Origin of the sequence: Gilliamella intestini (genome assembly GCF_900094935.1) — a bacterium.
Lineage (GTDB): Bacteria > Pseudomonadota > Gammaproteobacteria > Enterobacterales > Orbaceae > Gilliamella > Gilliamella intestini.
Genome location: NZ_FMBA01000005.1, coordinates 1 through 95,794 on the forward strand (window position 1 = coordinate 1; position 95,794 = coordinate 95,794).

At 35.0% G+C, this 95,794-nt stretch carries 79 protein-coding genes, 2 tRNA genes, 1 rRNA gene and 2 pseudogenes; 37 read left to right on the forward strand and 47 right to left on the reverse strand.

Features of this window, described 5'->3' with window-relative positions:
- The 13 genes from GA0061080_RS02030 to tyrA all read right to left on the reverse strand — a co-directional run.
- Positions 1-479, reverse strand: a 479-nt coding sequence (locus tag GA0061080_RS02030) for an IS5 family transposase (RefSeq protein WP_167349163.1), incomplete at its 3' end; no start/stop codon positions are given.
- A gap of 112 nt (positions 480-591) precedes the next feature.
- Positions 592-1,371, reverse strand: a complete 780-nt coding sequence (locus GA0061080_RS02035; protein WP_091120221.1) for a TatD family hydrolase — start codon at positions 1,369-1,371, stop codon at positions 592-594.
- Positions 1,372-1,379: 8 nt separating this feature from the next.
- On the reverse strand, positions 1,380-4,601 hold the full coding sequence (gene recC / locus GA0061080_RS02040; protein ID WP_091120225.1) for an exodeoxyribonuclease V subunit gamma: 3,222 nt from the start codon (positions 4,599-4,601) through the stop codon (positions 1,380-1,382).
- A gap of 244 nt (positions 4,602-4,845) precedes the next feature.
- Positions 4,846-5,271, reverse strand: a complete 426-nt coding sequence (locus GA0061080_RS02045; RefSeq protein WP_091120468.1) for a F0F1 ATP synthase subunit epsilon — start codon at positions 5,269-5,271, stop codon at positions 4,846-4,848.
- Between the two features lie 41 nt (positions 5,272-5,312).
- Positions 5,313-6,695, reverse strand: coding sequence for a F0F1 ATP synthase subunit beta (atpD, locus tag GA0061080_RS02050; RefSeq protein ID WP_091120227.1), 1,383 nt, complete (start codon positions 6,693-6,695; stop codon positions 5,313-5,315).
- A gap of 47 nt (positions 6,696-6,742) precedes the next feature.
- On the reverse strand, positions 6,743-7,612 hold the full coding sequence (gene atpG, locus GA0061080_RS02055; protein ID WP_065606087.1) for a F0F1 ATP synthase subunit gamma: 870 nt from the start codon (positions 7,610-7,612) through the stop codon (positions 6,743-6,745).
- Between the two features lie 14 nt (positions 7,613-7,626).
- On the reverse strand, positions 7,627-9,168 hold the full coding sequence (gene atpA / locus GA0061080_RS02060; RefSeq protein ID WP_091120232.1) for a F0F1 ATP synthase subunit alpha: 1,542 nt from the start codon (positions 9,166-9,168) through the stop codon (positions 7,627-7,629).
- 11 nt (positions 9,169-9,179) lie between these two features.
- Entirely contained in the window at positions 9,180-9,713 is a 534-nt protein-coding gene (atpH, locus tag GA0061080_RS02065) for a F0F1 ATP synthase subunit delta (protein ID WP_091120236.1), read from the reverse strand.
- Between the two features lie 13 nt (positions 9,714-9,726).
- On the reverse strand, positions 9,727-10,197 hold the full coding sequence (gene atpF / locus GA0061080_RS02070) for a F0F1 ATP synthase subunit B (RefSeq protein WP_034911222.1): 471 nt from the start codon (positions 10,195-10,197) through the stop codon (positions 9,727-9,729).
- A gap of 24 nt (positions 10,198-10,221) precedes the next feature.
- A complete protein-coding gene (gene atpE / locus GA0061080_RS02075) occupies positions 10,222-10,449 on the reverse strand; it encodes a F0F1 ATP synthase subunit C (RefSeq protein WP_411588181.1) in 228 nt (75 codons plus the stop codon).
- Positions 10,450-10,485: 36 nt separating this feature from the next.
- Positions 10,486-11,268, reverse strand: coding sequence for a F0F1 ATP synthase subunit A (gene atpB, locus GA0061080_RS02080; protein WP_091120241.1), 783 nt, complete (start codon positions 11,266-11,268; stop codon positions 10,486-10,488).
- 252 nt (positions 11,269-11,520) lie between these two features.
- Positions 11,521-12,852 carry a phosphoglucosamine mutase gene (glmM, locus tag GA0061080_RS02085; protein WP_091120243.1) on the reverse strand — a complete coding sequence of 444 codons (1,332 nt, stop codon included), beginning with the start codon at positions 12,850-12,852 and terminating at the stop codon, positions 11,521-11,523.
- Between the two features lie 149 nt (positions 12,853-13,001).
- Positions 13,002-14,123, reverse strand: a complete 1,122-nt coding sequence (gene tyrA, locus GA0061080_RS02090; RefSeq protein ID WP_091120246.1) for a bifunctional chorismate mutase/prephenate dehydrogenase — start codon at positions 14,121-14,123, stop codon at positions 13,002-13,004.
- A gap of 115 nt (positions 14,124-14,238) precedes the next feature.
- Here tyrA and xthA point away from each other — a divergent pair, with 115 nt between their 5' ends.
- The 3 genes from xthA (at position 14,239) to GA0061080_RS02105 (ending at position 18,207) form a co-directional block, all read left to right on the forward strand.
- Positions 14,239-15,045 (forward strand): exodeoxyribonuclease III, encoded by an 807-nt coding sequence (gene xthA / locus GA0061080_RS02095; protein WP_091120250.1) that lies wholly within the window; start codon positions 14,239-14,241, stop codon positions 15,043-15,045.
- A 30-nt stretch (positions 15,046-15,075) separates the two neighbouring features.
- Positions 15,076-16,410, forward strand: a complete 1,335-nt coding sequence (xseA, locus tag GA0061080_RS02100; protein WP_091120254.1) for an exodeoxyribonuclease VII large subunit — start codon at positions 15,076-15,078, stop codon at positions 16,408-16,410.
- A 108-nt stretch (positions 16,411-16,518) separates the two neighbouring features.
- Positions 16,519-18,207, forward strand: coding sequence for an Hsp70 family protein (locus GA0061080_RS02105; protein ID WP_091120257.1), 1,689 nt, complete (start codon positions 16,519-16,521; stop codon positions 18,205-18,207).
- A gap of 71 nt (positions 18,208-18,278) precedes the next feature.
- On the opposite strand, the gene GA0061080_RS02110 is transcribed toward GA0061080_RS02105, so the two are convergent.
- Together GA0061080_RS02110 and GA0061080_RS02115 are read right to left on the reverse strand one after the other, a co-directional pair.
- A complete protein-coding gene (locus GA0061080_RS02110) occupies positions 18,279-20,978 on the reverse strand; it encodes a J domain-containing protein (protein WP_091120262.1) in 2,700 nt (899 codons plus the stop codon).
- On the reverse strand, positions 20,975-21,673 hold the full coding sequence (locus GA0061080_RS02115) for a DUF1266 domain-containing protein (protein WP_091120266.1): 699 nt from the start codon (positions 21,671-21,673) through the stop codon (positions 20,975-20,977). Before GA0061080_RS02115 ends, GA0061080_RS02110 begins: the two co-directional genes overlap by 4 nt.
- Before the next feature lie 240 nt (positions 21,674-21,913).
- Here GA0061080_RS02115 and dolP point away from each other — a divergent pair, with 240 nt between their 5' ends.
- A complete protein-coding gene (dolP, locus tag GA0061080_RS02120) occupies positions 21,914-22,492 on the forward strand; it encodes a division/outer membrane stress-associated lipid-binding lipoprotein (protein ID WP_091120270.1) in 579 nt (192 codons plus the stop codon).
- Positions 22,493-22,541: 49 nt separating this feature from the next.
- On the opposite strand, the gene csdE is transcribed toward dolP, so the two are convergent.
- The 4 genes from csdE to ubiU form a co-directional block, all read right to left on the reverse strand.
- Positions 22,542-22,937: a cysteine desulfurase sulfur acceptor subunit CsdE gene (csdE, locus tag GA0061080_RS02125; protein WP_091120273.1), complete on the reverse strand. Its 396-nt coding sequence runs from the start codon at positions 22,935-22,937 to the stop codon at positions 22,542-22,544.
- Positions 22,938-23,006: 69 nt separating this feature from the next.
- Complete coding sequence (gene csdA / locus GA0061080_RS02130; protein WP_091120277.1) at positions 23,007-24,218, reverse strand: cysteine desulfurase CsdA; 1,212 nt, start codon at positions 24,216-24,218, stop codon at positions 23,007-23,009.
- The gene (locus GA0061080_RS02135) at positions 24,187-25,065 is read right to left on the reverse strand and encodes a U32 family peptidase (protein ID WP_034911249.1); all 879 of its coding nucleotides are present in this window, start codon (positions 25,063-25,065) and stop codon (positions 24,187-24,189) included. Before GA0061080_RS02135 ends, csdA begins: the two co-directional genes overlap by 32 nt.
- A gap of 83 nt (positions 25,066-25,148) precedes the next feature.
- A complete protein-coding gene (gene ubiU, locus GA0061080_RS02140) occupies positions 25,149-26,144 on the reverse strand; it encodes a ubiquinone anaerobic biosynthesis protein UbiU (protein ID WP_091120282.1) in 996 nt (331 codons plus the stop codon).
- A gap of 582 nt (positions 26,145-26,726) precedes the next feature.
- Between ubiU and rpsB the strand changes: the two genes are divergently transcribed.
- The 4 genes from rpsB (at position 26,727) to frr (ending at position 29,846) form a co-directional block, all read left to right on the forward strand.
- Complete coding sequence (gene rpsB / locus GA0061080_RS02145; RefSeq protein ID WP_091120286.1) at positions 26,727-27,467, forward strand: 30S ribosomal protein S2; 741 nt, start codon at positions 26,727-26,729, stop codon at positions 27,465-27,467.
- Positions 27,468-27,551: 84 nt separating this feature from the next.
- Complete coding sequence (tsf, locus tag GA0061080_RS02150; protein ID WP_091120291.1) at positions 27,552-28,409, forward strand: translation elongation factor Ts; 858 nt, start codon at positions 27,552-27,554, stop codon at positions 28,407-28,409.
- Between the two features lie 115 nt (positions 28,410-28,524).
- Positions 28,525-29,259: a UMP kinase gene (gene pyrH / locus GA0061080_RS02155; RefSeq protein ID WP_091120295.1), complete on the forward strand. Its 735-nt coding sequence runs from the start codon at positions 28,525-28,527 to the stop codon at positions 29,257-29,259.
- A 29-nt stretch (positions 29,260-29,288) separates the two neighbouring features.
- On the forward strand, positions 29,289-29,846 hold the full coding sequence (frr, locus tag GA0061080_RS02160; RefSeq protein WP_091120299.1) for a ribosome recycling factor: 558 nt from the start codon (positions 29,289-29,291) through the stop codon (positions 29,844-29,846).
- A 100-nt stretch (positions 29,847-29,946) separates the two neighbouring features.
- Here frr and GA0061080_RS02165 read toward each other — a convergent pair whose 3' ends face one another.
- The 4 genes and pseudogenes from GA0061080_RS02165 to rtcR form a co-directional block, all read right to left on the reverse strand.
- A complete protein-coding gene (locus GA0061080_RS02165; protein ID WP_091120303.1) occupies positions 29,947-30,900 on the reverse strand; it encodes a hypothetical protein in 954 nt (317 codons plus the stop codon).
- Positions 30,901-30,959: 59 nt separating this feature from the next.
- Positions 30,960-32,030: a hypothetical protein gene (locus GA0061080_RS02170; RefSeq protein ID WP_091120306.1), complete on the reverse strand. Its 1,071-nt coding sequence runs from the start codon at positions 32,028-32,030 to the stop codon at positions 30,960-30,962.
- 74 nt (positions 32,031-32,104) lie between these two features.
- Positions 32,105-32,715, reverse strand: a pseudogene (locus GA0061080_RS02175) (helix-turn-helix domain-containing protein).
- A gap of 58 nt (positions 32,716-32,773) precedes the next feature.
- Entirely contained in the window at positions 32,774-34,387 is a 1,614-nt protein-coding gene (gene rtcR / locus GA0061080_RS02180; RefSeq protein ID WP_091120310.1) for an RNA repair transcriptional activator RtcR, read from the reverse strand.
- 314 nt (positions 34,388-34,701) lie between these two features.
- On the opposite strand from rtcR, the gene GA0061080_RS02185 reads away from it, so the two are divergent.
- From GA0061080_RS02185 to GA0061080_RS02195, 3 genes are all read left to right on the forward strand, one after another.
- Positions 34,702-34,777 (forward strand) — tRNA-Pro (locus GA0061080_RS02185).
- 701 nt (positions 34,778-35,478) lie between these two features.
- Positions 35,479-36,630: a slipin family protein gene (locus GA0061080_RS13075; RefSeq protein WP_439330213.1), complete on the forward strand. Its 1,152-nt coding sequence runs from the start codon at positions 35,479-35,481 to the stop codon at positions 36,628-36,630.
- Positions 36,631-36,685: 55 nt separating this feature from the next.
- The gene (locus GA0061080_RS02195) at positions 36,686-37,906 is read left to right on the forward strand and encodes an RtcB family protein (RefSeq protein WP_091120313.1); all 1,221 of its coding nucleotides are present in this window, start codon (positions 36,686-36,688) and stop codon (positions 37,904-37,906) included.
- Positions 37,907-38,138: 232 nt separating this feature from the next.
- On the opposite strand, the gene GA0061080_RS02200 is transcribed toward GA0061080_RS02195, so the two are convergent.
- From GA0061080_RS02200 to GA0061080_RS02215, 4 genes are all read right to left on the reverse strand, one after another.
- Entirely contained in the window at positions 38,139-39,920 is a 1,782-nt protein-coding gene (locus tag GA0061080_RS02200) for a DUF2326 domain-containing protein (RefSeq protein ID WP_091120316.1), read from the reverse strand.
- A complete protein-coding gene (locus GA0061080_RS02205) occupies positions 39,907-40,155 on the reverse strand; it encodes an ABC-three component system middle component 8 (protein ID WP_091120320.1) in 249 nt (82 codons plus the stop codon). Before GA0061080_RS02205 ends, GA0061080_RS02200 begins: the two co-directional genes overlap by 14 nt.
- Positions 40,139-41,113 (reverse strand): ABC-three component system protein, encoded by a 975-nt coding sequence (locus GA0061080_RS02210; protein WP_091120323.1) that lies wholly within the window; start codon positions 41,111-41,113, stop codon positions 40,139-40,141. The genes GA0061080_RS02205 and GA0061080_RS02210 overlap by 17 nt, the downstream gene beginning before the upstream one ends.
- A gap of 110 nt (positions 41,114-41,223) precedes the next feature.
- A complete protein-coding gene (locus tag GA0061080_RS02215) occupies positions 41,224-41,937 on the reverse strand; it encodes a JAB domain-containing protein (RefSeq protein WP_091120327.1) in 714 nt (237 codons plus the stop codon).
- 154 nt (positions 41,938-42,091) lie between these two features.
- Here GA0061080_RS02215 and GA0061080_RS02220 point away from each other — a divergent pair, with 154 nt between their 5' ends.
- Entirely contained in the window at positions 42,092-42,838 is a 747-nt protein-coding gene (locus GA0061080_RS02220; protein ID WP_091120330.1) for a hypothetical protein, read from the forward strand.
- Between the two features lie 268 nt (positions 42,839-43,106).
- On the opposite strand, the gene GA0061080_RS02225 is transcribed toward GA0061080_RS02220, so the two are convergent.
- On the reverse strand, positions 43,107-43,544 hold the full coding sequence (locus GA0061080_RS02225; RefSeq protein WP_091120332.1) for a hypothetical protein: 438 nt from the start codon (positions 43,542-43,544) through the stop codon (positions 43,107-43,109).
- A gap of 346 nt (positions 43,545-43,890) precedes the next feature.
- Here GA0061080_RS02225 and GA0061080_RS12980 point away from each other — a divergent pair, with 346 nt between their 5' ends.
- From GA0061080_RS12980 to GA0061080_RS02235, 3 genes are all read left to right on the forward strand, one after another.
- A complete protein-coding gene (locus GA0061080_RS12980; protein ID WP_280642340.1) occupies positions 43,891-44,013 on the forward strand; it encodes a hypothetical protein in 123 nt (40 codons plus the stop codon).
- 159 nt (positions 44,014-44,172) lie between these two features.
- Positions 44,173-44,928 (forward strand): nucleotidyltransferase domain-containing protein, encoded by a 756-nt coding sequence (locus GA0061080_RS02230; protein ID WP_091120335.1) that lies wholly within the window; start codon positions 44,173-44,175, stop codon positions 44,926-44,928.
- 15 nt (positions 44,929-44,943) lie between these two features.
- A complete protein-coding gene (locus GA0061080_RS02235) occupies positions 44,944-46,005 on the forward strand; it encodes a nucleotidyltransferase domain-containing protein (RefSeq protein ID WP_091120338.1) in 1,062 nt (353 codons plus the stop codon).
- 124 nt (positions 46,006-46,129) lie between these two features.
- Here GA0061080_RS02235 and GA0061080_RS02240 read toward each other — a convergent pair whose 3' ends face one another.
- The 4 genes from GA0061080_RS02240 to treR all read right to left on the reverse strand — a co-directional run bounded on the left by GA0061080_RS02240 (position 46,130) and on the right by treR (position 51,168).
- A complete protein-coding gene (locus tag GA0061080_RS02240) occupies positions 46,130-46,678 on the reverse strand; it encodes a hypothetical protein (protein WP_085165868.1) in 549 nt (182 codons plus the stop codon).
- A gap of 173 nt (positions 46,679-46,851) precedes the next feature.
- Positions 46,852-48,525, reverse strand: coding sequence for an alpha,alpha-phosphotrehalase (treC, locus tag GA0061080_RS02245; protein WP_091120341.1), 1,674 nt, complete (start codon positions 48,523-48,525; stop codon positions 46,852-46,854).
- A 76-nt stretch (positions 48,526-48,601) separates the two neighbouring features.
- Positions 48,602-50,029, reverse strand: coding sequence for a PTS trehalose transporter subunit IIBC (gene treB / locus GA0061080_RS02250; RefSeq protein WP_091120345.1), 1,428 nt, complete (start codon positions 50,027-50,029; stop codon positions 48,602-48,604).
- Between the two features lie 176 nt (positions 50,030-50,205).
- Complete coding sequence (gene treR, locus GA0061080_RS02255; protein ID WP_091120348.1) at positions 50,206-51,168, reverse strand: trehalose operon repressor TreR; 963 nt, start codon at positions 51,166-51,168, stop codon at positions 50,206-50,208.
- Positions 51,169-51,424: 256 nt separating this feature from the next.
- Here treR and GA0061080_RS02260 point away from each other — a divergent pair, with 256 nt between their 5' ends.
- Entirely contained in the window at positions 51,425-52,060 is a 636-nt protein-coding gene (locus GA0061080_RS02260) for an NAD(P)-dependent oxidoreductase (RefSeq protein WP_091120352.1), read from the forward strand.
- Positions 52,061-52,362: 302 nt separating this feature from the next.
- Here the strand turns inward: GA0061080_RS02260 and ybiA are convergent, their stop codons facing one another.
- Entirely contained in the window at positions 52,363-52,851 is a 489-nt protein-coding gene (gene ybiA / locus GA0061080_RS02265; protein WP_209435703.1) for a riboflavin biosynthesis intermediates N-glycosidase, read from the reverse strand.
- Positions 52,852-53,169: 318 nt separating this feature from the next.
- Here ybiA and GA0061080_RS02270 point away from each other — a divergent pair, with 318 nt between their 5' ends.
- From GA0061080_RS02270 to GA0061080_RS02300, 7 genes are all read left to right on the forward strand, one after another.
- Entirely contained in the window at positions 53,170-55,749 is a 2,580-nt protein-coding gene (locus tag GA0061080_RS02270) for a type I restriction-modification system subunit M (RefSeq protein WP_091120360.1), read from the forward strand.
- The gene (locus tag GA0061080_RS02275; protein ID WP_091120364.1) at positions 55,746-56,954 is read left to right on the forward strand and encodes a restriction endonuclease subunit S; all 1,209 of its coding nucleotides are present in this window, start codon (positions 55,746-55,748) and stop codon (positions 56,952-56,954) included. The genes GA0061080_RS02270 and GA0061080_RS02275 overlap by 4 nt, the downstream gene beginning before the upstream one ends.
- A gap of 14 nt (positions 56,955-56,968) precedes the next feature.
- On the forward strand, positions 56,969-60,049 hold the full coding sequence (locus GA0061080_RS02280) for a type I restriction endonuclease subunit R, EcoR124 family (protein WP_091120367.1): 3,081 nt from the start codon (positions 56,969-56,971) through the stop codon (positions 60,047-60,049).
- A gap of 739 nt (positions 60,050-60,788) precedes the next feature.
- The gene (locus GA0061080_RS02285; protein ID WP_091120371.1) at positions 60,789-62,036 is read left to right on the forward strand and encodes an oligosaccharide MFS transporter; all 1,248 of its coding nucleotides are present in this window, start codon (positions 60,789-60,791) and stop codon (positions 62,034-62,036) included.
- 59 nt (positions 62,037-62,095) lie between these two features.
- Positions 62,096-63,214 (forward strand): glycoside hydrolase family 172 protein, encoded by a 1,119-nt coding sequence (locus GA0061080_RS02290; protein WP_091120375.1) that lies wholly within the window; start codon positions 62,096-62,098, stop codon positions 63,212-63,214.
- Between the two features lie 14 nt (positions 63,215-63,228).
- Positions 63,229-64,227, forward strand: a complete 999-nt coding sequence (locus tag GA0061080_RS02295) for a LacI family DNA-binding transcriptional regulator (RefSeq protein ID WP_091120379.1) — start codon at positions 63,229-63,231, stop codon at positions 64,225-64,227.
- A gap of 292 nt (positions 64,228-64,519) precedes the next feature.
- Positions 64,520-64,596: transfer RNA gene (locus tag GA0061080_RS02300), tRNA-Met, on the forward strand.
- A gap of 40 nt (positions 64,597-64,636) precedes the next feature.
- Here the strand turns inward: GA0061080_RS02300 and metF are convergent.
- The 9 genes from metF to miaB all read right to left on the reverse strand — a co-directional run bounded on the left by metF (position 64,637) and on the right by miaB (position 76,350).
- Positions 64,637-65,512 (reverse strand): methylenetetrahydrofolate reductase [NAD(P)H], encoded by an 876-nt coding sequence (gene metF / locus GA0061080_RS02305; RefSeq protein WP_091120479.1) that lies wholly within the window; start codon positions 65,510-65,512, stop codon positions 64,637-64,639.
- 135 nt (positions 65,513-65,647) lie between these two features.
- The gene (gene metE, locus GA0061080_RS02310) at positions 65,648-67,921 is read right to left on the reverse strand and encodes a 5-methyltetrahydropteroyltriglutamate--homocysteine S-methyltransferase (protein WP_091120382.1); all 2,274 of its coding nucleotides are present in this window, start codon (positions 67,919-67,921) and stop codon (positions 65,648-65,650) included.
- Between the two features lie 175 nt (positions 67,922-68,096).
- Positions 68,097-68,651 (reverse strand): YagU family protein, encoded by a 555-nt coding sequence (locus GA0061080_RS02315; RefSeq protein ID WP_091120386.1) that lies wholly within the window; start codon positions 68,649-68,651, stop codon positions 68,097-68,099.
- A gap of 405 nt (positions 68,652-69,056) precedes the next feature.
- Positions 69,057-70,238 (reverse strand): serine hydrolase, encoded by a 1,182-nt coding sequence (locus GA0061080_RS02320; RefSeq protein WP_091120389.1) that lies wholly within the window; start codon positions 70,236-70,238, stop codon positions 69,057-69,059.
- A gap of 14 nt (positions 70,239-70,252) precedes the next feature.
- On the reverse strand, positions 70,253-71,359 hold the full coding sequence (mrdB, locus tag GA0061080_RS02325) for a peptidoglycan glycosyltransferase MrdB (RefSeq protein ID WP_091120394.1): 1,107 nt from the start codon (positions 71,357-71,359) through the stop codon (positions 70,253-70,255).
- Positions 71,352-73,310 (reverse strand): penicillin-binding protein 2, encoded by a 1,959-nt coding sequence (mrdA, locus tag GA0061080_RS02330; protein ID WP_091120397.1) that lies wholly within the window; start codon positions 73,308-73,310, stop codon positions 71,352-71,354. Before mrdA ends, mrdB begins: the two co-directional genes overlap by 8 nt.
- A gap of 6 nt (positions 73,311-73,316) precedes the next feature.
- Positions 73,317-74,339, reverse strand: a complete 1,023-nt coding sequence (locus GA0061080_RS02335) for a PhoH family protein (RefSeq protein WP_091120401.1) — start codon at positions 74,337-74,339, stop codon at positions 73,317-73,319.
- A 24-nt stretch (positions 74,340-74,363) separates the two neighbouring features.
- Positions 74,364-74,843: a zinc-ribbon domain-containing protein gene (locus tag GA0061080_RS02340; protein WP_091120404.1), complete on the reverse strand. Its 480-nt coding sequence runs from the start codon at positions 74,841-74,843 to the stop codon at positions 74,364-74,366.
- Between the two features lie 79 nt (positions 74,844-74,922).
- A complete protein-coding gene (miaB, locus tag GA0061080_RS02345) occupies positions 74,923-76,350 on the reverse strand; it encodes a tRNA (N6-isopentenyl adenosine(37)-C2)-methylthiotransferase MiaB (RefSeq protein WP_091120407.1) in 1,428 nt (475 codons plus the stop codon).
- A gap of 299 nt (positions 76,351-76,649) precedes the next feature.
- Here miaB and GA0061080_RS02350 point away from each other — a divergent pair, with 299 nt between their 5' ends.
- Positions 76,650-77,885 carry an N-acetylmuramoyl-L-alanine amidase gene (locus GA0061080_RS02350; RefSeq protein WP_091120410.1) on the forward strand — a complete coding sequence of 412 codons (1,236 nt, stop codon included), beginning with the start codon at positions 76,650-76,652 and terminating at the stop codon, positions 77,883-77,885.
- A 43-nt stretch (positions 77,886-77,928) separates the two neighbouring features.
- Here GA0061080_RS02350 and rsmG read toward each other — a convergent pair whose 3' ends face one another.
- Both rsmG and mnmG read right to left on the reverse strand, forming a co-directional pair.
- On the reverse strand, positions 77,929-78,528 hold the full coding sequence (gene rsmG, locus GA0061080_RS02355; RefSeq protein ID WP_091120414.1) for a 16S rRNA (guanine(527)-N(7))-methyltransferase RsmG: 600 nt from the start codon (positions 78,526-78,528) through the stop codon (positions 77,929-77,931).
- Positions 78,506-80,398 carry a tRNA uridine-5-carboxymethylaminomethyl(34) synthesis enzyme MnmG gene (mnmG, locus tag GA0061080_RS02360; RefSeq protein ID WP_091120416.1) on the reverse strand — a complete coding sequence of 631 codons (1,893 nt, stop codon included), beginning with the start codon at positions 80,396-80,398 and terminating at the stop codon, positions 78,506-78,508. Before mnmG ends, rsmG begins: the two co-directional genes overlap by 23 nt.
- A 573-nt stretch (positions 80,399-80,971) precedes the next feature.
- Here mnmG and hda point away from each other — a divergent pair.
- Both hda and GA0061080_RS02370 read left to right on the forward strand, forming a co-directional pair.
- Positions 80,972-81,655 carry a DnaA inactivator Hda gene (gene hda / locus GA0061080_RS02365; protein ID WP_091120421.1) on the forward strand — a complete coding sequence of 228 codons (684 nt, stop codon included), beginning with the start codon at positions 80,972-80,974 and terminating at the stop codon, positions 81,653-81,655.
- Position 81,656: 1 nt separating this feature from the next.
- Positions 81,657-82,436 (forward strand): Cof-type HAD-IIB family hydrolase, encoded by a 780-nt coding sequence (locus tag GA0061080_RS02370; RefSeq protein WP_091120425.1) that lies wholly within the window; start codon positions 81,657-81,659, stop codon positions 82,434-82,436.
- 23 nt (positions 82,437-82,459) lie between these two features.
- On the opposite strand, the gene GA0061080_RS02375 is transcribed toward GA0061080_RS02370, so the two are convergent.
- The 3 genes from GA0061080_RS02375 to tusB all read right to left on the reverse strand — a co-directional run bounded on the left by GA0061080_RS02375 (position 82,460) and on the right by tusB (position 84,529).
- Positions 82,460-83,566, reverse strand: coding sequence for an anhydro-N-acetylmuramic acid kinase (locus GA0061080_RS02375; RefSeq protein WP_091120429.1), 1,107 nt, complete (start codon positions 83,564-83,566; stop codon positions 82,460-82,462).
- 4 nt (positions 83,567-83,570) lie between these two features.
- On the reverse strand, positions 83,571-84,134 hold the full coding sequence (gene tsaC, locus GA0061080_RS02380; protein ID WP_091120482.1) for an L-threonylcarbamoyladenylate synthase type 1 TsaC: 564 nt from the start codon (positions 84,132-84,134) through the stop codon (positions 83,571-83,573).
- A 113-nt stretch (positions 84,135-84,247) separates the two neighbouring features.
- Entirely contained in the window at positions 84,248-84,529 is a 282-nt protein-coding gene (gene tusB, locus GA0061080_RS02385; protein ID WP_091120432.1) for a sulfurtransferase complex subunit TusB, read from the reverse strand.
- Positions 84,530-84,657: 128 nt separating this feature from the next.
- On the opposite strand from tusB, the gene tsaE reads away from it, so the two are divergent.
- The 11 genes and pseudogenes from tsaE to GA0061080_RS02445 all read left to right on the forward strand — a co-directional run.
- On the forward strand, positions 84,658-85,131 hold the full coding sequence (gene tsaE / locus GA0061080_RS02390) for a tRNA (adenosine(37)-N6)-threonylcarbamoyltransferase complex ATPase subunit type 1 TsaE (protein ID WP_091120486.1): 474 nt from the start codon (positions 84,658-84,660) through the stop codon (positions 85,129-85,131).
- A gap of 65 nt (positions 85,132-85,196) precedes the next feature.
- Positions 85,197-85,901, forward strand: a pseudogene (locus tag GA0061080_RS02395) (N-acetylmuramoyl-L-alanine amidase); the annotation flags it as partial.
- A gap of 20 nt (positions 85,902-85,921) precedes the next feature.
- On the forward strand, positions 85,922-87,775 hold the full coding sequence (mutL, locus tag GA0061080_RS02400; RefSeq protein WP_091120438.1) for a DNA mismatch repair endonuclease MutL: 1,854 nt from the start codon (positions 85,922-85,924) through the stop codon (positions 87,773-87,775).
- Positions 87,772-88,686 carry a tRNA (adenosine(37)-N6)-dimethylallyltransferase MiaA gene (miaA, locus tag GA0061080_RS02405; RefSeq protein WP_091120441.1) on the forward strand — a complete coding sequence of 305 codons (915 nt, stop codon included), beginning with the start codon at positions 87,772-87,774 and terminating at the stop codon, positions 88,684-88,686. The genes mutL and miaA overlap by 4 nt, the downstream gene beginning before the upstream one ends.
- Positions 88,687-88,974: 288 nt before the next feature.
- The gene (hfq, locus tag GA0061080_RS02415) at positions 88,975-89,220 is read left to right on the forward strand and encodes an RNA chaperone Hfq (protein WP_091120447.1); all 246 of its coding nucleotides are present in this window, start codon (positions 88,975-88,977) and stop codon (positions 89,218-89,220) included.
- Positions 89,221-89,240: 20 nt separating this feature from the next.
- Positions 89,241-90,536: a ribosome rescue GTPase HflX gene (gene hflX, locus GA0061080_RS02420; RefSeq protein ID WP_091120450.1), complete on the forward strand. Its 1,296-nt coding sequence runs from the start codon at positions 89,241-89,243 to the stop codon at positions 90,534-90,536.
- Between the two features lie 23 nt (positions 90,537-90,559).
- On the forward strand, positions 90,560-91,789 hold the full coding sequence (hflK, locus tag GA0061080_RS02425) for an FtsH protease activity modulator HflK (protein ID WP_091120454.1): 1,230 nt from the start codon (positions 90,560-90,562) through the stop codon (positions 91,787-91,789).
- A gap of 10 nt (positions 91,790-91,799) precedes the next feature.
- Complete coding sequence (gene hflC, locus GA0061080_RS02430; protein ID WP_091120458.1) at positions 91,800-92,759, forward strand: protease modulator HflC; 960 nt, start codon at positions 91,800-91,802, stop codon at positions 92,757-92,759.
- 19 nt (positions 92,760-92,778) lie between these two features.
- Positions 92,779-94,077: an adenylosuccinate synthase gene (locus GA0061080_RS02435; protein WP_091120462.1), complete on the forward strand. Its 1,299-nt coding sequence runs from the start codon at positions 92,779-92,781 to the stop codon at positions 94,075-94,077.
- A gap of 78 nt (positions 94,078-94,155) precedes the next feature.
- On the forward strand, positions 94,156-95,337 hold the full coding sequence (purT, locus tag GA0061080_RS02440; protein WP_091120465.1) for a formate-dependent phosphoribosylglycinamide formyltransferase: 1,182 nt from the start codon (positions 94,156-94,158) through the stop codon (positions 95,335-95,337).
- A 300-nt stretch (positions 95,338-95,637) separates the two neighbouring features.
- Positions 95,638-95,794 (forward strand): 16S ribosomal RNA (locus GA0061080_RS02445); the annotation flags it as partial.

Genomic DNA, 95,794 nt, shown 5'->3' on the forward strand with positions numbered 1-95,794 from the left:
ACTTCATCGAGCTTTTCAACTAGGTTTTCTGCATAAGTGATATCATGTCGTTGTCCTTCAGAAAGCTCAAAACAAATAGGCAAACCACCACTATCAACCGCAAGATGAATTTTAGTTGAATGACCACCACAGCTCTGACCTATTTGCTCACAATGCTCCGTTGCAGCGCCTGTACTATGTTGATGAGCCCTGATAATCGAGCCATCTAGGAACACCCATTCAAAATCCGCTAGTTGTGATAAATGTTTGAAAATATCAACTAATATTCCTTTTTTAGACCACAAATTAAATCGTCTATAGACAGTGCTCCATTCACCAAACTCTTCTGGCAAATCTCGCCAAGCAATACCGGTTCTCATTCGGAAAAGGATCCCTTCAAACGTCATCCGATGCTCGGATTTATTATAAACTCGGCCGGTATTTTTCATTATTTGTAGTAGCTTTTCCCACCGTTTATCTGTTAGCATTGTTCTTGGCATGATGAATCGAGTTAGGGTTGTTTTTGGCAGAATGATTATAACTCACATCATGCCGTATAAAAAATAATCACGAAAGATCAACACGCCCTAGTAAATTTATTTTAGTCGCTTGTTAAATTTTAATTCTATTGATTCGACTAAATAGAGTCAAGGTGTTTGTTAAAATTGTGTTAAGTATGTGATCTGGTGATTCAGTTCGTAATTGTGTCAAGATTTTAAAAACCTCAGTGATATATTCAGGGCGATTTACTTGACCTTGACGCCCACTTAATGGCATGTCGGGCGCATCTGTTTCAAGCACTAGGCTGTCAAGCGGTAATTGAGCAATTGTATTGCGAGTTTTATTCGCACGTTCATAACTAATTACGCCACCTACACCAATATAATAACCCAGCTTAACAAATTGTATGGCTTGTTGATAACTACCTGAAAAACCATGTATTACGCCGCAACAAGGTAAGTTGGCCTTGTGTAATTCACGGTACATAATATCGTGCGCTTTGCGTGAATGTATTAAAACGGGTAAATCAAACTGTTTGGCAATTGTTAATTGCGACCTAAAAAATAATAATTGTTGTTGCCAATCGATACTTAAATCGTAGCAATCGAGCCCTATTTCACCAATGGCAACTAATTTTTTAGGTTTTGTTTTAACAATATTGGTTAATAGTTCTAAATCAGCCATAGTATGTTGATAAATAGGATGTAATCCCAAAGCGGCATAAATTTCATGGTGATTATTTGTAAGTTGTAAAACAGTCTCAAAATAGTTAGCACTAACTGCGGGTATAATTAACCCAACAATATTCGCTTGGCGAATCTTATTTATTGAATCAGCAAGAAAATCAGTAAAAGGTGGAAAATCAAAATGACAATGTGTATCAATAAACATAATGCCTCTTATTCTACTGTTGTTTGATGTAATAAAATTGGCAATAAAAATCGCTCAGCAGTAAATATAATTTGTTCAATCAGTGTATCGGTTAACTCAGGATAAAGACGAGTATAATAGCTGTCACACTCGGCGCGTTGATTAAATCCTCCTTGCCATGAATTTAAAAGCTGATTGATAGCTCTATCGCTAGCGATAATTTTACCTGTTTTTTTATCATAAGCTGTAATTAACCAACTCCACGAACTTTTTAATGGCATTAATAATGGTTCATTGATACCCTGCAAATAGCCTTCAACTAAATTAGTTAATATAGTTAAAGCCAAATCTGCATTTAAATGTGAAAATCGCCATTCATTATCGTCCCGACCATACATACGACTTTGATTGTCAATTTTATCAGGATTTAAAATGCAATAAACCAAATGATCAATCCACAACGAAATACCATCGCGAATCGAAAGCTTTGATGGTCGCCATGTCAATATACCATCATCTTGAATGTGAGTTAACCAACCTTGTAATTGGTAATGTTGATCATTAGATGAAATGGTTAAATTAACTTCTTGCGTTGTCATGATTAAACGTTCTTGGTCAACTTTATTGGCCAAAGGTTGCAGTGATTCAAGTTGATTATCATAAATAATTTCACCAAACGCACCATCTGGTAAGTCACCTGTTAACGCTAATCGTTGATAGAAATCATCTGATTGTTGCGATCTATTGGCAATTAATTCATTTAAAATCTGTAAATTTAATTGATAGCGCTTTAAGCTATCAAGATTAAAGTTTTCGGCATCTGGTAAGGTATCATCCAGATAATTTATATAAAAATTAAACCGTTTCTGTAAAAATAGCCTAATAGAGTGCTGGTAAAATCGTTTTAATTCATCAAGATTAATATTATCTACACTAATAATTGGTATTTTACTAATAAATAACTGACTTTCACCTTGTTGCAATGCTGCAGGTAACCACTCATCAGCATAGCTTTTTGGTTGTTGTAAAAAATTTTGGGGGTTAAACGGTGTGCGTGTATGGTTTACACGTAAAAAATCTAAGCTATTTATAGTGCTATTCGTAGTGCCATCTGTATTATTTTCAACCTTGCTATAATATTGGCCAATATATTCCCAAAACTCATCAACAAGTATAGAAGGATAACGTTCACTATTATCTTTCATATCGCGACCAATATAACTGATATACAACTGTTTTTGCGCCGATAAAATGGCTTCTAAAAAAAGGTAACGATCATCTGTGCGACGGCTACGATCCCCTCGTCTTGGATGTTGTGCGATTAAATCAAAATCAAGTGGAAGAGACGTTCTTGGATAATCGCCGTCATTCATACCAAGTAAACAAACAACTTTAAATGGAATAGAACGCATTGGCATCATGGTACAAAAATTTATCTTACCAACTAAAAAACGATGCGCTAAATGATTTTGCTCTAAACGTGATTGCATAGCATCATGTAGAATAGTGATAGAAATATTATCTGTATAACTAGCCGATAATCCACTATTAATCAGCTCTTGCCATTCTTCTTCTATCATCAATAAAATGGATTCACGTTGAACATTACTTACAAAAAAGTCATTGATTAATTCAAGGCAACAAGGTTGCCAATTAATTAGCGGTTTTTCTTCATTTAAGATAGCAAACCACTTACTTACAACTTTAATAAATTCGGCTAATTGACCTATTAATTCGGCATCTAAACCTGTTGCACCATCATAAGGTAATATTTGTTGCCAACCGCCTTGTTCACTGTTCATCGTGTAACCGAGTAATAACCGCTCAAGTCCAAATAACCAACTATGTGCACTATCAAGTCCAAAACGAATGCCTGACTCAACAATCCAAGTTCGCAACAAGGTTAACTGAGATTCGTTAATAGCAAATTTTTCGGCAATAGCAGGGATCTCAAGTAAATTAAATAGTTCTTCTGCTGTAAATCGACTATTTGGAAAATTTAAAATGGTAAAAAAGCCTTGAACGATAGGATCGATATTTCGTGCTTTTTGATCTGAAATAGTAAAAGGTAAATAGCGATTTTCAACAGCATTACCAAAGACGGATCGAATATAAGGAACATACTTATCAATATCTGATACCATAACTATGCAATCGCGCAGCTCCAGCGTAGGATCTGCATCAAAAACCGATAGCAGGTAGTCATACAATACCTCAACTTCACGTTGTTCACTATGGCAGGCATGAAACGAAATTGACTTATCTGTTACGGCAAAAGTTTTATTATCAAAATCGGTTTGATACAGTTCTAAAATATCTTGCTGAATAGCATGTAATAGACAAGAACGATACTGATCGGCAAACGCTTCAATATCTTGCTTATTATTAAATTCTTGTAACAAAAATAGATTATCACGCCCAAGTTTTCCCCATGAGGTTAACAGAGGATTAGGTATTTTATCAGGTGTATTTAATATATCTGACAACTGTTTTTCAGCAATATCGCCCCAATACCATTTACACGGATTGTTAAACATCAAATGGACATCAATATGTTGCCCAAGTGCTGACAGTAACGAAAGATAAATAGGGGGAAGAGAAGTAATACCAAAAATAAAAATACGATTAGGTAACGAATCTAAACGTGAACGATCAAAGTGATTATCTAACAAAATTTCAAGCATTTGTTGATAAATATTAGCGCGATGATAAGGTTGACTGATGGATATTAGCTTTCGCCACAGCTCTGCTTGCCATCTTTCATCAGAATGATGATTTAATTCGCTAACAGTATGATTGGCTTCCCATTTTGCAAGCCAATCAGGGCGATAAACTAAATATTGGTCAAATAATCGCGCAATACGCGTTGCAAGCTGATATCGTTTTTTATCTTGCTTATCAGTATCGAGATAATGTTTAAGCGCACTAAACTCAGGTTGTTTAATAACTTGAGGCAACAAATAATACAAACGCCAACTCATTGATTCAATACTATAACTATTTTCAATGGGGGCATCGGGCAATAATTTTTGATAAAGTTGCCAAATAAATTGAGTTGGAAAAAGAAAATCAACATTAGCCACAATACCCAAATCATCTGCCAAAGCAATTTGTAGCCATTGTGCCATACCTTGACTTTGCACCATAACAACATCAGGTGTAAATACATCCTCTAATGGCTGCCTACGCATTAGCTCGCTCACGAGTGACTTAAGTAGATCGACTTGATTTGAATGGTAAATGGTAAACATAATTGCATTAATGTTGATAAGATTTATTCAGATTATCGCTGATAGCAACCAATAAATCCAGTTAGTGTTACGTTTTAGCCATTTAATAACAATAGTGAAAAAGAAAACTTTATTTTGATATTTTGCTTGTTTTTGTCAAAAAGTTTCAGGAAAACTATACGTTTAAGTATAATTTTATTATAAATCAAAAGGTTACTTAGGGGTGTAAGTAACCTTTTTATATATGGTTAAGCACAAACGCAAACTATTGCCCCATACGGCGAGTTAACTCGATAACACGAATTTTTGCCAAAGCTTTTGACAGTTCGGCTGATGCTTGTGCAAATGACATATCATCGCTTGGATGACTAATATGTTCTTGTGCTTGTCTTACTGCTTCTTGTGCTCTTGCTTCATCTAAATCTTCACCACGAATCGCAGTATCTGCCAAGATAGTTACGATGTTAGGTTGTACTTCTAAGATGCCACCAGATAGATAAATAAACTCTTCTTCACCATCCGCTTTCACAATGCCGACCATACCTGGTTTTATGGTTGTGAGTAAAGGGGTATGGCCAGGATAAATCCCTAGTTCACCTTCTTTACCTGTGACTCTGATTCGCTGAACATCACCCGAAAACAGGTGAGATTCAGCACTAACAACTTCTAATTGATAGGAAGTTAGTGCCATAATACGATCTCCATTAATACGATCTTTGTTCAATGAATCTCTTAGAGAGATTTTGCTTTCTCAATCGCTTCATCAATTGAACCAACCATATAGAATGCTTGTTCAGGAATATGGTCATAATCACCATTCATGATTCCTTTAAATGCACTGATCGTATCTTTTAAAGGTACATATTTTCCTGGTGAACCGGTAAATACTTCTGCAACAAAGAATGGTTGAGATAAGAAGCGCTGAATTTTACGTGCACGAGCAACGATCAATTTATCATCTTCAGATAACTCATCCATACCAAGAATAGCGATAATATCTTTTAATTCTTGATAACGTTGTAGAATTGACTGAACACCACGGGCACAATCATAGTGCTCTTGACCAACAACTAAAGGATCTAATTGACGACTAGTTGAATCTAATGGATCCACTGCCGGATAGATACCTAAAGAAGCAATTTGTCGACTTAATACGATTGTCGCATCTAAGTGAGCAAAGGTTGTTGCTGGTGATGGGTCAGTCAAGTCATCTGCAGGTACATACACCGCTTGGATTGAAGTAATCGAACCGGTCTTAGTTGAAGTAATACGTTCTTGTAGTAACCCCATTTCTTCAGCTAATGTTGGTTGATAACCTACTGCCGATGGCATACGACCTAATAACGCAGATACTTCAGTACCGGCTAATGTATAGCGATAAATATTATCGATGAATAATAAAACATCTTTACCTTCGTCGCGGAATTTTTCAGCCATAGTTAAACCCGTTAACGCAACACGTAAACGGTTTCCTGGTGGCTCATTCATTTGGCCGTAAACTAATGATACTTTATCAAGTACGTTTGATTCTTTCATTTCGTGGTAAAAGTCATTACCTTCACGAGTACGTTCGCCCACACCAGTAAACACTGAGTAACCTGAGTGTTCAATAGCGATATTACGGATCAACTCCATCATATTAACGGTTTTACCTACACCAGCACCACCAAACAGACCAACTTTACCACCTTTAGCAAATGGACAAATTAAGTCGATAACTTTAATACCTGTTTCAAGTAATTCAGTTGAGCTTGCAAGTTCTTCATAGGTTGGGGCAGCACGGTGAATCGCCCAACGTTCTTCTTCACCAATAGGACCTGCTTTATCAACAGGATCACCAAGTACGTTCATAATACGACCTAGTGTTTTAGTCCCCACTGGTACTTCAATGCCGTGACCAGTGTTTACAACTTTAAGTCCACGTCTTAAACCATCAGATGAACCCATTGCGATACAACAAACAACGCCACCACCTAATTGTTGCTGAACTTCCAGAACTAATTTTTCAGTGCCTGTTTCCACTTCTAATGCATCATATACCTTTGGTACTGCATCTTCTGGGAATTCGACATCAACCACCGCACCGATGATCTGGACAATCTTTCCAGTAGCCATTTTTAATCCTCTACGTCTTTTTCTTAACTATAAGCCAATATTTAGCACTAACCTGAAACAGCGGCTGCACCGGATACAATATCAATTAATTCATTAGTGATAGCACCTTGACGGGCCTTGTTATACACAATTTGTAATTCATTAATTAGGTTTGCACCGTTATCCGTTGCCGCTTTCATGGCCACCATTCTTGCTGCTTGTTCACTCGCTAAATTATCAACCACTGCTTGATAGACTTGTGATTCAATATAGCGACGTAAAATCACGTCTAATAGTGATTTAGCATCAGGCTCATAAATATAATCCCATGATGAAGCTTTGAGTTTTTTATCTTCTGATGGTGGTAAAGGTAATAATTGCTGAATTGTCGGCTTTTGCGACATCGTATTAATAAATTTGTTTGTAACAATATATAATCTATCAATTTTACCGTTGTCATATGCCTCAAGCATTGTTTTTACCGGCCCAATTAAATCGGATAAATTTGGTTCATCACCCAAATTAGTGACTTGGGTTAAAATGTTCGCTTTCACTGACGAAAAAAACGAAACACCACGCGAACCAATTAAAGCAACATCAGCTTCAACACCCTTTTCCTGCCATGCTGACATGTCAGCAATGACAGTTTTAAAAAGATTGATATTTAAACCACCACATAAACCACGATCGGTTGAAATGATAAGATAGCCAACTCGCTTTACATCTCTTTCTTCTAAATAAGGATGTTTGGCGCCTATCTGAGCTAACGCTAAATGTCCAATTACTTCACGAATCATTTCGGCATATGGTCGACTAGCAGCCATTCTATCTTGCGTTTTACGCATTTTAGAATTGGCAACCATTTCCATCGCTTTAGTGATTTTTTGCGTACTTTGGATACTGGCAATTTTTGTTCTAATCTCTTTTGCATTAGCCATTTTTTACCTCACCCTTACCATGTTTGAGTTGATTTAAAGCTTTCAAGTAATTCTTTTAGCTTAGTTTCAATCTCATCATTGTAATTACCTGTTTCATCAATTGATTTAACAAAATCGGCATATTGACTATGGGCATAAGCAAGTAGTGCTGTTTCAAATGGTAATACTTTAGCTAATTCTACATCTTCAAGATAACCACGTTCAGCGGCGTAAAGTACTATTGATTGTTCAGCAACAGTCATTGGCGAGTATTGCTTTTGTTTTAACAATTCTGTTACTTTTTCACCGTGACTTAATTGGTTTCTTGTTGCTTCATCTAAGTCTGATGCAAATTGAGAGAACGCAGCTAATTCACGATACTGTGCAAGCGCAGTACGAATACCACCTGATAATTTTTTCATTATCTTAGTTTGTGCAGCACCACCCACACGTGAAACCGAAATACCAGGGTTAACCGCAGGGCGGATACCTGAGTTAAATAGGCTAGTTTCAAGGAAAATCTGACCATCAGTAATCGAAATTACGTTAGTTGGTACGAATGCTGAAACGTCACCAGCCTGAGTTTCAATAATTGGTAATGCTGTTAATGAGCCTGTTTTTCCTTTAACTTCGCCTTTAGTGTACTCTTCAACATAGGCTTCGTTGACTCGCGCTGCGCGTTCAAGTAAACGAGAATGAAGATAAAATACATCACCAGGATAAGCTTCACGTCCAGGAGGACGACGAAGTAATAACGAAATTTGACGGTAAGCAACAGCTTGTTTAGATAAATCATCATAAACAATTAATGCATCTTGACCACGATCGCGGAAGTATTCACCCATTGCACAACCAGCATATGGCGCTAAGTATTGTAACGCAGCTGATTCAGACGCTGATGCCACAACCACAATTGTGTTTTTAAGTGCATTATGCTCTTCAAGTTTACGTACAACATTGGCAATAGTTGATTGTTTTTGACCAATGGCAACATAAATACATTTTACACCTGAGCTGCGTTGGTTGATGATTGCATCGACAGCAAGTGCTGTTTTACCTGTTTGACGGTCACCAATGATAAGCTCACGCTGACCTCGTCCAATTGGAATCATTGAGTCAACGGCTTTATAACCAGTTTGTAATGCTTGGTCAACAGATTTACGATCGATAACACCGGGTGCAACTACTTCTACTGGTGAAAAACCGTCATGTTGAAGAGAGCCTTTACCATCAATTGGTTCACCTAGTGTGTTAATAACGCGACCTAATAAACCTTCACCAACTGGTACTTGTAAAATACGGCCAGTACATTGTACTTTCATACCTTCAGACAAGTCTTCGTATGGTCCCATGACCACCGCACCGACTGAATCTCTTTCAAGATTTAATGCCATTGCATATTGACTTCCAGGTAATGCTATCATTTCGCCTTGCATTACATCAGTCAATCCGTGGATTCGAAGGATTCCATCACTTACAGATATGATAGTTCCTTCATTGTGAGCATCACTCACAATATTGAACTGAGCTATTCGCTCTTTAATTAGTTCACTTATTTCAGTTGAATTTAGCTGCATTATCAGTCCCCTTAAGACTGTAGAGCGTTATTTAAATGATTTAAACGCCCTCTGATACTACTATCAATAACCATATCGCCCGTACGAATAATAAAACCAGAAATGAGTGATTTATCTATATGACATTTTAGTTTTACTTTTCGTGATAAACGTTTTTCGACAGCGACAGAAATTTTATTAAGTTGCTCATCAGTTAGTTCACTGGCAGAAATTACATCAACATCTGCTTGTGATTCTCTATCTAAACAATATTGTTCAAACAAGGTTAACACTTCAGGAAGAAGTGATAATCGTTTGTTTTCAGCCATAATCTTAATAAAATTAGTACTAAACTCATCTAACACATCTTTACAGATGTTGATGAGTAAATTAGCCACCGAATCAGTTTTCATATCAGATGTTAAGACACTTCTTATTTGAGTATCTTTACTCACTTCAGATGTTAGCACTAACATTTTATGCCATGATTCGATGCTGTTATTTTCTACCGCAAATTCGAAAGCGGCTTTAGCATAAGGGCGAGCAATCGTAATTAAGTCAGCCATTGCTCTATTCTCCTTATAGTTCAGCTACGAGTTTATCAATGATGTCGCTATTTGCGGCTTCATTAACAGAACGTTCAATAATTTTTTCTGCACCAGCAATAGCGAGTGTAGCGACTTGCTGTTTAAGCTCTTCTCTTGCTCGTTTGCGTTCAGCTTCTACTTCGGCAAGCCCTTGAGCAACAATTCGTTCTTTTTCGCGAGAAGCTTCTTGCTTTGCTTCTTCAAGAATGATTGCTTTGCGTTTATTCGCTTGCTCAATAATTGCATTAGCCTCAACCTTAGCCTGTTGCATTATGTCAGATGTATTTGCTTTGGCTAATTCCAAATCTTTTTTTGCTGTTTCTGCTGAAGCAAGTCCTTCGGCTATCTCTTTTTGGCGTTTTTCAATCGCGCCAATAACAGGAGGCCAAACAAACTTCATACAGAACCAAACAAACAATACAAATGTAATTGCTTGGCCGAGGAGCGTTGCGTTCATATTCATGACACGATTCCTCTTAAATTTTTATTAACCTGCAACAGCAAAGATAACGTAAAGCGCAATACCAACACAGATCATTGGGATTGCATCAACTAGACCCATAACGATAAAGAATTGAGTACGCAACATAGGCATTAATTCTGGTTGACGCGCAGCACCTTCTAAAAACTTGCCACCTAATAAGCCAATACCAACTGCACCACCAATTGCAGCTAATCCCATCATAATGCCTGCGGCTACAAATAACATTTCCATTATATACTCCAGTTTATTAACAAAAAAATAGTAAAATTAATGATCTTCCGTTGCCGACGCCATAGCTAAATAGACGATCGTCAACACCATAAAAATAAAAGCTTGTAACGTAATAATTAAAATATGAAAAATGGCCCATGGCAATGATAATGCCCATTGTGACCACCAAGGTAATAATGCAGCAATAAGGATGAAGATAAGTTCACCTGCATACATATTACCGAAAAGTCGAAGTCCTAAAGAAACTGGTTTAGCTAAAAGACTAACCAGTTCAAGCACTAAATTGATTGGTGCAAATGCCCAGTGATTAAAAGGATGTAAAGTATATTCTTTAATAAACCCTGAAATCCCTTTGTATTTAATTGAATAAATTATAATGAGTGCAAATACCCCTAAAGACATTGACATAGTAATGCTAACATCTGCCGTTGGTACTACTCTTAAGTGTGATAAGCCTAAATATTGGCCTGCATAAGGTAGAAAATCAACAGGGATAAGATCCATTAAATTCATCAAGAAAACCCAAATAAATACCGTTAATGCTAACGGCGCAATGAGCTTATTTTGACCAGTAAACATATCTTTGACTGTATTATTGACAAATTCAAAGATCATCTCGACTGCACATTGTAATTTACTTGGTACTCCACTGGTTGCTTTTTGGGCAACACGATAAAATACCCATAGAAAGATAACACCAAGCAGAATCGAAAAGAACAACGAGTCAAGATTTAAGGTCCAAAAACCAGAACCTACTTGCAAGTTCTCAAGATGGTGCTTGATATAAGCTTGTGGTGAAGCTGGAGAGGAAACAGACATATAACCCTCTTAACCTATTCCTAAAAATAAAACATTGCTTATAGCCCGTTTAAAAAGGTATAAGCAATCGCTGCAATAAGAAGTTACTATTTTAAACCTAATTGCCTATAACAAGTCAACCTTTGATTAACTAAATTAAGAATTTAGACACTTTTTACTAAATTTATGTAAATATTTACAACTTCTATTATCATTTTACCCCTAATATTGCATAGTTAATAGTTTAATTAATGGGTATAAATGACGCTATTTTTAGGGTTTAACGGCTATAGCAATAGCCTCAGCCAAATTTTGCACTTCTGTTTCGTTATTTCCTTCCACCATTACGCGAATAAGCGGTTCTGTTCCTGATTTACGGATCAGTACTCGCCCATTGCTACCAAGTTGTTTTTCTGCTTGCGCTATTGCTGATTTTACTTGAGCGCTATTTAATGGATCATATTCAGCTGAAAACCGAACATTAATTAATACTTGTGGCAGCATTGTCATACCACTGCATAAATCAGCTAACGACATATCATTACGAACCATTGCGGCTAATACCTGTAAGCCAGCTATGATGCCATCACCAGTTGTGGTTTTATCTAATAATAAAACATGCCCCGAATTTTCAGCTCCTAGGAGCCAGTTCTTCTCAACTAACTTTTCAAGCACATAACGGTCGCCAACTTTAGCTCGAACAAAAGGAATACCCAGATTTTTAAGCGCTATCTCAAGCCCCATATTGCTCATTAATGTACCAACAACACCGCCTTTTAATTGACCTTGCCTTAATGCTTCACGGGCAATGATATAAATAATTAAATCGCCATCAATTTTTTGACCGTTATGATCAACCATAATAATACGATCGCCATCGCCATCTAAGGCAAAACCTAAATTGGCTTTTTCATCAATAACACGTTTAGCAAGTGCTTTAACATCTGTTGCGCCACAGTTTTCGTTGATGTTAACACCATCGGGCTCACAGCCAATTTTAATTACTTGTGCGCCAAGTTCTCGTAATACTTTTGGCGCTATGTGATAGGTGGCGCCATTAGCGCAATCAACAACAATTTTAAGTCCTGCTAAACTTAAATTATGATCAAATGTGCTTTTACAAAATTCGATATAACGCCCAGCGGCATCGGTAATACGGCTAGCTCGTCCAAGTTGTTTGGATTCAACGCAATCGATCTCTTTTTCAAGTTCTGCTTCAATTTCTAATTCAATTGTATCATCAAGCTTTTTCCCTTCGGTTGAAAAAAACTTAATACCATTATCATAAAAAGGATTATGTGAAGCAGAAATAACAACGCCAGCATCAGCACGAAAAGTGCGGGTTAAATAAGCAATAGCAGGGGTTGGCATTGGTCCAGTAAAGGCAGCAGCAACACCTGCCGAGGCAAACCCTGCTTCTAAGGCTGATTCAAGCATATAACCTGAAATACGAGTATCTTTACCGATTAATACTTTTTTAACGCCATCTTTGGCTAGTACACGACCTGCTGCCCAACCTAATTTAAGTGCAAAATCTGGTGTGATAGGATACTGTCCAACTTTCCCTCTAATCCCATCTGTACCAAAATATTTTCGATTAGACATTCTATTTCCTCATACTAACATTTGTTATTTTTAACCACTTTGTTAAACAGTAATGCTTTGTTCTAAAACTATATAACACTGTTTTTTGATAAAAAGTATATTTTTAACTTGTAAAAAACTTTCAGGAAAATATACCGTTTAATATAAAGTTACGCTCGATTATCATTAGCAAATTTTAATAACCCTTGGCTCTCTTTGATAAAGCGCTCGGCATAACTGCCAAACCACTGGGTAACTTCATTAAAGTTTTTTATAAACTTAGTTTTGTCTCGTTGTTCAATTAAATTTACCATTTCCCCAAAACATTTATAATAACGCTTGATTAATTCAATATTATCATCAGATGCCATGATAATATCAGCATAAAGTTCGGGATCTTGCGCAAACAGGCGTCCAACCATCATCAGTTCAAGCCGATAGATAGGTGATGATAATGCAATGAGTTGTTCCAAATCCGCTTGTTCACGTTGTAAATTAACACCATATGAAAAAGAGGTAAAATGGCGTAATGCTTGAATGAATGACATACATTTATCATGCTCTTTGGCATCAATCGCACATAAATTGGCGCCCCATATCCGCATTTGCTCAATTAACCATTGATATTTCGCTTGCTCACGTCCATCACAATAAACAATAACTTGTTTAGCCAAATTTGGCACATCAGGACCAAACATTGGGTGCAAACCAACAACAGGTCCTTGATGCTTATCAAGCATTGCTTGGATAGGCTTGGCTTTTATGGATGTAAAATCCGTTAAAATACAATCTTTGGGTAATGATGGTAATTGTTTAATGATGTCACAAGTTTTATTGATCGGCACGGTTACAATAACTGCAATTGCATCGGCAACCACTTCGGCTGCTTGATGCATCGTTTTTGAACCCAATGTTTTAACCTGATAGCCCGATAGCGTAAATAACCGAGCAAATAACCGACCCATTTGTCCATTACCGCCAACAATCACGACGGAACCTTGGCCCGTATAGACTTTTTTAAAGCCCTTGTCGTTTTCGCTAATATAAGATTCACGCATTAAACGGCGTAAAATATCTTCAATTAAAGCAGGAGAAACACCTTGCTCTTCAGCCTCTTGCCGTCTTTTAGCTAGCATAGCGGCTTCACGTTTAGGATCATAAATTGGAATGCCATGTTTGCTTTTTACTTCGCCAACTTCGGCAACTAACGCTAATCGCTTTGTAATTAAAGATAAAATAGATTGATCAACTTCATCGATTTTATCGCGTAAGGCAAGTAGTTCCGTAGACATATTGGGTAGTTCCTTATTATCACAAAGAGTTGCTTTTTCTGTAATAGCTTAACAGTATAACGTATTTTTGGTACGATGCGTATTTAGAACATCAAATACAAGACAATAAATCAACATGAATGTTATCTCATTTAATATTAACAGCCTTCGAGCTCGAATTCACCAATTAGCAGCTATTATTGATAAATATCAGCCAGATGTAATTGGTTTACAAGAAACGAAAGTTCATAATGATCAGTTTCCTATTGCTGAGCTAGAACCATTTGGTTATTACCTAAACTATCACGGGCAAAAAGGACATTACGGAGTTGCTTTACTAACAAAGCAAAAACCGCTGTCGGTGCAATGTGGTTTTCCAACTGATGGGGATGAAGCACAATGCCGTTTAATTATGGCTCAATTACCTACTAATAAAGGCAATTTAACCATAATTAATGGCTATTTTCCGCAAGGTGAAAGTTTACATCATGAAACTAAATACCCTGCTAAACGTAAGTTTTATCAAGATTTGATTTATCATTTACAAAAGCATCAATTAAATAATCAATTAACTTTAATTATGGGTGATATGAACATCAGCCCGACTGATTTAGATATTGGTATTTCAGAAGAAAGCCGTAAACGTTGGCTTCGTACGGGTAAATGTTCATTTTTACCGCAAGAGCGTGAATGGATGAACAATTTAATGTCACTTGGCTTTATAGATACTTATCGTAACGAACATCCAACAAAGCAAGAGTATTCATGGTTTGATTACCGCTCAAAAGGGTTTGAAACAGACACAGGACTTAGGATTGATCTAATTTTAGCTAGCCAAAAATTGCTAGCACATTGTCAACAAACAGGGATTGATTATGCTATTCGGGCAATGGACAAACCCTCAGACCATGCGCCAATTTGGGCTAAATTTGATTTAATATAAATTTGTATCATCGTAATAAAGGATCATCACATGCAAAACAGCTCGGTTTTATCGGTCAAAGATCTTAATCAAATTGTTAAAGATTTACTGTCTGATGCAATTGGGCAGGTCTGGTTAGTGGGCGAAGTTTCTAATTTTTCGCGTCCCTCATCGGGTCATTGGTATTTTTCGTTAAAAGACGATAGCGCACAAGTTCGTTGCGCGATGTTTCGCAACAGTAATTTTCGGGCAGGTTTCACGCCACAAAATGGGCAACAGGTTTTAGTTAGAGCAACAGTAACCTTGTACGAAGCTCGTGGTGAATATCAACTGGTTATTGATAAAATTCAGCCTGCAGGTGCAGGGCTATTACAACAAAAATTTGAACAGTTAAAGAAACAGCTTTCAGATGAAGGAATATTTGATGCCATTTATAAAAAGCCACTTCCTGAAAATATCCGCACCGTGGGGATTATTACATCGTCGACAGGCGCAGCGTTGCATGATATTTGCCAGATATTAAAACGTCGTGATCCAAGTTTGCATGTGGTTATCTACCCAACGCAAGTACAAGGTATTGAAGCGGCCGAACAAATTGCCAAAATGATTCAAATCGCCAACATTCGTAAAGAGTGTGATGTCTTAATTGTTGGACGGGGTGGCGGATCGATTGAAGATTTATGGTCATTTAACGAAGAAATCGTTGCAAGGGCTATATTTGCAAGTCAATTACCGATTGTCAGTGCCGTTGGGCATGAAATTGATTTTACCATTGCTGATTTTGTTGCTGATGTTAGAGCTGCAACACCATCGGCTGCTGCCGAACTAGTTAGCCAAGATAGCCTAGCGCAAGTTAAGCGCTTGCAAGTTCAACAGCAGCATTTATCCATGGCAATGGATTATTATTTAATACAGTGCCGAGAAAAACTCAATAAATGGCGACATCAATTACAAACTCAACATCCACAAACAAAGCTAGAAAAACAATTAAATCAACTTTTAGCTTATCGCCATTCATTATCTGAAAATATTCAGCAATATTTACTCAGACTATCAAATCGCTATAATTCACTCGATAAACGACTATTACGAGTATCTCCACAAAATAATATTACCTATTTAGGGCAACTTACTTGGCAAAAAAAACAGCAATTAATTAATTTAATTAAACAAAAGTTAACAAAATCACAACATCAATTTGTTTTACAAACCTCTCAACTTAACAACGTTAGTCCGTTAGCCACTCTTGAACGAGGTTATTCAGTTACCACCGACCAAGGCAACACAGTAGTTCGTCGTTCTGAACAAGTCACGGTAGGTGATATTATCGTAACAAGGCTGAAAAAAGGTAAACTTGTTAGCCAAATTATAAAAATTAACAAATAAATTAATTATCTTTAAAGATCATTGATAAACTGTTTTTATTATAGTTTTAACTTCATTTTTGCAATTCCAGTGATCATTAGTATATAATCTAAACAATGTGAAATTATTATGTTATTCAGTGAGTTTATGCATTATCCAATCGGTATTGATTTAGGCACGACAAACAGCTTAATTTGTGTTTGGCAAGATGGTAAGCCTGTCCTCATTCCTAATTCAATTGGTGAAATTGTTACACCATCTGCAGTAAGTGTTGATGAAGATGATTCTATTTTAGTTGGACATGCGGCATTGTCTCGTTTAACCACTCATCCAAATCGCAGTGCAGCAGCATTTAAACGCTTTTTAGGTTCAAATAAAGTTTTCGAATTAGGTGACAAAAAATTTACACCAACTGAACTTTCAGCCATGGTTTTAAAATCACTTAAAGCTGATGCCGAAGCGTTTTTAAAACAAGAAATTCGTGATGTGGTTATTTCGGTTCCTGCTTATTTTAATGATGAACAGCGCAAGCAAACTCGGTTCGCAGCTGAGTTAGCAGGATTAAATGCAGTGCGTTTAATTAATGAACCAACCGCCGCTGCCATGGCATATGGATTACACGAAGAACAATCGGGCAATACATTAGTATTTGATTTAGGTGGTGGCACATTTGATGTAACAGTGCTTGAATATTCAATGCCGATTATTGAAGTGCATGCTTCTGCTGGTGATAACTATTTAGGTGGTGAAGATTTTACCCAAGAGCTTGTTAAAGCTTGCTTAAGTGAATGGAACCTTAAAAAGCAAGATATTCCGACCGATGATTATGCTCGCCTGTTAGATTTAGCCGAACAACTAAAATGTCAATTAAATGGTGAACAATCACACACTTTAACTTGGTTTTGGCAAGATAAGCAGTGGCAATTTTCCTTGAACGAAAGCCGAGCTAAAACGTTATGGTTACCACTACTTAATCGACTACGAGCACCAATTGAACAGGCATTAAGTGATGCACGCTTAAAACCTAATCAGCTTGAACATATCGTATTAGTCGGTGGGTCATCGCAATTAGGTATTGTACGTGAGCTAGTGACTAAATTATTTGGTAAATTACCGTATCGCCATATCAATCCGACTACTATCGTGGCTCAAGGCGCCGCAGTTCAAGCAGCTTGTCGATTGCGAAATGCTGATGTTGAGGAAGTCATTCTTACTGATGTGTGCCCTTATACGCTAGGGATTGAAAGTTGTTCAAATAATGTCAGTGGGTTATTTTCCCCCATTATTGAACGTAATACCATTGTGCCAACTTCGAAAGTAAAAACATTTTACACAACGCACCCTCAGCAAAAAGTGATATGTATTTCGGTTTATCAAGGTGAAAATCCACGTGTTGAAAACAACGTTTTAATTGATGAGTTTGAAGTGCCTGTAACGCCAATGGAAAGAATACAAGGAATTGATGTCCGCTTTAGTTATGATCTAAATGGCTTATTAGAAGTAGACGTTGTTTTGCTTGAAACAGGTAAACAACATGGCAAAGTTATTGATCATAGTCCAATTGGATTAACAGATAAACAAAAACAAGAAAGTCATGATCGCTTGAAAGCACTTAAAATTCACCCTCGCGACGAAATGCCGAATCGTACTTTATTAGCAAGGCTAGAACGTGCATGGGCACAATCATTGGGTGATGAGAGGCTATTAATTGGATCATATATCGAAGTTTTTATGGAAGCATTAAATAGACAAAATCCTGAAGAAATTAACGAAATTCGTTGTGAAATTGAATCTAATCTACAAGATCTGAATCGATAACCAATAAAATTTAAAAAATATAAAAAGCCCTCTTTTTAGAGATAAAAAAGAGGGCTTTATTTTGTTTACTTTTACTTTTCCTTTTCTTTGGTTGTTTCTTCTACCGGTGGTCCAAAACGGTTAGTGTATTTGACACCAGAAACCCAAAATGGCGCAAAAAAGAAGATAGAAGCCAATATTTCGGCCACCAAACCGATGATCGGTTCTCCTATATCGATATCATTAAAACGTCGTTTTAAAGCAAAAACCATATTGGTTGCAGCAATAGAATAACAAATCATAGAAAAAGTAGGACTATTCAATTCAAAATTGTTGTTAAGTGCGATCATCAATCCTAACACTATGAAGCTACAATATAATTGTATAATAAAACCTTTTATATTAGTTCGTCCTTTCCAACGCCAAAACTGCCACCATTTATTTTTAGGTAATGGCTGTGATTCCAGTATTTGTCGATTTTCACGATGTTTTGCTATAAGCAATGCCGCACAAAGCCGTAAGGCTAAATCATTATCACTGCTGTTTTTAAACTTGTCTAACATTTCAAGTTCATCGTTATCACATATACCGTAATAGTTAGACAAACGTTCAGCAAGCATTATTATTTTATCAATTTGTTTGATATAATTGTATTTTTTTTGGCTATTAGAAGATGGTATAATCCAACTATCTTGCAGATCTTTGGCTATTTCTATTAACTCTTTATTATCACCAGTAATATCTTGTAACATTGTATCTAATTTATTTTTTTGCTCAGGTTTATTTAATACAATTATGTATAACAGCATTAAATAAATTGGATTTCTATTCGCCAGTTTTTGTGTCCATGTGTGCTCCATTTTTTGCGCAATATCGTCAAAATCAATAAGGTGAGGTGCATCAATAAACCATTCAATCGAATTTGGATAATTATTTAAAACATTATTAATTAGCCCACTATCATTATTAATTAGGTTATATAGCTCGGTTTCATTTTGCCAGTTACCATGCTTAAATATCTCTATTAATGGTTTAAATGGGTTATTTTCATCAATAATAAAAGTATTATTTTCTTGTCGAAGAAATTTTGCTGTTTCTACTGGTTTACAAGTAATTGCAATTACTAATAAATAACAACGATACCATTGCCAATAAGCTTCTTTATTATTAGCAATAACCGAAGGATCTGGAGATTTTGGTAGTTGATAATAATCATTAAATTTTAAAAACGTAATCCAGTCAAACATTTCCATATTTGAATAATGAAAGCTTTGATATAAATGTGATTTAGCAATATCAGGAATATCCCTGAATCTATCTAGCCATAAACGGGCATATAAAGCTAGCTTGCCATTTTCGTCGGGATCGAATTGAGGTGGAAGTTGCGCATTTTCATTATTATCAAATAACCATGCTTTAAACTCTTGCACGGGTGAAAGTTCTGCAAGCCATGCAAGATGTTGTCGTGCTTGGCGCTGCAAATGTTGCAAAATAAATTGTTCAAATGGATCATCACTTTGATCGTCTAAAATTTCTTGTAATAATATTTCATTACCATGGCGCAACATAATGGCATGTCGGTATAAACGATATAATCGATTATTGCCGTCATCGAGTAACAATATTGATAAGACTTGTTTATAACTCCAGCTTATATTTAAACCCCAATTAACAAAGTCGACAATTTCTTTTGGATACTCATCGATATTCTCTAATGCGGCTAATCGTGCTGTTGTGGTTGCTGTGATTTGCGGAATAGTATGCAAATAATTTTCTGTTTTATCGGTAGCGACACAATAACTATTATTTAGCGCCATAACTAATAATGGAAAGTAATTTTTTTCAAAATAAGTACACCACCCCGCTATCCAGCTTTCTGCTTTTTGTTGATAATGGCCTGAATAATACAACTCTAACCAAGCTTGTAAGGCATTTTGTTTGTCTTCGAGCAAAGTATATTGGATAGCGGCAATATATTTCCACTCGATAATAATATTTTCGTCTTCATCGCCTTCGGCAATACATTTTAAAGCATAATCTAAAATAGATTGATTCTTTAAGCTCGCAGTACTATGCCAATGAGCAAATTCGAGCATAAATTTCTTATCATCAGGAAGATAAATAACGGTATCTTGAGCTAAAAATGCATAAACATTTTCCGCTCTACGTTCCCCAAATAACCATTTGGCATTATATATATAATCGATAGTTGCATTTTGTAGTGTTTTATTGGTTGTTGGCAAGCATGTGTAATCAAATAAATCACCGCGATCAATGTGATTTAAATAATTATCATATATTTCATATTCATCAGTAAATTGTGTCATAAGTTGCTGACGCCAGCGTAAATTATCAGCTAAAATTTTGACACATGACTCAGATATATCTGTTGTTTTGTAACTTAATTCTAATAGTCGCCATTTTACCGAATCGATAACTGTCATGGGATAATCATAGAATGAACCGATAAATTTTTGCCATTCATCAATGTTATAGCAACGCATTGGATCGGTTAACAGGGCTTGATAAGCCTCGCAAATTTCATTTGCTTTGATTTGTTCTTCTGTTAGTTGTGGCGCTGCTTGTTTTGAATTCTCTGTCATTTCATCAACAGCTGTTTCGGGCGATTTAGCATAATTTATTGCCGATTCATAGGCTTCACGCAGTGCTTTAAACCCATCAGGATCGGTTTCAGGATGATATAACGGTAACTTTACACGATATGCTTGACGAATAACTGTGGTGTCAGTTGTTTTTTCGATGCCTAATAATTGCCAAAAATTTGTACTCATGACCAATCATACTCCGCTAATGATTCTGGTTTTTCTAGTTCGTCGATATCAATATACCAAGCCAATCGATTACAAGGCGAATCCTCGTCGTTAATTAATATTTTCATGGTATGTGTTTGTGATGCTCGGGTTAATTCACAGCGTAATGCTTCAAGATCTTCTTTATTGTTGAGTGTTTCCCAATATTGAAACCCGATCGACCAACCAGCAAAGTAGTGGTGCCAAGAGCTATAAAAATATTGGGAACGCTCGGCAATTCTTGAAAAAATCCATAGTGCTTCTTCTTCGCTAATATATTTATTAGTCGTGCCATTGCGTAGCAAATATCCCATACGGGCATAATCCCAACTACGAATGCCACCATAGCCGCATACACAAAAAGTTTGTTCAACAAACGTCAGTAATACTTTTTGGTAATCATCTTGTGCTTGGCAATAATCACGCCATTGTGATTCAGAAAATCGAGAGTACATTGCATAATATCGAGATAACATCGGTGCATGTCCATCATCAACCATATCAAACACACAGTTTAATAGTTTTTCTCGAGAATCTATTCCCCAATCATCTGCCATATCAACAAATGTTCTGTCAGGGAAAAAAGATGGCGAAGTATAACTTGCACCATATTTCTTATTTAAAGCAACCATTGGTGCAGATAAACCATATAGCCAATCGACACAATCTTGATTCATATTTGTATTCCAATCATCTAATTTATTTTATTTATTATCAAAAGATATCAGATTTTACACTAAAATAACAATTGAAATTCAAACAGAAATCTATGGTATGGTTAAGTTTAATAAAATATAAATACTGCTATAAGCTAGCATAAATCATAAAATTATTTGCAAATCAATATCTACAAGGCATAATACAAACAATTTATTGGAATTTGATTATTACAGAGTAATAAATCATAAGGAGTTATAATGAAAAAAGTTAGCTTAATAGTAATGTTAATTTCTTGCGCATTAACATTACAAGGCTGCGTTGCTGCCTTTATAGGAATTGGTGCAGGGGCTACGGCAAAAGTTGCAACTGATCCTCGTACTGCCGGTACTCAAGTTGATGATACAACACTTAGTTCACGCATGAGTATGAAAATTAAAAACAATGGGCCGTTCTTTATTGGATCGCGCATTATTATAAGTACTTATAATGGCAATATTCTTTTAACAGGGCAAGCAAATAATGAGCAAGCTGAAAAAGCTCAAAGCCTTGCTTATCAAGTTGGAGGAGTGAAAAAAGTCTATAACCAAATTCGTATTGGTGAACCGGTTGGAGCAGGAACCATTACCAATGATTCATGGATAACAACTCAAGTTAAATCTAAACTAATTTTAGATCCGCAAACAAAAGCTCGCAAAATTAAAGTTGTTACTGAAAATAGCGAAGTATTTTTAATTGGTATTGTTACATCACAAGAAGGTAAAACAGCAGCAGAGCTGGCAAGTAAAGTTCAAGGTGTGAAGAAAGTTGTTACCCTATTTACTGATATTAACAATTAACCAATCACAAAAAAGAGACTAAAAATAGGGGGCTAATTAGCCTCCTTTTTTATATGACCGACTCAATACGCTCAATCAATTTTGCTAGTCCTTGCAAACGAGATTGGCTCAGCTCGTCAGTAATTTTTAATTCATGCAAAACCGATTGAAAATCAATAGCAGCTATTTGCTGTGCAGTTTTGTGATTAGCAATACTGATTAACACAGCCAATAACCCTTTCACTATTCGCCCCTCACTATCGCCACTAAAAACATAGGTATTATCAGCCTGTTTTTGATAAATCAGCCACACGCGATTTTCACAGCCATTAACTTGGTTTTCTGTTGTTTTTTTGGATTCAGGAAAGTCAGGCAATTGCTTTGCTAACATCACAAGCTGTCGGTAACGCTCTTGCCAAGAATGTTGCTGCGAAAATAATTCGATTAAAGCTTGCTGTGATAGCATAATATTGCCTCATTTATGGTTGGTCATTTTGTAAAAAATATTCAGGATTCTATACCGTTTAAAATAGAATTACACCAATATTTCAATTGCACTTTTCAACTCTAAAATAAATTTATCCATATCTTGCTGATTATTATATGGCATCAATGAAACACGAACCGCACCATGGCAACCTAATTTATTCATCAAAGGTTGGGCACAAAGCTCGCCAGTACGGATGGCAATATTTTGTTCACTTAACAAAATAGCAATATCATTATGATGAATATTATTGATATTAAAAGTGATTATCGGGCTATCATCCACACTATAAAATTGAATATCGGCAAATTGGTTTAGTTGTGATTTTGCGTAACAAGCTAGCTGTTTTGTGTAGTTTTCAGCTTGCTTATTATCCCAACTTTTTAACCACTCAAGTACGGCATTAAAACCAACAATACCGGCAATATTAGGCGTACCAGCTTCAAATTTATAAGGAAGATCTTCTTGAATAAAATCATCAAACGAAGCGCTTTTTAGCATTTTACCGCCACCATGCCAAACCGACATTTGCTCAAGTAATGCCTTTTTACCATATAAAACGCCAAGCCCTGTTGGACCATACAATTTATGGGTAGAAAAGGCATAAAAATCGATATCTAACAGGTTAACATTAATTGCATGATGAACAACACCTTGCGCACCATCCACCACTAAAACCGCATCATATTGATGAACAATGTTGCTTATTGTCGCTAAATCAGGACAAAATCCAGTTACGTTTGACATTTGGGTGATTGCAACAATTTTAGTCTTCGCTGACATTAACGACGATAACTCATTAACATCCGACGACCACTTAACGACTTTAGCCCCCGTTTGCTTAGCCACAATCAACCAAGGTAACAAATTACTATGATGCTCTAATTCACTCACAATAATTTCATCGTTGGGTTGTAACAACAAGCGAGCATAGCTTTGCGTAATTAAGTTAATTGACTCGGTTGCACCCCGTGTCCAGATAATTTCAGCACTACTATTAGCGCCAATCAAATCGGCAACATTTTGTCTTGCCTTATCAATTGTTGCTGTTACTTGCAAAGCATCTTGGTATAAACTACGTTTTGTAGTAGCAGTATTCTGGGCATAATACGCAAGTGTCGCATCAATCATTGCTTGCGGTTTAAGTGCTGTTGCTGCTGAATCAAGATATACGCTTTCATGATTGAGCGCAGGATAATTTTCCCGAAACAGTTCAGGCAGAAAATGCTTATTGGGTAAGTTCAAGTCCGGCAATCCCATTCCAGTAACCATTACAATCTCGGTTATGTTCAATTTGCAGTGGATTTAATCCATCTTCGTTAGCTTTAAACTGCTTAATAATATCAAGTGTTTCAATACCAAGTGGTGAAATTCTAACGATATCAACCAATCCTTTCATCTCTTTTAGATTATTTCCCAAATTGTAACAATAACCGCTTTGAGTCTGAATGCCATTTAACACAAATACTTTCTGTTGTTCTTGTGAAAACACCTCACGTCCAACAGGATACTTAATACAACAAGTTTCGCATTTATCTTTAGGCTTATCTTCCGATCTTGCGGTAAAACAGCGAGCTGAATAAGCTAAAGGTAAATAACCATAACTAAACACTTCAACTTCAAAATTTCGTGCGATATTTAAACTCTCAAACTGTTTAAGCACATTACTCAACCAATCACGAGAAAGCTCAACCGGCATACACCAGCGAACCATACCTTGTTTTTGTAATAATTTTAAAGTTAAAGCGTTATAACAGTTAATAGCCGGACCTGCAACAAAGGGTAATTTATGCTCATGCGCAACATTAATGGCAGCTAAATCGTTTGCTTCGACTAAAAACTCCCCATTATTAACCAATTGCCGTAAGTCATTTAATTCTGATGGTGCTTCAAGTAAAGCTAATGTAGAAAGCACTACCTGTTTACCGGATTTAGCAATCTCTTTTGCTAATTCAATCCAGTTTGGTACTTTCATTTCACGGCGCTTGGTACAAACCGTTTCGCCCATATAAATAATATCCGCTTGACTCTCTTTGGCGGCATAATAAAAAGCTTCTGTTTCAGTTTTAGGCCAATAATAAAGCACTGGTCCTAATGCGTATTTCATGGTTTTGCTCACTATATTTATATTAGATCTTTTTCAATGATTTACGTTGATACTGTTAGCACATTACCTATTGCTAACTCACCTTATTGCCATTTACGGTGATAAGCACCTAAAGTTGTTTGTGTGCCTTCTGACACCGAACCAAGCGTATCGATCCAGCGTTGTTCGGCTTGGAACGATTGCGGATTGGCTTTATAGCGATCGATGGCTTGTCTCCATACTTTAGTGACTTGCTCGACATAAGCTGGGCTACGCTGACGGCCTTCTATTTTGACTGATGCGATATTTGCGGCAAACAGTTCAGGCAATAGCTCAATGGTATTTAAACTTGTTGGCTCCTCGATCGGATGATAAAGTTCATCCCCAACAAAATAACGACCTTTACATAATGTTGGGTAGCCTGCATTTTCGCCTTTTTTATGGCAATCAATTAACACATTATTCAGTCTTGACTCCAGTCCTTTTTCAGTCTCTTCCCAACGAACAAATTTGGCAGGCGAACAAGCGCCAACGGTATTAGGGGATTCGCCAGTCAAATAAGATGACAAATAACATCGACCTTCGGCCATAATACACAAACTACCAAAAGCAAACACTTCAAGTGGAACGGGTGACACTTGTGATAACTGTTTAACTTGATGCATCGAAAGTACACGGGGCAAAACAATACGATGTACCTGAAAATTATTATAGTAAAACTTAATCGACTCCTCATTGGTTGACGACGCTTGCACAGAAACATGACGCTCAAGATTAGGGTATTTTTCAGCCGCATAATCAAGCATAGCAAGATCGGCAATAATTAACGCATCAGCACCAATATTAGCCGCAGTATCAACTGCATATTGCCAACGTTGAAAATTTTCTGGATGGGCAAAAGTATTAATAGCAATATGCAATTTTTTGCCGTGTTTGTGTACATAATCTGAAGCTTCAATCAATCGCTTTTCATTAAAATTCAAACCAGCAAAATGACGGGCATTGGTATCGTCTTTTAAACCAATATAAACAGCATCAGCACCATTATCAATGGCGACTTTTAGTGATGGTAAAGATCCCGCTGGACAAAGAAGTTCCATAATTATTCCTAACTTAAGTTTGGCCTTTTATACGCTGCGTATTATGCAATAATTCTGAGTTTAATGCGAATGGAAAGCGGTAATTGTGCTTAAAAAGGTAGAGTAGAGCAGAGCATTGCCATCATCACTAAAAATAGGAATAAGCAATTTTTGTCATGTAAATAACAATCAAAAATAAGGTTAAAGTATATAAAACAAACAATTAAAGACGATTGCAATTAGCAAAATTGTAGAAATTTCTCTTGTTGTTTACAGTAATTTGAGAAAATACTGTAATTCCTATACCGCGCTCATTGCCGATTGTAACCTAAGCACGAACTGATAAAAACAAACCGCACAAAACCACCAACAGCAAAGATAAAAAACTAGCAATCTTATACAATTTATGGTATAAAACGCACGCTACATTTCGCATTATTTTTTTACAAAAATAATCGGAAATAACAGTATTACTTTTAATGATTAATTAACGTTATAACACACACATATCATTACACTTTTCCGGGGTGCCTTTTGCTTTATGTATAGGTCGGTAAAAGCGGATATGTGGAGGCATAACCCCAACGTCAAAATGAGGAAATCATGACTACTACAGTATCAATGCGCGATATGTTACAAGCGGGTGTACACTTTGGACACCAAACTCGTTATTGGAACCCAAAAATGAAACCATTTATTTTTGGTGCTCGTAACAAAGTTCATATTATCAATCTTGAAAAAACAGTACCACTGTTCAACGAAGCATTAGCTGAATTAAACAAGGTTGCCGCTCGTAAAGGTAAAATTTTATTTGTTGGTACAAAGCGTGCAGCTGGTGAAGCAATCAAACAAGCAGCTGAAAGCTGTGGGCAATACTACGTTAATCACCGTTGGTTAGGTGGTATGTTGACTAACTGGAAAACAGTACGTCAATCAATCAAACGTCTAAAAGATTTAGAAACACAAGCTAGTGATGGGACTTTCGACAAATTAACCAAAAAAGAAGCACTAATGCGTGCTCGTGAAATGGCTAAATTAGAAAATAGCTTGGGTGGAATTAAAAATATGGGTGGCTTACCGGATATGATTTTTGTTATTGGTGCAGACCATGAACATATCGCTATAAAAGAAGCTAACAATTTAGGTATTCCAGTCGTTGCTGTTGTTGATACTAACTCAGATCCAGATGGTATTGATTACATCGTTCCTGGTAATGATGACGCAATCCGTGCAATTCAATTATATGCAAATGCGGTTGCTCAAGCCGTTCGTGCGGGTCGTGAGCAAAATCAATCTCCAGTATCTGAAGAAAGCTTTGTTGAAGAAGCTCCAGCAGCAGAGTAATAAACTCAAATATTTTCAGGGTCGATAATAATATCGACCCATTCTAATGAAAATCATCACAATGGTTAAATAGAGGATTAAAAAATGGCTGAAGTTACCGCTTCTATGGTAAAAGAACTGCGCGAAAGAACTGGCGCAGGTATGATGGAATGTAAAAAGGCATTAGTTGAAGCTAATGGCGACATTGAACTTGCAATTGACAACATGCGTAAATCAGGTCAAGCAAAAGCAGCTAAAAAAGCAGGCCGAGTTGCTGCTGAAGGTGTGATTATTTCTAAAATCTCTGCTGATAAAAAATTTGGTGTTATTTTAGAAGTTAACTGTGAAACAGACTTCGTTGCAAAAGATGCTGGTTTCTTAGCATTTAGTGACAAAGTTGCAGAGGCAGCATTAGCAGATCGTATTACTGATGTTGCAGTACTACAAGCAAAATTTGAAGAAGAACGCACAGCATTAGTTGCTAAAATTGGTGAAAACATCGGTATTCGTCGTGTTGCTGAAATTGCTGGTGACGTAGTAGGTAGTTATCAACACGGTGCTCGTATCGGTGTATTAGTTGCTGCAAACGGTGCTGACGATGAATTAGTTAAACACATCGCAATGCACATTGCTGCAAGCAAACCAGAATATGTTGATCCAAGTGATGTTCCTGCTGATGTGGTTGAACACGAGCGTAACATCCAAATCGATATTGCAATGCAATCTGGTAAACCACGCGAAATCGCTGAAAAAATGGTTGCAGGTCGCATGCGTAAATTCACTGGCGAAGTTTCTTTAACTGGTCAACCATTTGTAATGGAACCATCAAAAACAGTAGGTGACTTATTAAAAGAAAAGAGCGCCGCAGTTGCTTCATTCATCCGTTTTGAAGTGGGTGAAGGTATTGAAAAAGTTGAAGTTGACTTTGCAGCAGAAGTTGCAGCGATATCAAAACAATCTTAATTGTTTAAAAAAACCGCCGTTAAGGCGGTTTTGTTTATCCACAAAATATTTTAAAATAATTATGTGCTAGTTTTTATTAGCTAAATAATCAAGTAATGAAATAGCGAGATTTTATATGGCAACCCCTTTTTATAAACGTATTCTTCTAAAACTCAGTGGTGAAGCACTACAAGGTGACGAAGGCTTTGGTATTGATGCAACGGTTCTTGACCGCATGGCGCAAGAAATCAAAGAATTAATTGAAATGAACGTTCAAGTTGCAGTTGTGATTGGGGGGGGTAATCTGTTTCGCGGTGCAGGTCTTGCTAAAGCAGGAATGAATCGTGTTGTTGGTGATCACATGGGCATGCTTGCAACCGTCATGAATGGTCTTGCGATGCGAGATGCATTGCATCGAATTGAAGTAAACGCTCGCCTAATGTCAGCCATTCCATTAAATGGCGTGTGCGATGATTATCGTTGGACCGAAGCAATTAGCTTACTTCGCCATGGTAGAGTGGTTATCCTTTCTGCAGGTACAGGTAACCCATTTTTTACAACCGATTCGGCAGCGTGTTTGCGTGGCATTGAAATTGAAGCAGATGTTGTTTTAAAGGCTACCAAAGTTGATGGCGTCTATTCTGCTGATCCTGTAAAGGATCCTAATGCAACACTTTATAAAACACTTAATTATGACAAAGTACTAGACGACGAATTAAAAGTTATGGACTTAGCCGCCTTTACGCTAGCACGCGACCATAATTTACCTATCTGTGTTTTCAATATGAATAAACCTGGCGCATTGCGTCGTGTCATTTTAGGTGAACAAGAAGGGACATTAATTAATAACAAAGCAACAGTAACCTGCTAATTATCTTTATTTTAAATAAGGCTTTTATTATGTTAAACGAGATTCAAAAAGAAGCGCAAACGCGCATGGAAAAAAGTATTGATGCGTTTCAAAATCATATTTCAAAAGTAAGAACTGGTCGCGCATCACCAAGCTTATTAGATGGCATTATGGTTGAATATTACGGCAGCCCAACGCCATTACGCCAACTAGCTAATATCGTTGCTGAAGATGCAAGAACGCTAGCGATTACCGTATTTGACAAATCACTTACACCACTTATTGAAAAAGCAATCTTAACATCAGATTTAGGACTTAACCCAGCGTCAGCAGGTACCGTTATTCGCGTACCACTTCCACCATTAACCGAAGAACGCCGCCGCGATTTAACCAGAATTGTCCGTAACGAAGCAGAACAAGGCCGAGTATCAATCCGTAATATTCGCCGTGATGCCAACGACCAAATCAAAGGGTTACTAAAAGATAAAGAAATCTCTGAAGATGAAGAGCGTAAAGCACAAGATTTAATCCAAAAAGCGACAGACGCCGCAATTAAAAAATTAGATGCAGTGCTTGCCGATAAAGAAAAGGAACTAATGGAGTTCTAATTCCTAACTGTTTTCTTTCTAACAAAACAAACGCTCTGCTTAGTAAAACAGAGCGTTTTATTTATTGACAGTAAATATATTGACTATTTTACAGCCATAATTACAACTCAAGCTCGTCCTTATCAAGTTCACTTTCGTTATTGCAATAATTTTCTTCTTTTTGCGTACATTGACGAGAAAACTCATCATTTGCTTGATCACTAAATTTTTTATACTGACATAGCGAATTAATTAAAGTGAAGTGATTTTTGTTGACATCATATTGGTGTGTTTCTGTCACAATAACAGCACCATTATCTTTGATAGAACAAATTTTTCGCCTAATAGCTTGTTTTTTATTTTCATCAAAGGTTATATAACGACCTTCTAAATTTAGATAAATAAACTTCCCTTTTTTCTTATTGAAAGCGTAATAACGATCAATAATTGGGATGTCCACGACATCATCGGTTGTTTGTGAGATATAAAATTCATTATTATCACCATCAAAGTTATAATCATCGGTATTAATGCTTTGATCATCTTCTTTAGATCCAAAAAAATAATCATTATATAGATGATAACCTTGTTTTATTGTATCGATTGACATAAATTCATAACCATCAAAATCATCAATTGTTTGCAGTAAACTACCATCTCTTTTTCGGTAAACATTAATACCAACCATTTTAGTTGCACTGCCTTTTATGGATAAAAGGACTTTAAAAAAATAGTCTTTAGTGGTTCTGTGTTGTAAAAACTCTACATTTTTAGACTTCTTTTCAGACTTATCAGGAATACATCTAAATTCAAATTCACTTTCTAACTTTGTTTTATCTAATGGAATCTTATTTGATTCAACATTATTTTCATCTTTATCTTCGTCTTCAAAAGACGTTGTACCTAATAATTTAGGAATATTAGTTATATTATTTATATATACAACTCTATTAGTACCATAATCATAATGATATTCTTCTTTATATTTTCCATTAGTTTTAATTTGAATACCGTAAGAACAGTCGGCAACTACAAAATTTGGTAAAAAGAATATTAAAATTAAAAAATATTTCATTGTTTTGTACATCCTTACTAATCATTTTAGCCATTTTTTAGTGATAATTTTTATTATTTTTACCAGTCTCTAAACGAATTCCATGGTATCCAGTTGATTATTTCACCATTCTTTTTACTATGATAGCTGACTTTAAACCACAAAAGTTCCTTATTTTTATCTTCAATTTCTCCTATTTTATTTTCGTCCCTCTCTATATCAAGAATTTTGACAAAATTATTTCTTTTTAAATAGTTATCAGTTGGGTACTGAAAATCAGGTTGTTCATAAAGTTGGACTTTTGCTAGTTGAATATAAGAATGAATATCTCGTTTTTTTGTTGATTTATCCAACAGTGCTGAAAGTTTTTTCATATCATAAAAGGTGAAATGACCACTAGAATCAAGAATATCTAAACCAATCATATATGGGAACTCAAGACTATTTGAGCTCACCATTCTTTGAAACACTTCAACATTGTTGAAATGATATTGCTTATCTTTATTGGCCATTATTACCGTATATTTATCTAAATCATAATCTTCGATAGATTGGTAACGTTGATAAAAATTAATATCCCCCACTTTGGCGACAAGCACATCAAAATCTCTATACGCTAGACTTTCATCAGTATGGGGAAAATAAGCATAAGAATTTATTGATTCAGGCGAAAAATAGATAAAAAATTTATATAAATCATCAGCTCTATTTAATGTTTGTCTATTTATACAATATGAATATTGTGTCTTCATCAAGTTTATTAACCGTCTTCTGACATATACACAATCAGCAGTTAAATGACTATCTCGGATAGTTATTGGAATATAAGCTTCAGTATTATGAGTCCTTGTACCAGAGTAAAAAAAAGTGGGTTTATTCATCCAATTGACAAATTTAATATCAAGTTCCCCAAACAATCCAATTAAATTTTTAAATTGGTAATCCATATCATCCGCTTTAACTTCTAATATAGTGGGTTTTAAAAATTCACCATTCTCATCATCACAGCGATAAGTAGTAAAATGATAAGGTTTAGAGTGGATATTAAAAGAATAATTTTTAATCTCTGTCTTATTTAAGCAAGGTAGCTCCGCATAGCAGATATTACAAATTGTTATGCATATTATTAATATAATGCTTTTTTTAAACATTCTTTTTACCAAACAGTGTTTTTATTTTATTTTATTTAAGTATATTAGCTTAAACTTAAGCTGACATACACATGTTACTCATCGGCTTTCATTTTAACAAAATGCGTGTCCGATAAGCAAAATAAATTCTCCAATTGATATTCCTTAACCAACCCCTTTGCATCATTCCAAGTTTGCCATGGTGTCTTTCCATAACAATATTTTCCAGAGTGTGCTCTTTCTCGATTGTAAAACTCAAGCCATTGTTCAATATCGTTTTGTATTTCACTCAATTGCGTGTAAATCTTACGTCGAAATAAAATATCATAACATTCTGTTTTCATCGTCTTATGGAATCGCTCACAAATACCGTTAGTTTGTGGGCTGTAGGCTTTGGTCTTGGTGTGTTCAATATCTTCTAGATTAAGATAAAGTTCATAAGCATGACTCTCCTTATGGCCATTATATTCCGTACCTCGGTCGGTAAGAATGCGTAAAAGTGGCACTTGTTCATTGTCAAAGATAGGCTTTTTACGACTGATTTCTTGAAGCGCAAGCTCCCCCCTTGCTCATACAATTGTTTAAAGCGATAATAGCTATCTCGACTGTATCCCATGACTTTGCAAGCTTATTGAACGTTACCGAGTTGCTTAGCTAATTCTAAAAGTCCTAATTTAGGTTTAATGATTTTGGCGGTTTGATTCATTTCTGACTCTCCTTTTTGTGTTATAAAATAACTCAAGCGTCAGATTAAGTAAAGACTATTACAATTGATGAATTAACTGCCAACTCAAGCCAAACTTTGCCAAATATTTTTTTAAACGATCAGCATCATTGCTACGTTGTTTTTTGGTGCGAGACACAGCAAACAATCGTCTGCCAGCTTCAGATAAACAGCTACTTTTTTGGCATATTTCGATCACCTTTTCCAGTTGGAAGCGATCAAATTCATCTATTTCTAATGGAATTAAAGAGTCATCTGATTTGTGTTTCCCCCAGTTTTGTTTTAAGCGCAGAATCTCTTTTTCTACCTGTTCCAACGTAATATTGGCTTGTGGTGCTAACGTTGCCATTCGAATAATCGAGCTATTTAATTCACGAAAGTTGCCTTGCCATAAAGCGTCTTGTGAGGTAGCAAAGGCTAAATAAGCGCGCCTTGATTGTTGATTAAAGCGTGGCATAATGCCGTATTGTTTAGCATAACGCGCTAACTCATAATCAATATTTGGTTCGATATCTTCTTTTCGTTCGGCTAAACTCGGCAGTTGATAACTCCACAAATTAATTCTGGCAAACAGATCTTCACGAAATTCGCCATTGGCAATTGCCAATTTAAGATCTTTATTAGTTCCAGCAATTAATTGAAAATCACTCTGAATCGGTTTATCACTACCAAATGGATAAAATTGTTTCTCTTCAATCGCTTTTAATAACATGGCTTGTTCATCAAGCCCAAGTTCACCAATTTCATCTAAAAATAATAATCCCCCATCGGCATTTTTAAGTAATCCAGTGCGAGCAAGATTCGCACCTGTAAATGCTCCTTTAACATGACCGAATAAGGTTGACATTGCACTATCGCCTCGTAAGGTGGCGCAGTTAATTTCGACAAATTGACCGTTAATTTGATGATTAGTGTGTTTTAGCAAATAAATTTGTTTAGCTAAAAATGATTTGCCTGCGCCAGTTGGCCCACACAATAAAATAGGGGCATGCGATCGGCTAGCAACCTGTTCTATTTCAGCAATTAATTGATTAAATTGTGGGTTACGAGTAGCGATACCTGACTTTAACAGATCGGTTGCTTGAATGGCATATTGTTGAAAACGAGTTAAGATTTTATCATAACGATGCAAATTCAAATCGATGATATTCATTTTACCGTAAGGTACTTGCGCAATAAGATCTGCTTCCTCTAAGTTATAATTTTTTTCCATTATCTCCTTTTTGGATGGTGGAGACATTTGTAATAATTTAGCCGGGTAATAGCGCGATTCTGCTAGTAAAAACCAACAAATCTGTGCGACATGCGTACCAGTTGTAATATGCAAATAATACTCTTCTTGTTCTGGATTAAATGAGTAGTTTTTCGAAATATCAAAAAGGCAGGTATAAACTTGTTCAAAATCCCATGGATCATCTATATTTACAACAATTGGCCTTACTTCGGTTTGTGGCGATAAAATTTTAATATCTTTAATAACTTCACAAAGCAGATGATAATCGTTTTGATAGTAGAGTAATTCAAATCGAGTTAATGGTAGATCAGATTGATGACATAAATCAATCGTTGGGCGCCACTGTCGCCAACGCCGTTTACCTTTACTACGTTGATCCAGTACATTTCCTAAAAAACCAAACACTACGTTCTTTTTCATTTTTATAAAAAATTATAAATAACTAGATAAAATTATAAAAAATAAATCTATTACAATCTACTTATATTTTATCAAAAAATATTTCAACCTTATTATTCATATATAAATCAAATGATTATAAATAATTTTTTATTTTTTGAAAATTTTGGCACACTTTTAGCATTATTGAATGTACCTAAGTAAACATATGCTGTTTTTTTATAGCAGCAAGGTACATAGCGAATACTTTACGTATTTATCCATGGGATAAAGGAGCCAAAGATTATCAACATGTATTTCTAATTATGTGATTAGGTTGCTGTATCAAAGCAAATTTTTGAATAGTTCATCAGGTAGAACAATCGACAAGGGATCGATATGTGGTAGGTTCGAGTCCTACTTCAAAAACCAAAAATGAAAGTAATAATAAACACAATCAGTGATCGTGTTGAATAAGAAAGAGGTAAAGCTGTATTACCACTTTCTTATTCACCAGTTTAAACCGGTTAACTTAGTGATCAATAAAAATGGCTAAGATAAAAAAACTGGATAATAGGCAGAAAGTTAAACACCAATAAGAAGGATTATTTTCTTATTCACTTTAATGCTCCCCCTATTATTTCGTTACTTAACCCGTGCAAATTGGCACAAACACGATGGCTGATTGTCGTAAAAGGAATAATACAATGATAAAAACCATTAAAGTAAAAAAATATGAAATTGCAGTATTATATAAACATGGCGAGATTACTCAGATCTTAACAGCAGGTGTTTACCATAAAGCCGATCCATTCAATACGCTTAGTTATAAAATAATTGATTTAGCTGTATCCAAAGTAGCCGAAGAAATTGCTGAACAACTACTTAACTTTTATCCAACCATTGTTAAACAGCACTGTTATTTGGTCGATGTAGCTACTAATGAAATCGCATTACGTTATGAACAGCAAAAACTAGTTGAAGTGATTTTACCTGCAACCAAAACATTATATTGGAACAGCTATAAATCTCACTCAATAAAAAAAGTGTTATTACAACAAGATTATGCATTACCGACTGAAATTACTAATGAATTACTGCAAGCAAAAAACACTAATGAACCAATTAATAATATCGATAAATTAGTTCTACATCATTTTATTCATGAACAAATCGGTACTTTATTTGTTGATAACCAATTAATAAAAATTATTGCGCCAGAAACGGTAGTCGGTTACTGTCCATTTAAACACACTATTGTACTTGGTAAATTTAATTTACGTGAAAACCGTATTGATGATTGTATCGCTAATGCCATCGAACAGCGTACACCACAGCAACTATTACAATTTTGTATAGCAATGGACGTTGGCGCTAACGAAGTAGGGTTGCGTTATGAAAATGATTTGCTAGTTGAAATTCTACCGCCAGGAACAAAACGACTTTACTGGAAAAATAGTGATAAACAACATATAGTTAAGGTTGAGTTAAATAAGGGGTATACCTTAAATAATGAAATGATTGAACAATTATTACAACCAAAACTACGGCAAAAAGGCATCATAGGGGATAATGGCGTATTAATCGCCCAAGTGCCGGCTTATCATGTAGGAGTATTAAAAGTTAATGGTAGAATTGAGCAGCTATTAACAGCTGGTATCACAGCTTATTGGCGTTTTAACCGTGAAATATCGGTTGATATCGTTGATACTCGTTTGCAAGTATTAGAAGTTGCAGGTCAAGAAATTTTAACTAAAGATAAAGTGAATTTACGTATCAATTTGGTTGCAAACTGGCGTTATACAGATGTTTTAATGGCATTTGAAAAAACAGCAAGTCCTGCTGAATTACTTTATCGAGAACTCCAGTTTGGTTTACGTGAAGCAATTGGCACTCGCACATTAGATGAATTGCTTGAAAATAAAAACATCATCGATGAAGTGGTAAGTAAGCATGTACAAATGCGTTTAGAAGGTTTTGGCATTGCAACTATCTCGTTAGGAGTAAAAGATATTATTTTACCCGGCGATATGAAAGCAATTTTATCGCAAGTGGTTGAAGCTGAAAAATCAGCACAAGCCAATGTGATACGTCGCCGCGAAGAAACCTCGGCCACTCGTTCATTATTAAACACAGCGAAAGTGATGGAAAACAACCCAGTGGCTTTACGCTTAAAAGAGATGGAAACCCTAGAACGTATTGCTGAACGCATCGATAAGATCTCGGTAGTGGGGGGACTAGATCAAGTATTACATGGTTTGATTAATATCCAACCTAAAGGTTAGAAATAAAAATGTAACATCATGCAATTAACTGTTGCATGATAAAAAGGAATAAAGCATGACACAATATAACTTATTACAAACAGATAATGCCAAACCAATAAAAATGTGGACAAAAGGCGTGCCTGTTGAAGAAGAAGCCAAAACCCAATTAACCAAAACGGCACAATTACCGTTTATTTTTAAACATATCGCCGTCATGCCTGATGTGCATGTCGGTAAAGGATCAACTATCGGTAGTGTGATCCCAACCATAGGCGCAATTATACCGGCAACTGTAGGAGTGGATATTGGCTGTGGCATGATTGCTGTGCAAACGTCTTTAATAGCGAGTGATTTACCTGACAATCTATTACCGTTACGAAATGAAATTGAAAAAGCAGTACCGCATGGCCGATCGCCTCATAATCGTCGACAAGATATTGGTAGCTGGCAAAATCCACCATTAATCATTGACCAGTATTGGCAACAGCTATTACCCGGTTTTGAAAAGTTAACAGAAAAATATCCAAATTTTTTAAAAACCAATAATTACCGACATTTAGGCACACTCGGCACCGGCAACCATTTTATCGAAATTTGTTTGGATGAAGCCGATCGAGTTTGGATTATGTTGCATAGTGGATCACGAGGTATAGGTAATGCTATTGGTAACTTTTTTATAGAAATGGCACGAAAAGATATGGAAGTCCATAACAAAAATCTACCTGATAAAGACTTAGCATATTTGGAAGAAGGAACCGAACATTTTCATGATTATGTTGATGCTGTGCATTGGGCGCAAGAATTTGCAAGACTCAACCGTGAAGCCATGATGAATAATGTTATCTTAGCAATGCGTAAAGTCATTACTAAACCATTTACCACGCACATGTCGGCGGTAAATTGTCACCATAACTATGTGCAAAAAGAGCAACATTTTGGTGAAGACATTTTCATTACACGTAAAGGTGCAGTGTCTGCTCGAAAAGGTGAACTAGGGATTATTCCGGGATCAATGGGCGCTAAAAGCTATATTGTGCGAGGACTTGGTAATGAAGAAAGTTTCTGTTCATGCTCGCACGGTGCAGGGCGAGTTATGAGCCGAACAGAAGCTAAAAAGAAATTTACCATTGAAGACCAAATTAAAGCAACAGCACACGTTGAATGCCGAAAAGATGCCAACGTGATTGATGAAATCCCAATGGCATACAAAGATATTGATGCGGTAATGACAGCCCAAAATGAATTGGTCGAAATTGTCCATCAATTACGGCAAGTTGTGTGTGTGAAAGGGTAAAAAATATCGACACAGTTATGACCGCCCCAAATGGGGGCGGAATTGTATATTAATGGCGGTTGGTGGTATATGATGGGGTAATACTCGCCCTTTTATTTTTTGCGAAATGCTTGCGATATCACTACACTTTAAAACTCAAATTTCTTCTTCATTGACAGAATTCATTTAATGTATTCAGACTTAATCAATGATAAGATTTTCATTTACTCAACTTTGTTTTCGATTTATTTAATTACCAAGATGGTAATTTAAATAATCGTCCTTGTATTCCTTCATCATGTAATACCAATGCAATTTCATTTTTATTAAAGAAAATATTGTTATCAAGTGGAATATCTGAATCAATTACAGTAATAATTTGTTGAATATCTAAAATAGAATATTGCCTTATCACATTCAGAAGATTGATCTTTGTTCTGTCATCTAAAGATTCAAATATCCCATCATGATAAACAAAACGAGGAAAATTATCTTTAAGATGAGCGCGTAATATAGCTAAATCAAAAGCCACACATAATAATTTTTTATAAGTATGTCCATCATCAGCACTTGTTGAACAACCAGCTTCATCTAAAATATCAGCACTAAAGTCAAGATGACCTTCTCGATTAATTTTGACATTAAGTAATGCTTTTCGAGAAATAACATCTTCAATAATGCGACTGAAATACAACCTAATTTCTGAAAATAAACTTGTTTCCTGTTTATTTTGCATCTCTAAATCTTTTTCCATATCAATTTGAATTTTTTGATATTTTTTATTTAACTGCCTAATTTCAGTCCTAAGCTCTTGCAATTTATGAATAAACTCTTTTTGCCTTTCTAAAAAAGCAATATCAGCTTTTAAGGTAATTAAATCATTAGATATTTGTTTATATTTATCAAAAATATCTGTTTCACCTAAAAATGATAAAGTTTGTGTTCTTTCTTCACCTAATTGCAATAAGGTTTGATTAATATCTATTAACTCTTTTTTTATTGATGATAGTTCTTCTTTTAAATATTTATGTCGTTCTTCCGTAATCGCGCGGTTAAACTTAATGAGTTGATTAAAATCCTTTTTTAATTGCTTAGGGAAAAGAATCCCGACTTCTTTGTATAAGCTTTCGGCCTTATCAGGATCAAATAATATTTGTTGTTTTTGTAAAGATAATTCTATCTTTTTTCGATTAAACTCTAATGAATAACGTCTTTTATTTAATGTGGCTATTTTCAAATCTAATTCATCAATGAGTTTTTTTGTTTTTACTTGATCTACTGAATGAAAATCAAACTGATCCAATAGCCGTTGTCGCTCATTAACATCTTGTTGTTTTAATAATAAGAGCCCATCAATTCGACTAATATCTTCAATTGAACCGCCCAACTCTTTTTGTACTATATCTTCTCTATTTCTCGCATCCTTAAGTTGAGATTCAAGTTCATAGTGTTTTGTAATTAAATCAGAATTAAAACCAAGAATATGAGCAAGAAAGGGTTTCCAGTCTTTATGTTTAGATGCAAATTTTCTTAATTGAAAAACATTACGATAATCATCTTGAGAACGTAATAAATAACCTAATATTTTGCGATAAGGCCATGGTTTGAGACAGTAAAAATTCAATATACTGTCTAAAATTTCTTTCGCTTTATCAAATGGCACATTTTCATGATCCCAATTCGTTAATTGAGTAAAATCTTGGTGTGAATCGTTATGTTTCTTTATACTGATACGAGCTGCATTAGTGACACCTCGACGAATAGTGAGGTAAGAACCATCTTCTAATTCTAACTCTAAAAAAAATACAAATTGGTTAAACAACTGCTCATGCTTAAATAAAAAGAATTCTGATTTTTTTTGAGATAAAAAACAAAAATCAAGTAATTTGCCTAACGTCGATTTACCTAAATTATGGGTATCTTTTTTCTTATTTTCAGGCAAACGGATTTCAGCTTGAATTACGTTCAAACCTGATGAAAAAATAATAGTTTCAAATAAATCTGGTTTATTTGAATATAATTTAGATAGTTTCATTTATCCCCACATATTCGATTGAATCAGTTTTTGCGTGATACTCAATTAACCCTAATAAAAAAAGAAGATTAAGCGCAGGTAGAAATAAAAAATGTCCACCTTCAACGGATTTTTTAGCATATTCTAATAAACTATCATACTTTTTTAGTCTCTTTTTCTTAATATAAGTAAGCAATAAAAAAGACATGTTAATAATAGTCTTATCCGGATGAGTATGTTTATTGGGTCTTAGCATCTTCATTCTTACCTATATCACAACTCCAATACATAAAAAACAACATGACATTCACTAATCGTTTATGTTTAACTTGTCTTAAAATTGGGTCTCTATCAACTAATAACTTTGATAAGTAATTCATTATGTCATCAAAAGTCTGATAATCTTTTCTTTTTGCAATAATATTTAAACAAAACTCATTTGCAGCAAGATCATAACGTTCACGTAATTCACTATTTTCAGCTAAAGATAGAAAAGATTCAATTTCATTAACGTCTTTTAAGTAACGCCGCTTAAGCTCATTAGCATAAGCCTCAGTCATATTATTTAGCTGATTTTTTCTAGCATAAGTGGTTCGCTCAATATTGATATCGGTTAAACTTCTTTCAAGTGTTCGCGCTTGATTTGCAAATGCCTGGATAACTTCTGCTAAATCGTCAGGACTAACAATTAACGGACTATCGATAGGATCTAGTTCAGCGATTCTCATTATTTCAGGATATCGTTTAAGATAAAGTTCTATCTGATTAATATCTATGATCTTTACTGATGCTATATCGACTTCAATATAGTCTGAAATCGTTTTACATATTTCACTCTCTGCATTACCAGTTAAACGACGATTAGTAAACAAGACATAATTATCCAGCTCACCTTGATCTTTTAACTTTTTGATACGAATCAGTTCACCACCAATCACGGTATTTGGGTTAGTTTTCTTTTCTTTATTATAAAAATCAGATTCAGAGCAATTACGATTATAGCCATTAGTATGTTTGGCTTGAATAATTGTTGTTCCAACCCAAGGTGAACTTCTACTGGGAAATAATTCGGCAGTACCAATAAATTTAGCGTCTCGCCCACCATCAGGCCCCTTAGCAAATCCTTGTGTAGAAATACCCATTATATGTTGGCAGATAACAACAACTAATTTTTCAAATTGCTCATCACTCATATCTTCATAAGCATATTTCATAAAATGTGTATTCCTTGCTACTAAAAATTTCAAATATTATAACTGTGTTTATATACATGACAATAATAAGCTTATTATTTTACGAGACAGTTCACATTTTTTGAAACTCATTACTCTTTCATCGTTTTCTTTTTCAGAATTTTTTGTACTTCTTTAGCATCAATTTCCATAATTGTAGCTATTTGTTCAATGGAACTATCTTTTTGAGATAGTGCATGTACTAACCTTTCTTTTTGCTCTCGTTCATGCTTTGCGACCAGTTTTGCAGTTCTAGCTTTTTCCTCAGCAGTTTTTACTTTATCATGTGCTACCGCCAACTTCTCTTTCGCAATTTGTTTTTCTTGTTTACGAATGCGTTCAACCACTTGGTAAGTCGGAACATATTTCAGGCTTTGTTCGAGTTCTTCCATAAGTTTGATGCTGCGAAAGCTGATATAGGTTTTTGGGGTGATAATTAAGTGGTCGGTAAGTTCGATATTTAAAATATGGGCAACTTGAATTAAGCGATCGGTGATGTCTTTATCGGCCGCTGAGGGGATCAGCGATCCGGACGGGTGGTTATGCACCAAAATCACGCGAGAGGCGTTTTTCATCACCGCAACACGAAATACGTTCATTGGCTCAATGTTGACCGATTTATACGATCCAAGCGCAATTAGTTCAATATACAGGATATAACCGGCTTGATTCATACCAATAATCCAAAGATGTTCCTTTTCTTGGTCGATCTTGTTTTCACGCAATAACACACGCTGCATAATACTGTACACGTCGTCCGTGCTTTCAATATAGCGTTTGTCATGTTTGGTTAGTTTAATATCCATCTTATCGCCTTGTAAAATCACACAAAAAATAATATAGCATATTCTGTTTATGCAGGGCAGTGGTTAATCAAATAATTCCACCTGTTCACTTTTTAGGTTATATTATTTGTAAAAAATATTCAGGAGTCTATACCGTTTCAAAGGGGGGTTAACAATGTATCACTCTATTTTACCCAACGAGCAGCATTCTGCTGCTGAGCGATTTTTGCAACGAGTGCCAAAGTTAATCGCAACAAGTCCATTATGTCGACGCCTTAAGCCTGTCGCATTACTGATTGATATTGCGCCCATGACATTAATTGCTCTGCCACATAGCTTGATTGCCAATAAATTTAACCTTTCACCGCGAGCTGCTCAAAGGCGAGATAACGTTATTCGTCATTGGTTAGCGCAGTATGAGCCTGATCTTTATCAAGCGGTACTTAACCTTACACAATCGATGCCGGCAGAAGTGTCTCGACAAGCTCAGGCATTTAAGTCATGGCTAGCCGAGCTACTTGATACGTCAGATATGCCTTGCGATTATTGTGGATCGCTAAGCACAGTTCGCATTGGGCACCGTCTTAATTTTCGTTGCCGAACTTGTCGCCGAACGTTTAATCCACTCAAAAAGTATTATCTTGATAAGTTATCTCATTGTGAACGGTGGTTGCCTTTTATTGATTTATTGCTACAAGGTGAAACATTGAAAACCATTAACCAGCAATTGGGAATCAATACCGATACCGCCGCTAAGTGGCAACGTTATTTTTTAGGAATAATGGAATTACAAGGATTTTTAGTATTGGCTAATTATTGCCAAGTAAAGCGACGCCAACGTTGCCGTCAAATATGGTTAGACATTCACACAGGTGACACGTTTTTACCAACTGGTAAGTCGCATTTTAGATCTAAGTCATAGTAATAATTAATAAGGTTGTAAAAAATATTCAGGAGTCTATACCGTTTCAATCATAACTCATTATGTTCAATCATTTTTTAATGGTAATAGGCAAAGGGCTTTAAAAACCTTAAAAGCGTTAAAAAATTCCGATATTAAAGCAGTAAAGGACAACATACAAACATTAATGAGCTTAAAATAAGACAAGAAATACAGGATGACAATCCAATCAGATGAGTTCCACAGTATAAAATAGTTGGGCGATTTTCTGGCTGATTTCGGCAATTAATTATTGCTTCAAAGTAAGCTTACTTGATATTTTTTGTATCCCACCAATAGAATAATGGCAGCATAATAAAATTGCCGGATATATTATAAAATTAAGGGTTATCATTGATGTGACACCTAACATCTCCGTAATAAAATTTAGATTAAAAATCAATTTATTAGTATCTTCCATAACTAACATGAATACAATAGGTGACATTAAGGTAATGATAAAACCAATTGGCACTGCGCAAATCACTAAAACTATCGGTTGTTTTATTTTATTTAAAAGAAAGATTGAAATCAGAATAAAACAGAAATAACACAAACCATAACATATCAAATAATATAATTCTGGTGTGCGATGTTTTGCGATAATCATTCGATAACACCATTGGTAACTTAGATAGGCACCTATAAAGTTAAACAATACGATAATTAATAAATTAATTATTTTCATTAGGTTGTCCTTTTTTATCTTCAATCTCTTTTAACGCTTTTTCCAAAGAGCTAGGTAACCGATAAAGTTCTTGTAGACCATATTCATGCAAAATGTGTACCTAGTTGTGTGAAATTGTCCATCCTTGTAGTAAATAAATTAGCTTCGACATCTTGCTGACTATTTTTTCTACTTTATTGGTTAAATTGTTATATATGTCATTTTTACACCAACAAAAATGGGACTTTTGGTTGCCACTTACGCATAATGATGTCTCTGTTTCTTATTTAAACATGTGCTTGATTATATTGCATTAATTAACAAATAGCAACTCTATTTTATTGATCTGATGGAGGATAAAAGATATGTGACATTGGCTAACTATTGTCAAATAAAGCGACGCCAACGTTACCGTCAAACATGGTTAGACGTTCAAGCAGGTACCACATTTTTACCGACTGGTAAGTCGCATTTTAGATCTAAGTCATAGTAATAATTAATAAGGTTGTAAAAAATATTCAGGAGTCTATACCGTTTCAATCATAACTTATTATGTTAAATCATTTTTTAATGGTAATAGGCAAAAGACTTTAAATGCGTTAAAAATTCAGATATAAAGTAAAATAAATAACCTAAAGGAATAGTTGCAATGCAAAACCGCATAAAACAAAAGTTAGCAGAATTAGCACAACAACATAATATCCATATACTTTACGCTTGCGAATCAGGCAGTCGGGCGTGGGGGTTTCCATCGCAGAATAGTGATTATGATGTGCGTTTTATTTATGTGCATCGTTTTGAGAAATACTTAGCCATTGATAACCCTGCTTCACATTTAACTTTTCCTATTGATGATGAGCTGGATTTGCATGGTTGGGATTTAAAAAAAACTTTACAATTGATCCGCAAATCAAATACTACCCCGTTTGAATGGTTGCAATTACCCATTATTTATCAACAAAATGCGCCAATTGCTAATCAATTATGGCAACTTTGTTCCAATTTCTTTAATGCTAGGGGTAATATTTATCACTATTTAGGTATTGCCAAAAGCGCCTTACAAAGCAGTGAAGGGCAGCAGATCGGTATCAAAAAACTGTTTTATGTATTAAGACCATTATTATGTGCTAAATGGTGTTTAGAAAAACAGCAAATCGCCCCCATGGCCATTACGCCATTATTGACACTATTACCTGATGATTTAAGCCAACAAATCAATGATATTATTGCCTTAAAAGCAACCATGACTGAATCAACACCTATCACTATCGATCCAAAAATCTTATTGTTTATTGAACAATCCATGATTGAGATTAAAGAAAGTTTACAGGCTATAGACGAACAACATTTTAAGGCAGATAAATTAGATCGCTTTTTTATACAAACGTTAATGAGCTTAAAATAAGGAAAGGAATACGACATGACAATCGACGATTTAAAAGCACAAAACTTAATCTTATTTGAAGTGATCAGCGGTAGCCGTGCATTTGGTTTGGCTACTGAAACATCAGATACCGATATTAAAGGGGTGTTTTATTTACCTAAAGATAAATTTTATGGACTCGAGTATATTCCGCAAATTAGTAATGAAACTAATGATATCGTCTATTATGAATTAGGTCGCTTTGTTGAGTTATTGCTAAAAAGTAATCCGAATATTTTAGAAGTATTGGCTTCTGCACCCGACTGTATTTTATATCAGCATCCAATCATGCAGCAGTTAACCCTTGATCTATTTTTATCCCAACAAACTAAACAAACCTTTGCTCACTATGCTATGTCACAAATTAAAAAAGCTAAAGGATTGAATAAAAAAATCAATAATCCCATTGAGGTGAAACGTAAAACGGTCCTTGATTTTTGTTATATTATTCAAGGGCAGCATGCTTATCCCCTCACTAATTGGTTAAGTGAAAAGCGTTTTGAGCAACATTTATGTGGTTTGGTGAATATTCCACATAGTCGAGATTTATATGCACTTTTTTATGATGCCTCGGGGGATTGTGGCTATCATGGCATTATTCAAAATGATGATTCGACCGAACTTTGCTTGTCGTCGGTGAAAGTAGGCACCACAGTAAATGCTTACTTAAGTTTTAATCGTGATAGTTTTTCATCGCATTGTCGTGATTATAAGGCTTACTGGCAATGGGTTGAAAAGCGAAATGAACAGCGTTATCAAAGTAATATTAAAAGTGGTAATGATTTTGATGCTAAAAATATGATGCATACTATTCGTTTATTGCAAGTGGCGCATGAAATAATGACTAAAGGCACCATTACCAATAAATGCGCTAATCGTGATGAACTGCTCGCCATTAAAAATGGTCAATTAAGCTATGATGAGATTATGCATATCTCAGAAACATTGTTAAGCAAAATTGAAATCGCATCAATCACTTCAATGTTGCCAGAAACACCTAATTTTACTAAAGCGATTGCACAGTTAGTAAAAATGCGTGAATTATTATATAACCACTAATGATATCGCAAAACAATAACAGTTCATGATTGAATTATAAAAATAATTCAATGAGTTATTTACAATACATGTCATTATGTTAATTTATTTCACTTCCTTGTGATACTCTAATTTAAGTATGAAATTATTTTAATTTAGATTTTTTGGTTTCTTTTCTTTCTTTTAGCTCTTTTAATTCAAATTCCCAAACCTGCCAAAAATCCATATTTGTTGGTTCCAAAACATTCATTTCGTGATTAAATTTTACAATATCACTAAATTCATTAACACAATACATATCAGCATCATTAATAATTTTCAAGATTGGGATTGCTTTAAGCCCTGTTTCCTGCATAAATTGATGGCCAATAAAATCAAGCCTCATCCAATCAGCACTTAATTTAGAGGCTGTATAAGTATGAAAACCATATAAAAATGTCCAAAAAGGTCCCACTGCCATTGCTTGAGGACGACGCCAAATCTCCTCTTTTACTTCAATATAAATACCTCTATGGGGAATAGCATCACAATCTTCACCAAGTAAATGAGCAACATATTCATCAGGAAATTTAATTGCCAAACTATTTTCAATATTGCGAATATCTTGCAATACTATTTTATCTTCAGCCATTGGAAAAACACTATAATCTCTATCTAAATACTGATTCATTAATAAAATCGTTTTGTCTTCCATCCTCATTCCTCTTTAATTTTTTATTTACCCATTTTTTAAGCAAAATATTATAACTTTTAGGCTATTTTTTAAAAGATATTTTAATTAAATCGATCAACTGGTTGGCTTTAAAATAGGACAATTATCGTACATAAAAACAGACAATCTTTTTATAGATTGCCCATATCGCTTGCTTAATCCGCCTGTTGCAACCAATATATGGCTTCATAAGGTTTTAATCTTATTTCAGAGACTAGCCGATGGTTATCTTGATAATTGCTAAATAATCGTTTCCAATTCAAGAGTTGTAACGAATTAGGTAATGACCATGTCAGTGTTTTATCGGTCAGATTTGCTATCACCAGTAATTTTTGATTATGCCACCGCCTGATGTAGCACCAATAATCAGCAATATCTGGCGTTAGATCTTGATAATCACCAAAAATAAAAATCGGGTACGTTTTGCGTAATTTAATTAAGGTTTGATAGCAATAAAATACCGAATCAGGATCTTCAAGTGCCGCTTTGACATTAATTTGTGGATAATTGCTAGCAACCTCAATCCAAGGCTTACCTTGGGTAAAGCCAGCATTGGCAGAACTATCCCATTGCATTGGTGTTCGGCTGTTGTCTCTGGATTTACTGGCTAAAATAGCTAAGATATCTTGTTTTGCCATGCCTTGCGCAAGTTTTTCGTGATAGATATTAAGGCTTTCAACATCTTTATATTGTGAAATATCAGTAAAATGAGGATTGGTCATACCGATTTCTTCACCTTGATAAAGATAAGGTGTGCCTTGTAAACCATACAGTAGCATGGCTAACATTTTGGCAGATTGTTTGTGATATTGGTTTTCATTACCAAGGCGTGAGACGATACGAGGTTGATCATGATTACACCAAAAAATTGCATTCCAAGCCTTATCTTGCATGCCTGTTTGCCAATAGCCAAGGATTTTTTTAAGTTCAAGTAAATCAGGTTTAGCCAGCGTCCATTTATTACCGTTTGGATAATCGATTTTTAGATGATGAAAGTTAAACGTCATGGTCAATTCTTTATCATCTAAGCTAGCATATTTTTGGCAGTTTTCTAATGTGGTGGATGACATTTCGCCAACCGTTTTAAGTTGGTTGGGTTGAAACACATCACGACTGATCTCTTGTAAAAATTCATGAATTTTTGGACCATCGGTATAAAACCGCCTACCATCACCATTTTCATCATCCAGAAAATCTTGCTGTTTTGAAACTAAATTAATCACATCAAGCCTTAATGCATCAACGCCTTTATCAGCCCAAAATTGACATACTTTTTTGATTTCTTGACGAACAGTTGGGTTTTCCCAATTAAGATCGGCTTGCTGTTTAGCAAATAAGTGCAAATAGTACTGTTTTGATTGTTCATGCCATTGCCATGCTTTACCGCCAAATTTTGACCGCCAATTGTTAGGCTCTGAGCCATCGGCTTTAGCGTCTTTCCAAATATAAAATGAGCGATAAGGACTTGACTTATCTAAGGCTGATTTAAACCATGGGTGCTGTGTTGAAGTATGATTAAACACCATATCCATCATAATGCGAATACCACGCTCGTGCGCTTGTTTAACCAGTAGTTCGAAATCAGCCATTGAGCCATAGCTCGGATCTATATCATAATAATCCGACACATCATAACCGTTATCAATTTGTGGGGATGGATAAATCGGCGTTAACCAAATAGCACTAACCCCTAAATTTTCAAGATAATCTAATCGGCTAATAATACCTAATAAATCACCCGTTGAACCGGCGCCACTAGCTTGGAAACTTTTTGGATAGATCTGGTAAATAGTACCATTTTGCCACCAAGGGATATCGATTTTATTCATTGCTTGCTCTTTATTATTTATTTTTCATAAATTAACCGCTCAATAACAAGAACGGTTAATGGTTATTAGCTCGTGTTTAACGAATATCTAACGTACCTTTTTTAAGTTTAATTTTATAAACGATCGAAGTTAAAACAATCGGAACCACAATTGCCACAATCATCGCCAAAGCATAAATCGACCAATATATCGGTTTTATCGATAAAATACCCGGCAAACCGCCAACCCCAATACCATTTGATAACACACCAAACAAACCACAAATTAATCCCGCTAATGCTGCGCCGATCATGGCGCACAGCATCGGGAATTTATAGCGCAAATTAATACCATACATGGCCGGTTCGGTGACGCCTAAATAAGCCGATATGGCAGCAGGAACCGACACTTCACGCTCATTATGTTTTTTACTAACTAAAATAATACCCACAACAGCCGAAGCTTGCGCAATATTAGATAAAGCAATAATTGGCCAAATCGGCGTGCCGCCCATGCTTTCGGTCATTTGTAAGTCAATCGCAAGGGTTGTATGGTGAATGCCGGTAATAACCAATGGTGAATAAAAGAAACCAAAAATAGCAGCGCCAATAAAGGCATAATCACCAGTCATTAAATATTTAACAATAAAAGCAATACCATTACCTAACATTCTTCCAATTGGACCTAAAAGGAAATGTGCTAAAAACACAGAAACAAGAAGCGCAACAATTGGCACAATCACTAGATTTAAGTAATCAGGAACAATTTTGCGTAATCGTGTTTCGATCCAACCCAAAGCTAAACCTGCAAAAATTGATGGAATAACTTGGGCTTGATAGCCAACTTTTTCGATACTAAACCAACCAAAATCCCAAACATCAGGTATTTTACTGCCAAGATCATACGCATTCATTAACTGAGGGGAAACTAACGTAATACCAAGGACTATACCAAGTACTGGTGAACCACCCATTTTTTTCACGGTAGACCAACAAATGGCAACCGGTAAAAAGTGGAAAATCGCCTCGCAAGGTAACCAAAGAATATTATAAATAGGCACTAACCAATGATAGGCTTGCATAAGCGGTTTATCATCAATCGTTGGCATTTCGCCAATAATATTACGCACACCTAATAATAAACCACCCGCAATTAAAGCTGGTAACAATGGCACAAAAATTTCAGCTAAATTCGAAATCAGTCTTTCAAAAAAAGACATATTTTGTTTTGCTGCTACTTTAGTTTGCTCTTTGCTTGCCTCGTTAAAATTTAATTGCTGGATAAGTGATTGATAATATATATCAACATCGGTACCAATAATTACCTGAAATTGGCCTGCATTATTAAAACAACCTTTTACAAAAGGGAGCGCTTCTATGGTTTGAACATCAGCTATCTTAGGATCAACTAAGGCAAACCTTAATCTTGTTAAACAGTGGGTGACACTGGCAATATTTTTACTGCCACCAACCAACTCGATCAATTGTATTATCGATGGGATAGTTAATTGGGAGTTTTTAGTCATAAAAGGTCTCCTTTAAATTAGAATTAGCCTTTTTATTTCACTAATAATCCGACTATTTTGAATATAGATTAAGCATAGATTGAATTGATAAATTAACAAATGGGAACGTTCCCTTTTTGTGATTAATATCACAAATTAGAGCAAAATAAGCACAAATTAAATAAAATAACTACTGGTTAGCTTATTAAATGGCAAGGAATGGTGATATTTTTCAGCTCAAACTGATTTTGTAACATACTAAGTAACTCTTGAGCCGCATAATTACCGGCTTGATCAAAACCGAGTTCAACTGCACAAGTTTTAGGAAAAAGAAAATTCAGTATCTCACTATTGCCAATACTGGCTACGGTAATATGTTCGAGCTGTTTTTCGTTTAAATATTTATTTAGTCCCAATGCAATGCTATCGGTTGCACAAACAATAGCCGATGGATTTTTAGCTAACACAAACTGGGCAAGCTCATAACCTGAACGATAACTTAATTGGCCTAAAGCCGCATTTGGGATAAGTTGATATTGCTGACAAAAATCCAAATAAGCTTGATAACGTAATGCGCCAGTAGTTTGGTCTTGTTGCTCAATACCGATATAACCAATATTTTGATGTTGTTGCGATTGATATAAATGAGCAAGCAATAATCTAACTGCACCAATATCATCATAACAAATACAAGTATGATCTTGGAATTTTCTTGCGATCACTACACTATTATTTTGCCAGGTAGATAATAATGACTGCTCTAGTCCAGTAAATGCAAAGATAACTACGCCATCAGCTTGTTTACTTTTAAGCATAGATAAATATTCTTTTACTTTGATAGCACTAAATTGGCTTTCCATAATGATAGGATCATAACCATGCCGATAAAAAATAGGCAACATACTTTGAACAGCTTGATTTTCAGAAAGAGAATCAAGGCGAGTTACAATAATCCCAATCACTTTATTCCCATAACCACGCATGGCTCTAGCGGATTTCGACGGTGTAAATTGATACTGTTCAATGATTGCAATAACTTTATTACGCGTAGCTTCTTTAACCATAGGATCATGATTAATCACCCGTGATACCGTCGATTTACTTACCCCACAAAGTTTTGCAATATCTTTAATGGTTAAGTTGTTTGAAGATATACTCATAATAATTTAGCCAACAAAAATCAATAAAATCATACTAATCTATTTTATAAAAAATAGCGATTTGAGATTGTTTATATTAGTTTGGTAAATAAGCATTGTTAACTAATAATTAAAACCAAAATAAGATGTAATATAGAATATCAAAAAAAACACTATAGCCTTATATTTAGTACCTACTTTACAGTATAAATGTTAAAGACTAATCTAAAACTATTCTTATGTCAGTTAATTTTTAGACGCTTAAAAGGAGCAAAATATGAAAATTGCAGTTATTGGTGCAAGTGGTAAAACAGGGCAACTTTTAGTAAAAGAGGCAATTTCACGAGGTCATGACGTTACTGCAATTGTGCGTAAGCCAAATCAACAGCTTGATCCAAAAGCAGCAGTGCTAATTAAAGATCTGTTTGAATTAACCTATACTGATTTAAAAGCCTATGATGTGATTATTGATGCATTTGGCACATGGGCACTTGAATCACTACCATTGCATCAAACCAGTTTAAAACATTTAACCGATATCTTGAGTGGTAAAGCTAATCGCCTATTAGTGGTTGGCGGTGCTGGCAGTTTATACGTTAATCCACAACATTCAATTCGTTTGGTTGATACACCGGATTTTCCTGATGAATTTAAACCATTAGCAACCAATATGGCAAAAGCACTTGATCAGCTTAGAAAATGTGAAGATGTGCAATGGACTTACTTAAGCCCAGCAATTGAGTTTAACGCTAATGGCGAAAGGACAGGGCATTATATTATGGGGGGCGAAGAAGTGTTATTTAACAACAAAGGGAAAAGCCAAATTAGTTATGCCGATTATGCCATTGCTATGATTGACGAAGCAGAAACAGCTAAACATATTAAACAACGCTTTACTGTGGCTAGTGAGTGATATTTTTAAAATTCAGTTGCTAAGATTTCAAGGCAGAAATAAGTGTTTGTTTTTATAACAATTGACAGAATATCCCAACAAAAATATTCAACGCTTATTATTTTAGTGGTTGGATTTGGCTTGGGATATTTTTTGGATTTTTAGTGAAAAGCTAATTTAACGTTAACGTTCTAATCAAAAAAGTTGATAAAAAGATTTATGATCTTGTAAAAAACTTTCAGGTAACTATGTGTTTCAGTATAAAATAGATATTTTAATAAAAAATATATCTATATTAATCATATTGTTAAAATTATTTAGGATTACTCTTTTAGAGCCTCTCTCACTTGCATCAAAACTTCACCAAGTAGATTTTTGCCGCACCATTTAGTCATATTAAATCTCATTTCGTCATCAATGCTTAAACCAATTCCCCAGATCTTGTCATAAGGACTAGCTTCGGCTAACACTTTATCTTTGGTAGATAATAGATATTGTTTAAGCTCATCATTTTGCGAAAACTTGGCATAATTACCCGCAAAAACAATCTCTTTTTTATGCTGATTCCAGATATTTTCATCAAAATGACGTACTGCTTGCCCCAACTTTTTTTGCATTTTAGATGACGGGATTGATAAAATGGCGTTGGCACTATCGATATCTTTAAATAACAACGCTTTAGAATACATCATCCACTGTTCTGCACTAGTAAATTTAATATTATCAATAACAAAATGGCAAGGATACCACTGAGACAAATAATGATCAGGGCTAAAAAAGAAAATCATTTTCTTCTTTCCGACGTGTTTCATCGATTGAAATCGCTCCTTTTACAAAAAAATAAACTTATTAATAAAACCTAACTATTGATCAAAGTGACAAAGATTGTATTAGTTTGATCGCATAATTGCTAATTTAAATACATGATATTAAACAATAGGCATGGTCATCTTGACCATAATATCTGTTTCTGTTCTATTTTATAGCAATATCAACACCTATTTATTTAGCTAGGATTTGAAACTAATTACCGCTAAAATACGACGCAATTGTGTTGGCTATGGGATAAATCAAAAATAAACCTATGATACTTTCATGCCAAGGTAAATGAGTTAACGAGGTTATACGTTGTGATTACATCTGAAGAGATTAAAAGTCGGTTATGGGATGGCGCCAATGAGCTGCGTGGTTCGATGGATGCCAGTCGTTATAAAGATTATATGTTAGGTTTAATGTTTTATAAATTTTTAAGTGATAAAACATTATCTGCATTTAAAACGATGACAACCCGAGATGAGATCACGCAGTCCGAACTTATCGCCAACTATTATAATGGCATGGCTGAACGTGGTCCTCAATTAGAAAGCATGCTGCAAAGAACACTGGGTTATTATGTTTTACCCGAGCACCTTTATCAAACTTGGATCGCAGATATTAATAAAGGTAATTTTGAAGTACAAAAAGTAATCGACAGCTTAAATCACTTTGAACGGTCAATTGCCAATAGCAAAGATGCCGATGACTTTAAGAATCTGTTTTCTAATTCAACCTTAGATTTAACCGATACTGCACTTGGTAGTAATTTACATGAGCGCAGTAAAAATATTAAAGCCTTAATCTTATTATTTGCCGATCTTGATATGGTCGCTTTACAAAAAGGCGATGTATTAGGCGATGCTTATGAATATCTAATTGGTAAATTTGCTATGGAAGCCGGTAAAAAAGCCGGGGAATTCTATACACCACGCCAAGTAAGTGAAGTGATGGCGCAAATTGCCGCCAAAACACCAAATATTCGTTCAATTTATGACCCAACAGTTGGATCCGGCTCATTACTGCTAACAGTTAAAAAACATCTAACCAAACAAGCGCAACAAAGCTTGACCTATTACGGTCAAGAAAAAAATACCGCTACTTATAATTTGGTGCGGATGAATTTATTACTGCATGAAGTCAAACCCAATAAAATGACCATTAGAAATGGCGATACTTTAGCTCATGATTGGCCTGAAGATCCTGAGCGTCCTAGCGAAGGCGTCCAATTTGATGCGGTAGTCATGAATCCACCTTATTCAGTCAAAAACTGGAATCGTGCAGGATTAAAAGTGAGCGATCCCCGTTTTGAAATAGCAGGCGTATTGCCGCCCGATTCAAAAGGTGACTTTGCCTTTTTATTACATGGACTATTCCATTTAGGGCAAAGTGGCACTATGGCAATCGTGTTACCGCATGGAATCTTATTCCGTGGTGCAGCTGAAGGTGAAATCCGCAAACGATTATTAGAAAAGAATTACATTGATACCGTCATCGGCTTACCAAGCAACCTGTTTACCAATACTGGCATCCCCGTTGTGGTTTTAGTGTTGAAGAAGAATCGACAGCTCAGCGATCCTGTATTAATTATTGATGCATCAAATACCTTTATAAAAGTCGGTAAGCAAAATGTCTTGCAAGAAAAAGACATCGCCAAAATTGTTGATACTTATGTATCACGTCAAGAGCAAACTGGCTATAGCCATTTAGCCACTCGTCAAGAGATTATCGCCAATGAATACAACCTCAATATCCCCCGTTATATTGATGCCATTGATGATGATATTGCTCACGACGTCGAAGGTCATTTATTAGGTGGCATACCACAGCACAATATTGAGCAACTTGCTGTTATCCGTGCCACCACGCCCGACTTATTGCAGTCGGCATTAGTGCCTGTGCGTCCGCACTATTTCACCTTAAAAGAAGAGATTAGCGAATTAAGCACTAAAATCTTAAATGATGAACGGATACGACAGCAATCGGCGCAATTAGCGCAGCAAACGCAAGCTTATATTGACAGCTATTGGTCACAAATCATTGCAATTAATGATCCTGAGCAGATTCACCCGCTAATGGAAGCGATGTTAAACGACATAAAAAGCCTACTAGCCAGCTTTAATCATCTTGATATCTATGACGGCTATCAGATTATTGCCGAAATTTGGCAAAATGCATTACTCCATGACGCTGAAATTATTGCCGCCACTGATTTTTATACCGCAGGGCGCAACCGAGTGCCGAATATGGTCAACAAAGGTAGCGGTGCTAAAAAACGGTCTGAGCAAGACGGCTTTATTAGCAGTCTGATTCCAAGCGAATTAATTGCCAGTGAATTATATGCCGATGAGCTAACCAATATCGACAACAATAAACAGCGAATCCAAACGCTAGAAAGCGAACTTGCGGATCTGGTCGAAGCGGCCAAAGTGGAAGACAGCCCGGAGTACGATGCGCTGTATGAATCATTGAAAAAGAATGATGATGACGAACCGCTTGATACATTTGATAATAAAAAACTCAAAGATGAGTTAAAAAATACCGCAAAAGAGGCGGAAACTTATCCATTATTGAAAAAAGTCGATAAATTAATCAGCCAAAAATCGACATTAAGCAAACAAGTTAAAGCGGACGAACGAGCATTAAAAGAAGCGGTACAAGAACGGATTTTAAGCTTAACGGATCAAGAAATTGACACACTAATGTACAAAAAATGGTTTGGTAATACCATTGCGTTACTGAGCGAATTAATCGAAAAACCGATTAAAGCCGAATTAAAAACCCTACAAATGTTAAACGAACGTTATCAAGATACCTTAACTTCGATTGATAAAGAGATCGAACAACTTGAAGCCGAGTTACAAGCGATGATGCAAGAGCTGGTGGTAACGCAATGAGTGAAAGTAAAAAATTAATTCCTAGGCGGCGGTTTAAGGAATTTGAAAAATCTAAGGAATTTTGTCAAATTGAGTGGCAAAAATTAGTAGAACGCTTGACAGTTATGAGTAGTGCTCATTGTTTACCAAGAGTTGAATTTGAAGATATTATTTCAGGACAAGGTGAACTTAATAAAGATGTATTTAAAAAAATTAATGATAAAAAGGGAATTGAATTTAAAAAAGGGGATATTCTTTTTGGAAAACTTCGTCCTTATCTAAAAAACTGGTTATATGCAGGTTTTGATGGTATTGCTGTCGGTGACTTTTGGGTCTTTCGCCCAACTTTTTCTAATGGTGAATTTATATATGCATTGATTCAAACAAATCAATACCAAATAGTCGCAAATCAATCTACTGGCACAAAAATGCCTAGATCTGATTGGAATATTGTTTCTAATACTAAATTTATAGTAACAACAAACAAAATTGAACAAACCAAAATAGGCGAATTCTTTAAAAAACTTGATAACCTTATTAATACTCAACAAAAAAAATTAGAAAAAGCCAAAACCCTAAAATCAGCTTATCTAAGAGAAATATTCCCGAGTGAAGATGAACCTAAGAGAAGATTTATAGGTTCAGTTGGTCTTTGGAAACAAAAAGAAATTATAGAAATAGGTAAAATATTTATTGGATTGGTTACAACAATGACCGAAAATTATACAAATGTAGGTACGTTATTAATAAGAAATTCAGATATCAAAGATAATAAGTTTGAATTTTCAGATAATCCAATATATTTAAAAGAAACCTTTGCACAAATAAATGCTTCGCGTCGTTTACATATTGGTGATGTAGTTACTGTTCATACGGGGGATGTAGGAACCTCAGCTGTAATTACAAAGAAAGAAGAAAATGCGATAGGTTTTGCAACAATTAATACTAGACCCAACCAAAATATTATAACGCCAGAATTTTTATCAGTCTTTTTGAATTCACGTAAACATAAAGTATATGCCAAAAAAATGTCTACTGGAGATGGCAGAAGTAACTATAATTTAAAAGATTTTAATCAATTAATCGTTGATCTACCTCATATCGCAGAACAAACCAAAATCGGTAATTTCTTTAAATTACTCGATGATAAAATCGCCCTAGAACAAAAAAAGCTAGCTAAATTAAAAAACATCAAACAAGCTTATTTAAACGAAATGTTTGTATAAAAAGGAGTTAAGGAATGAGTCGGGTAGCGAAAGATGCCGCAGAAAAAACCTTTCAAGAAAACTTTGTTAAAGAATTAAAAAAACAACAATGGCAGGCGCCTGACTTTTTAGATGGCAATCGACGTAAAGTAACGGTTAATGACTTAGTCACCCACTGGCGGAGTGAACTTAATCGGCTTAATGCCGATCAACTTGAAGGTGTTGAGTTAACCGATAACGAATTTAGCCAAGTAATGGCAAAAGTTAACCAACTACAAAACAGCTACCAAGCGGCAAAACTGCTCGCTATGGAAGAGTCAAAAGGCAAAATCGATGGCATTTATCGCGATGATAACCCGCTTGTGACACGCAAGCAAATCACCTTAACTATCTTTAAAAAGGCCGAAGTGCGTGGCGGTGATTCCAGTTATCGCATTGCCCGCGAAGTGCAAACACCTAACAATAATCGTTTTGATTTGGTGCTATTAATTAATGGTTTACCGTTAATTAATATCGAACAAAAACGTACCGATAAAAACCTTGACGAAGCATTTGAACAGTTTAAGCGTTACTATCGAGATGGCGAATATAGCAACAATTTTATGGCTTTTTCGCAAATGATGGTAATAAGTAGCGAAATCGAAACCCGTTACTTTGCCACGCCCAAAACAATTAATGACTTTAATCCTAGCTTTGTGTTTCATTGGGCGAGTAAATCAAATCAACCGATCAATCATTGGCAGCAAGTAATAGAACAATTTTTAATGATCCCAATGGCACATCAAATGGTGGGCGACTACCTAGTCATTGATGAAGCCAAAGAAGAAGAAAACCGCCGACATATGCTAATGCGCCCTTATCAGGTCTTTGCTTTACAAGCGGTAGAAGGGGCGGCATTTGGTTGGGATAATCCCGATAAAAAACCACATGGCGGCTTTGTTTGGCATACGACGGGTTCAGGTAAAACTATCACTAGCTTTAAAACAGCCCTATTTTTATCGACGCGCGCCGGTTTTGATAAAGTGGTCTTTTTGGTCGATCGGCGTGAACTTGATAGTCGTACCAGTGATAACTTTAAAGCTTATGCTGCTTTTGAACCTGTCACCGTTGATGATACACACAGCACCGCACAGCTTAGAAAACACCTTAGCTCGCCACACAATGGCATTGTGGTAACCACTATCTTTAAACTGCATAATTTGGTTAAAGCCCTTGAAGAGGGCAAAGATAGTTGTTTAGCTGATAAAAAAATCGTCTTTATTGTTGACGAAGCGCACCGTTCCACTATGAAAAATATGATGGGCGAAATAAAAAGCCATTTTAGAAAAAATGGGCTATTTTTTGGATTTACAGGTACGCCGCTTTTTGACGAAAACAAAATTAAAGGCAAAATAAACGAAAACAGCGAAGTGATTAACACTACCGAAAAGCTATTTGGTCCTAAATTACATCAATATACCATTGATGAAGCCATTGCTGATGGTAACGTGCTTGGATTTCATGTTGATTACATCAATACTGGCGAATTTAGCAGTTATGACGATTTACGCGATAAGCTTATTGAGCGTATAAAAATCGAAAAGCCAGAACAATCCGATCGCGAAATCGCCCGATTAGTACATAGTTGGAGCGAAAGCGAAGTTGAAAAGCAAGCCATTGATAAATCGCTATTAGTTTATCATGATCAAACTCATATACCACAAGTGGTTACAGAGATTTTAAGCAACTGGCAAGCGCAATCGCAACAGCAACAATTTAATGCTATTTTAACCGTCGCTTATAAGGAACGGGTGATTGCCTATTATCAGGAATTTAAAAAACAACTTGCAAGCCAACAGCAAAAAATCAATATCGCCATGACCTTTAGCTTTGGTAACGAAAATGATCCGGATAATGTCGATCCCGAAATTATCAGCGCCATGTTTAATGATTACGCTGAATTTACTGGCATTAAGTTTATAGCAGGTGATAAAAAACATGGTGAACAAGCCTATTTTGAGGATGTGGTCGAGCGTGCTACCCGTGGCGGTAGTGGTCGTAATAGCAAGAATATCGATTTAGTGATTGTTGCTGATCAGCTATTAACAGGCTATGATTCTAAACGGCTCAATACTCTTTATGTTGACCGCACCTTAAAGCTACAAAATTTAATTCAGGCTTATTCACGCACCAATCGCGTGTTTGGTGCTAGCAAAGAATTTGGTACCATTGTTAATTTCCAAACCCCTCGCCTGACCGAACAGATGGTTAACCAAGCCCTTGAGCTATATGGTAGTGGTGGTAGCAGTAGCAAAGCAATTGTTGAAACCTATGCCACTGCCGTGCGAATTTTAGCCAATGATTTGGAGCAATTAGTTTTAACCTTAGCCGATCCAACCCAATGGCAATTAATTCAACATGATGATAAAAAACTAACTGAATTTAGCAAAGCATTTAAAATAGCGGCTGATCAGCTTAATATTGTCCAACAATATTACGAATATCAATGGGATAATGCCACTTTTGGTATGACCGAGCACCGTTGGTTGCAATATGTCGGTGCATTTAAAAACTTAACCGCTAAAGAAACTACCACTAAAACGCCAACCATTGTGCCCACTTTAATTGGTAAAACCAAATTAGCAGGCACACAGGTGATTGATGCTGCGCATATCCTTAGCTTAATTGGATCTAAAGTGTCGCATGTTGATGGTGTACAAACCATTAACGACGAAACTAGGCGCATTATCTACGAACAAATTCAAGAATTAAGCCAAATGGGCGAAGATCAGCAAGCAAAAATATTGAAAGAATTTGTCGATACCGAATTATTAACCGGTCGCCTATCTAGCCAAGTCCATTTTGATGAAGCTTTTACCAATTGGAAAAACGATAAAATCAAACATGCCGCAAACGAATTTGCTAACCAATGGGGTATTGATAGTAAGCTATTATTGCAAGCAATAACAGAGTTTGAACTATCAAAATCGGACATTGTGCCTTATTTTGCTGAAATTATTCAAACAATTGACTTAAGCAAAGCGAATAAAGATATTGATAACTTATTTATGCTAAATTTAGCCTTACATGATGAACTTCCACGTTGGATGACCGAGATTAAACAACAATTTAGCTGATTACGTTAAAATAAAATCAAATAATTAAAAGTAAAGTTAAAGCTAGTGATATTTTTAGGCGTTTTTCCTTAAATCGCTTAAGCTTTTGTTTTCTCTCTTTTGCACCACTAAATATTTGTTGATTATGCATATCTCAATTCAACGTTCGTATCACGCTTTCGGCTTTTCCATTAGTTTATAGGCTAGTGATTTTTGTCAAAAAGTTTCAGGAGTGTACTGCGTTTATGTAAAAATATTAAAAAAATCAAATAAATAATAAAAGACAAATATTCTCTAGTTTGCGGTTTTGTTTACCGTCTAAATTTATTTTTAATAGATTTTTTATTTTAAACAAACATTTAAACCCCTAACTCATGGTTTTATAACGTTCATTTTTACTACTTAAAGGGACAAAAATTTCAGCCGGCTTTCTTTAACACGTTATAAATGGTCTAACAACCATTATGCGCTTAGCTAAATTAGTGACAGTTATTTTTCTTTATGATATCAGTGCCCTATTGCTTGTTTGTGATAGAGCGTTAATTTTATTTTTATGGTATTTATAACAGGAATTTTTCAAATTACTGTAAATAACCTCATAACTTCCTACATTTAAAATAATAAAAACGCAGATATTTCACTATTACATTGAACAAAATAAATTTGATGCTGATCACATTTATCCAATAAACCTTTTAAAGCTAAATTTTTAGCTCTGCATACTCAATTGTGTAGTGGTTCACTCTTTCAAGGATAAATTATGACAAATGCATTTTATAATAAACCAACTTATTGGTTTGCTTCATGTTATAGCTTTATATATTACGCAGCTGGTAGCTTTGTGTTTTCTTTTTATGCCATTTGGCTTAGTAAAGAAATTGGATTAACAGCAAAGCAGACTGGCATCATTTATTCATTTAACTATTTTATTTCATTAATCATTATGATTATTTACGGAATTTATCAAGATAAGTTAGTACTAAAAAAACATCTTATCTGGTTTCAAAGTATCATAATTACCTGTGCTGCACCTGCATTAATTTATGTTTATGAGCCATTATTACGACATAGTTTTTATATTGGTGTAATTTTTGGTAGCTTCTTTTTAGGTTTTGGATGGGTTGCGGGTATGGGGTTAATTGATTCATATTGTGAAAAAATTAGCCGAGCATTTGGATTTGAATTTGGTCAGTGTCGAACTTGGGGGTGTATTGCTTATGCGGTGAGTACTTTTATAGCTGGTATTTTAATTAGTATCAATCCTCATCTTAATTTTTGGGCTGCTTCGATAGTTGGTGTCTGTTTTATGATTCTAAATCTGAATTTTAAACCAGATCTCAGTAAAACATCTGATGTGATATTTCAAAAGAAAGATAAATTAACCTTTAATGAAATTATTTCAGTCTTTACCTTAAAAAAATTCTGGATATTTGTAATTTATGTATTAGGCACTTACAGCCTTTATAATATTTATGATCAGCAATTATTTCCTGTATATTTTACCCAACAATTTAATGATGTGAATGATGGTTATCGTTTGTATGGATTATTAAACTCTTTTCAAGTTTTTTTAGAGGCGGCCGTCATGTTTTGTGTGCCGTTTGTGGTCAATCGTGTTGGTGCTAAAAATGCATTAATTTTTGCAGCATTTATTTCAGCTTCCCGTATTTTCTTAACTGGTCATGTCAATAGTATTGTAATAATTTCTATTATCAAACTCATGCATTGTCTTGAAATTTCAACAATTTTGGTATCAGTGTTTAAATATATTGATAACAATTTCAATGCTCGTCTTTCTGCAACAGTGTTTTTAATTGGTTATCAAGTTGCTGGATCTGTTGGTGTGATTTTGTTCTCAACTTATGTGGGTAATACTTACGATACATCTGGTGCAGCAACAACATTCAATAATCTTGGCTTGGTAGTTTTAGGATTTATGATTTTTGCCATTATCTTTTTAAACCGTGATAGAAAATTGGTTAATCAAAACATAAGCAATATTAAATAAAACAAATCACTTTTAGACATGAATAAATAGAATTTAATAACACTTACTAAGGATTTAAAATGAACATATTTAATTCAGTAACACAATTTAATTTTGAGCAAACTAGAACAATTTCGCCAGAAAATCTGACTGGTGATAAAGGTAAATCATGTATGAAAGCTAGTGTTTTAGGTCCAAGTCGAAAAGGGCAAGGGTATATTTCAATTCCTGCAGGTAAAACTGTAACTATTGCTGAAATAACTGGGCCTGGTGAAATCCGTCATATGTGGTTTACCTTAACAGATAGGACTCATCATGGTAGTTTTGTGCTACGTGATGTTGTAATTCGGATTTATTGGGATGATGAAAAAATACCTTCGGTCGAAAGCCCAATAGGAGATTTTTTTTGTAATGGTTTTGGGGCAAGATGTGATATTAATTCACTACCAATAGTGGTTAATCCAACCGGTGGTTTTAATAGCTATTTTAAAATGCCATTTAATAAAAAAGCAAGAATCGAAATCCAAAATGAGCATGAAGGTGATTTGCAACATTTCTTTTTTACAATTAATTATGCTGTGATGCCTAAACCGTTTGAACAACCTCTATATTTCCATGCTCAGTGGCGACGACAACGCATGACAAATTATGCGCAAGATTATGTCATACTTAATAATGTTCAAGGGTATGGTTACTATGTTGGAACTTACCTTGCTTTGACTGCATTAGAGCGTTATTGGTGGGGAGAAGGTGAATTTAAATTCTATCTTGATGATGATAGTGATTATCCAACTCAACATTCCACTGGTTCTGAAGACTATTTTGGTGGTGCTTGGGCATTTCATAATCGTGATAGTCAAGGTAAACCAAAAGCAAAATGTTTTCAAACATTATTTATGGGCTACCCTTACCAAACTAATCGAGACGCAACACGTGACTTTTTCCAAACGGGTGATTCAAATCCTGTGCATGGTTTTGGAGATGATGGTTTACCTTCACATGGTTTATATCGCTGGCATTTACCTGATCCTATTGCTTTCCACAAAAATATCAAGCTAGCCTTTCAACAAATTGGGAATGATGATATAAGATTATATGAACGTAGTGATGATATTGCGAGTGTTGCATATTGGTATCAAAATCCGTCAGTTAATCACAATCCAATATTTCCAAACAAGCAACAGCGTACTCCACGGTAATTTTAAGGTGATGTATGGCGAGTAATAAATTAAAAATCAATGATATTGCTCGTTTGGCTGGCGTGTCGGCAACAACCGTCAGCCATATCTTTAATAAACGGGATAAAAAATATCGTATTTCACCACTAACAAGGCAACGAGTTTTATCTATTGCTCAGCAATATAGTTATCAATCTCATATTCGCCGATATTTAATTAAAGCCAATAGTACCAATACTGTTGGCGTAATTGTTCCAGATATGTCAAATTCGTTTTTCTCGATGTTTTTGTACCATCTAGAATCATCCTTTCGTCATAAAAATATCCAATTATTAATTACTTGTAGCCATTATAATAGAGAAGTTGAAGTCAAAGTAGCACAAAATTTAGTTGAACGTAAAGTTGATGCAATGATTGTGGTGACTTCATTAGATAGTGATAAATTTTATGCCGATATTAACCAAAATACACCCGTTCTATTTTTTGATCGCTATTTGAAAAACACAAAATTACCTTTTATAACAAGTGAAGCTTCACAATCGGTTGCTAAATTAATTGAACCATATGCAAAACAGTTTGATGAATTTTATTTTATTGGTTGTGATATTGGGCTAACCTCTATTCAGGCACGATTAGAAGGTTTTAAGCAGGGACTTGAAAACGCAGGTTTAGTGGTTAATCCTGATTGGTTGGTGAGTGATGTTTATTGTCCTGATAAAGGATATGATTTACTCAAAAATGTGCATAAGAAATTAGGTCGATTACCTAAAGCTATTTTTACTCCGTCATGTAATTTATTACAAGAAGTACTTAACTATCTGGTTGCTGTTAATGCTGATCCCAAACAGGTTTGTTTATGCTCTTACGATTATAATATTTATTTTGATTACTCGTACTATCCAATAGATGCAATAGCTCAAGATTTTGAAAATATGGCCAATGCTTGTGTTAATATGATTTATAATTTATTGAATTTTGAAGAATTAAAATGTTCTGCACTATTTATTGAGCCTAAGATAAAACGCCATAGATGAGTCATAAAGAAAAATAACCGTTACTGATTTAGCTAAATGCTTTATGGTTACTACAAGCCATTTATAACTCGCTAAAAAACCAGATTAAAGCTTTTTTCTTTTAACCTACTGAATATTTGAGCTATCTTTGGCGTTAGTGAAAGGCTAAAGTTATTGTTAAAAAATCTTATTTAATTTTGTATTTATGTAAGAAAATAATCTATATTTACTCAAGAATGTTTAAAAATTTGGCGTTTAAGCTAAATAGGTATTGCTTTATTATTTTATTGCTATAATATAGACACTTCTTTGACGCGGGGTGGAGCAGCTTGGTAGCTCGTCGGGCTCATAACCCGAAGGTCGTTGGTTCAAATCCAGCCCCCGCAACCAATTCTAAATCATTGTTTATACTTTCCTGTTTTTATATTCACTATTCCGATTTTGGCACCGCTAGCAATGTAGATACCGCTTCGCTAATGCGTCTTGCTATATAGCTATTGTTCATGGTGTATAAGTGAATGCCATCGACATCTTGCGAAACCAAATCAACAATCTGATCGATTGCATAAGCAATACCAGCATCACGAAATGCTTCTGGATGGTGTTCGTATTTTTCTATCATTTGTTTGAATTTTTTAGGTAAATTCACCCCACACATCGATACCATACGCTCAATTTGGTTTTTATTGGTCACTGGCATAATGCCTGCTTCTATTGGAACATTAATGCCAATATCGCGAGCTTTATCTAAAAATGTATAAAAATAGTCATTATCAAAAAATAGCTGTGAAATAAGTTGATCGGTACCTGCATTGACCTTTTCTTTTAGGTGGATCAGATCTTGTTTTAGTGTTGCTGCTTCAAGGTGTCCTTCGGGATAGCATGCACCAATCACGTTAAAATCACCGCTTTCTTTAATGAATGACACCAGTTCGCTGGCATATCGAAAATCATCTTTAGGTTGCACATTTGGGCTGATGTCACCACGCAAAGCGAGCACATTATCAATTCCTGCACATTTAAGATCGTGTAGGATTTTTTGCATTTCAGCTTTATCAAAATTGATCCCTGGCAAGTGAGCGACGCTTTCAATGCCATAAGTGTGTTTGACTGAGTGGGCAATATCAATGGTGGTTTGGCCATTTAAGCTACCACCTGCACCATAAGTGACACTAATAAAATCAGGTTTAAAATAACCAAGTTCACGCAATGTACTATAAATTGTTTCTAAAGGTGAGGTTTTTTTAGGGGGAAAAACCTCAAAGGAGAATACGGTTTTTTTATTAAATAGTAGATTTGTTTTCATTTGTTTCATCCATTGGTTATGTCACTCATTTCCTTTATTGACACTTCCGCCACCCAAATAGGCGGCGGAAACGTAAGGCTATAAACAAAGCCTGATTTGTTAATAAAAAACTCAACGACTTTGTAAAAATAGTACTTAGTTCAGTGTTTTTCTTACTTCTAAAGTGGCTTGTACTAAATGTTGTAAGCTTTCAACCACTTCTTTTTCACCACGCGTTTTTAAGCCACAGTCTGGATTGATCCATAATTTTTGGTTATCAATCTTCGCTAGTAACTTTTCAATCGTTGCTTTGATTTCGGCTACTGGTGGTACACGTGGTGAATGGATGTCGTAAACCCCAGGCCCCACTTCGGTTTTAAAGTTGTTTGCATTTAGTACGTCAATCAACTGTAAATTAGAGCGAGAAGCCTCGAACGAAATAACATCGGCGTCCATTGCATCAATATCTTTAATAATATCAGCAAATTCGCTATAACACATATGGGTGTGAATTTGCGTATCAACTTGCACTTTGCTATGTACTAATCTAAATGCAGGGATCGCCCAATCAAGGTATTCGCTGTTCCAGTCGGCTTTACGCAGTGGTAGTTTTTCTTTTAATGCGGCTTCGTCAATTTGAATGATCTTAATACCCGCTGCTTCAAGATCTAATACTTCATCACCAATCGCTAATGCTATTTGGAATACCGATTCTTTTTGAGAAATATCTTCTCGTGGGAATGACCAATTTAGAATAGTCACTGGTCCTGTTAACATACCTTTAACTGGTTTGTCTGTCAGGCTTTGTGCATATTTTGAGTATGCAACAGTAATCGGTTTTGAACGTGAAATATCACCCCAAACAATTGGTGGCTTAACGCAACGAGTACCATAAGATTGTACCCATGCTTTTTCAGTAAATACAAAGCCATTTAAGCTTTCACCAAAATATTCCACCATATCGTTACGTTCAAATTCACCATGTACTAACACATCAATGCCAATTTCTTCTTGTAATTTAATACATTTGGCAATTTTTTGTTGATTAAACTCAGTGTATTCGTTCAGGCAAATTTCACCTTTTTTGAATTTAGCACGATTTAAACGTACATCAGATGTTTGTGGGAATGATCCAATAGTGGTAGTTGGTAATAGTGGCAAATTAAAGGCCTTTTTCTGCGCCGCTTCACGCACTGAAAATTCAGGTAAACGAGTAAAGTCCGAATCTTTTAATGCGGCCACTTTTTGGCGTACCGCTTGGTTTGCACCCTCACGCTCACGAGTAAATAATGTTTGGTTAGCTTTATAAGCGGCATTATTTTCAGGATTTGCATCATTAAATAATTGACCAAGTTCAGCAAGTTCTTGTAGCTTTTCTTGTGCAAAAGCAAAATAAGCACGTTGTTGAATAGTTAATTTGGTCTCATTTTGCAATGTATAAGGAACATGCAGTAATGAACAAGAAGTATTGATTACAATATTTGTGGCTTTTTGTTTAATTTTACCAAGTAATGCTAAAGTTTTTTGGTAATTGTTTTTCCAGATATTTTTTCCATTTACCACACCAGCAAATAAGACTTTATCGGCAGGGAAACCATTATTTTCAAGTAAAGCTAACGATTGTTTACCTTCAACAAAATCAAGTCCAATACCATCAAAAGGTAAAGCGACAAGTTCTTTATAACAATCACGTACATCACCAAAATAAGTTTGTAAAACAATCTTAGTTTGTCCTTTTACCGATAAAATAGCTTGATAAAGTTCGGTAAATAAAGCGATATCTTCTTTATTTAGATCAGTGACTAAAATGGGTTCATCAATTTGGATCCACTCAGCACCAAGCGTTGTGAATTTTTGGATGATGTCTTGATAAGCTTTAATAATATCGGCTTTAAAATCACCAAGCTGTTTTTTACCTAAATACTGCGCTAATTTAAAAAAGGTTAATGGCCCAACCACAACTGTTTTGGTTTGAATGCCTAGTGCTTTGGCTTCTTGATATTCGTCAAATGGTTTACAGCCGGCTAATTTTATTTGTACTGAATCTTCAATTTCAGGTACTAAATAGTGGTAATTGGTGTTAAACCATTTTTTCATTGCAAGCGCACGAACATCGCCTTTTTCGCCTTGATAACCACGCGCCATGGCAAAATAGCGGTCAAGTTCAGGCAAACCAAGATCTTGGTAACGTTGTGGAATAACATTAAGTAAACATGCTGTATCTAATACCGCGTCATAAAATGAAAAATCATTAGATGAAATAAAAGCAATTTTTTGATCAGCTTGTTGCTTTAAATGTTCAGCTCTTAGCGCTTTAGCTTCGTTTAATAGCTCAGCTTGTGTTTTATTCCCTTTAAAATAGGCTTCTGTTGCAAATTTAAGTTCACGAAGCTTACCAACTCGAGGGTAACCAATAACAGCAGTATTCATTTTTTGTTTTCCTTTTTATCCATTTTCTTTAGAGATAAAAAAGATAACAAAAAAAATTGATATTGAATAATTCTTGTTTTTTATTGTTTGCTATAGTTTTTTTTTATATCAAATAAAATAAAAAATCCCACTATTACTAGATAGTAGGATTGATTATTAAGTCTATAACTTTAAATCATTTTTGACGCCATTCACCATGAATAGGTCTTGAAAAGTGAGCAAGTACCGCAATCATACAAATTTCAATTGAAACGCCCCAATAAATATGACCCAAAATTTCGCTCCAAAGCTCATAGCCATTTAGATTCCATAACCAACCAACAGTACCTTCGGCATCATAAGCAGGATGACGAAAGCCAAGTAATGGAATTAAAAAACCATGCATAGAGATAGTAATAATCGTGCCATAAACTGCGCCATACCATAGTCGGATTTTGTTGCAATAATATGCACCAGCCACATAAACAAAGGCGAAAGCAAAACTGAATAACCAGTGATAAAGCGTTACCGCACCAGAAACAGTTGCTGTTTGATAAATATAATCAAGTGAATGAGAATTAATCCCTAACCACCCAAGCCATGCATCAATATGTGCCGCTGGAGGCGAAATTTCACCTGGGACACGAGGAGGCATATTAACCTCTGATCCCCACTTAACTAAAGCACTAATAAAACCACCAATGATTGTTGTCCAAATAATGACTTGACGATTTGTTTTATTTCCAAACATACTGGGTTTCCATTGTTATAATAAATATATATCCAAATTATACTCCTGTGTAATTTTGGATAAAAGAAGAATAAATGAGATTAAAGGGGGTAAAATTTATTGTAATAATTGGTGGAATTATTTATAAAAATGCTTCGGGATAGAAATTTAGATGAAAAATTGCCAAAGAAGATGCTAGTCGGCGAAAGCATTTCACCAATAAAAAAATGTTATGATTTTTTAGAAAATTATTTTAATCATCAAGTGTAAACAACTCGGTGTTTTCCTACTACTTAAACGTTATACGTTCCTGAAACTTTTTGACAGACTTGGTCTATTTTTTTGTTCTGTTGATCTGATAATATTATTTTGATAAGGATAAGGTTGTTCTGTAAGCTTATTTTTACAGAACAACGATAATGAAAACTAGTTAAATAACTTATGGAACTGCAAACCTATCCAATCCCATATTCCACCAAAGAATCCTGTTTCTTCAATATCCTGTAAAGCAACAAGTGGTTGTTCGTTAATAACTTTGCCGTCTAATAAAAATTGCATTTTGCCCACTGTAGTTCCTTTAGTGATTGGAGCATAAATATAATCATCAATTTTATATTCAACTTGTACATCGGCAGCACGACCTTTTGGTACGGTAATAAATGCCCCATTAACGGCACCTAATTGAATTTTATTTTGATCGCCATACCAGATGGTTTCAGTCGCAACTGGATTACTCGCTTTTACTGGATTTGCAGTTTCAAAAAATCGGAATCCCCATACTAAGAGTTTTTTACTTTCTGCTTCACGACCTTTAAATGTACGCCCACCTAGTACCGCTGAAATTAAACGAGTATTGCCATCAACTGCTGAAGCAACTAAGTTATAACCAGCAGCATTGGTATGCCCTGTTTTAATTCCATCAACGTTTAATGTGGTGTCCCAAAGTAATCCGTTTCGGTTTAATTGTGGTTTGGACAGTGTGTAGGTAAATTCTTTTTGTTTATAAATAGAATATTCTTCAGGTAAGTCACGAATTAGTGCTTGTCCTAAATATGCCATATCTTTGGCTGTGGTGTATTGTCCTGGTGCATCAAGCCCATGTACAGTTTCAAAATGGGTATGGTTTAGTCCAATTTTTTTTGCATAATCATTCATTAGGTTAACAAATGCACCTTGACTACCTGCTACATGTTCAGCCATGGCAATACAAGCATCATTACCTGATTGAATAATTATGCCTTTGTTAAGATCAGAAACAGAAACCGTTTTACCCACTTCTAAAAACATCAATGATGACCCTTTTAATACTGGGTTACCCGTTGCCCAAGCATCTTTACTAACAACAACCATATCATCATTTTTTATGCGTCCTGATCGTAACGCTTGACCAACCACATAGCTGGTCATCATTTTAGTTAAACTTGCCGGATCGCGCTGTTGCTCAGCATTATATTGTGCTAAAATTTCGCCTGATTTTGCATCAATTAAAATATAAGCTTCTGCGTCTAATTGTGGAATAGCAGGAATAGGGAAAGCGATTTCAGCTGATACTGATGAACAAATTGTAAGCGCTAATAAAGCAAAAGATAATTTAAATTTCTTTTTCATTTATTTAAATTCCGTTAAATATTTTTAGATAACATGTATCGATGAGTATGAATAGACATAATAATGCCAAAACCGGCCATTAATACCACTAAAGAAGAGCCACCATAACTTATTAGCGGTAATGGTACACCAACTACTGGCAAGATTCCACTGACCATACCAATATTAATGAACACATAAATAAAAAATACTAAAATAAGCCCGCCAGAAAGAATTCGACCAAAGGTAGTTTGCGCCCGTGCAGCAATAAACAGCCCGCGCACAATTAAGCATAAAAACAGAATTAGTAAAATGATGGAGCCAATAAAACCAAACTCTTCAGCAATAACTGAAAAGATAAAATCAGTATGACGTTCAGGTAAAAATTCAAGTTGTGATTGCGTACCTTCAAGCCATCCTTTACCCCATATTCCACCCGAACCAATTGCTATTTTAGATTGAATAATATGATAGCCAGCTCCGTTTGGATCGAGTTCAGGATAGATGAATATAAGTACGCGTTTTTGCTGGTAATCGTGCATTAAACAAAACCACATGATCGGTAAAAAAATAGCAATTAAAACGAGCGCAATAAGAATATAGCGCCAGTTCATACCTGCTAAAAAAATAATAAAAACGCCTGACATGGTAATCAAAATAGATGTTCCTAAATCAGGTTGCATAGCAACCAGTAATGTCGGTACGCCAATAATAGCAAGTGTTTGTAGTGTGGTTTTTAATGGCGGTGGGCATCCATCTCGGTGAATGAATTTAGCAACCATTAATGGTACGGCAATTTTGGCTATTTCAGAGGGTTGAAATCGCAATACGCCTAAATCTAACCAACGCTGGGCACCTTTGCTGGTATATCCAAAAATGTCCACCAGTAATAAGATTAAAATACAAAAAATATACAAATAAGGCGCCCATTTTTCATAAGTTCTGGGCGAAAACTGTGCCAATATAATCATGACAGCAAAACCAAGTAATATTTGTATTGATCGCTTTTGTATCATGTCGATACTTTGTCCTGCTGCACTCCAAAGAATATATAGGCTATAACCAAGTAATAACGTTATAAATAAAAAGAACAGAGGATCTATATGTATTTTTTGCCAAAAACTTTTTTTAATATTATTCATTATTGTCCTCTGTCCCTGTATTGGTTGATGGTTCATTGAGTTCGGTAGAATCATTACCTAAAAGGTAAAAATCCAAGATTTTACGAGCTACCGCCCCACCGTTCGAACTACCTCCACCGCCGTTTTCTAAAACAATGGCTAATGCAATTTTTGGCTTATCATAAGGTGCGTAAGCAATAAATAATGCGTGATCACGCAGGCGTTCAGGAATTTTATGGGCGTTATAAATTTCGTCTTGCTTTAAGCCATAAACTTGTGCAGTACCTGATTTACCCGCTGCTTGATATTTTGCATCAGCATAAATTTTACGTGCTGTTCCTCGTGCACCAAACATGACTCGGTGCATGCCTTCTTTTACTAGATCCCAATAATTTGATTTAACATTAAATAAACTATTAGTTTCTATATATTTTTCAGGATTAATTGTTGGTTGATGTTCATTTGAATTTAAAATATCACTCCTTTTATATAATAAAAAATGAGGAGTATAAGTTTTACCATTATTAATTAATGTCGTTAATGCTTTAGCCATTTGGATAGGCGTTGCAGTCCAATAACCTTGTCCTATACCAACTGGAATAGTATCACCTTGTAACCAAGACTTTTTATATCGTTTTATTTTCCATTCACGACTAGGCATAACAGCTCCTGTTTCTTCATTTGATGATATATCAATGCCAGTTCGCTGACCATAACCAAATTTACTCATCCATAAATTTAGGCGATCAATGCCCATATCATAAGCGACTTGGTAAAAATAGGTATCAACTGATTCTTCAATCGCCTTTAATACATCAACTCGACCATGCCCCCATTTTAACCAATCACGATAACGCCGTTCAGTGCCTGGTAATTGCCACCAACCAGGATCATTAACCACACTTTTTGGCGTAACTAGACCTTCACTTAAGGCTGCAATAGAAATAAATGGTTTAACAGTTGAAGCAGGTGGATAAGTCCCCAATAAAGCACGATTGAAAAGTGGTTTACTAGGATCTTTTAGTAATTCGTTATATTTAGTACTCGATATACCGCCAACAAATGAGTTGGAGTCATAACTTGGACTAGAAACCAAGGCTAAAATTTCACCATTATTAGGATCAATAGCCACTACAGCAGCTTTACGCCCAGCCAATAATTGCTCAATATAAAGTTGCAATTTAAGGTTGATAGATAAATAGATATCTTCACCTGATTGAGGTGATTTTTTATTCAACTGTCGAACAATGCGTCCTCGACTATTGACTTCAACCTTTTCATAACCAGGTGTTCCATGCAATAAATCTTCGTAATATTTTTCGATACCCATTTTTCCAATATTAAAAGTGGCTACATAATCGCTAGTTTTATTTGCATCTTCTAAGCGCTGTTTATCTTGGCTATTAATTTTAGAAATATAACCAAGAATATGGGTCAGTGATGATCCATAAGGATAATAACGATGCTGTATACCTACAATAGAAACAAATGGAAAACGATGTTGATCAACAACAAAACGAGCTATTTGTTTTTCGGTCAAATTATCTTTTAGTGGTACCGGACGATGAGCTCTATAGTTACGTCGTTCTTTTTGAAATATTTCAATATCTTCATCAGTCAAATCAACAATTTTTTTTAATTCCTCAAATTGTTCATTGAGGTTTTTAGTTTTATCGGGAATAATATTTAATTGATAAGTAATATTATTAATCGCTAATGGCGTACCATTACGATCATAAATCATGCCACGATTCGGTGGAATAGGGATAATTTCGATGCGATTATCATTAGATTTTGTAGTGTAATAACTATAATTCAAAATCTGTAAACCAGCTAAGTTTACAATCAATACAATAATTAAAATAATAATGACAATAAAAGAAAACAGTGCCCGGCGTAAAAACAAGTTTGTTTCCGCTGAATGATCTCGAATATTAGTCTTCTTTTTTTTACTTGAGATAGGGGTAATCATACTCTTTTAAATGCTTTTTTCTGTTTGTGATTTATGTTGCTGTTCTTCCCATTTATCATAAGCGTTAACAATTTTAGCTACTACTGGATGGCGTACCACATCTTCACTATTAAAAAAATTAAAGCTGATTTCATCAACCTTGCTTAGTACTTCAATCGCATGACGTAAGCCCGATTTTTGATGGCGCGGTAAATCAATTTGGGTGATATCACCTGTAATTACTGCTTTAGAATTAAAGCCAATACGAGTTAGAAACATTTTCATTTGTTCAATTGTGGTGTTTTGGCTTTCATCAAGAATAATAAAAGCGTCATTAAGGGTGCGCCCCCGCATATAGGCGAGTGGTGCAACTTCAATCACGCTTTTTTCAATCAGTTTTTCGACTTTTTCAAAACCAAGCATTTCAAATAAGGCATCGTAAAGTGGACGTAAGTAAGGATCCACTTTTTGACTTAAATCACCGGGTAAAAAGCCTAACTTTTCGCCAGCTTCAACTGCTGGTCGAGTTAATACAATACGGCGAATTTGTTGCTTTTCCAGCGCATCAACAGCTGCTGCTACCGCTAAATATGTTTTACCTGTTCCTGCTGGCCCTATACCGAACGAGATGTCATAATCTAAAACATGAGCAATATATTGAGCTTGATTAGCTGTTCGGGGTTTGATAATACCTCGCTTGGTTTTAATCATCACTAACTTTCCGCCTTGATGATCAACATAAGCAGGTAAGTGTTCACTTGCTTTTTGTAAAGCTGCTGACTCTTTTATTGCTAAATGTATTTGTTCAGGATCAATATCAACAACTTTATCTTTGATTTTAGTTTGTTTATACAAGGATTGTAAAATATCAATAGCAGCTTGAACACAGATAGTATCGCCCGTTATTGCAAATAAATTACTTCGGTGATTAATTTCAATACCTAGTCTGCGCTCTAGCTGTTTAATATTATCATTATAAGGACCACAAAGACTATTAAGACGCTGATTATCAGCAGGTTCTAACACGGTTTCAGTTGTCGTAATATTCAAAAATAAGTCCTCTAATCATTAATATTAATTACTAATACGTCCTTCACACAAAGGACACTTTTCAATGCCTTTTAAAAAGTCCATATTGCACTGATGGCAAGATACGATATTTCCGTTAACAACATTGTCAACTGCAGTTGTTGATTGACTTTCATCAAACCCTTGAGCTTTTAATTTATTAACTAACATTGAAATAGGTGTTCCACTTTTTAACTCTTGTTCAACATATGACGCTATTTGTTCTTCAAATGTTGGCGGTACATAGTCGAGCACATTTTCGTTATAATCGCTATTGCATTGATTACATTTTATATAACGTCCTATGGTTGAGTAACTAAAAATAGGAATAAAAAAAAGTGTAAAATATTTTGCTATTTTTATTTGTGTGTATTTCTGTTGTTTTTCGTCAGTAGTGATATTTTGTTTTGAGCAACAATTAGGACAATTAAATTGTCCACCGCGTTCGTTAACTTCTCTTCCACGAGTACCAAAAATAATAAACATTTTTCCCTTCCTTTTTTTTGATTTAATGAATTTTTAATTTCTGTTTAAAAAAAATAACTAAATATTTTACGTTTTGCTTTTATGGTTGATAAATACCAACCCCTAAATCATTTTCCTTTCGGGTTCGAGATATAACGGATATTGGTGATTCACTTACACGCAAATCCATTTCATCTTCGGTTCTTACTACTTTGCCACGCAATGAATTTGGATAAACGTCAGTAATTTCAACATCAACAAATTTTCCAATCATTTCAGGACGACCTTCAAAGTTAACAATTCGATTGTTTTCTGTTCGGCCTGTTAATTCCATCAGATCTTTTTTAGATGGACCTTCAACTAAAATGCGTTGTACGGTATTTAACATACGGCGGCTAAATTGCATGGCTTGTTGATTGATTCGTTCTTGAAGAATGTACAGACGTTGTTTTTTCTCTTCTTCTGATACGTTATCTTCCATTTCTGCAGCTGGTGTGCCAGGACGTGCTGAATAGACAAAGCTGTAACTTAAATCAAAATTGACATCGGCAATTAATTTCATAGTTTGCTCAAAGTCTTCTTGTGTTTCCCCAGGAAAACCAACAATAAAGTCAGAGCTAATTTGAATATCAGGACGAACTTTACGAAGTTTGCGAATAATCGATTTATATTCAAGTGCTGTATGCGTTCGTTTCATTAGATTTAATATACGATCAGATCCACTTTGTACTGGTAAATGTAAAAAACTTACCAGTTCAGGGGTGTCACGATAAACATCGATAATATCATCAGTAAATTCGATTGGATGACTAGTTGTAAAGCGAATACGATCTATACCGTCAATGGCTGCAACTAAGCGTAGTAATTCAGCAAAGGAACAAATACCACCATCAAACGTTGGCCCACGATAGGCATTAACATTTTGTCCAAGTAAATTTACTTCTCGCACACCTTGTTCAGCAAGTTGAGCAATTTCATAAATTACATCGTCACAAGGTCTGCTGACTTCTTCGCCTCGAGTATAAGGCACAACGCAGTAAGTACAATATTTATTGCATCCTTCCATAATTGAAACAAATGCTGTTGGACCTTCGCTACGAGGTTCTGGGAGGCGATCAAATTTTTCAATTTCAGGAAAACTTACATCAACCACATGATTGCCTTTGCCACTTCTAACCTGCTCAATCATTTCTGGTAAGCGGTGAAAGGTTTGAGGTCCAAAAATAATATCCACAAATGGCGCACGTTTACGAATATGGGCACCTTCTTGCGAAGCAACACATCCTCCTACACCAATAATGATATTTGGGTTATTTTTTTTAAGGTTCTTCCAACGCCCTAATTGATGAAAGACTTTTTCTTGAGCTTTTTCTCGAATAGAGCAGGTATTGAGTAATAAAATATCTGCTTCTTCGGCATTTTCAGTTAAAGTTAAACCATGGGTGGATTCAAGGAGATCTGCCATTTTTGTTGAATCATACTCATTCATTTGACAGCCCCAAGTTTTGATATGTAATTTTTTGCTCATCAATAACTCAGCTATATTTAATTGTTAAAATGAAAACGGGTTTAAATCCGCAATTTTAGCGTGTTATATTGTAATCTTTTGTGATTGTAGGGTCTATAACAAAATAAAAATGACAACTCAAAACTATGCTTGTTTTATTATTTAAATTGGCAATCTTTTTTATAATAAAAATTGGTAGATGATTTAAAACAGTTTATTTATCAAATAACAGTCGATTATGATAATCATTCTTTTTAATATCACTTGATTTTATGCTATTATCTGCAACTAATTTTGATAACAAATAAACTGTTTAAGGTATGAAAAAAACATTTAGCCCAACAAAGCGCCTATTAGTTAAAGGTATTATTGCTACATGTTTGTTATCTGTCACTCGTGTAGGCTTTGCCGCAGCAATGGCACAAGTAATTGCTGTGCGTATATGGCCTTCATCTACTTATACAAGAATAACTTTAGAATCAAATGTTATATTAAAATACAAACACTTTTCATTGACTAATCCTAACAGGATTGTTATTGACATTAATAATATTGATCTAAATCCAACCTTAAAAAATATTTCATCAAAAGTATTAAAGCACGATCCTTATATTAAATTGATACGTGTTGTTCAACGTGATCCAAAAACAGTTAGAATTGTGATCGAATTAAAACAAGGTGTTAAACCTAATACTTTTACCTTATCACCGATAGCAAAATTTAAACATCGGTTAGTGATGGATCTTTATCCTTCTAAACCAGCTTCAAGCAAGGATGATGATCCTTTACTTGCACTTTTAGAAGAATATAAAAAAGGCGATCTAAATAAAAAACAATCTGAAATAAAATCACCAACTAATAAAAATAAAAATGCTCCGGTTATTGTGGTACTCGATCCTGGCCATGGAGGAGAAGATCCTGGTGCTATTGGTTACAATAAAACACGCGAAAAAGATATTGTTTTACAAATTGCACGTCGTACTTATAATTTACTTAAAAAAGAACCAAATATAAAAGTCTATATGACACGTAATGAAGATGTCTTTATTCCATTAAAAGTCCGCGTTGCTAAAGCTCGTTCACTCCATGCAGATCTATTTATTTCTATTCATGCAGATGCCTTTGCTAACCGTTCTGTCGGTGGTTCATCTGTTTTTGCATTATCAACAAGTGGAGCAAGTAGTTCAGCAGCTAGTTATTTAGCTCAAACTCAAAATGAAGCAGATCAAATAGGCGGTGTTAGCCGCAGTGGCGATAAATATTTAGATAATACCATTTTAGATTTGGTTCAAAAAACAACGTTAAATAATGGAGTATTACTTGGTAATGCTATTTTGAATCGAATGAAAAGAATAAATAAGTTACATAAACCATCACTTGAAAAAGCAGGCTTTGCAGTGTTAAAAGCACCTGATATTCCATCGGTTTTAGTTGAAACAGCCTTTATTAGTAATATTACCGAAGAAAAAAAATTAAAGACTGCTTCGTTCCAAAATCAAGTATCTAAATCAATTGTTGATGGTATTAAAGATTATCTGAAAAGACGCAAAAATTAAATTTGTAAAAAGTTTCAGAAAATCGTTTAGTTAAGCATAAAAACTATTGAATAATAATTAAACACCTTTCAGCATCTAACTCAGGTATGGTCAATTTTATATTTTGTTTAAGTGTAAAATCATCTGTAATAGGATCTATGTCACTTCCTTTTAGAGCATAAAAAGCTCCTTGTTCATTAGGAAGATGTTTACACCAACTAAGCATGTCTTGCAATGAAGCAAATGCTCGGCTAATAACTCCATCAAACTTTTTATCGTTATAATCTTCTATTCGGCTTTGTATTGGGTTTATATTAGTTAGCTTTAATTCAAACTGTACTTGTTTTAAAAATCGAATACGCTTACCTAAACTATCCACCAAATCAAATTGTTTATCTGGGTTAGCAATTGCTAGTGGAACGCCTGGTAAACCAGGACCCGTTCCAACATCAATAAAAGTTTTTCCAGTTAAATAAGGTGATACAACTAAGCTATCCATTATATGTTTAATTAACATTTCATTAGGATCTCGTACAGCTGTTAAGTTGTAAGTTTTATTCCATTTGTTTAGCATCTCAACATAATGGATCAATTGATCTATTTGTGATTCTGAGATCAAAAGATCTGTTTGATCTATTAGATTAATGAGTTTCTTTTTTAACATAATTTTTCTTTTTTAAATAAACTAATAACATTGAAATCGCAGCAGGAGTAATTCCTGATATACGCGAAGCTTGTCCTATTGAAACAGGTTTATTTTGTTTTAATTTAGCCACAACTTCGTTCGATAAACCAGATATTTCAGCATAATCAATATGCTCAGGAATAAGCGTTTCTTCATTGCGTTTTTGACGTTCAATTTCTTCGATTTGCAGTTTAATATATCCGTCATATTTAACTTGAATTTCAACCTGTTCAGCAGCCTGTACGTCGGACAATCCAGGCGCAAATAATGAAAGCGATTTCAATGTGTTATAACTCATTTCAGGTCGCTTAAGTAACTCTTCTCCATTCGCTTCTTTAGTCAAATTAGCACTTAACACGGCATTTACTTCATCAATGGTTTCAATATGAGGATGTACCCATATATCACGTAATCTTGCTCTTTCTTGTTCAATAGCTTCAAATTTTTCGTTAAAACGTTGCCAGCGATAATCATCAACCATACCTAGCTTGCGACCAATCTCAGTTAAGCGAATATCAGCATTGTCTTCACGTAACATTAAACGATATTCAGCACGCGAGGTAAACATGCGATAAGGTTCGTTAGTACCAAGAGTACAAAGATCGTCAACCAACACCCCTAAATAAGCTTGATCACGGCTTGGGTACCATTGATCTTGATCATATACAAAACGTGCTGCATTTAAACCGGCAAGCATTCCTTGAGCTGCAGCTTCTTCATAACCAGTTGTTCCGTTGATCTGTCCTGCTAAAAAGAGACCTTTGATAACTTTACTTTCAAGTGTTGGCTTAAGATCCCTTGGATCAAAATAATCATATTCGATCGCATAACCAGGTCTGACAATATTAGCATTTTCTAATCCTTTCATACTGCGTACAAATGCTAATTGTGTATCAAATGGTAAACTTGTTGAGATCCCATTTGGATATATTTCGTTGCTATCTAATCCTTCAGGCTCTAAATAGATCTGATGAGAATTACGATCCGCAAAACGCATGATCTTATCTTCAATCGATGGGCAATATCTTGGACCTACTCCTTCTATTACACCTGTATACATAGGACTACGATCTAAGCTATTTCGAATGATCTCGTGTGTTATTTCATTAGTACTTGTGATATAACAAGGAATTTGTTTAGGATGTTCGTTTGCATTACCTAAAAATGAGAATACAGGAACAGGATCATCGCCATATTGTGTGCCTAATTTTGAAAAATCTATTGTTCTGGCATCAATTCGTGGTGGGGTACCGGTTTTTAACCGTCCCATTCTAAATGGATATTGATGAAGTGATTTTGACAAGCTGATCGAAGCCGGATCACCTGTACGTCCACCACTGTAATTATTAAGTCCTATATGGATCTTTCCATCTAAAAAGGTACCTGTTGTTAATACTACAGCTTTAGCTTTAAAAGAAACTCCCATTTGGGTTTTTACACCTATGATCTGATCGTTTTCGATGATCACATCTTCAACAGCTTGTTGAAATAGCATTAAGTTTTCTTGATTTTCAAGTGTCGTTCGGATTACTTTGCAATATAGTGATCTGTCTGCTTGTGCTCTTGTAGCCCTAACTGCAGGCCCTTTACTGTTATTTAAGATCCTAAATTGGATCCCAGCATGATCGATAGCACTTGCCATTAAGCCACCCATTGCATCAATTTCTTTTACCAAATGGCCTTTACCTATGCCACCAATGGCAGGATTACAAGACATTTGTCCTAATGTATTGATATTATGGGTTAAAAGTAGTGTTTTCCGTCCCATTCTTGCTGATGCCATTGCTGCTTCTGTTCCTGCATGACCGCCACCAACGATGATGACATCAAAAAGATCTGGATAAAACATAAAAAGCCTCGTATTTATTTTGTGTATAGATGATCGCTAATTTAGATCAGGAGATTTGGTTTATTCAGGGTAGGAGATTTTACTCATCTTTTCGTTTACGTCAAATGATCTATTTTGATCGCGATTTAAATAAAATAAGATCTTTTAGATGATCTTTTTATTTTTATTATTATTAGATCGGATCCTTTATGGTGATAACTCTTTTTTATGATTATTTTATAGGATCTTATCGATCGATTTATTCTGTTAATTGATCGGATCTTTTTTTGTTTAAACTTGTGTATAACTATTCTTTTTATCCACATGTGTTTTCTATTTTGAAGTTGTTAATGCGATCATAACAGCTTGTTATCCTAATTTTTAACAGAGTTATCCACAAAAATTAAGTTTAATTGCTTGAATTTTAACTTTTTATTGTTCTTATTTTAAACAGGAATTTTTGATCGTATTGTTGTTTTTTGTTTTATTTTTGAATTAGCAGTTATCTGTTTGTCTTTTTATATAAAAGTGATTGATTTTTATAAAAGCAAATTTATACTTAATATGATTTTATTTGTATTGTGAGGTTACTTTATTACTCTTTCACAGCTACCTTTGCCTTTTCCATTATCTAATAATGAAACTTTTGATAGTTTTTATGTAGGTAATAATCGGTTATTGTTTGATTCGTTGCAAACCTTATTAGTTAAAGAGGGGTTTAATGTCTTTTATATATGGGCGGCTAGCGTTGCAGGTCGAACTCACCTTTTACATGCGTCAAGTCAAAATAAATTAGCTAGTTATATTCCATTAAAACAGCATTATCATTTGGTACCTGAAATTTTACAGGGATTAGAAAATTATGATTTAGTCTGTTTAGATGATATTGATGCAATAGCAGGCCATAGAGATTGGGAAGAGGCTATTTTCGATTTATTTAATCGTTTGACAGAAAAAAATGTGAGTAAATTATTGATAACCGCAAATGCTCCACCTAAACAAATTTCTTTTATATTGCCTGATTTAGTTTCTAGATTATCTTGGGGGCAGGTTTATCAATTAAAAGAACTTAGCGATGATGATAAGCTTAAAGCCTTACAATTAAGAGCACAATTAAGTGGATTTGAATTATCAACAGATGTTGGGTTATTTTTATTAAAACGTGTTAATCGTGATATGCGAACCTTGTTTTCTTTGTTAGAGAAGTTTGAAGTGGCAACGCTTGCTCAACAGCGTAAATTAACTATTCCTTTTATTAAACATATTTTGGATTTGTAATATGAGTCATAAACCTGAAGCTATTGTTTTTTTTGATTTAGATGGGACATTGTTTAATAGTCAAGTTGATGTATTGTCTAGCTCTCTTGAAGCTATAGAAAAATTAAAACAAAATAATATTATTCCAATGATTGCAACCGGTCGAACACCTTGTGAAGTTGTTGATTTAATGAGAAAGACTCAGATTGACTCAATTATTGGCATGAATGGGCAAGTTGTTTTATACAAAGGCGAAAAGGTTTTTACTAATAATATTGATAAAGATGTGATAGTAAGAATACATCAGTATTCTAAACAGGAAATGAATATTCCTTTATCTTTTTATAATGATGAAATGATGTGTATATCTGAGTATAGTCAACCAGCCGAGAAGTTTTATAATTATCTTAAGCAACCAGTTCCTTCAGTTGATGATCAGGTTTATTTAAAATCACCTATTCAGATGATTTTATTGCTTTGTGAATCTGGAGAGGCTCTTTATCGAGATGTTTTTCCTGAGCTAACCTTTATTCGTAATACCCCTTACTGTGTTGATGTTTTTAATCATGGTGGATCTAAAGGTTATGGTATTACTCAGTTATTAAAAAATAAAGGGTTTACTGATGTGCCAACTTATGCCTTTGGTGATGGAATGAATGATTTTGAAATGTTTCTAACCGTTGATCATCCTATTGCTATGGGTAATGCTGTTGATGAATTAAAAGCACAAGCTGAGTTTGTTACAGATACTAATAATAATGATGGTATCGCTAAAGCGTTACAAAAATTTGGGTTGATTTGATCGATATTTTTATATTTTTTAGTTTATTGATAAATAACGCCCAAACACACAGCTTGGTTTGCCCCAGTTACTTCGGGAATATTTGATGGAATATTGTTGATTCGACAATAAGCGAGCCAAGCGAAGGCTATTGCTTCCATATCGTCACCATTTATGCCTTTAGTATCGGTTGTTAATACTGACCATGATGGTAATAATGTTGATAATCTTTGCATAATAAGCGGATTTTTAGCACCTCCGCCACAGACTAAAAGCTCGCAAGATAGTTTTTTTAATATAGGTAATTCTTTGATTTCATTTGCAATTGATAAAGAGGTTAATTCAACGAGCGTTGCTTGAATATCTTCTGATTTTAAATCAGTTCCTGCTAATTTTTTATGTAACCATGGTAAATTAAATAACTCTCGCCCTGTACTTTTAGGTGCTGGTATTTTGAAATAATCTTCATCAAATAATTTATTCAATAAGTCTTGACTGACTTTTCCTGTTTTTGCCCACAGTCCATTTTTATCATAACTTTTACCTAGATTTTGATTTATCCAGCAATCAAGCAGTACGTTTCCTGGACCTGTATCGTAACCAATAACAGTATGGTTAGGAATTAATACTGAAATGTTACTAATTCCTCCTATATTCAATACTACTCGATTAATTTGTGGATCTTGTAGCACCGCTTTATGAAAAGCAGGTACCAGCGGTGCTCCTTGCCCGCCATAAGCCATATCTTTTCGGCGAAAATCAGCTATGGTGGTTATACCTGTTTTTGCAGCGATAATATTGGCATCGCCAATTTGTAGGGTAAATGGATTGTCACCTATTGGTGCATGGTAAATAGTTTGCCCGTGGCAACCAATTGCTTTTATTTGTTGTTTATCTATTTTATTGTCTTTTAAAAATTGATTGATACTATCAGCAAATAATTCACCAAGTTGGTGGTCTAATTCACCCAAATTTTGTAATGTGGTTTGCTTTGTTTCACATAATGCTAATAATTGCTGCTTTAATTTGGAGGGCATTGGATAGCAGCTACTAGCTATTGATGTGACATTTTTTGCGGTAATATTAACTAAAGCAATATCAATTCCATCCATGCTAGTTCCTGACATCACACCAATATATAAATTTTGCATATATCTATCCTTGTCGAATAATGTTACCTGTTTGAATATCTCTGATTTGAGATGGCTGTAATCTATTACCTGTTTCGCCTGCTAAAATCGGAAAATTTTGGCCAAATTGTTTGGTTACTTCGATGACTGTTTTACAAGGAGGATAACTTGATAAATTAGCACTGGTTGAAACTATCGGTTTGCCATAAAGATCACATAGTTTACAAACTAATGGGTGATTGGTGACTCGCACTGCTATGGTGTCGAATTTACCAGTCAAAAAATAAGGTGTTTTTTTATTTTTAGGAAAAATCCAAGTAATAGGGCCTGGCCAGTTAGTAAGTGCTAACTGTTTTTGTTCATTAGTAATAGCTAATTCATCTATATAAGGGAGCAATTGTTGGTAATGGCTAGCAATTAAAATTAAGCCTTTATCTACTGAACGCTGTTTTAGTTGTAACAGTTTTAATACGGCTGATTCACAATCAGGATCACACCCTAGACCGAAAACAGCCTCGGTAGGATAAGCAATCACTTCACCATTTTTTAAATAATTATTGATTTCCGATAGCGTTAATAAATTAGCCATAAATTTGAATACGAGCTGAGTAAAATTGAGATTTATATTAAACTTAGGTTTTAAGTTTTGCAAATTTGCATGATTCATGCTTTTAAAACTGGGTAGTGGTAGCTGCCCTGTGGTTATTCCCAGTTCATTTGTGGAAAATGGTTAGTTGTAAGTCCAACAACTTGTTGCATATTGATAATTTTAAGTCTTGAATCAATAATTTTGCTTATTCCTCGGGCCTCTATATCGCTGTTAATGACGTAACAGTGCTTAGTTTTTTTTATAATATCATTTAATAATGGATTATTTTGTATAGCCAGAATAACGCCATTTTGCCAGAACAATACAACATCTTGAGCTGATATTAATTGTGGATTTATGGCTGATTGGTTTGCTGTTGATATAGTATGTAGCATTATTTTCACTTTTTATACTGAAACGTATAGTTACCTGAAACTTTTTTACAAAATCAAGCTCATTTTGGTTAGTACAATCTTTGATGTTATTAGTATATAATAAGAACTATTTATTGAGCAAAGAATTCATCATGAAGCCAGTTATTTTAAGCAATGAGCAACAAACGATTTTGTTTGGTAGTAAACTTGCCAAACTATGTTTAAACTATTTATCCAAACATGATGATACAATTGTTATCTATTTAATTGGCGATCTTGGTGCAGGTAAAACAACTTTTAGTCGTGGTTTTTTGCAACAATTAGGTCATGTAGGTAACGTAAAAAGTCCAACTTATACATTAGTTGAAACCTATCAATTTGATAATTTTTCAGTTTACCATTTTGATTTATATCGGCTTTGTGATCCAGAAGAGCTAGAGTTTATGGGAATTCGTGAATATTTTTATTCGCGATCAATTTGTTTGATTGAGTGGCCACAGCAAGCAAATGGGATTTTGCCAAGCGCGGATCTTGAAGTTCATTTGACTTATTTGGCGCTTGAACGTACTGCTTGCGTTCAGGCTATAAGCGAAAAAGGCAGCGAGATTATTAATCTATCATAATTGAAATAAACAATATAAAGACAATGAAAAAATTATTCACTTTTTTTATCTTATTACTGCTTTGTAGTTCTGCCTATGCAGCTAAAGTTGTTATTGCCGTTGATGCTGGGCATGGTGGTAAAGATTCCGGCGCAATAGGCAAGAATAAGTTATATGAAAAAACAGTTACGCTTTCTATTGCTAAAAAACTTACCAATTTACTAAATAAAGATCCTAATTTTAAAGGGGTATTAACCCGTAGCAGTGATAATTTTATTTCTGTTTCGCAACGCTCTGAAATTGCTAGAAAAAATAAAGCTAATTTGTTAGTTTCAGTTCACGCCGATGCTGCACCAAATCGGAATGCAACGGGTGCTTCGATCTGGGTATTGTCAACAAAGCGAGCGGACACAGAACTTGGTCGTTGGCTTGAACAAGATGAAAAACAATCACAATTACTTGGTGGAGCAGGTGATGCGCTTAGCGATGATCATGATCCTCATTTGAGCCAAGCCATATTAGATCTACAATTTTCTTATTCTCAACGAGTAGGATATGAGTTAGCAAAACAAGTATTAAAAGAAATTAAAAAGATAGTAAAATTACATAAATCAGTTCCAGAACATGCAAGCTTAGGAGTATTACGTTCACCAGATATTCCATCGATTTTAGTTGAAGTTGGTTTTATCTCTAACGAAGGTGAAGAACGCTTACTAAGTAGTAATACTCATCAAGATAAGATTGCCAAAGCTATCTATCAAGGTATAAAAAATTACGTTAAACAAAATCCAAAATTTGGGGAACAGCATTAATGGCAATTCATATTCTTTCTCCTCAATTAGCGAATCAAATTGCTGCTGGTGAGGTGGTAGAACGACCAGCATCAGTCATTAAAGAGTTGGTTGAAAATAGCCTTGATGCGGGTAGTACTCAAATTGATATTGATCTTGAGCAAGGCGGCTGTAAATTAATTCGTATTCGAGATAATGGTTGTGGTATTGCTAAAGATGAATTAGCACTGGCACTTGCTCGTCATGCGACAAGTAAAATCAGCAAGTTAGATGATTTAGATTCTATTATTAGCCTTGGATTTCGTGGTGAGGCTCTGGCGAGTATAAGTTCAGTTGCAAGGTTGACATTAACTTCACGCACAGCACAACAAACTGAAGCTTGGCAAGTTTATGCTGAAGGGCGGGATATGGAGCCGGTGATTAAACCTGCTGCACACCCTGTTGGCTCGACTGTTGAAGTACTTGATTTGTTTTACAATACTCCTGCAAGACGCCGTTTTTTAAAAACAGAAAAAACCGAATTTATGCATATTGAGGAATTTATTCGGCGTATTGCGCTTGCACGTCCTGATGTTACCTTTAATTTGCAGCATAATGGTAAACTTGTTAAGCAGTATCGTTCATCTAGCCTTGAAAAAAGGGTAGAATTGGTGTGTGGGCGGGTATTTATGCAAAAAGCAGTCAAATTAGATTGGCAACATGATGATTTATTTATTCAAGGTTGGGTAACAAGTAGCGATGTTAGTGATTTGCAATATTTTTATGTTAATGGTCGAGTTATCAAAGATAAATTACTTAATCATGCATTACGACAAGCCTATACAAGACGTGCGAATGAACAACAAAGTTATGTGGTGTTTTTACAAATAGATCCAAAACAAGTTGATGTTAATGTTCATCCAGCTAAGCATGAGGTCCGTTTTCATGAAGCTAGATTAGTGCATGATTTTGTTTATCAAGCTATAGTTATGGCCCTTGAATCGGATTTATCTGCAATAGATGAAAAAGTAACAATAACACCTAATCGGCAAGCAGCTGGAGAAAATATATTTAATCAACAGACTATTTCTAAGCCTTATCAAGCTAGTAACCAATTACCAAAAAAAACTAGCAATTATGCTAAAGAAAATGCGTTGTATGGTCAGTTAGTTAGTGTTGAATCTCCTTCTCAAAATATTGCAGAACTTGAGCCTAAAAAGCCATTTTTATCGGTAGAAGAAAATGAAATAACTGAACCACAAAAAGCGGTTATTGAATCATTATTTCCAAAACGAAGTACACCATTGCAATCACTACAACAGCAACTTAATAATTCATCATTAGTGACATTTGGACGGGTGTTAACTATTATTCAACCTGATATTGCATTGCTTGAAAAAAATGAAGATAATCAACAAAAATTAATGTTGATGAAGTTGCCTATTGCTCAACAAAAAGTTGTTGCGATTAAATTATTGTTACAAAACTCTGAAAAATTGCTTATCCCATTGACAATTTTAATTAATAATAAAGAGCAGCAAGTCCTTTCTTCTTATCAGCCGCAACTAAATTTTTTAGGTTTTGATTTTTATATTGATAAAGCAAAGTTGTATTTACAAAAAGTTCCTAAAATGTTGCGCACTATCAATTGGCAACAAGTATTACCTGCTTTAATTGTTTTTATTTCATCGTCAGAAAAGGAAGTTTTCGAGCCAACTCAAATTGCGGCTTGGTTAGCTAGCTTGTATAATGATAATTATGCAGTAAATTGGAACATGGATAACGTGGCTCACTTACTTGCTCAGTTAGAACAAGTGGATATTAATCTGTTACAACAAGAATCGTTTTTATATCCGATTGATATACAATTTTTAACTCAATCAGTTTTATCATGAATAAACCAAAAATTATTTCGTTAATGGGACCAACAGCATCTGGTAAAACAGCTATTGCTATGGAACTTTATGATCGTTATCCTATTGATATTATTAGTGTCGATTCAGCTCTAATTTATCGAGGTATGGATATTGGTACTGCAAAACCAACTAAAGAAGAACAACAAAAGTATCCTCATAAATTGATTGATATTTGTGATCCAGCAAAAAGTTATTCGGCAGCTAATTTTAGACATGATGCTATTGTGGAAATTGAAAAAACCCTTAAAAAAGGGCGAATTCCATTGTTGGTTGGTGGGACAATGCTCTATTTTAAGGCTTTAATTGAAGGGCTTTCACCGCTTCCTGCTGCTAATAGCGAAATTCGTCAGCAAATAGAGGAAAAAGCCAATAAATTAGGTTGGCAAGCGATTCACGAAGATCTAAAAAAAGTCGATCCAATTTCAGCTGAACGAATTCATCCTAACGATCCTCAGCGGCTTAATCGTGCTTTAGAGGTTTATTTAATTTCAGGAAAAAGTCTAACTGAACTTACACAAGAAAGTGGCGAAGCATTACCATACGATATTATGCAATTTGCTATTATGCCTCAAGATCGGTCGCAATTACATGAACGTATTGAACAACGCTTTTTAAATATGTTGGAGCAAGGATTTGAAAATGAAGTTAGAGCACTTATGCAGCGATCGGATTTACATTTAAATTTACCTTCTATGCGTTGTGTTGGATATCGTCAAATGTGGGAGTATTTAAATGGCAATACAAGTTATGATGAAATGGTTTTTAAAGGGATTTGCGCTACACGCCAATTAGCGAAAAGGCAAATAACGTGGTTACGAGGTTGGAAACAACCTATAACATGGTTAAATACCGATAATATAGGTTCTGTTTTTGATAAAATATTGAAATAAAAGAGTACGTATCTTTTTAATTTAAATTGCTCTTATCTAATTTAGTAAAAATATTGCAAGCAATTGTTAAGTATGGGTATAATTTTTTTATTTTTTGGTTTAAATTCATTAAAATTTTAGTTATTTGTGCATTAATTATTATTGCTTGGTTTAAGAACAGTGCTTTTTATGTTATTTTGGTAGATAATAAAAACGTTTTATTTTTCGTCGTGAATAAATTTTTATTTTCTGCGATAACATTATTGGTTCTTTCATCTTATTATAATTTTCTTATTAAAGGATAAACTCATGTCAAAAGGGCAGTCATTACAAGATCCTTATTTAAACTTGCTTCGTCGCGAGCATATTCCAGTATCTATCTATTTAGTTAATGGTATTAAGCTGCAAGGTCAAATTGAGTCTTTTGATCAGTTTGTTATTTTGTTAAAAAATACTGTTAGCCAAATGGTTTATAAACATGCTATCTCAACAGTTGTACCATCTAGACCTATTTCTGGATTGGTATCTCAACCTCAAGAGGAAGACGAAAGTTGATATTTTGGTGGAGAATCTGATTGTTTGAAAGATATAAAGGCGGTGAAACCGCCTTGTTAGTCCATGTATTCTTTCCTCAAGAAAGTGATATTGAGGATCTTAAAGAGTTTGAGGTTTTGGTTTCTTCAGCTCAAATAGATATTATCGATATTGTAACAACTTCAAGAAAAGCACCTCAATCCAAATATTTTATAGGTGAAGGTAAAGCGCAAGAAATAGCTGAAAAAGTTAAACAGCTTAATGCTTCTGTTGTTTTAGTCAATCATACTTTAACTCCCTCCCAAGAACGTAATTTAGAGCAGTTGTGTAAATGTCGTGTTGTTGATAGAACAGGATTAATTCTTGATATTTTTGCGCAACGAGCCAGGACACATGAAGGTAAATTGCAAGTTGAATTAGCGCAATTACAGCATCTTTCGACTCGTTTAGTTCGGGGTTGGACACATTTAGAACGGCAAAAAGGTGGTATTGGCTTACGTGGACCCGGTGAAACTCAGTTAGAAACCGATAGACGATTAATTCGTCATCGAATTCAATTAATTTTGTCAAAACTAGATAAAGTTGAAAAACAGCGTAATCAAAATCGTCAATCAAGAAGTAAAGCTGATCTATCAACAGCATCTTTAGTTGGCTATACTAATGCTGGTAAATCAACATTATTTAATGCATTAACAAATGCCGATGTTTATGCTGCTAATCAGCTATTTGCTACACTTGATCCAACCCTACGAAGGGTTATGGTTGATGATGTTGGTCAGGTTGTTTTAGCAGATACTGTAGGCTTTATTCGCCATTTACCTCATGATCTTATTGCAGCTTTTAAAGCAACATTACTTGAAACGCAAGAAGCAACATTACTATTACATGTCATTGATGCAGCAGACCCTAATTTATTAGATAACATGTATGCTGTTGATGAGGTTTTGCAGGAAATTAATGCACACGAAATTCCTGCATTACTCGTTATGAATAAAATCGATTTGATAGAAGGAAAACAACCAAGTATTGATCGAGATGAAAACGGTATGCCTATTCGAGTTTGGATTTCAGCGCAAAATGGTTTAGGATTGGATCAATTATTCATTGCGTTAAAAGAAAGACTCGCTAAGCAAATTCAGGTTTGCCATTTGAGTGTGCCGGCTTATTTAGCAAGACTAAGAAGTCGTTTATATCAGTTAAATGCAGTAGAAAATGAATTTATTAATGAGGATGGTAGTTTTCATCTAGATGTGAGAATTCCCTCTATTGAATGGAATCGCCTCTGTAAACAAGAACCAGATCTGTTATACTTAATCAATAAGCAAAATAACAACTAATTATCAAATGGAGCATATACAATATGGCGTGGAATCAGCCCGGCAATAACGGACAAGATAACGACCCATGGGGGAATAATAAAAAAAAGCCAACTAATCATTCATCTGATGGCTTATTTGATAAAGTTAAAAAATTATTAAAAAAAAATAATTTCGGCAATAATAATGGTTCCTCTGGAATTAAATTGCCGATGAGTATAACTAAAATTATCATATCTATAATTGCCTCACTAGTTCTAGTTTGGGCGGGAAGTGGATTTTATACCATTAACCAAAATCAGCGTGGTGTAATTACTCGTTTCGGTCAAGTTCAATCTGAAATCATTCAACCAGGGCTAAATTGGAAGCCAACTTTAATCGATAAAGTGTATATTGTTGATACACAGGGCATTCGAAATTTCAACGAACAAGGACTTATTGTTACAGCTGATGAAAATTTGGTTTTTGTTGATATAAATGTGCAATACAGTGTCAGCGATCCTTTAAAATATTTATTTAATGTCACTAATGTAGAAGATAGTCTGCGCCAAGCTGCCGATAGTGCCCTTAGAACGGTGGTGGCAAGTTCAAATATTGGTGCGATAATTTCTGATGAACGTTCAGCTATAGAACGTAGCACTAAAGATGAATTAGTCAATATCATTAGTCCCTATGATATGGGTATTAATGTTATTAATTTGAATTTTCAAGTTGCTCGTCTACCAGATGAAGTGAAAGATACTTACAATGATACGCTTCATGTTCAAGACGATAGTGAGCGAGAAATCAAACAAGCTGAAGCTGATAAGGTGCAAAAAATTCAGCAGGCAGAAGAACGTTCAGCAGGAATTTTAGCTGATGCTAATGCTTATAAGATTAGAGTAGAACTTGAAGCTGCTGGTGATGTGGACAGTTTTGAAAAAATCTTACCACAATATAAAGTAGCACCAGAAATTACTAAAGAACATTTATATATTGAAACTATGGAAAGAGTATTAACTAAAACCAATAAGATTATAGTGAATGATAAAAGTGGAAATATGATAGTGTTACCGTTAGAAGCACTATTAAAAAATAAGAGTGAAAAAAATTCTCAAACAATGACGTTATCAAACCAAAATAGTGAATATAATTCTAATATGCTGAGAGCGTCTGAATCAGTAAAAGAGCAGCCTCAACCGATGCCGGAATTATCAAAAGAAAATAACAAAAACACTAATAACACCATTAAAGTTGGCGAGACTTCGCGGACTCCACGGTTTATGGGAAGATAAGGAGAAAATTATGCGCAAATTATTGATTCCTATAGCATTAATTTTGATTGGTGTGTTTTTTTCTAGCGCTTATGTTATTGAAGAAGGTACTCGAGGAATTGTTTTACGGTTTAATAAAACTATAGGATTATCTGAACCTGGATTACATTTTAAATTTCCAGGAATGGATAATGTAAAAATTGTTGATGCTAAAATCAAAACAACAAATAGTTCTAATAATGTCGGTCAAGAACAAAAGTTTAGAACACACGAAAATAAAGATTTAGTTGTTGATTATTTCGTACAATGGAAGATTGTTGATTTTAATCGATATTATGAAACTATTGCTGGTGGTAATAGTATTGAGAACTTGTTACTTGCTCGATTAAATGGCTGTTTAAGAGCAGAAATTCAAAAATTAAATATCATTGATGTTGTTAATGATACAAATAATAACTCTCATAATTCTATAGTGATCCGTGTAAAGGATACCTTAAATAGCACTGTTCAAGAATTGGTTAAAAGTGATTCGATTGAAAAGCACATTAATAAAAATGAAAAAGCTTTAGAGGGTAATCAAGCGAGTATGAGGCCTTTTGGTATTGAAGTTATTGATGTCCGCTTAAAGAAAGTTAATTTTCCTCAAGAAATGTCTAATTCTATTTATGAGAAAATGAAAGCAGACCGGAAGAATATTATCCAAAATCAACCTTTTCAAGGTATTAAAAAAGCTGATGAAATACGAGCAGAGACTATACTAGAAGTAACCAAAATATTATCTGAAGCTGAACGTCAATCTCGCTCTATTCGTGGTGAAGGTGATGCGAATGCAATCAAACTTTATGTTGATGCTTTTGGTACAGATATAGAGTTTTTTAGCTTTATACGAAGGCTAAAAGCTTATGAACGAAGCTTTACAGGTAATGATATTGTAGTTATTAGCCCTGATAGTGAATTTTTTAAATATATGAAATTAAAATCTGATAATTAACTGAATGAGTAAATAGTCTATGAGTAATAATGTTGTTGTGCTAGGTACACAATGGGGTGATGAAGGCAAAGGTAAAGTTGTTGATTTACTCACGGAAAAAGCAAAGTATGTTGTTCGTTATCAAGGCGGGCATAATGCAGGTCATACATTAGTTATTAATGGTGAAAAAACAGTATTACATTTAATTCCATCAGGAATTTTACGTAATGATGTTATTAGCATTATTGCTAATGGTGTAGTGCTTTGTCCTGATGCTTTGATGAAAGAGATGAAAGAGTTAGAAAATAGTGGTATTCCTGTTAGGGAAAGACTCCTTATCTCTGAATCATGTCCTCTAATTTTGCCTTACCATATTGCATTAGATCAAGCTCGAGAAAAAGCTCGTGGCAATAAAGCTATTGGAACAACAGGGCGTGGTATTGGTCCTGCTTATGAGGATAAAGTTGCTCGCCGTGGACTTCGAGTTGGTGATTTACGTGATCGTCAAGCTTTTTCTGAAAAACTAAAAGATGTGATGGATTATCATAATTTTCAATTAGTCAATTATTACAAAATCGAAGCTGTAGATTATCAAAAAGTTTTAGATGCTACATTAGCTATAGCTGATATTTTAGTTGCTATGATTGCCGATATTCCTGCGCTTTTAGAAGATGCACGAAGAAAAGGCGAAAGAATTATGTTTGAAGGTGCACAAGGAACATTACTTGATATCGATCATGGTACTTATCCTTTTGTAACTTCTTCTAATACTACTGCTGGTGGTGTAGCAACGGGATCTGGTTTTGGCCCGCGTTATGTTGGCTATGTGTTAGGTATTGTTAAAGCTTACTCTACGCGTGTTGGTGCAGGCCCATTCCCTACCGAGCTATTTGATGAAGTTGGTGAATACCTTTGTAAACAAGGTAATGAATTTGGTGCAACAACAGGTCGCCGCCGTCGCACTGGATGGCTTGATGCAGTTGCTGTGCGTAAAGCGGTACAACTTAATTCTGTTTCTGGATTTTGTTTAACTAAACTTGATGTGTTAGATGGGCTTAAAGAAGTAAAAATTTGTGTCGGTTACCAATTACCAAATGGTGATGTTATCAAAAATGCTCCAGCTGCCGCTGAAGAGTGGAGCTTAGTTAAACCTGTTTATGAAACTATGCCAGGTTGGAGCGAATCAACTTTTGGCATTAAAAGCTATGATGCACTGCCACAAGCAGCAAAAGCTTATATCAAAAGAATTGAAGAGTTAACCGAAACACCAATTGATATTATTTCAACAGGTCCAGATCGCAATGAAACTATGATTCTACGTGATCCTTATCAAGCTTAATATTGATTAAAAAATCGGGATAATTTTCCCGATTTTTTATTTTTTGATATATAACAATTAACTGTGTATGAGGGAATTATGGCTAAATTAGGTACTCCTTTATCACCGACTGCAACTAAAGTATTACTTTGTGGTGCAGGAGAATTAGCTAAAGAAGTTGCGATTGAATTACAACGTTTTGGCTGTGAAGTTATTGCAGTTGATCGCTATGCTAATGCGCCAGCAATGCAAGTAGCTCATCGGTATCATACTGTTAATATGCTTGATGGGGATGATCTAAGAAAAGTCATTGAAATGGAAAATCCCGATTATATTGTTCCAGAGATTGAAGCTATTGCCACATCTACACTAGTTGAGTTGGAAAAAGAAGGATTTACTGTTATTCCAACAGCAAAAGCAACGCAATTAACAATGAATCGTGAGGGAATTCGCCGTCTTGCTGCAGAAGAATTAAAACTACCTACTTCACCTTATCGTTTCGCCGAAAACGAATTTGAATATGAACAAATGGTAAAAGAGATAGGTTTTCCATGTTTGGTTAAGCCCGTTATGAGCTCTTCGGGCAAAGGTCAATCTTTATTGCGTAGTGAAGCAGATATTAAATCTTCATGGATATATGCTCAAGAAGGAGGGCGCTCTGGTGGGGGTAAAGTAATCATAGAAGGTTTTGTTGATTTTGATTACGAGATTACTTTGCTGACTGTTCGGCATATTAACGGAGTTTCATTCTGCGAACCAATTGGTCATCGTCAAGAAAAAGGCGACTATCGAGAATCTTGGCAACCTCAGCAGATGCCTGAAAAAGCATTGAAACAAGCGAAAAATATTGCAACTAAAATAACAGAAGCATTAGGTGGACGAGGGGTATTTGGTGTTGAATTATTTGTTAAAGGGGATCAAGTATGGTTTAGTGAAGTATCACCTCGCCCCCATGATACCGGTATGGTGACATTAATTTCACAAAACTTATCTGAGTTCGCATTACATGCAAGAGCAATATTAGGATTGCCAATTCCAATTATAGAACAATATGGTGCTTGTGCATCATCTGTTTTATTAATAGAAGGTAATTCAAAACAAATAACTTTTGCTAATATCGATAAAGCATTAAGCGAACCGCAAACTGATTTACGTTTATTTGGTAAACCAGAAGTAAAAGGAACAAGAAGAATGGGAGTTGCGTTAGCTAGAGCATCGACAGTTAAAGAGGCTACTAATAAAGCTATTAATGTGACAAAACAACTAAAAATAACCCTATAACACTTAAGTTTGTGTAAAAAGTAGTCATTCAATACAAAAAAATAAAAATTTCTAAAATAGGGGTTGACGTTCACAAGTGAAGTGAGTAATATACGCAACCCTTGAGACAGCGAAGTAAAACAACGAAATGTTGGTTTAGTTGAAAAGCTGTCAGCTCTTTAAAAAGAAGAAACAGACAATCTGTGTGGGCACTTGCGAGACAAAAGATTAAAGTCTACGGACTAAAAAAATTAAGTCTTGATAAGTGACACTGAAGATTCATTTGAATATGTCAGAGACAGTTATTGAGCATCAAACTTTAAATTGAAGAGTTTGATCATGGCTCAGATTGAACGCTGGCGGCAGGCTTAACACATGCAAGTCGAACGGTAACATAAGTGCTTGCACTTGATGACGAGTGGCGGACGGGTGAGTAAAGTATGGGGATCTGCCGAATGGTAGGGGACAACAGTTGGAA

Bases quoted from the DNA above. Each gene is read 5' to 3' on its own strand.
- GA0061080_RS02035 (WP_091120221.1), bottom strand. From the start codon at position 1,371: ATGTTTATTGATACACATTGTCATTTTGATTTTCCACCTTTTACTGAT.
- recC (WP_091120225.1), bottom strand. From the start codon at position 4,601: ATGTTTACCATTTACCATTCAAATCAAGTCGATCTACTTAAGTCACTC.
- GA0061080_RS02045 (WP_091120468.1), bottom strand. From the start codon at position 5,271: ATGGCACTAACTTCCTATCAATTAGAAGTTGTTAGTGCTGAATCTCAC.
- atpD (WP_091120227.1), bottom strand. From the start codon at position 6,695: ATGGCTACTGGAAAGATTGTCCAGATCATCGGTGCGGTGGTTGATGTC.
- atpG (WP_065606087.1), bottom strand. From the start codon at position 7,612: ATGGCTAATGCAAAAGAGATTAGAACAAAAATTGCCAGTATCCAAAGT.
- atpA (WP_091120232.1), bottom strand. From the start codon at position 9,168: ATGCAGCTAAATTCAACTGAAATAAGTGAACTAATTAAAGAGCGAATA.
- atpH (WP_091120236.1), bottom strand. From the start codon at position 9,713: ATGGCTGACTTAATTACGATTGCTCGCCCTTATGCTAAAGCCGCTTTC.
- atpF (WP_034911222.1), bottom strand. From the start codon at position 10,197: ATGAATATGAACGCAACGCTCCTCGGCCAAGCAATTACATTTGTATTG.
- atpE (WP_411588181.1), bottom strand. From the start codon at position 10,449: ATGGAAATGTTATTTGTAGCCGCAGGCATTATGATGGGATTAGCTGCA.
- atpB (WP_091120241.1), bottom strand. From the start codon at position 11,268: ATGTCTGTTTCCTCTCCAGCTTCACCACAAGCTTATATCAAGCACCAT.
- glmM (WP_091120243.1), bottom strand. From the start codon at position 12,852: ATGTCTAATCGAAAATATTTTGGTACAGATGGGATTAGAGGGAAAGTT.
- tyrA (WP_091120246.1), bottom strand. From the start codon at position 14,123: ATGTCTACGGAACTACTTGCCTTACGCGATAAAATCGATGAAGTTGAT.
- xthA (WP_091120250.1), top strand. From the start codon at position 14,239: ATGAATGTTATCTCATTTAATATTAACAGCCTTCGAGCTCGAATTCAC.
- xseA (WP_091120254.1), top strand. From the start codon at position 15,076: ATGCAAAACAGCTCGGTTTTATCGGTCAAAGATCTTAATCAAATTGTT.
- GA0061080_RS02105 (WP_091120257.1), top strand. From the start codon at position 16,519: ATGTTATTCAGTGAGTTTATGCATTATCCAATCGGTATTGATTTAGGC.
- GA0061080_RS02110 (WP_091120262.1), bottom strand. From the start codon at position 20,978: ATGAGTACAAATTTTTGGCAATTATTAGGCATCGAAAAAACAACTGAC.
- GA0061080_RS02115 (WP_091120266.1), bottom strand. From the start codon at position 21,673: ATGAATCAAGATTGTGTCGATTGGCTATATGGTTTATCTGCACCAATG.
- dolP (WP_091120270.1), top strand. From the start codon at position 21,914: ATGAAAAAAGTTAGCTTAATAGTAATGTTAATTTCTTGCGCATTAACA.
- csdE (WP_091120273.1), bottom strand. From the start codon at position 22,937: ATGCTATCACAGCAAGCTTTAATCGAATTATTTTCGCAGCAACATTCT.
- csdA (WP_091120277.1), bottom strand. From the start codon at position 24,218: ATGGGATTGCCGGACTTGAACTTACCCAATAAGCATTTTCTGCCTGAA.
- GA0061080_RS02135 (WP_034911249.1), bottom strand. From the start codon at position 25,065: ATGAAATACGCATTAGGACCAGTGCTTTATTATTGGCCTAAAACTGAA.
- ubiU (WP_091120282.1), bottom strand. From the start codon at position 26,144: ATGGAACTTCTTTGTCCAGCGGGATCTTTACCATCACTAAAAGTCGCC.
- rpsB (WP_091120286.1), top strand. From the start codon at position 26,727: ATGACTACTACAGTATCAATGCGCGATATGTTACAAGCGGGTGTACAC.
- tsf (WP_091120291.1), top strand. From the start codon at position 27,552: ATGGCTGAAGTTACCGCTTCTATGGTAAAAGAACTGCGCGAAAGAACT.
- pyrH (WP_091120295.1), top strand. From the start codon at position 28,525: ATGGCAACCCCTTTTTATAAACGTATTCTTCTAAAACTCAGTGGTGAA.
- frr (WP_091120299.1), top strand. From the start codon at position 29,289: ATGTTAAACGAGATTCAAAAAGAAGCGCAAACGCGCATGGAAAAAAGT.
- GA0061080_RS02165 (WP_091120303.1), bottom strand. From the start codon at position 30,900: ATGAAATATTTTTTAATTTTAATATTCTTTTTACCAAATTTTGTAGTT.
- GA0061080_RS02170 (WP_091120306.1), bottom strand. From the start codon at position 32,030: ATGTTTAAAAAAAGCATTATATTAATAATATGCATAACAATTTGTAAT.
- rtcR (WP_091120310.1), bottom strand. From the start codon at position 34,387: ATGAAAAAGAACGTAGTGTTTGGTTTTTTAGGAAATGTACTGGATCAA.
- GA0061080_RS02195 (WP_091120313.1), top strand. From the start codon at position 36,686: ATGACACAATATAACTTATTACAAACAGATAATGCCAAACCAATAAAA.
- GA0061080_RS02200 (WP_091120316.1), bottom strand. From the start codon at position 39,920: ATGAAACTATCTAAATTATATTCAAATAAACCAGATTTATTTGAAACT.
- GA0061080_RS02205 (WP_091120320.1), bottom strand. From the start codon at position 40,155: ATGCTAAGACCCAATAAACATACTCATCCGGATAAGACTATTATTAAC.
- GA0061080_RS02210 (WP_091120323.1), bottom strand. From the start codon at position 41,113: ATGAAATATGCTTATGAAGATATGAGTGATGAGCAATTTGAAAAATTA.
- GA0061080_RS02215 (WP_091120327.1), bottom strand. From the start codon at position 41,937: ATGGATATTAAACTAACCAAACATGACAAACGCTATATTGAAAGCACG.
- GA0061080_RS02220 (WP_091120330.1), top strand. From the start codon at position 42,092: ATGTATCACTCTATTTTACCCAACGAGCAGCATTCTGCTGCTGAGCGA.
- GA0061080_RS02225 (WP_091120332.1), bottom strand. From the start codon at position 43,544: ATGAAAATAATTAATTTATTAATTATCGTATTGTTTAACTTTATAGGT.
- GA0061080_RS02230 (WP_091120335.1), top strand. From the start codon at position 44,173: ATGCAAAACCGCATAAAACAAAAGTTAGCAGAATTAGCACAACAACAT.
- GA0061080_RS02235 (WP_091120338.1), top strand. From the start codon at position 44,944: ATGACAATCGACGATTTAAAAGCACAAAACTTAATCTTATTTGAAGTG.
- GA0061080_RS02240 (WP_085165868.1), bottom strand. From the start codon at position 46,678: ATGGAAGACAAAACGATTTTATTAATGAATCAGTATTTAGATAGAGAT.
- treC (WP_091120341.1), bottom strand. From the start codon at position 48,525: ATGAATAAAATCGATATCCCTTGGTGGCAAAATGGTACTATTTACCAG.
- treB (WP_091120345.1), bottom strand. From the start codon at position 50,029: ATGACTAAAAACTCCCAATTAACTATCCCATCGATAATACAATTGATC.
- treR (WP_091120348.1), bottom strand. From the start codon at position 51,168: ATGAGTATATCTTCAAACAACTTAACCATTAAAGATATTGCAAAACTT.
- GA0061080_RS02260 (WP_091120352.1), top strand. From the start codon at position 51,425: ATGAAAATTGCAGTTATTGGTGCAAGTGGTAAAACAGGGCAACTTTTA.
- ybiA (WP_209435703.1), bottom strand. From the start codon at position 52,851: ATGAAACACGTCGGAAAGAAGAAAATGATTTTCTTTTTTAGCCCTGAT.
- GA0061080_RS02275 (WP_091120364.1), top strand. From the start codon at position 55,746: ATGAGTGAAAGTAAAAAATTAATTCCTAGGCGGCGGTTTAAGGAATTT.
- GA0061080_RS02280 (WP_091120367.1), top strand. From the start codon at position 56,969: ATGAGTCGGGTAGCGAAAGATGCCGCAGAAAAAACCTTTCAAGAAAAC.
- GA0061080_RS02285 (WP_091120371.1), top strand. From the start codon at position 60,789: ATGACAAATGCATTTTATAATAAACCAACTTATTGGTTTGCTTCATGT.
- GA0061080_RS02290 (WP_091120375.1), top strand. From the start codon at position 62,096: ATGAACATATTTAATTCAGTAACACAATTTAATTTTGAGCAAACTAGA.
- GA0061080_RS02295 (WP_091120379.1), top strand. From the start codon at position 63,229: ATGGCGAGTAATAAATTAAAAATCAATGATATTGCTCGTTTGGCTGGC.
- metF (WP_091120479.1), bottom strand. From the start codon at position 65,512: ATGAAAACAAATCTACTATTTAATAAAAAAACCGTATTCTCCTTTGAG.
- metE (WP_091120382.1), bottom strand. From the start codon at position 67,921: ATGAATACTGCTGTTATTGGTTACCCTCGAGTTGGTAAGCTTCGTGAA.
- GA0061080_RS02315 (WP_091120386.1), bottom strand. From the start codon at position 68,651: ATGTTTGGAAATAAAACAAATCGTCAAGTCATTATTTGGACAACAATC.
- GA0061080_RS02320 (WP_091120389.1), bottom strand. From the start codon at position 70,238: ATGAAAAAGAAATTTAAATTATCTTTTGCTTTATTAGCGCTTACAATT.
- mrdB (WP_091120394.1), bottom strand. From the start codon at position 71,359: ATGAATAATATTAAAAAAAGTTTTTGGCAAAAAATACATATAGATCCT.
- mrdA (WP_091120397.1), bottom strand. From the start codon at position 73,310: ATGATTACCCCTATCTCAAGTAAAAAAAAGAAGACTAATATTCGAGAT.
- GA0061080_RS02340 (WP_091120404.1), bottom strand. From the start codon at position 74,843: ATGTTTATTATTTTTGGTACTCGTGGAAGAGAAGTTAACGAACGCGGT.
- miaB (WP_091120407.1), bottom strand. From the start codon at position 76,350: ATGAGCAAAAAATTACATATCAAAACTTGGGGCTGTCAAATGAATGAG.
- GA0061080_RS02350 (WP_091120410.1), top strand. From the start codon at position 76,650: ATGAAAAAAACATTTAGCCCAACAAAGCGCCTATTAGTTAAAGGTATT.
- rsmG (WP_091120414.1), bottom strand. From the start codon at position 78,528: ATGTTAAAAAAGAAACTCATTAATCTAATAGATCAAACAGATCTTTTG.
- mnmG (WP_091120416.1), bottom strand. From the start codon at position 80,398: ATGTTTTATCCAGATCTTTTTGATGTCATCATCGTTGGTGGCGGTCAT.
- GA0061080_RS02370 (WP_091120425.1), top strand. From the start codon at position 81,657: ATGAGTCATAAACCTGAAGCTATTGTTTTTTTTGATTTAGATGGGACA.
- GA0061080_RS02375 (WP_091120429.1), bottom strand. From the start codon at position 83,566: ATGCAAAATTTATATATTGGTGTGATGTCAGGAACTAGCATGGATGGA.
- tsaC (WP_091120482.1), bottom strand. From the start codon at position 84,134: ATGGCTAATTTATTAACGCTATCGGAAATCAATAATTATTTAAAAAAT.
- tusB (WP_091120432.1), bottom strand. From the start codon at position 84,529: ATGCTACATACTATATCAACAGCAAACCAATCAGCCATAAATCCACAA.
- mutL (WP_091120438.1), top strand. From the start codon at position 85,922: ATGGCAATTCATATTCTTTCTCCTCAATTAGCGAATCAAATTGCTGCT.
- miaA (WP_091120441.1), top strand. From the start codon at position 87,772: ATGAATAAACCAAAAATTATTTCGTTAATGGGACCAACAGCATCTGGT.
- hfq (WP_091120447.1), top strand. From the start codon at position 88,975: ATGTCAAAAGGGCAGTCATTACAAGATCCTTATTTAAACTTGCTTCGT.
- hflK (WP_091120454.1), top strand. From the start codon at position 90,560: ATGGCGTGGAATCAGCCCGGCAATAACGGACAAGATAACGACCCATGG.
- hflC (WP_091120458.1), top strand. From the start codon at position 91,800: ATGCGCAAATTATTGATTCCTATAGCATTAATTTTGATTGGTGTGTTT.
- GA0061080_RS02435 (WP_091120462.1), top strand. From the start codon at position 92,779: ATGAGTAATAATGTTGTTGTGCTAGGTACACAATGGGGTGATGAAGGC.
- purT (WP_091120465.1), top strand. From the start codon at position 94,156: ATGGCTAAATTAGGTACTCCTTTATCACCGACTGCAACTAAAGTATTA.